This is a genomic window from Pedobacter sp. ASV1-7, assembly GCF_040203335.1.
In the GTDB taxonomy this organism is placed as follows: Bacteria; Bacteroidota; Bacteroidia; order Sphingobacteriales; family Sphingobacteriaceae; genus Pedobacter.
In genome coordinates this window covers 1095756-1211098 of record NZ_JBEHBV010000001.1, presented here as the reverse complement: position 1 = coordinate 1211098, position 115343 = coordinate 1095756, and the positions used below count along the sequence as shown (strand labels likewise).

General features: G+C 36.7%; 88 protein-coding genes (2 of these 88 cut by a window edge). 29 read left to right on the top strand and 59 right to left on the bottom strand.

What is annotated here, in order from left to right; translation table 11 throughout:
• From ABDJ41_RS05165 to ABDJ41_RS05140, 6 genes are all read right to left on the bottom strand, one after another.
• Positions 1-780, bottom strand: the 5' portion of a protein-coding gene (locus ABDJ41_RS05165) for a pectinesterase family protein (protein WP_349784710.1). Its footprint begins 222 nt before the window's first position; the window shows 780 of its 1002 coding nt (coding positions 1-780); it begins with the start codon at positions 778-780; its stop codon lies beyond the left edge, outside the window.
• A gap of 10 nt (positions 781-790) precedes the next feature.
• The gene (locus tag ABDJ41_RS05160; RefSeq protein ID WP_349784709.1) at positions 791-2281 is read right to left on the bottom strand and encodes a pectate lyase; all 1491 of its coding nucleotides are present in this window, start codon (positions 2279-2281) and stop codon (positions 791-793) included.
• Between the two features lie 153 nt (positions 2282-2434).
• Entirely contained in the window at positions 2435-4039 is a 1605-nt protein-coding gene (locus ABDJ41_RS05155; RefSeq protein WP_349784708.1) for a DUF5123 domain-containing protein, read from the bottom strand.
• Between the two features lie 20 nt (positions 4040-4059).
• The gene (locus ABDJ41_RS05150; protein ID WP_349784707.1) at positions 4060-5913 is read right to left on the bottom strand and encodes a RagB/SusD family nutrient uptake outer membrane protein; all 1854 of its coding nucleotides are present in this window, start codon (positions 5911-5913) and stop codon (positions 4060-4062) included.
• Between the two features lie 11 nt (positions 5914-5924).
• Positions 5925-9140: a SusC/RagA family TonB-linked outer membrane protein gene (locus ABDJ41_RS05145; protein WP_349784705.1), complete on the bottom strand. Its 3216-nt coding sequence runs from the start codon at positions 9138-9140 to the stop codon at positions 5925-5927.
• A gap of 272 nt (positions 9141-9412) precedes the next feature.
• Positions 9413-13798, bottom strand: coding sequence for a hybrid sensor histidine kinase/response regulator transcription factor (locus tag ABDJ41_RS05140; protein WP_349784704.1), 4386 nt, complete (start codon positions 13796-13798; stop codon positions 9413-9415).
• Positions 13799-14063: 265 nt separating this feature from the next.
• On the opposite strand from ABDJ41_RS05140, the gene ABDJ41_RS05135 reads away from it, so the two are divergent.
• The 9 genes from ABDJ41_RS05135 (at position 14064) to ABDJ41_RS05095 (ending at position 25016) form a co-directional block, all read left to right on the top strand.
• Positions 14064-16571 carry a TonB-dependent receptor domain-containing protein gene (locus tag ABDJ41_RS05135; protein WP_349784703.1) on the top strand — a complete coding sequence of 836 codons (2508 nt, stop codon included), beginning with the start codon at positions 14064-14066 and terminating at the stop codon, positions 16569-16571.
• Positions 16572-16799: 228 nt separating this feature from the next.
• Entirely contained in the window at positions 16800-17729 is a 930-nt protein-coding gene (locus tag ABDJ41_RS05130; RefSeq protein ID WP_349784702.1) for an outer membrane protein assembly factor BamD, read from the top strand.
• On the top strand, positions 17729-18055 hold the full coding sequence (locus ABDJ41_RS05125) for a DNA-directed RNA polymerase subunit omega (protein ID WP_349784700.1): 327 nt from the start codon (positions 17729-17731) through the stop codon (positions 18053-18055). The genes ABDJ41_RS05130 and ABDJ41_RS05125 overlap by 1 nt, the downstream gene beginning before the upstream one ends.
• A 45-nt stretch (positions 18056-18100) precedes the next feature.
• Entirely contained in the window at positions 18101-19300 is a 1200-nt protein-coding gene (gene coaBC, locus ABDJ41_RS05120) for a bifunctional phosphopantothenoylcysteine decarboxylase/phosphopantothenate--cysteine ligase CoaBC (RefSeq protein WP_349784698.1), read from the top strand.
• Entirely contained in the window at positions 19297-20202 is a 906-nt protein-coding gene (gene porD / locus ABDJ41_RS05115; RefSeq protein WP_349784696.1) for a type IX secretion system protein PorD, read from the top strand. The genes coaBC and porD overlap by 4 nt, the downstream gene beginning before the upstream one ends.
• A gap of 97 nt (positions 20203-20299) precedes the next feature.
• Positions 20300-20683 carry a BlaI/MecI/CopY family transcriptional regulator gene (locus ABDJ41_RS05110; RefSeq protein WP_349784694.1) on the top strand — a complete coding sequence of 128 codons (384 nt, stop codon included), beginning with the start codon at positions 20300-20302 and terminating at the stop codon, positions 20681-20683.
• 3 nt (positions 20684-20686) lie between these two features.
• On the top strand, positions 20687-22420 hold the full coding sequence (locus ABDJ41_RS05105; protein WP_349784693.1) for a M56 family metallopeptidase: 1734 nt from the start codon (positions 20687-20689) through the stop codon (positions 22418-22420).
• Between the two features lie 103 nt (positions 22421-22523).
• Positions 22524-24185 (top strand): DNA repair protein RecN, encoded by a 1662-nt coding sequence (gene recN / locus ABDJ41_RS05100; RefSeq protein ID WP_349784691.1) that lies wholly within the window; start codon positions 22524-22526, stop codon positions 24183-24185.
• Positions 24186-24197: 12 nt separating this feature from the next.
• Positions 24198-25016 carry an enoyl-ACP reductase FabI gene (locus tag ABDJ41_RS05095; RefSeq protein WP_349784690.1) on the top strand — a complete coding sequence of 273 codons (819 nt, stop codon included), beginning with the start codon at positions 24198-24200 and terminating at the stop codon, positions 25014-25016.
• Between the two features lie 163 nt (positions 25017-25179).
• Here the strand turns inward: ABDJ41_RS05095 and ABDJ41_RS05090 are convergent, their stop codons facing one another.
• A complete protein-coding gene (locus ABDJ41_RS05090; protein WP_349784688.1) occupies positions 25180-26688 on the bottom strand; it encodes a sulfatase family protein in 1509 nt (502 codons plus the stop codon).
• A 91-nt stretch (positions 26689-26779) separates the two neighbouring features.
• Between ABDJ41_RS05090 and ABDJ41_RS05085 the strand changes: the two genes are divergently transcribed.
• Complete coding sequence (locus ABDJ41_RS05085) at positions 26780-28018, top strand: carboxypeptidase-like regulatory domain-containing protein (protein WP_349784687.1); 1239 nt, start codon at positions 26780-26782, stop codon at positions 28016-28018.
• A gap of 42 nt (positions 28019-28060) precedes the next feature.
• Positions 28061-29134: a PA0069 family radical SAM protein gene (locus tag ABDJ41_RS05080; protein WP_349784686.1), complete on the top strand. Its 1074-nt coding sequence runs from the start codon at positions 28061-28063 to the stop codon at positions 29132-29134.
• Here the strand turns inward: ABDJ41_RS05080 and ABDJ41_RS05075 are convergent.
• The 6 genes from ABDJ41_RS05075 to ABDJ41_RS05050 form a co-directional block, all read right to left on the bottom strand.
• Entirely contained in the window at positions 29131-30069 is a 939-nt protein-coding gene (locus ABDJ41_RS05075; RefSeq protein ID WP_349784684.1) for a hydroxypyruvate isomerase family protein, read from the bottom strand. The two genes, ABDJ41_RS05080 and ABDJ41_RS05075, sit on opposite strands and share 4 nt — an antisense overlap.
• A gap of 39 nt (positions 30070-30108) precedes the next feature.
• Entirely contained in the window at positions 30109-31122 is a 1014-nt protein-coding gene (locus ABDJ41_RS05070) for an FAD:protein FMN transferase (protein WP_349784683.1), read from the bottom strand.
• A 6-nt stretch (positions 31123-31128) separates the two neighbouring features.
• On the bottom strand, positions 31129-32451 hold the full coding sequence (locus ABDJ41_RS05065) for a Gfo/Idh/MocA family protein (protein WP_349784682.1): 1323 nt from the start codon (positions 32449-32451) through the stop codon (positions 31129-31131).
• Between the two features lie 43 nt (positions 32452-32494).
• Positions 32495-33460: a formylglycine-generating enzyme family protein gene (locus ABDJ41_RS05060; RefSeq protein ID WP_349784680.1), complete on the bottom strand. Its 966-nt coding sequence runs from the start codon at positions 33458-33460 to the stop codon at positions 32495-32497.
• Between the two features lie 210 nt (positions 33461-33670).
• Entirely contained in the window at positions 33671-36211 is a 2541-nt protein-coding gene (locus ABDJ41_RS05055) for an ATP-dependent Clp protease ATP-binding subunit (RefSeq protein WP_349784679.1), read from the bottom strand.
• A 427-nt stretch (positions 36212-36638) separates the two neighbouring features.
• Entirely contained in the window at positions 36639-38282 is a 1644-nt protein-coding gene (locus tag ABDJ41_RS05050) for an FAD-dependent oxidoreductase (RefSeq protein WP_349784678.1), read from the bottom strand.
• A 237-nt stretch (positions 38283-38519) separates the two neighbouring features.
• On the opposite strand from ABDJ41_RS05050, the gene ettA reads away from it, so the two are divergent.
• Positions 38520-40199 (top strand): energy-dependent translational throttle protein EttA, encoded by a 1680-nt coding sequence (ettA, locus tag ABDJ41_RS05045; protein WP_349784676.1) that lies wholly within the window; start codon positions 38520-38522, stop codon positions 40197-40199.
• A 62-nt stretch (positions 40200-40261) separates the two neighbouring features.
• Here ettA and ABDJ41_RS05040 read toward each other — a convergent pair whose 3' ends face one another.
• The 5 genes from ABDJ41_RS05040 to ABDJ41_RS05020 all read right to left on the bottom strand — a co-directional run bounded on the left by ABDJ41_RS05040 (position 40262) and on the right by ABDJ41_RS05020 (position 44524).
• Positions 40262-41179: a sugar phosphate isomerase/epimerase family protein gene (locus tag ABDJ41_RS05040; RefSeq protein ID WP_349784675.1), complete on the bottom strand. Its 918-nt coding sequence runs from the start codon at positions 41177-41179 to the stop codon at positions 40262-40264.
• Positions 41180-41297: 118 nt separating this feature from the next.
• Complete coding sequence (locus ABDJ41_RS05035; protein WP_349784674.1) at positions 41298-41846, bottom strand: hypothetical protein; 549 nt, start codon at positions 41844-41846, stop codon at positions 41298-41300.
• Between the two features lie 123 nt (positions 41847-41969).
• A complete protein-coding gene (locus ABDJ41_RS05030) occupies positions 41970-43052 on the bottom strand; it encodes a helix-turn-helix domain-containing protein (RefSeq protein ID WP_349784673.1) in 1083 nt (360 codons plus the stop codon).
• Between the two features lie 289 nt (positions 43053-43341).
• The gene (locus tag ABDJ41_RS05025) at positions 43342-44157 is read right to left on the bottom strand and encodes an alpha/beta hydrolase (RefSeq protein WP_349784672.1); all 816 of its coding nucleotides are present in this window, start codon (positions 44155-44157) and stop codon (positions 43342-43344) included.
• A gap of 157 nt (positions 44158-44314) precedes the next feature.
• The gene (locus tag ABDJ41_RS05020; RefSeq protein ID WP_349784670.1) at positions 44315-44524 is read right to left on the bottom strand and encodes a helix-turn-helix domain-containing protein; all 210 of its coding nucleotides are present in this window, start codon (positions 44522-44524) and stop codon (positions 44315-44317) included.
• 235 nt (positions 44525-44759) lie between these two features.
• Between ABDJ41_RS05020 and ABDJ41_RS05015 the strand changes: the two genes are divergently transcribed.
• Positions 44760-45371 (top strand): alpha-ketoglutarate-dependent dioxygenase AlkB family protein, encoded by a 612-nt coding sequence (locus ABDJ41_RS05015; protein ID WP_349784669.1) that lies wholly within the window; start codon positions 44760-44762, stop codon positions 45369-45371.
• Between the two features lie 16 nt (positions 45372-45387).
• On the opposite strand, the gene ABDJ41_RS05010 is transcribed toward ABDJ41_RS05015, so the two are convergent.
• From ABDJ41_RS05010 to ABDJ41_RS05000, 3 genes are read right to left on the bottom strand one after another with little or no spacing between them, the layout of a single operon-like run.
• Entirely contained in the window at positions 45388-45639 is a 252-nt protein-coding gene (locus ABDJ41_RS05010) for a DUF1456 family protein (protein ID WP_349784667.1), read from the bottom strand.
• Position 45640: 1 nt separating this feature from the next.
• Positions 45641-46948 carry a DEAD/DEAH box helicase gene (locus tag ABDJ41_RS05005; protein WP_349784665.1) on the bottom strand — a complete coding sequence of 436 codons (1308 nt, stop codon included), beginning with the start codon at positions 46946-46948 and terminating at the stop codon, positions 45641-45643.
• A gap of 26 nt (positions 46949-46974) precedes the next feature.
• Positions 46975-47193, bottom strand: a complete 219-nt coding sequence (locus ABDJ41_RS05000) for a hypothetical protein (RefSeq protein WP_349784664.1) — start codon at positions 47191-47193, stop codon at positions 46975-46977.
• Positions 47194-47412: 219 nt separating this feature from the next.
• Between ABDJ41_RS05000 and ABDJ41_RS04995 the strand changes: the two genes are divergently transcribed.
• Complete coding sequence (locus tag ABDJ41_RS04995; protein WP_349784663.1) at positions 47413-47886, top strand: ribonuclease H-like YkuK family protein; 474 nt, start codon at positions 47413-47415, stop codon at positions 47884-47886.
• 3 nt (positions 47887-47889) lie between these two features.
• Here ABDJ41_RS04995 and ABDJ41_RS04990 read toward each other — a convergent pair whose 3' ends face one another.
• The 7 genes from ABDJ41_RS04990 to ABDJ41_RS04960 form a co-directional block, all read right to left on the bottom strand.
• Positions 47890-48471 carry a DUF4468 domain-containing protein gene (locus ABDJ41_RS04990; RefSeq protein WP_349784662.1) on the bottom strand — a complete coding sequence of 194 codons (582 nt, stop codon included), beginning with the start codon at positions 48469-48471 and terminating at the stop codon, positions 47890-47892.
• A gap of 62 nt (positions 48472-48533) precedes the next feature.
• Positions 48534-49562 carry a porin gene (locus ABDJ41_RS04985; protein WP_349784660.1) on the bottom strand — a complete coding sequence of 343 codons (1029 nt, stop codon included), beginning with the start codon at positions 49560-49562 and terminating at the stop codon, positions 48534-48536.
• Between the two features lie 103 nt (positions 49563-49665).
• Entirely contained in the window at positions 49666-51033 is a 1368-nt protein-coding gene (locus tag ABDJ41_RS04980; RefSeq protein WP_349784659.1) for an ammonium transporter, read from the bottom strand.
• A 437-nt stretch (positions 51034-51470) separates the two neighbouring features.
• A complete protein-coding gene (gene mnmL / locus ABDJ41_RS04975) occupies positions 51471-52421 on the bottom strand; it encodes a tRNA modification radical SAM protein MnmL/YtqA (protein ID WP_349784732.1) in 951 nt (316 codons plus the stop codon).
• A 64-nt stretch (positions 52422-52485) separates the two neighbouring features.
• On the bottom strand, positions 52486-53295 hold the full coding sequence (locus ABDJ41_RS04970; RefSeq protein WP_349784657.1) for a glycoside hydrolase family 16 protein: 810 nt from the start codon (positions 53293-53295) through the stop codon (positions 52486-52488).
• Positions 53296-53405: 110 nt separating this feature from the next.
• Positions 53406-55058 carry a RagB/SusD family nutrient uptake outer membrane protein gene (locus ABDJ41_RS04965; protein WP_349784656.1) on the bottom strand — a complete coding sequence of 551 codons (1653 nt, stop codon included), beginning with the start codon at positions 55056-55058 and terminating at the stop codon, positions 53406-53408.
• A gap of 23 nt (positions 55059-55081) precedes the next feature.
• Positions 55082-58117, bottom strand: coding sequence for a SusC/RagA family TonB-linked outer membrane protein (locus ABDJ41_RS04960; protein ID WP_349784655.1), 3036 nt, complete (start codon positions 58115-58117; stop codon positions 55082-55084).
• A 227-nt stretch (positions 58118-58344) separates the two neighbouring features.
• Between ABDJ41_RS04960 and ABDJ41_RS04955 the strand changes: the two genes are divergently transcribed.
• Entirely contained in the window at positions 58345-61233 is a 2889-nt protein-coding gene (locus tag ABDJ41_RS04955; RefSeq protein WP_349784654.1) for a helix-turn-helix and ligand-binding sensor domain-containing protein, read from the top strand.
• 76 nt (positions 61234-61309) lie between these two features.
• Here ABDJ41_RS04955 and ABDJ41_RS04950 read toward each other — a convergent pair whose 3' ends face one another.
• The 5 genes from ABDJ41_RS04950 to ABDJ41_RS04930 form a co-directional block, all read right to left on the bottom strand.
• A complete protein-coding gene (locus tag ABDJ41_RS04950) occupies positions 61310-62650 on the bottom strand; it encodes a TlpA family protein disulfide reductase (protein WP_349784652.1) in 1341 nt (446 codons plus the stop codon).
• 34 nt (positions 62651-62684) lie between these two features.
• Positions 62685-64205, bottom strand: coding sequence for a redoxin family protein (locus ABDJ41_RS04945; RefSeq protein WP_349784651.1), 1521 nt, complete (start codon positions 64203-64205; stop codon positions 62685-62687).
• Between the two features lie 9 nt (positions 64206-64214).
• Positions 64215-65678 carry a RagB/SusD family nutrient uptake outer membrane protein gene (locus ABDJ41_RS04940; RefSeq protein WP_349784649.1) on the bottom strand — a complete coding sequence of 488 codons (1464 nt, stop codon included), beginning with the start codon at positions 65676-65678 and terminating at the stop codon, positions 64215-64217.
• A gap of 13 nt (positions 65679-65691) precedes the next feature.
• On the bottom strand, positions 65692-69225 hold the full coding sequence (locus ABDJ41_RS04935; RefSeq protein ID WP_349784648.1) for a SusC/RagA family TonB-linked outer membrane protein: 3534 nt from the start codon (positions 69223-69225) through the stop codon (positions 65692-65694).
• Between the two features lie 208 nt (positions 69226-69433).
• Complete coding sequence (locus ABDJ41_RS04930; protein WP_349784647.1) at positions 69434-70645, bottom strand: FecR family protein; 1212 nt, start codon at positions 70643-70645, stop codon at positions 69434-69436.
• Between the two features lie 113 nt (positions 70646-70758).
• On the opposite strand from ABDJ41_RS04930, the gene ABDJ41_RS04925 reads away from it, so the two are divergent.
• Positions 70759-71349 (top strand): RNA polymerase sigma factor, encoded by a 591-nt coding sequence (locus tag ABDJ41_RS04925; RefSeq protein ID WP_349784646.1) that lies wholly within the window; start codon positions 70759-70761, stop codon positions 71347-71349.
• A gap of 1 nt (position 71350) precedes the next feature.
• On the opposite strand, the gene ABDJ41_RS04920 is transcribed toward ABDJ41_RS04925, so the two are convergent.
• The 4 genes from ABDJ41_RS04920 to ABDJ41_RS04905 form a co-directional block, all read right to left on the bottom strand.
• The gene (locus ABDJ41_RS04920) at positions 71351-71896 is read right to left on the bottom strand and encodes a hypothetical protein (RefSeq protein ID WP_349784645.1); all 546 of its coding nucleotides are present in this window, start codon (positions 71894-71896) and stop codon (positions 71351-71353) included.
• 267 nt (positions 71897-72163) lie between these two features.
• Positions 72164-72688, bottom strand: a complete 525-nt coding sequence (locus tag ABDJ41_RS04915; protein ID WP_349784644.1) for an OmpA family protein — start codon at positions 72686-72688, stop codon at positions 72164-72166.
• Between the two features lie 103 nt (positions 72689-72791).
• Entirely contained in the window at positions 72792-74258 is a 1467-nt protein-coding gene (locus ABDJ41_RS04910; RefSeq protein WP_349784642.1) for a tetratricopeptide repeat protein, read from the bottom strand.
• Positions 74259-74334: 76 nt separating this feature from the next.
• Positions 74335-74646 (bottom strand): hypothetical protein, encoded by a 312-nt coding sequence (locus ABDJ41_RS04905; RefSeq protein WP_349784641.1) that lies wholly within the window; start codon positions 74644-74646, stop codon positions 74335-74337.
• 166 nt (positions 74647-74812) lie between these two features.
• Here ABDJ41_RS04905 and ABDJ41_RS04900 point away from each other — a divergent pair, with 166 nt between their 5' ends.
• Positions 74813-76726, top strand: a complete 1914-nt coding sequence (locus ABDJ41_RS04900; protein ID WP_349784640.1) for an ATP-dependent DNA helicase — start codon at positions 74813-74815, stop codon at positions 76724-76726.
• A gap of 12 nt (positions 76727-76738) precedes the next feature.
• Here the strand turns inward: ABDJ41_RS04900 and ABDJ41_RS04895 are convergent, their stop codons facing one another.
• Complete coding sequence (locus ABDJ41_RS04895; RefSeq protein ID WP_349784639.1) at positions 76739-78205, bottom strand: APC family permease; 1467 nt, start codon at positions 78203-78205, stop codon at positions 76739-76741.
• 365 nt (positions 78206-78570) lie between these two features.
• Between ABDJ41_RS04895 and ABDJ41_RS04890 the strand changes: the two genes are divergently transcribed.
• Together ABDJ41_RS04890 and ABDJ41_RS04885 are read left to right on the top strand one after the other, a co-directional pair.
• Positions 78571-80805, top strand: coding sequence for a sodium-translocating pyrophosphatase (locus ABDJ41_RS04890; RefSeq protein ID WP_349784638.1), 2235 nt, complete (start codon positions 78571-78573; stop codon positions 80803-80805).
• Between the two features lie 125 nt (positions 80806-80930).
• Entirely contained in the window at positions 80931-82637 is a 1707-nt protein-coding gene (locus tag ABDJ41_RS04885) for an amino acid permease (protein WP_349784637.1), read from the top strand.
• 91 nt (positions 82638-82728) lie between these two features.
• Here the strand turns inward: ABDJ41_RS04885 and ABDJ41_RS04880 are convergent, their stop codons facing one another.
• Positions 82729-82944, bottom strand: a complete 216-nt coding sequence (locus ABDJ41_RS04880; protein ID WP_349784635.1) for a hypothetical protein — start codon at positions 82942-82944, stop codon at positions 82729-82731.
• 263 nt (positions 82945-83207) lie between these two features.
• Here ABDJ41_RS04880 and ABDJ41_RS04875 point away from each other — a divergent pair, with 263 nt between their 5' ends.
• Positions 83208-83777, top strand: coding sequence for a MarC family protein (locus tag ABDJ41_RS04875; protein ID WP_349784634.1), 570 nt, complete (start codon positions 83208-83210; stop codon positions 83775-83777).
• A gap of 32 nt (positions 83778-83809) precedes the next feature.
• Here ABDJ41_RS04875 and ABDJ41_RS04870 read toward each other — a convergent pair whose 3' ends face one another.
• Genes ABDJ41_RS04870 through ABDJ41_RS04855 form a run of 4 tightly spaced genes read right to left on the bottom strand, consistent with a single transcriptional unit; the run spans position 83810 to position 88119 of the window.
• Positions 83810-84976 (bottom strand): RsmB/NOP family class I SAM-dependent RNA methyltransferase, encoded by a 1167-nt coding sequence (locus tag ABDJ41_RS04870; protein WP_349784633.1) that lies wholly within the window; start codon positions 84974-84976, stop codon positions 83810-83812.
• Complete coding sequence (locus tag ABDJ41_RS04865; protein WP_349784632.1) at positions 84973-86202, bottom strand: ABC transporter substrate-binding protein; 1230 nt, start codon at positions 86200-86202, stop codon at positions 84973-84975. Before ABDJ41_RS04865 ends, ABDJ41_RS04870 begins: the two co-directional genes overlap by 4 nt.
• Positions 86159-87688: a glutamine-hydrolyzing GMP synthase gene (gene guaA, locus ABDJ41_RS04860; RefSeq protein WP_349784631.1), complete on the bottom strand. Its 1530-nt coding sequence runs from the start codon at positions 87686-87688 to the stop codon at positions 86159-86161. Before guaA ends, ABDJ41_RS04865 begins: the two co-directional genes overlap by 44 nt.
• Positions 87689-87696: 8 nt before the next feature.
• Positions 87697-88119, bottom strand: a complete 423-nt coding sequence (locus ABDJ41_RS04855; protein ID WP_349784630.1) for a deoxycytidylate deaminase — start codon at positions 88117-88119, stop codon at positions 87697-87699.
• 168 nt (positions 88120-88287) lie between these two features.
• On the opposite strand from ABDJ41_RS04855, the gene ABDJ41_RS04850 reads away from it, so the two are divergent.
• Positions 88288-88914, top strand: coding sequence for a LysE family translocator (locus ABDJ41_RS04850; protein ID WP_349784629.1), 627 nt, complete (start codon positions 88288-88290; stop codon positions 88912-88914).
• 240 nt (positions 88915-89154) lie between these two features.
• Here the strand turns inward: ABDJ41_RS04850 and ABDJ41_RS04845 are convergent, their stop codons facing one another.
• From ABDJ41_RS04845 to ubiE, 14 genes are all read right to left on the bottom strand, one after another.
• Positions 89155-91059 carry an amidophosphoribosyltransferase gene (locus ABDJ41_RS04845; protein ID WP_349784628.1) on the bottom strand — a complete coding sequence of 635 codons (1905 nt, stop codon included), beginning with the start codon at positions 91057-91059 and terminating at the stop codon, positions 89155-89157.
• Positions 91060-91316: 257 nt separating this feature from the next.
• A complete protein-coding gene (gene murI / locus ABDJ41_RS04840; protein WP_349784627.1) occupies positions 91317-92147 on the bottom strand; it encodes a glutamate racemase in 831 nt (276 codons plus the stop codon).
• A 96-nt stretch (positions 92148-92243) separates the two neighbouring features.
• Positions 92244-92804, bottom strand: coding sequence for an OmpH/Skp family outer membrane protein (locus tag ABDJ41_RS04835; protein ID WP_349784626.1), 561 nt, complete (start codon positions 92802-92804; stop codon positions 92244-92246).
• Between the two features lie 43 nt (positions 92805-92847).
• Positions 92848-93378, bottom strand: a complete 531-nt coding sequence (locus tag ABDJ41_RS04830) for an OmpH/Skp family outer membrane protein (RefSeq protein ID WP_349784625.1) — start codon at positions 93376-93378, stop codon at positions 92848-92850.
• Positions 93379-93402: 24 nt separating this feature from the next.
• Positions 93403-95970: a BamA/OMP85 family outer membrane protein gene (locus tag ABDJ41_RS04825; RefSeq protein WP_349784624.1), complete on the bottom strand. Its 2568-nt coding sequence runs from the start codon at positions 95968-95970 to the stop codon at positions 93403-93405.
• A gap of 62 nt (positions 95971-96032) precedes the next feature.
• Positions 96033-96773 (bottom strand): undecaprenyl pyrophosphate synthase, encoded by a 741-nt coding sequence (gene uppS, locus ABDJ41_RS04820; RefSeq protein ID WP_349784623.1) that lies wholly within the window; start codon positions 96771-96773, stop codon positions 96033-96035.
• Positions 96774-96791: 18 nt separating this feature from the next.
• The gene (gene porG / locus ABDJ41_RS04815) at positions 96792-97604 is read right to left on the bottom strand and encodes a type IX secretion system protein PorG (RefSeq protein ID WP_349784622.1); all 813 of its coding nucleotides are present in this window, start codon (positions 97602-97604) and stop codon (positions 96792-96794) included.
• 1 nt (position 97605) lies between these two features.
• Positions 97606-98487 carry an NAD kinase gene (locus tag ABDJ41_RS04810; RefSeq protein ID WP_349784621.1) on the bottom strand — a complete coding sequence of 294 codons (882 nt, stop codon included), beginning with the start codon at positions 98485-98487 and terminating at the stop codon, positions 97606-97608.
• 36 nt (positions 98488-98523) lie between these two features.
• Positions 98524-99186: a CBS domain-containing protein gene (locus tag ABDJ41_RS04805; RefSeq protein WP_349784620.1), complete on the bottom strand. Its 663-nt coding sequence runs from the start codon at positions 99184-99186 to the stop codon at positions 98524-98526.
• A 3-nt stretch (positions 99187-99189) separates the two neighbouring features.
• Entirely contained in the window at positions 99190-99954 is a 765-nt protein-coding gene (locus ABDJ41_RS04800; protein ID WP_349784619.1) for an alpha/beta fold hydrolase, read from the bottom strand.
• A gap of 118 nt (positions 99955-100072) precedes the next feature.
• The gene (locus tag ABDJ41_RS04795) at positions 100073-100519 is read right to left on the bottom strand and encodes a GatB/YqeY domain-containing protein (RefSeq protein ID WP_349784618.1); all 447 of its coding nucleotides are present in this window, start codon (positions 100517-100519) and stop codon (positions 100073-100075) included.
• A 10-nt stretch (positions 100520-100529) separates the two neighbouring features.
• A complete protein-coding gene (locus ABDJ41_RS04790; protein ID WP_349784617.1) occupies positions 100530-101285 on the bottom strand; it encodes an SDR family NAD(P)-dependent oxidoreductase in 756 nt (251 codons plus the stop codon).
• 108 nt (positions 101286-101393) lie between these two features.
• Positions 101394-102134, bottom strand: a complete 741-nt coding sequence (gene porT, locus ABDJ41_RS04785) for a type IX secretion/gliding motility protein PorT/SprT (protein ID WP_349784616.1) — start codon at positions 102132-102134, stop codon at positions 101394-101396.
• Positions 102135-102172: 38 nt separating this feature from the next.
• Positions 102173-102904 carry a bifunctional demethylmenaquinone methyltransferase/2-methoxy-6-polyprenyl-1,4-benzoquinol methylase UbiE gene (gene ubiE / locus ABDJ41_RS04780; protein ID WP_349784615.1) on the bottom strand — a complete coding sequence of 244 codons (732 nt, stop codon included), beginning with the start codon at positions 102902-102904 and terminating at the stop codon, positions 102173-102175.
• 52 nt (positions 102905-102956) lie between these two features.
• Between ubiE and yihA the strand changes: the two genes are divergently transcribed.
• The 4 genes from yihA to ABDJ41_RS04760 are packed head-to-tail and all read left to right on the top strand — an operon-like array spanning position 102957 to position 108148.
• Positions 102957-103586 carry a ribosome biogenesis GTP-binding protein YihA/YsxC gene (gene yihA / locus ABDJ41_RS04775; RefSeq protein ID WP_349784613.1) on the top strand — a complete coding sequence of 210 codons (630 nt, stop codon included), beginning with the start codon at positions 102957-102959 and terminating at the stop codon, positions 103584-103586.
• 12 nt (positions 103587-103598) lie between these two features.
• Entirely contained in the window at positions 103599-104465 is an 867-nt protein-coding gene (locus tag ABDJ41_RS04770) for a UbiA-like polyprenyltransferase (protein ID WP_349784611.1), read from the top strand.
• 5 nt (positions 104466-104470) lie between these two features.
• The gene (locus tag ABDJ41_RS04765) at positions 104471-106186 is read left to right on the top strand and encodes a M3 family oligoendopeptidase (protein WP_349784610.1); all 1716 of its coding nucleotides are present in this window, start codon (positions 104471-104473) and stop codon (positions 106184-106186) included.
• Positions 106187-106189: 3 nt separating this feature from the next.
• Positions 106190-108148 (top strand): amino acid permease, encoded by a 1959-nt coding sequence (locus tag ABDJ41_RS04760; RefSeq protein WP_349784609.1) that lies wholly within the window; start codon positions 106190-106192, stop codon positions 108146-108148.
• Positions 108149-108379: 231 nt separating this feature from the next.
• Here the strand turns inward: ABDJ41_RS04760 and ABDJ41_RS04755 are convergent, their stop codons facing one another.
• Complete coding sequence (locus tag ABDJ41_RS04755) at positions 108380-110332, bottom strand: KUP/HAK/KT family potassium transporter (protein ID WP_349784608.1); 1953 nt, start codon at positions 110330-110332, stop codon at positions 108380-108382.
• Between the two features lie 276 nt (positions 110333-110608).
• Between ABDJ41_RS04755 and ABDJ41_RS04750 the strand changes: the two genes are divergently transcribed.
• The 4 genes from ABDJ41_RS04750 (at position 110609) to bcp (ending at position 113972) form a co-directional block, all read left to right on the top strand.
• Positions 110609-111070 (top strand): T9SS type A sorting domain-containing protein, encoded by a 462-nt coding sequence (locus ABDJ41_RS04750; RefSeq protein WP_349784607.1) that lies wholly within the window; start codon positions 110609-110611, stop codon positions 111068-111070.
• Positions 111071-111161: 91 nt separating this feature from the next.
• On the top strand, positions 111162-111773 hold the full coding sequence (locus ABDJ41_RS04745) for a fumarylacetoacetate hydrolase family protein (protein WP_349784606.1): 612 nt from the start codon (positions 111162-111164) through the stop codon (positions 111771-111773).
• Positions 111774-111778: 5 nt separating this feature from the next.
• The gene (locus ABDJ41_RS04740) at positions 111779-113503 is read left to right on the top strand and encodes a M23 family metallopeptidase (protein ID WP_349784604.1); all 1725 of its coding nucleotides are present in this window, start codon (positions 111779-111781) and stop codon (positions 113501-113503) included.
• A gap of 4 nt (positions 113504-113507) precedes the next feature.
• Positions 113508-113972 (top strand): thioredoxin-dependent thiol peroxidase, encoded by a 465-nt coding sequence (gene bcp / locus ABDJ41_RS04735; RefSeq protein WP_349784603.1) that lies wholly within the window; start codon positions 113508-113510, stop codon positions 113970-113972.
• A 32-nt stretch (positions 113973-114004) separates the two neighbouring features.
• Here the strand turns inward: bcp and ABDJ41_RS04730 are convergent, their stop codons facing one another.
• On the bottom strand, positions 114005-115343 hold the 3' portion of the coding sequence (locus ABDJ41_RS04730; RefSeq protein ID WP_349784602.1) for a response regulator. Its footprint extends 239 nt past the window's final position; 1339 of the gene's 1578 nt are visible here — the last part of the coding sequence; its start codon lies off the right edge, out of view; its stop codon occupies positions 114005-114007.

Below are 115343 nucleotides of genomic sequence, written 5' to 3'. Positions count from 1 at the left end.
GTTAGCATTTGGACGCCATGGTCTACCCAAATGAACAGTTGCTATTCCTGATACACCTGTTAATTTGCAGTTTAAATAAACATATCCATATTTCTGGCCCTCTGGTGTTGATGCAGCAGTTACATAACCACTTCTTATACTATGGATGGTACATTTATCGAACAAGGCTGTTGAACCACCAAACATAAAATCTACTGTACCAGAAATATAACATTCCTTTAAATATTGTATAGTATTGTTACCTGCATAATAGGTATCCTGAAAGCCTAAAAATCGACATTTATTAAATGCAGCATAATTACCACCAATATTAATAGCTAAAGCCTGCCCGGCATCTATTCCAGCCGTATTTTCGAAAGTCAGATTCTCTGCCTTAAAGTAATTTCCGTTAATAAATACAGAAGCAGAACCAGAAGTACCATACTCTACGCCTGCTCCATTTAGTTTTGAAGCATAATTATCGAAAGTCAGAACTGTCTTTTCACTGTTTTCTCCTTTAAAATAAATATAGTTTTTGTTTTTAGGAATCGTTAGCACCTCTTTATAAGTTCCATTTTTTATAGCAATTACATAATATTCTGTACCATTATTAGGGGCTGCATCAATAGCGGCCTGTATGGTGGTATAATCTCCGGTTCCATCCTTTGCGACTGTCTTATCAATTTTATCTGGAACAACTACAGGAGCTGGCGGAGGTATATATTCAGGTAACTGGTATTTTTCCACTTTCTCGCAGGACACCATACTAAAGAGTAGAGCAAAACATATTAAAGATCTCATAGTTTTAGGTTTATAGTTTATATTGGTTATCAGTTATATTTTTCACCAGGCCGTTAATGTATACCTCAATATTGGTATATCCAGTACTTAAATCATGGCCATTTGCATCTGCGACTTTAGGATTTAGCCCCTTTTCTACCTCCCAACTATCAGGCATTCCATCTCCATCTGTATCTATAAGGGGAGCAGTCCCATTTAAAACCGGCCATCCTCCAACGTCTGTCTGCGAATCTATTATCCCTCTTTTACCGGTTTTCGACCCATTATAGGTTGCTGTTCCATCTTTAAGCTCCTTCAAAATCCTGGTATCTACAGCATCCCTTTTATAGCTTGCTCCTCCATATAACAGGACCGCATTATAAGCCTGCAATGCAGTATGAGCTGTTATTGATTCTGATACAAATGGGCTTGTCATTTTTGCCAATGCATAATTAGCATCTCCCAGACCTGTTCCTTTATCCATTCCTCCACTCCAGTTGTCTGCAGTTACAGTCGCATTACCATCAACATAATTACCAGATGCATAAAACTTACCATAACCAGGGCCATACTTTGTCAGATCAGCCTCCATTGATATTTCCATAATCCGATTCCTTCTGTTACTGGCAGTCCCAGGCCCTGGTTTATAATAATTAGCTATCAGATTGTATTCTCCATTTTCTCCACCATAAGCACTATTTCCTCCCCAATTATAGATCACATTATTGCGATAATCTACTTTATCAATTCCAAATGGGCTACTTCCTGTCCCTGTCCTATGCCCTCCATCAAAGCGAGCGTTTCTACTGTTGTGATGCGCTAACAGGTTATGATGAAAAGTAACATTAGAGCCTCCCCAAATTGCACCATAACCATGATCATCTTTACCATGGAATGATTTATTTAAACTTTCTGAAAGAATACACCATTGCATCGTAAAATTCTTATTGGCATAAAAAGAAGAACATTCATCTATTGACCAACTCATGGAACAATGGTCAATTACGATATTCTGATGATAACGCCCCCATAAAGCATCTTGCTCATTTTCAGTCAGATCCCCCATTCTGAACCTCATAAAGCGAATAATTACATTATCAGCATCTATATTCATTTCATAATCCTGTATGCAGATCCCATCACCAGGAGCAGTTTGTCCGGCAATGGTTATATCTCCATTTTTGATTTGCAAACGTCTGCTCAACTTTATGTTTCCAGATACTTCAAAAACTATAATTCTGGCACCGGTTGCTTCAATTGCAGCCCTTAAACTTCCTACACCAGCATCATTAAGGTTAGTCACTTTAATAACCTTACCTCCTCGACCACCTGAAGCAACCTTTCCATAGCCTTCAACGCCAGGGAATGCCAAGGCATTTTCAGTAACCTGCCCCGGCTCCTCTTGTTTTAACGTTGGATCAACATATATTCCTGGCCCTGCAAATTTCGCTTGCTTTTCACATGAAGTAAAAGCCATTGTTGAAACCATTAACAGCTTTATAATGGTAGCTGAATTCATCATCTATTTATATTTCTTTAGGTCTGATTATTATTACTTCTTTAATAAATTTTAAGCAATACTCCCCTATACACGCATAAATAAACGTCTATAAAAATCTGTAACTATTTGCTTAGAAAAGAGGGTTGTCCAATTAGGACAACCCTTGCATTTTAATTATCTCCAACGTGGATCTCCCGCTGTTTCTTTACCAGTAAATGCATTATCAATAATTTTAAAGTTGCCATTGTCCGGATCTGCAAATAACTGTGTACTCAGCCCACTATAACCAGTAGCAGTAAAGGCATTTCCTGTAATCGCAGCATCAGAAGTCGTGAAACAATTATTAGCAATTAGATTTGTACCTGCATAACGTATTCCTTTTGCAGTAACTGCTGGGGAAAGTGTTTTCCCAAAAATGTTATTGTTAAATGAGAAGCTTCCAATCGTTTGACTATTATAATCTATAAAAATACGCCCGTTACCTGTGGTGTTGTTAAACGTACAATTCTCTATTGCAACAGATTGTGATGGTGTTGTACCATGTACAATAAGGGCATAACCAATTTTATAGAAGGTGCTATTCTTTATAGAAATATTATTTATTCTACTATTTGCAGCACCTGTTGCATGTATAAAGGCATAAGTTCCATTGGAATTATTATCACCAATATCATAAACCAAGCAGTTATTAACGGTAAATTTATCTATAGTGATTACGTTGGCACTTTGTACACGCATCGGACTGTTTACAAAATTTCTTATAGAACAATTTTGAAAGTTTATTTCTGCAGTTGTATTTGTTGCTCCCTGATTAAAAATATAGTTGCGTTTAGCTTGATTCGGATCTCCATTAGCAAAACCAGTAAAATCAATATTTTCAAATTTCAATGTTCCCGTAACAGCTGACAAGGTAATTCCATTAAAGGCCACGATAGGCTTATTAGGCCCGTCCTCACCATAGATAGTTAAAGAGATCCCTGAGGGAATAATTACCGGATTATCAGAATTATATTTTGAACCTTGTAAAAGGACAAAAATAGTTCCATTGGCGGCCGACTGAATCATCGTAGCCAAATCATCTGCAGGTCCAACGTTAATTACATTTGGCCCAGTTGGTAATGAAGATATAGTTGTAAAGCCATTCGTACCCCTTATAGATGTATTGAAATACAATGTAGCGGTATAAGCTGTTGCCGGAGTTAGATTGCTGATTACTTTTTCTCCTAAAGCCGCTTCTTCTGTCGTAATATCGTATCTAGTTGATCCAATCATTATATGCGACACCTGATTAGGAATTTTCCATTTCAGTTTTGCAGTTGTTGTAGTAAGGTCGGCTATATCAACTGGATACATGATCTGCTCCGTCTTTGTTTTGAAAGCAACCATTGCCCATTCCGATTCCTGTTTGCCTCCTGTACTATCTGTACCTTTTATTCGGGCTGAATATTGGGTATTTGGTTCAAGCAGATCTGGAATAGCAAAGGAAAATCCGCTTCCATCTTTTATCACTATTGCATTATAAGACTTAACAATTTCAGTGAATTTTAAACTATCCTTACTTAATTCAACAATGTAACTGTTTACGCCTGGCTTACCTTTAAATGTCAACTTTGCAGTAACACCGTCCACAGATGCCAGCACTTCAGAAGGTCTAAACAATCTACTGTGACTTTCGTCAACCTCCCATTCATTCATCTTCCGACAAGAAGTAACAGTCAACCCTATTAATACAAATAGGATTGCTGTTGTAAATATTTTATATAACCTATGTTTTTTCATTTTACAGCTATTTAGCATAATTAGAAACCGTATGAATTTTTTAATTTACCCTGAGAATCACTGATGACAGAGTTTGGTATTGGATACAAATGCCTGTTTTGAACACCATTTGCATTAAGTCCACTACTAAAAAGATTAATGCGCTCTGTATAACTGGTAATATCATTTGCTGAATATCCGGACATCCAATTAACCTTTGTATAACCTGGAATATCTACTGTTCCTTTATCCTGATAAAAATTAATATCTGGTTTATTCAGAATCTCATTATTAGATTCATACTTATAAAACAATGCTTTTGGAATTGACTGATAAGGCGCGGTACCTGCCAGCAGTTTTTTAAACTCTACTCTTTGTTCTTCTATTTTTGAAACCAGTAAATTCCATCTGATCAAGTCAAACTTCCTGATTGCTTCGCCACCAAACTCCCAGGCTCTTTCGTTTACAATAGCATTAAAGAAAGAAATTTCATCACCCAATGCATCTACATAAGCATCCACTTTTAAAGGGCGATCAGCCTCAGCAAATGCTCTGCGCCTAACTTCTTTTAATGCAAGTTTAGCTTCAGCAGTAGGCACACCATTTAAAGCATTCTCAGTTTCAGCCAACATCAATAAAATATCAGAATAACGCATTACCGCCCAATTGATACCATATCCAAATTTCCCTGCCGCAGCTTTATTTAACACACTCCAGCTCTCGCCCATAAAGCGTTGGTCCCATTTAGCAAAATTATAGGACATAGGGTTGGTCTGAAATACTTCTTTAATATCTGCAGCACCATTGCTATAAGTATAGTAAGCTATGGTATTATCTCTTCTGATATCTTTTTGATCAAAAGAATAAAAATAATAAGCTGTCGTATTGACTACGTTGGCATTATTTCCAAAGCCATATTTCGCATTTGTGTAGAATCTGATTCCTATAGAATACCCCATTTCTCCACTCCTACTCAGTCCATGCGCTACTTCGAACATATTTTCATTAAATGCGGCGTCTTGTTCAAAACGCCCCAGCTTTTTCCAGACATCTATGTAATTAGTATTTAACTGATGTACTCCCCTAAGTTTGATTTCCTTACATTGACGATTTGCCAACTCATAATACTTTCTCCAATCTGATCCTCTTTCAGTTGGGAATCCAGGTTTATTACGGATAGAATAACCTCCTCTAAAAAGTGCAATTCTAGCAGTCAGACCTTTAACAAAACCCTTTGTTACCATTTCTGTAGAAGAATAGTTACCTGTTCTTACCCATGGTACATATTGCTCTGCCTCACTCAAATCTGCTAACAGATAATCATAAATCACATCCCTGTCAGTTGCAGGCAGATATACATTTGAAAGGTCTGCTTTAGAAGGCTCAGATTTATAAGGTACATCGCCCCAGTTTTTTACCAGTTCAAAATAAGCAAGTGCTCTAAGCGTCAATGCTTCGCCCATGTAACCTTTCATAAGAGTCGAGTCTTTTGTAGACATTAAAGGACTCTTTTTTACTCCATCGATAAATAGATTCGATCTTTCTATCATTTTATAAATCAAAGACCATTCTCTGGCAATAGAGTTATTATCTGGTGTTCCCAGGTAATTAGAAAGACCTCTATTTGTATTTTCTTTATAACTACCTGCATCAGCTCCTACAATTTCAATGTCGGAGTTAGTAGCATAGTTTAAAGATAACCTCGCTGAATACATTTGATCTTGTGTTAACAAGGAATAAATTCCTGTTAAGGCATAGCTTGCATAGGTGGTTGAATTGTACACTACATCTGAAGTAAATTCTGATGGAGATGAACTATCTAAAAATCCTTTTTTACAAGAGCTTGCTGCCAGGGCTAAAACAGCTATATAGATTATAAGTGTTGTCTTTTTCATCGCTAATTATATTAAAATGCTACATTAAGTCCACCAATAAAAGATCGGCTCTTTGGATAAGCAGAATAGTCTACACCAGGTGTAACTGGAGGGTTTCTTCTGGTATCAACTTCCGGGTCAAAGCCCGTATAATTGGTAATGATAAACAGATTATAACCTGTCACATAAAACCTCAAACTACTCATACCCAATTTAGCAGAAACCTTTTTTGGTATGGTAAAACCTAGGGTAAGTGTATTTAACCTTAAGAAAGAGCCATCTTCTACTGCCCATGAATGCAAAGGTGTTTGTGTCATTATAGGGCTCCACAAAGAAGCATTTTGATTCAGCTCCATTAATCTGGCTGGATTACCATTGGCTCCTGTAGCCACGTTAAAACCAGTTACCGGATCAATAGTCGTAAACCTGTTTGCCAGACTCATCTCTCCTAATATATTCTGGTACTTTCTGGAAAGCAGATAAGAAGAGAAATCCAGCTTATTCGCATTATAAATCTTATTGCCTACAGTCCAGTTAAATGCTGCTGATAAATCAAATGCTTTATAAGTTCCGGTAAGTGTAAAACCTCCTGTATGTTTAGGATTTGCATTACCTAATACCACCTTATCCTCAGCGGTAATAAATCCATCTCCATTAACATCTTTAAACTTTAAAGTTCCCGGTCCAAAATAATTTGCTGAGATTATTCCACTATTGTCGGCTACACCTGAAGCAATATCCCATTTACGTGTTGTTGCATTCCAGTTAAAATCATTAAACCCATACATTCCTTCAGTGACATAGCCATACATCTGCCCTACTGGTTGCCCCTGTTGTATTAAGTAATCATCCAGTGGCTGTGCCGTACCGTTCCATCCAGAAGTATAAGTTTTGTAATTCACATCCCCGTTTCTGAACTCATCTACTTTGTTCTTGTTGAAACCTATATTAAATGAACCTTGCAATGAAAAATCTTTCCTTTGGATGATATAGCCGTCAATACTTAACTCGATTCCCCGGTTAGAGGTACTACCAAAGTTCTGGAACTGATATTGGAACCCTGAATTTGGAGATACAGGTGCTTGTACGAGTAAATCTTTAGTTGTATTCCAATAAGCATCAATTGTTGCGTTGATTTTACCTTTAAATAAGCTAATATCTGTACCTATATTTCTGTTGATGGTAGTTTCCCATTTCAAAGCAGGGTTAAACAAGGCGTTGCCGGGAATTAATTGGTTTGCTTCTTTTTCCCCAGGATAATAAGGCTTGTTTTCGTTACTTGAGCTATAATTTAACGCCCACATACCACTATTAATCCTATCATTTCCTGTACTACCATAACTCACTCTTAATTTCCACTGATCTAGCCAGTCCGACTGCTCTTTTAAAAATCCTTCTTCGGAAATTTTCCATGCTACTGCTACAGAAGGAAAGTACGACCATCGATTCTCTTTTGAGAACTTGCTCGATCCATCTGCTCTGAATGTTGCAGTCAATAAGTATTTATTCAAATATGAATAATTGGCACGTCCAAAGAATGAGGACAGGTTAGTTTCAGGTGAAATATAAGTAACCGTTGGAATCGGTGTTCCATACGCCATACTTGCCAAAACCTCTTCTGAAGTCATATTTATTGGAAAGAACCGGGATTGGTTATTTACTGACTTATCCCATTTTGAAATAATCTCCTGCCCTGCCACAATATTTAAACTGTGATCTTCATTTATAAACTTGGTCTTGTTATAGGTCAGATAATTTGAAATCCTGTAACTACCGCCATTCATGGTGCTTATTTTCCCCACTGGTTGTGCGCCATAATTACGAGCATCAGGAGTTGCAGGTCCCGAAACCTGATCTGTTCGTTCATTCTTAAATTCGTATCCCAATTCAGACCTTAATGAAAGTGCATTTGTAATTTTCCAGCGTAAACCTCCGTTGAAATTTGTTCCTAAACGATATTGCTTTTTGTACTCGTCATTAACAGACTTTACAGGATCATACAACAAACTACTCGTTTCAGCATCAATAAAATCATCATCATCTACTACCGACTGGTCAAACTCTCTTATGCCTCTGGTTGGTGCATATTTTATTGAGTTTCTTAATCTGGTATTAGATCCTGAGCCCGTATTTACCCCTGCACCATCAATCATCATATAAGATAAGCGCGTATTAAAATCTACACTTACCTTCGATGAAATCTCGGTATTCAGTTTAAAGTTTAGGTTATTCCGCTCGTATCCGGAACCAAGCATTACACTTTCTTCCTTATTTCTGGTGAGTCCGAGATTGTATCTGGAAGTTTTAGATCCGCCATTCAGCCCGATGTTGTAAAACTGTTGAGGAGCATTACGCCCAAAAACCTCATCCTGCCAGTTTCTTCCCTTAATCGATTTATAAATGTCCAGATCCTGAAATACCCCATAATAGTTTTGAAAAGTTGCTGTCTGATCTAATTCGTACTGATAAAGCACGTATTCATAAGGACTAAGTACACTTAATTCTTTTGTGATGTTTCTAAATCCAGCGTAAGCGTTTGCAGTTACACTCACCTTACCTTCTTTACCTTCTTTAGTTGTAATTACAATTACACCATTGGAAGCTCTTGATCCATAAATAGCCGTTGATGCAGCGTCTTTAAGAAAAGTAATAGATGCAATATCTGAAGAAGATATGTTACTGATGTTATCAACCGGAAAGCCATCTACTATATAAAGAGGCGAGTTATCCTGAGAGATAGAACCACCCCCACGAAGTCTTACTTTAATATCGGCATCGGGCGAGCCTTCTGTGGCCACCACTTGCAGTCCGGCTACCTTGCCAATCAAAGCTTCAGCAACGTTCGCAACTGGCACTTTTGCCAGATCTTCCCCTTTCACTATCCCTACCGACCCGGTTAAGTCTCCTTTTTTAGCTGTACCGTAACCAATTACGACTACCTCGTTCAGACCTTTTGTATCGTCTTCAAGTTTAACATTTAATTCTGTGCGACTTCCTACAGTCACCTCTTTGGTTATAAAACCAACATAAGTAAATACCAATACCGCATTACCTTCTTTAGGAATACTGAGACTAAAACCACCGTTACGATCTGTCGTTGTCACACTCGTTGTTCCCTTAAGCTTAATGCTTACCCCTATTAAAGGCCCCTTGTCATCAGTAACTTTACCAGTAATTTTCCGGGATTGCGCCCATGCTGTACTACAAATAAGTAGCAGCATAAAAAATGGAAGTAGTAATTTATTCATAGTTTATATTTAGTTTCTTTTTATTAACCAAACATGCTATTCAATCCTACTTTTTCAGAACCTTAAAATCCTCTCGTTTCGAGATGAAATAAGAAGCAGACTATTTTGTAAAAATAAATGAAGTCTCCGGTCTTAGAATGTTCGAATGGTTTAATATTTGGTTATTCGTTTTAACAAACTTACTGAACGGGGGCTTTTTTGAGGTCTAATTTTTGACGAAATACGTCCAAAAACTATCAAAAAACCACCTAAAAGGCATTTTATCACCCAGATTAGTTTTTGGAGGCTTTTGACTTTAAATATTCAGAAGGGGACACTCCATATTCTTCTTTGAAACATGTACTGAAATATTTTGCACTATTAAAACCAACAGCATAGGCAATCTCAGAGATATTCTGACCATTAGCATCCAGAAACTGTCTGGCTCTTTTCAATCGCATTTCACGAACAAATTCTACTGGTGCTCGATTGGTCAGACTTTTAAATTTCTTATAGAAAGTTGTCCGCCCCATACCAATAGATTCGGCTACTGCATCAATGTTAAACTCTACGTCTACCATACCATTTTCTACAATATCAATGATATCCTTTAAGAAAGTCTCATCTCTTGAAGTAATCACAATTTCTCCTGGACTCAGCTCTATAGTTTTCTTGCTGGCCAACAGCGATTCGAATCCTTTTTTACGCTGTTTCAAAAGGTTTTCTATCGAAGCAAGAATAAAATCTGTTTGAAATGGTTTAGTAATATAAAAGTCGGCTCCATATTTCAACCCTTCTATCTGATTTTCAATTGATGATTTGGCGGTAAGCAGTATGACTGGAATATGGCTGGTTGAATCATTGCGTTTCAATTTATCCAACAACTGAATACCATCCATTTCCGGCATCATAACATCACTCATTATTAAATCAGGGATAAATTTAAGCGCTAGCTCAAAACCTTCTTTTCCATCTCTGGCTTCTATTATTCTATAATACACCTTAAGCTGATCTGCCAGGAATTTCCTTAATTCATTGTTATCATCAATAAGAAGTACGAGTGGAAGAGATTCATTATCTCTCTCAGATATCTCGGTTGGCTTACCTAACACTTCATTAGACTTAGGCAAAATCAATTTAGGCAATACGTCCAGATCGGAAACCAAACTTTCTCCATTTTTGTAATGCTCTATCCCTGAAGGTAATTTTAGTTCAACTGTTAGTCCTTCACCTATATTATTTCTGGCTTCAATTTCCCCATGATGAATGCCCACTATTTCTTTACAAAGTGCCAGTCCAATTCCAGTTCCTTCCAGACTATTTCCAGGTGCCTTATCAATTTCATAATATAGCTCAAAAATGTCATCTAGCTTATCTGTTGGAACGCCAATACCCTGATCAACAACTCTGATGATAAAAATCCCATCACTAGGGTTATTATCAATTGCAATTGTAATGATCTTATTTGAAGGTGTAAACTTAAAGGCATTTGACAATAAGTTATATAGCACTATATCTATTTTTTCTGCATCTATCCAGGCATAGAGCTCTTTTACATTTGCAGAAATTAAGAGTTCAATTTGTTTCTCATTAGCAATTTCAGAGAAATGCGCTGCAATGTCCTTCACCAATGCCAATACATCTGTATAAGCTATTTTAAGATTCATTTTACCACTCTGAACCTTTCTAAAATCCAACAATTGATTGATAAACCTAACCATGCGATTTGCATTTCTGCGTACCACATTAATGTATTCCAGCCCCTTTGGCGACAAGTTTTCCTGTTTTGAAATCTCTTCAATTGGATTTACGATCAACGTTAAAGGTGTGCGTAATTCATGAGAAATATTAGTAAAAAAGCTAAGCTTAAGTTCTGTTAAACGCTGTTCAACAGTAATTCTATTGCGCAATCTGATCATTGTAAATATGATTCTGCGTGCTATTTCTATTAATGCACCAAATAAAAGAGCATATGCTATATACGCCCATATAGTACGCCATGGCGGTGGCGATATTGCAATAGATAATGTTTTTATGGGCAAACTATCGTACAAATCAGCATTCGTACTCTTTACTTCAAAAACATAATCACCAGGTGGCAGGTTGGTATATGTAGCTTTACGTTGATTTTTTACGGTATGCCATTCCGGATCAAATCCCTTTAAACGATAAGCATACACTTGTTTATTACTGGATCGATAATCTAATGCTGTAAAATCTATACTTATAATATTTTCATTGTATTTAAGTTTGATCTCTTTAGTATCATTAATATCAATTTTCAGAGGTGAATCTTGATCAACAGATACGACATCCTTATTATTGATCTGAAGATTGGTAAATGCCATTTGCGCTTTGATCTTTTGATCTGTAACCGCTTTAGGATTAAAAGTGATATATCCATTTATACAACCAAACAGCAAATCGCCATTGGGTAATTTTATACTTGAACCTTCAGAAAGACCAGTTTTTGGCAAGCCATCATAGGAATCATAATTCCGAAAACGTTCTTGTTCAGGATTCAGCTTGGCGATACCATTTTCCGTTCCCAGCCATAAATTATGGGCGTTATCTTCAATAATACTCAGAATATAATCGCTCGGCATCCCATCTTCTTTGGTGTACACCTTAAATTTTGGCCCTTTTTCGGAAAATTCCAAGACCTTGTTCAATCCACCCCCTGATGTAGCAACCCACATCCTATCCTTGCTATCCCTGTATATATACTGCGCATCATTATTACCCAGACTATTTTTATCCCCCGGGACTTTTCCATAGCTTTTAAAAGTATAATCTTCGGGTTTTCCCCTATCGGGATCAAATATAACCAGACCGTTTGTTGTAGCTACCCATATTTTACCAGTAGCATCCTGTGCAAGATGTCTTGCCTTCCAGGATCCTACCGGATAGTTTTTAAAAGAGTTACGGATATTTAAAAACTTTACCTTTTCCCCATCCTGTACAAGTAGATTGATGCCATACTGATAAGTAGCTACCCATATCCTTCCTTTAGTATCTTCCAGTACCGAATAAATCAGATCGCTACTTAAACTATTAACATCTTTCTTATCAGCTTTATAGTGAGTAAGCGTATAAGTTAAACCAGCCTTGTCATTAGGTATTGCTTTATATAAACCATTTCCTTTTGTTCCTAACCAGATGGTACCATCACGTCCCTGAATCATATTATAAACAAGGCCTAAGCTCCCTGCTGGCTTATTTACAAAAATATTATCCACCCTTTTTCCCTGATCATACACATATAGATTACCTGATTTTGAAGCAATCCATAAACGCTGGTTTCTATCACTAAATATGCCTCTTATTTCATTATCAGATTTGTTAAGTGTTTCTGAAACCAGCAAACCATGTTTAAAGTCATTGGCTTGAAAAATGATTTTCTCTATTCCCCGATCTCTTGTACTGAGCCACATCACTCCTGCAGGATCAAAATAACTTGAAATGACAATATTTGAAAACTGATGATTTGCTGATCCAGGCTTGTTGTAAAAATATTCAATCTTATCCGCAGCAGGATTATAATAGCCAAAACCACCACTTTTCATGCTCATCCATACCCTATTGTTATGATCTTCAAAAACCTTGTATTCTTTTGCAGTATTGAAGAAATTAGCATCATTTTCCTGAAAAAAAAACTTAAAACTTCGAGCAACGGGACTGTACATAACCATTCCCTTTTTTTCAGGTTCAATCCATAATAACCCTGACCTATCTTCATATATGGAAAGCAAAGAAACTTCCCCGGGCATTATTGCGACAGAACTTTGAAAGTTATCATTGTTTATGGTGATTACTTCGCTGTTTGCAGTTGCATATAACAGCTGTCCATTTCTAGCAAGATGTAAATCATTAATCTTGTTTTCAGATATATTCTTCTTAATGAAGTTCCCTGAATTTTTATGATACCTTACCAATTGCCCATCGCCTGTGCCAAACCAAATATATTGTTGATTTTCAACTACACAGGTATAGGCTGTCCCAGTAGCAAAGCTGGCATCAACAGGTTTATTCTTATAGTTTTCAAATCCATCGGTCGACAAACAGTTAAGACCACCACTTGTACCCACCCATACATTTTGCTGTCTATCACCATATATAAAATTAACCTTGTTAGAAAACAACTTGAAATCAGTCTTTAAACCAGCCTCATACCTGGTTATTGCTGGTTTACCATTCGGTATATCTTTTATAGCAAAAATACCCTTATCAGGTGTACTTAGCCATACGCCATTCTTTCCTGCCAATACAATATTGGAGAATAAAACATTGTCAATTTTCTTTTCTGCGAGGATATTCGAAATAGAGAGGAACTTCTTATTCTTCTTATCAAACCTGTACACCTGGTTATCATAAACTTCAAGCCATAGATAACCGTGTTTATCTTCTTTTATATTATCAACCCGATTAATCTTCAGACTTGAACTATCCCCAGGTCGAGTTTTATAAGTTACAAAATTATGCCCATCAAATCTATTTATACCGTCCCAGGTGCCAAACCACATAAAACCATCACGGTCTTTCATGATATTCATTACCCCATCGTGTGATAAACCATCTTCTGTCGAGTAATGTTCAATCTTACATTTGATTTGAGCAATCCCCTCTACTGTTAAGAACAGCATTAGTAGAATAGAATACAAGCCAACTCTTTTAAGCATAATACATGTTAACCTATGCACAATTATATCTGGTACTAACAAGATTAAATACTATGTCTTAATAAAAAAAGGATATAGACATTTAAAATTGTGCAATCGTTTTCCGCTTTAATATACTCCAAATTAGCAAATAATAAAAACCGTTCCTTTCAACTAAATACCTGAGTTTACAGCCTGACAATTATTTAAAATAATTCTAAATTAATTTGGTGATTAATCTATCAGATATTACTTTTGCGCCCGTAGAATTAATCTAAATAAATACATGAAATACATATACGCATTTGTAATTATCCCAATGCTTTTCTCGTTTAATCAACCAGCTTTTTCTCAATTAGCCTCTGCACCAGCAAGAGGAAGCATAAAAGGTAGAGTTAGGACTAATGATGGAAAACCTGCTCCTTTTGTAAACATTTTTATAGTAGAGAACAATAAAAAAACATTATCAGATGAAGACGGTTCTTTTACTTTCATCAATTTAAAAGATGGTACATATACTTTAAAAACTTCATTTGTCGGACTTCAGGTTCAGTCGCAAAAAGTAACAGTAAGAGAGGGTGAAACTTCCACTGTTGACTTTGTCCTTTCTGAAAGTCTCGCTCAATTGGATGAAGTTTCCATTAGTGGTTATAAGAGCCCGAATCAAAAGCCGACTACCTTAGGTAAGATCGCTATTGCACCTAAAGACCTGCCTCAGTCTGTTCAAATAATAGGTACAAAAGTTATTGCCGATCAGCAAGCCAATCGCTTAAGCGACGTGATGAAGAATGTTAATGGTGTGGCTTTGGGTGCTAACCGTGGTTCGGTTGGTGAAAACTTTTATGCAAGAGGCTACAGTCTCGGTTCAAATAACGTATTTAAAAACGGTGCTCGTACTACCATTGGAGGCATGCCCGAAGCCAGTACATTAGAATCAGTAGAAGTGCTCAAAGGTAGTTCCGCTCTGTTGTATGGTGGTGTTAGTGGCGGAGCAGTTGTAAATATGGTTACCAAAAAGCCTAAGTTTGAATCAGGAGGCGAAGTATCAATGCGCGTCGGTAGCTACGACATGTACAAACCTATTGTTGATGTTTATGGCCCACTCTCAGGTAAAGTTGCTTACCGTGCTATCGGCTCTTATGAAAAAGCAGGTAGTTACAGAGATCATGTATGGTCTGATAGAATTTATGTAAACCCTTCTATCTTATATAAGATTAGTGAAAACACAGACCTGTTAATTCAGGCTGATTACCTAAAAAGTAATTTCACACCAGATTTTGGTATTGGAACCGTTGATAATCAAATCTCTCCCCTTGGAAGGAATGCTTTTATCAATACCACTTGGGCTTACAATAAAACCAATACAGGAACACTACAAGCAGCGTTAAACCATAAACTTAATGACAACTGGAAATTGAGTGCAATTGTTGGTGTACAATCTTATAACAGGGATTATTTTTCTAGTGAACGTCCCTTTACAACCGCTGGTATTTGGTATCGTGCATTAACCCGCTCAAGAACGAGAGAGCTGACTTATAACGAGCAGATCAACTTAACAGGCACCATTAAAACTGCTGGAATTGTACATCAATTATTAGTTGGTGTGGATGGCGATCAATCGAATATTATTACTGGAGGTTTTACTAATCCTAATTTATTAACTAGTCCTGTTGATGCTAATCCATCTAAAACAAAATACTACGACAAGTTAAATCTGCTTGATCCTAATAGTTTCAATGTACCCTCAAATTTTAACATGCCTCAAACTACGTTGCTTACCAATACAACAGCAACAGTAAGCAGGTTTGGCGGTTTTGTACAGGATCTGATTAGTCTGACTGATAAATTTAAAGTTTTAGCTGGAATAAGATGGACATTCCAGGAAACTCCGAAAACGAATATAACAACACTTGAAACTCGAATAGAAACTAAAGGAGCTGCTAATTTAAAAATCGACAAAGCTTTTTCTCCTAAATTGGCGCTGATTTATCAACCAATTAAATCTACCTCTGTATATGCAAGTTATTCCAATAACTTCATTTCAAATAGTGGCACGGATGTATCAACAAACGCACCAATGGGGCCTTCTATTATTGATCACTATGAAGCTGGAATTAAAAATGACTTTCTTGATGGCCGACTATCAGTTAATGTTACCGGTTACCAAATCATGAATGATAGATTTGCCCAACAAGCGCTAGTTAACACAAGTGGGCAACCTAATGCAGATGCGAATATTAAAGAATTTACTGGAAAAACACAAAGCAATGGTGTTGAAGTAGATGTTACTGCTACACTTGTAGATGGTTTAAACTTTATTGCAGGCTATAGTTATAACTACATGCGCTATACAGAGACATTACCGTATAAAGAAATAATAACTCAAGATCCTGCTTATCCAAATGATCCAACTAAAACTAAAACTACTATTGTTAGTGGTATTGTTGAAGGTGAGCGTTTAGTTGGCACCACTAAAAACACGGCCAATGCAAGTTTATTCTATACTGTTCAAAATGGTGGCTTAAAAGGTTTTAAATTAGGTGCTTCAGCATTTTACACTGGTGATCGTAACGGTGGGCGTAACACAAATAAAGCTGGAACTTCTTCAGGCATCATTCCTATCAAAGGTTTCACAACTTTCGATTTGTCTGCCGGTTATGCTTTCAAAAGATTCAGCATCCTTGGTAAACTATCTAACATCACCAACGAACTGAACTATTACATTCATGAAAACTATAGTGTGAACCCAATTCCACCAAGACAGTTCATGACTACATTAGCATATAAATTCTAATTTGCATCTCAAACTACCTATAAAAAACGGGTTATCTCTCTAAAGATAATCCGTTTTTTTATCCCCCGTAATGTCAACATCATACTTGAAAATAAAATCACCATCTCCGTTGTTTTATATTTTTATGTTAAATTATGTTAAGCCCTTGCTAGCTTCAATGCCTTTACATAGCTTAGCGTCCTGTTATTTTTAATTGACGTTATCGTATTATTACCTTATCTTTGCACAATGTTTAAAATTAAACACGTATTACTATTAAGTTTCACCATTATAGCCCTGACTATTGCGGGTTGCAAAAGCCAGTTTGAAAAAATCAGACTGAGCAACGATGTAGCCAAAAAATACCAGGAAGCTATGCGGCTGTATAACAAGAAGAATTATTCAAAAGCATTAATTCTGTTCGAAGAACTTTCGCAAAAATACAGAGGAAGGGCTGAAGCTGAAGAGTTAAACTATCATTACGCTTTAACACTTTACAAAATAAAAGATTATACGACTGCAAGATATCAGTTTAAATCATTTGCTGACACTTACCCTACCAGTAAATATGCTGAAGAATGCAGATATATGAGTGCTTTTTGTTATTATCTTGATTCACCAGCACCAAGCCTGGATCAGGAAAACACTTATAAAGCAATAGACGCTTTACAATTGTTCATCAACTTTTATCCAAAAAGCGAACGTGCTGCAGATGCTAGTAAATATATAGGCTTATTGCGTGCTAAACTGGAAGACAAAGCTTACAATAATGCTAAGTTATATTATGACCTCGGTGGATATGATGTAAGTAATTATAAAGCAGCAGTTATTGCATTACAAAATGCACAAATTGATTATCCAGATATTAAGTATGCTGAAGAAATGGATTTACTGATCATCAAATCACAGTTTGCTTATGCAAAAAACAGTTTGGAGACTCGTCAGGAAGATCGTTTCAATGAAGCTATTGGATATGCAGATGAATTTATAGATAATCATCCTCAAAGCAAATTATTGGCAGATGCTAAAGCATTGAAGAAATCCAGCGAAGAAGGTATAGAAAATGCAAAACGCTATCTTGCTGAAGTTGCTAAAAATCAGGAAAAATATAAAGCGTTACTGGCAAAGGATGCCAAATCAGACACTACAAGTAAGACTACAAAAAAACCCATCAAATAATGAATACTAATAAACCAGCTGTACCGAATACTACGGTAACCAGAAATGTTAATGATTTAGATCAGAAAACAAGTAATATTTATGAGTCTTTGGTTATTATTTCTAAAAGGGCTAATCAGATCTCAAACAACATGAAAGAAGAGCTACATGGCAAACTTGCTGAGTTCGCTTCTTCTAACGATAACCTGGAAGAGATTTTCGAAAACAGAGAACAAATTGAAATCAGCAAGCACTATGAGCGTTTGCCTAAACCTACTTTAATAGCAATCGATGAGTTCCTGAATGATAAGATCTATTTCAGAAATCCTGCTAAAGAACAACAATAAAAATACGCATAGGTATTAAATTGCATTCTTGCATACCTTAAAACCATGCTTAAAAATAAAAAAATAATTCTTGGCGTTTGTGGCAGCATTGCAGCTTATAAATCAGCTATACTGGTTAGGCTATTGATTAAAGCTGGTGCAAACGTCAAAGTAATTCTTACAGCCGATGCGGCAAACTTTATAACTCCGCTCACTCTGGCTACTCTAAGTAAGAATCCTGTTTACACCCAATATTTCGAAGAAGAAACCGGCGTATGGAGCAATCATGTAGAGTTAGGTTTATGGGCTGACTTTATGATCATTGCACCGGCAAGTGCTAATACGTTGGCAAAAATGGCCGGAGGCTTGTGCGACAACCTGCTTACTGCTGTGTACTTATCTGCAAAGTGCCCGGTATATGTTGCCCCGGCAATGGATCTGGACATGTGGAAACACGAAAGTACCAGAAATAACATAGATAGAATATTATCTTATGGAAATCAGGTCATACAACCTGGTAATGGGGAATTAGCAAGTGGTTTGTATGGCGAAGGCCGAATGGCTGAACCTGAGGAAATCGTAGACTTTCTGTCCGACAAGGTTAAAATCTCCCTTCCGTTATTGGGTAAGAAAGTTTTGGTAACGGCCGGGCCTACTTATGAAGCTATTGATCCTGTACGATTTATTGGCAACCACTCCTCAGGAAAAATGGGCTTTGCCATTGCAGATCAATTCGCAGTTTTAGGTGCAGATGTAACCCTGATTACAGGACCAACTTCCGAAAAAAGTAATTATCCGTTAAAGCGTATCGATGTGGTTAGTGCCGCAGATATGCTGCATGCCTGCAAATCAGAATTCAAAGTAGCAGCAATTACAGTAATGAGTGCGGCCGTTGCAGACTATACACCTATTAAGAAAGCCGATCAAAAGATTAAAAAGACTAATACGGAATTTAGCCTGGATTTAAAAAAGACAGAAGATATACTGGCTACATTAGGGCAATTAAAAACTACAGAGCAAATATTAGTAGGATTCGCCTTAGAAACTGAGCACGAAGAAGAGCATGCCAAAGCTAAGCTAGTAAAGAAAAATCTTGATCTTATCGTTTTAAATTCACTCAACGATAAAGGAGCAGGCTTCAAAATGGACACCAATAAAATCACTATCTTTAATAAAGCAGCCGAAAAAACGGTTTTTGAAATGAAATCAAAAACTGAAGTTGCCATCGATATCTGTAATGAAATATTAAAACTGGCTAAAGCATGAACCAACGTTACTCCCTTTTATTTCTGATATTTTTCTTCTATTATAGCTTTTCTAATGCCCAGGAACTCAATACAAGAGTACAGGTTTTAGCTCCTGCTGTTCCAAACATAAACAAAAGAAACGTAGAGGTACTCCAAAATGCTATCAGGGATTTTTTGAATAACAATAAATGGAGTAACGAAACTTACACAGCTACTGAAAGGATTGAATGCAATTTTGTTATCACCTTAACAGCTTGGGATGGGAATTCTGCTTATAAGGCCGAAGCTCAAATACAATCCAGTCGCCCCGTGTATAATACCGCTTACAATAGTACATTATTAAATATAAGCGACAAGGATTTTGACTTTAATTATAGTGAAGGGCAACCGCTTGATTTCTCGGATCAGAACTTTATTTCCAACCTAAGCTCATTGCTTAGTTTTTATGCTTATACCATTATAGGTTTAGATAAAGACAGCTACAGTAAACTAGGTGGTATGCCTTATTATAATAAAGCTCAAAATGTTTTAAATATTGCTCAGGTTGCAGGCAATAAAGGCTGGAAGGCTTTCGACGGCTTAAAAAACAGGTATTGGCTTATTGAAAATCTTCAGAATAAAGGCTTTGAAAGTCTTAGGGAATTTATTTATTCCTATCATCTGAATGGATTAGACCGTTTACAGGAAGACCCAGCCAAAGGTGCCAAAAAAATTATTAATCTATTATCTGATTTGAAGCAATTGGATAAACAAAAAGTTGGATCCATATTCCCTAATATGTACCTGGCCACTAAAGCAGATGAGCTGGTAAACATTATTTCTTTAACTGATCAGCAAGAGAAAATAAAAGCCTATAACTTACTTTCAGAAATTGACCCCGCAAACCTCAACAAATATGAGGCACTAAAAACATCCCGTTAAGTCTTAATTTACAACATCTTAAAAAAAGTGTTAAATTATTTTGCATCTACGAACAGATTCGTATATTTGATTACGAAACAATTCGTAGAACAATGTCATGACAGAAGTAAATCATCTTAAAGCTACAGAAAGTGAACTTGAAATCTTACAGATTCTGTGGGAAAAAGGGAACTGTACAGTGAGGGAGGTTCATGAAATTTTAGAAAAGAGCAAGGAATCTGGTTACACCACCACTTTGAAGCTAATGCAAATTATGCATGAAAAAGGTTTGGTTGCCCGCGACACCTCTGCCAAAACTCATGTTTATCGTGCTTTGCAGAATCAGGAAAAAACACAACAACACCTGGTCAATAAAATGATCGACAATGTATTTAATGGTTCTGCAGCCCGTTTGGTGATGCAAGCATTGGGTAATCATAGCACAAGCAAAGACGAAATAAATGCAATAAAGGAATACCTGGATCAACTTAGTAAAAAATAAGCTATGGAACCAATTTTAAACAACTTGATTAAGGCAGTTGGCTGGAGCATTTTACACTCCTTATGGCAGGGAGCCATCATTTATGGATTATTATTGCTAATAGCAATGACTGTTCCTAAACTGCAATCCAGAATAAAACATAACCTTGCTTTCAGCGCCATTACCCTTATCTTTATCTGCTTTTGCCTTACCTTTTTTTCGATTTTTAAACTACCGACAGTTACAACACATCAACATAGCACAACATTCTTTTTAACGGCTGAATATGATCAGTCAATAAGTTCACTTCCAGGACTAATTAGTAGCAAAACGGAACTTTTCTTCCCTTACATTGTTGGCATTTACAGTATAGGGTTACTTTTTCAGTTACTGGTACTTGGCATGGGCTATAAGCGTATGCTTGACCTTAAAAGAGCGATTCATTTCTCTGTTCCCGCTGAATGGGATGCTTCATTTAGAAGACTTATTTTACAATTAAAATTTCGTCGTTCTATCGGCTTCTATTTGTCTGATAAAATTAATGTACCTCTGGTAGTCGGATATTTTAAACCTATCATACTTTTCCCTATTGGTTTGGCATCGCAACTTGACATGGATCAGGTAGAGGCCATCCTAATTCATGAGCTATCACACATCAGAAGAAATGATTACCTGCTCAATCTCATTAAAACTGGTATTGAAACATTGCTCTTCTTTAATCCATTTATATGGTTAAGCGGAAAATTCATAAATATTGAAAGGGAACATGCCTGCGACGATCTCGTATTGAAGTTCACTGGAAATCCGATGACCTATGCTCATGCACTTTTAAAACTCGAGCTATTAAAAGATAAATCAGCACCAGCCTTTTCTATGGCTGCATCAGGAAAGAATCAACATTTATATCAACGTATTAAAAGAATCACTGATATGAAAAATAACTATATGAATGTAAGACAACAAATGTTTGTCATTACGTTAACCATTGCTACTGTAATTTCATTAGCATGGATAAAACCTTTAAAGGCAGAAAAAACAGTTGCAAAAATTAGCAAGGAAACACGTACAGAAATTGCAGATTTCAGCATTCAGCAAATTCCAACACCGCCAAAAGTACATGCAGCTCCTAAACCCTCTACTAAGCCTCATAACTCAACCATCTGCATTCCTGAACCGCCAACACCCCCTAATGCCCCTCTTGCTCCCAAGGCTTCTATTCCTGTACCACCAGTACCACCTCATCATATTGACCAGGATACAACAAAAAAGAAATCGAAATACTGGATCATTTCTATTGACGAACAAGGCAATAAGAAAGAATATAAGTCTGTAAAAGAAATGCCTCAAAAAGAGCGTATGCAGATGCTTAATGAAACTTACAACATTGATTTAGACAATGAAATAAATATTAATGTCGACTCTATAGTAAACAAAAGTCTAGCATTTTTGAAATCTCCTGAATGGAAGAATTCAATGGCTGCAATTGGGAACTCTGCAGAGAATATTGGTAAGTACTTCAATTCAAGTGATTGGAAAAAACAACAGGCAGAAATCAACAAAAACGCAGAAAATGTCAGCAAATACTTCAATTCAAAAGAATGGAAAAAACAACAGGAAATCATTCGTCGTAACGCTGAGAAAATAGAAAAGAATGCAGAGAAAATAGAGAAACATATAAACAGCAAAGAATTTAAACTAAAAATTGAAGAGGCAAAAAAGGCAATTAAAGAAAAAGAAGTACAAGACCATAAACCATAGCAGATATAACCTATCAACACTATTTTAATTATAAGCCAGAAGAATAATCTTCTGGCTTTTTTGTGTTGTTCATCGCTAAGTTTTCCTAATTTAGCAACATCTTATGTTACAAAAACTTTCGATCCGTAATTACGCTTTGATAGACAGCGTTGAGCTGGAACTTGATAAAGGTTTAAATATCATCACCGGTGAAACTGGGGCTGGTAAGTCAATCATGCTTGGTGCATTATCATTGATATTGGGCCAACGTGCTGAAACAAAGTATTTTTTCAATCAGGATAAGAAATGTATCATTGAAGGTTGGTTTTTACTGTCTGACCAATTGCTAAAAGGCTTATTTGAAGAAAACGATCTTGACTTTTACAAGGAGAATATTCTAAGAAGAGAAATCTCTACCGATGGCAAATCGAGAGCATTTATTAATGACACACCGGTAACACTTACCGTTATGAAGCAGATTGGAGAACGTCTGATTGACATCCACTCACAACATGCTACACTTGAAATCAGCGACCCGGCCTTTCAATTATCTGTTGTCGATACACTTGCCGGACATCAGCAAATTTTGGTCGATTACCGCATCAAATTCAAGCAATATAAACAACAGCAACAGCTTTTAACAGGTTTACAGGAAAAAGCCATTGAAGCCAGAAACAAGCAGGATTATGAACAATTTCTGTTTAATGAGCTGGAATTAGCTGAACTTCAATCTGACGAACAAGAGAAGCTAGAAACAGAATTACAAATGCTCAATAATGCAGAAAGCATTAAAAGGAGCTTACTAATGGGATATAACTTGTTGGGCGATGAAGAAACTGCAGTATTACCGATTTTAAAAGAAGTAATCAGTCAGCTGCAACAGATAGAAAAATTTAACACTGATTATGAGGCGTTAAATGAACGATTACGCTCTTCTTTGATAGAATTAAAAGACATTGCATCGGAATTATCTGGCCTGGAAGAAAGCATAGTTTTTAATCCATCCAGAATTGAGGCTATCCACATTCGTTTAGATCTTATTTATAGTTTACAACAGAAACACAGAGTAAATTCCATTCCCGAATTACTTTCCATACAAGAACAGCTATCAGAAAATCTAGCTGATATTTTGAGTGGTGATGAGGAGATTGAGCGCATCATCAAGGAGCTTGAATTGATGCATACAGAACTAGAGCGAATCGCAGGAAAACTTAGTCTAAACCGCAGTAAAGCAATCGAGATTACGGAAAAGAGTGCGGGTAAAGTATTGCAGCAGGTTGGTATGCCCAATGCAAAAATTAAGATAGAGCAATCGACAGCAAAAGAGCTCAACAAAGATGGTAAAGACCTCATTTCTTTATTATTCTCAGCCAATAGCGGACAAGCGCCAGCTCCTGTAGCTAAAGTTGCATCAGGAGGAGAGCTCTCTCGTCTGATGTTGGCTATTAAATCTATCATGGCTAAACACACTTCACTTCCTACCTTGATTTTTGATGAGATCGATACCGGGATTTCTGGAGAAACAGCATTACGTGTTGGTGATGTTATTGGTGAACTGGAAAAAAACATGCAGGTTATCTGTATTACCCACCTTCCCCAAATTGCAGCAAAAGGGAATGCACATTATTTTGTGTATAAAAACGAGCAGGGTGAGCGAACTACTACAGGCATCCGCAGATTAGACAATACCGCCCGAGTTGATGCTATTGCAGAAATGTTAAGTGGGAAAAAACCAGGTGTTTCTGCTATGGAAAACGCCAAAGATCTGCTGGGGTATAAAAATTAAAACAAAAATACTATGTATAACTTATTAAAAGGTAAACGTGGCATCATTACCGGTGCATTAGATCAAAACTCTATTGCCTGGAAAGTTGCTGAAAAAGCACATGAAGAAGGTGCATCATTTGTATTAACAAATGCTCCTATCGCAATGCGTATGGGAGAAATTAATGCTTTGGCAGAAAAGACCGGATCACAGATTGTTCCTGCTGATGCTACTAACGTTGATGAGCTGACCAACCTGTTTACCCAATCACAAGAAATATTAGGTGGTAAAATCGATTTTGTATTGCACTCTATAGGTATGAGTGTAAATATCCGTAAAAAGATTCCCTACACAGAGTCAAACTACGATTACTTCATGAAAGGAATTGATGTTTCGGCTATGTCATTTCATAAAATGCTGGCTGTTGCTAAAAAGCTTGATGCAATTAATGAAGGCGGTAGTGTTGTAGCCCTTACTTATATGGCCGCTCAACGTACTTATCCATTCTATACTGACATGGCTGATATTAAAGCAATGCTGGAGTCTATTGCACGTAGTTTTGGTTACCATTATGGTTTAGAGAAAAAAGTACGTATCAACACGGTGTCTCAATCTCCAACTAAAACTACTGCGGGTACAGGAATTAAAGGATTTGGTGATTTTTATGATTATGCCGATGCTATTGCTCCGCTAGGTAATGCTGATGCTGAATCCTGTGCAGATTATTGTATCACATTATTCTCCGATTTAACACGTATGGTTACAATGCAGAACCTTTTCCATGACGGTGGTTACTCTTCTACAGGAGTGAGCGATATCGTGATGAAGAAAATGGGTCTGGAGGAAGAATAAAAACCAAAAGAACATTATAAATAACTCCGCAGCTTTTTAAGTTGCGGGGTTAAATTCCAAAAATAAAATCAACAATAACGCTTTGGACTTCCTCAATGGATAAAATATCTATGTTTAAGATAAAATCGACCGAAAATGGAAGCTCAAAAGCATCGTTCAATCTTTAATTCTTAATTGATTTTAACAATTCAGCTAATTCTTTTACCTTTTCAGGATATTTTCCTGCTAAATTACTTTTCTCACTAAGATCTGTATTTAGATTAAACAACTGAGCTGAAGGCAAATTTCCCGTTTCTATCCCCACCGCTTTCATATAAGGAGTACCATTATTTGGTGTAATATACTTCCATCCATCCTTTATTATAGAAAGTGTGGTTACTCCCTGCTCTACAAATACTGATCGCCCTTTTTGAGATTTCCCCATAAAGGCTTCCAATAAATTTTCACTATCTGGTGCATCACCTTTAGGAATAGATTCATCGATCAATTTAGAAAATGATGCAATCAAATCCATCTGACTTACCAAAGCAGAGGAAACCTGAGGTGTAATTTGTCCAGGCCAGCTGATGATGAAAGGAACACGTGTTCCACCTTCTAATGAACTGTACTTCCCTCCTCGAAGTACACCTGCAGGCATATGTCCGTTTTGTTTAGCTAATGCTTCATCCTGATAACCATCATCTAACACAGGGCCATTGTCACTGGTAAATATAATCATCGTATTTTTATCAATTCCCAGAGATTTCAATTGCTTTACAATTTCGCCAACAGTCCAATCCAATTGTAAAATAGCATCACCTCTTAAACCTAAGCCACTTTTCCCCCTAAACCTTGTTGCAGGCATTCGTGGCACATGTGGTTCAGTTAGAGCAAAATACAGAAAGAAGGGTTGTTTCTGTTTCCTTTCAATAAATTCATGTGCTTCAGTTAAAAAGGTAGTAGAGAGTTCTTCATCTACCCATCGCGCCATTTTTCCGCCAGTCATATAACCAATCCGGCCAATACCATTCACAATGGTCTGATCATGGCCTTGAGAAGATTTCATTTTTAACAATTCCGGATGTTCTTTTCCTGTTGGGTCATTTCCTATTTTTTTAGTATAATCCACATCAATCGGGTCTCCTTTATCAAGTGCAACAACTTTATGGTTTTGTAAAAACACAGTAGGCACCCGATCTGCTGTTGCCGGAAAAATGAAAGAATAGTCAAATCCAACTTCATTTGGTCCAGGTTTGACATCTCCATTCCAATTTTTAGCCACAGTTTCACCAAGTCCAAGATGCCACTTGCCAACAATTCCTGTCTGGTAACCTGCTTTCTTAAAAAGATTAGGTAAAGTTGTTTTATCCGTAGGTATAATTAAGGCAGCATCTCCCGGTAAAATCCCTGTGCCCTCTTTACGCCATGGATATTCACCAGTCATTAGTGCATATCGGGATGGCGTACAAGTAGCAGAAGTTGAATGCCCGTTTGTAAACCTGATTCCGTTCGCAGCCAGTCGGTCTAAATTAGGCGTCTGGATTTTTTGCGCACCATAACAACTTAAATCACCATAGCCTAAATCATCTGCGATAATATAAATAACATTGGGTGATTGAACTTTCTTTTTTACCTGCGCGGAAGCATTGAATACCATAAATACTATGGCCGTGAATAGGTATTTTTTATACATTAAAACATGATTAATAGACTACAACCAGTGAATATACAAATATTCATTTGCTTCTTGCCATACTCCCGGTTAAACATTACATTCGCAATCAATGAAGACATACCTGTTCTTATTATTGTTAGTTTTATTTACAGGGTACTCAGCTTTCTCTCAAAATTTGTTTTCAATAACAGGTATTGTCAGAGATCAAAAAGAAACCCTGCCAGGCGCTGGTATTTATTTAAGTGGATACAAGGTTTCTACAGTAGCTGATGCTGAAGGGAAATTTAAAATCAACAACCTTAAGCCTGGAAACTACGATGTACTAGTACAAATGGTTGGTTACCTTCCCTATTCAAAAAATGTCATTATTTCGGATCAATCTGTTCAAGTTGAACTCCTTTTAAAAGAAAGTACAACTGTTCTAAATGAGGTTGTCATCAGGGCTGACCCGAATCGCCCTAAATACATCAAACAGTTTAAAGAATTCTTTATCGGTACCAGCCCCAATGCGGCACAATGTAAAATATTAAATCCGCAGGTATTAAACATTGATTACGATATTACCAAAAGTCTGCTGACCATTACTACTACAGAGTTTTTAATTGTAGAAAATAAGGCTCTTGGTTACAGACTAAAATATATGCTGGATAACTTCGAATATAACTCCAGAACACGCATCATCTATTTCTCCGGCCATCCTTTTTTTGAAGAATTGAAGGCTTCATCTGCAAAGCAAAAAAAGTATATTGACAAACGTGAATCTGCATATTATGGTTCATCACAACACTTTTTCAGATCATTATATGCCGGGAACACAACAGAACAGGGATTTATCATTAATAAAATGATAAAAATACCGAATCCCTATCGCTATCCCGATAGTATTATTAATAAAAATTTAATTTGGTTAAAAACCCCAGATAAATCAACTGTCATCAGTAAAGCCACAATGCCTAAAGATAATGTCAGGATAGCTTTCTGGGAAAAGCAACTGGAAATGCCAAAATACATTGATCATCTTGACCGTAAAGAAATTTCACCAGCCAGTCTTTTATCTGTCTATAACCACAACTTAAAATCATTAAACTATAATGGTGCTCTAGCCATCAGCTACAGCAGAGAAAGAGAGTCATTGGTATATTCAAAAACAGGATTTTGGGTATTCAGGCCACTAGAAATCCCAGATTATCAAATATCTATTGCAAATTTAACAGAAAATGGCGTGCATTTTTATGAAAACGGAGGTGTAAATAATTCAAGAGCTATGCTTTTCGAAGGATTTTGGGCTTACGAAAAAGTAGCAGATATGGTACCTATGGACTACATCCCTCAGATAAAAAACAAATAATTCATTAGCTAAAATTACTAAAAATATTAGTAATTTTAGCTAATGAATTTAGATAAAGAAAAAGCCGATAATTATGTCAAAGGGAGAGGTGCCCAGTTCAACCCTCATAACCGTTTTGCAAAAAACGACTACGTAAAAGAACATGAAGAAGGCATTGATGAATGGGAAGAAGAAGATCTGAAGACCACCTTTATCTTTGGAAAATCAAAATCAATAGTTAACAAGGTAGACAGTCCGGATGTAGGTATGGCTTATTCTTTAAATCCTTATCAGGGCTGCGAACACGGTTGCACTTATTGTTATGCACGAAATGCACATGAATACTGGGGTTTTAGTGCGGGTCTGGATTTCGAAAGAAAAATAATTGTCAAAACAGATGCTCCGGCATTATTTAAAAAATTCCTGGAACGCAAAGGATGGGATGCATCTGTCATTTCTTTATCTGGCAATACCGATTGTTATCAGCCTGCTGAAAGGAAATTCAGGATCACCAGGCAATTATTGGAAATTGCATTGGAATACAAACAACCTATTGGCATGATCACCAAAAATGCGCTCATTTTAAGGGACATTGACCTTCTGACTGAAATGGCAAAGCTAAATCTATGTATGGTTTATGTCTCCATAAATAGCTTAAACGAGCAGTTGAGGCAAAAAATGGAGCCAAGAACCACAACTGCAAAACAACGTCTAAAAATTGTAGAGCAGCTAAGCAGTGTTGGTGTACCGGTTGGTGTTATGGTTGCACCGCTGGTTCCAGGCTTAAGCGATCATGAAATTCCAGCTATTCTAAAAAAGATAGCTAATTGTGGGGCTATAGCGGCAGGTTATACCGTAGTTAGACTAAATGGTGCCATAGGAGGAATATTTGAAGACTGGCTACGTAAGAACTACCCTGACCGATTTGATAAAGTATGGCATGCCATACAATCCTGCCATGCTGGTAATGTGAACGATAGCAGGTTTGGTGATAGAATGCGAGGTGATGGCAATATTGCTAAACTAATAAAAGACAACTTTAAACTTCATTGCCGGATAAACCATCTGAATGAAATAAAACCAACACTGGACTCCAGTCTTTTTAAAATACCTAAAGTCCAGCTGAGCATGTTTTAAGATAGAAAATTATCACATTCACGATAAGCCTGGATTACCCGATTTTCCCCTTCTTTACCTGCTTTTGAATTACCATGCTCCATCCCCATTACACCTTTATACCCTTTGTTATAAATGTGTTTAAATAAATTTTTATAATTGATTTCTCCCGTTGTTGGCTCTTTGCGACCAGGGTTGTCGCCAATTTGAATATAAGCGATCTCATCCCAGCAGCGGTCCATATTCACAATCAACTGTCCTTCTGTTTTCTGCATATGATAAATATCATAAAGAATCTTACAAGACGGACTATTCACTGCTTTACAAACAGCATAAGTCTCATGTGTTTGCTGCAAAAACAACTCCGGTGTATCACTCAAAGTTTCCAATACCATAACCAGGTTATGTGGTTCAAAAATCTCGGCACCAGCACGCATTGCATCAATAACATTAGCAAACTGATTGCCGTATGGTAACTTACGTTCATAAAACCCAGGAACTACTGTAAGCCATTTGGCATTACATCTTTTTGCAGCCTCAACCGAAAGCTTGCAAGTTTCAACAAACTTATCTTTAAATTCTTTCTTACCAGTCGTTAACGATGTTTTCCAATTATCTCCACCGTCAACAACAAAAACTCCCATTCTCATCCCTAACTTTGCAAGTAGCTCGCCTATTTTTGTCTGTAGTTCGATCGGTCTCTTTAAAAAACCATTATCTTCTATAGAACGAAAACCCTGATCATACATAAACCTGATCTGATCTAGTATATCATTACCGGCATTATTTTTAAACGTTCCCTCGTGTGGAGCATAATCTAAATTAAATGTTTTCCCAGCCAATGATGTTTCTGCTCTTAAACCATTTTCAGCTGCTGCAACAGCAGTCAAAGAGGATCCGGCTACGAGTGCTCCCGCAGCTGCAAAACTATTCTTAAGAAATTCAATTCTGTTCATATATAAGTTTATCTGGTATTTGATTGAAAATTAAAATGATCATTGTACAATCATTTTTTTAAAACCTTTTGTTAAGGTATCGGCAACACTACCATCTTTTTTGTGATATATAATATAGGCTTCCATACCTTTTTTTGATTTTACAAAATTGAGAGCTTCCTTAACATCCATAGCCATAATTGGACTATCATACCCATCTGCAGTAACTGCATCTTCTGCATAGATCGTTACACTAATTAGCGCATTACTTAAAGGATAACCTGTTTTAGGATCTATAAGATGTGCTACCTTTTCAGCTCCTTTCTGCAGGTATTTCCGATAATTACCTGCAGTAGTGATTGCTCCCTTATTAATGCTGATGATATGCCTGATTACAGGTTCGGCATTAGATGTTATTGCAGGGCCTTCAATACCAATCCTCATGGATGAACCATCAGGTTTTGGACCTTTCATTCTCAATTCCCCTCCAATCTCAACAACAAAAGATTTAATCCCCTTTTTTACTAAGTGTTCTGCTAGTACATCAACGCTATAGCCTTGAGCTATTCCGTTCAGGTCTACACTAATGCATGCTTTAGATTTTGTTAGACGATTCCCTTTTAAATACAAATTGTTCATACCAACACAATGTAACAACTCCTTAACCTCTGCACTATCTGGAAATTTATCTATACGCTTAGGTCCAAAACCCCAAGCCTGAACTAATGGTGCAACGGTTACATCAAACTTACCATTGGTCGCTTTATACACTTCGAAAGACTTACGCATTACCGTAGCAAAATGTGGGTCAAGATCCAGACCATCGTTCGACTTGTTAAACTTTACGATCCGCGAATATGGCTTATAAAGTGACATTGAAGAATCTATAACGCTCAAAATACTATCCACAGCATATTTGGTAATTAAACTATCTGCAGCAAAATACTTAACAGAATAATCTGTTCCCTGAGCATAGCCATGAATATTATATTCCTGCAGATCGTTCTTCTTTCCATTAAAAAGAAAAACGATCAGTGGAAATAATAAAAAAAGATATTTACTTATATAAAACACCCCGAATTAGAGAACTTTTGTTTTACCTGGTAAAGCAATAGCATAAAGACCATTTTCATCTGGCAATAACTTTGGCTTTGCATTCCAGTCTAAAATATCTGGCATTAAGCTGTTATTTGCCTGTAACGCAGCGTCCCATTTAATAACCTGACCAGAATAGGTAGCATATCTGCCCATAATGGCGGTTAAACAGCTTTTAGCAACGCGTTCTGCATCCCAGAATTTAAATTGTCCTTTACTAATTGCATCAAATAACTCATCATGCTCAGTCTGATAAGGGTTGGCATTACCTTTTGTCGGGTGACTAAATATCTCTTTCCCTTTACTGTTCCATAACACACCGTTATGTCCGGCAGACATATATGTACGTCCTTTTGTGCCCTGAAAAGTCTCATCCACACGGTTTGCAGTACCTTCAAAATGGCGGCACTGACTATAAATTACCGAACCATCAGCATAAGTAAGTTCTACCGCATGGTTATCATAAATCTCCCCATAATCCTTTCCTGTTCTCCAGGCGCGACTTCCAGTTCCTTGTACAGATATAGGATATGCATTTTTAACCCAGTTGGCAACATCTATATTGTGTACATGTTGCTCAACAATATGATCTCCACATAACCAGTTAAAGTAATACCAGTTACGCATTTGATATTCCATTTCAGTCTGGTTTGGCTGGCGCTTTTTAACCCAAACACCACCACTGTTCCAATATACTTGTCCACTTACGATATCACCGATTGCGCCATCTTCGATTCGCTTAATAGTTTCTCTATAGTTTGTCTGATATCTACGTTGCAGGCCAACAACTACATTAAGTTTTTTCTGTTTCGCAATTTCAGCAGCAGCCAAAACCTTTCTTACACCTGGAGCATCAACCGCTACGGGTTTCTCCATAAATACATGCTTACCTTGTTTTACAGCTTCCTCAAAATGCATTGGCCTGAATCCAGGAGGAGTTACAAGTAACACTACATCAGCAAGTGCAATAGCTTTCTCGTAAGCATCAAAACCAACGAATCTACGATCTTTCGGAACATCAACTTTATCCTTAAACCTTTCAGACAGTTTCTGATAGCTACTGTTTAATCGATCTTCAAAAGCATCTGCCATTGCAACCAATTTCAGATTTGCTTTAGTGCTCAAAGCCTGAAATGCAGCCCCTGTCCCTCTATCACCACAACCAATTAACGCAATTTTGATGGTATCATCATTAGATGAATGACCACCTGCAAAAGCAAATTGATTTAACATAACACCACCTGTAACTAATGCAGTAGCTCTTAGAAATTCGCGGCGTTTATTTTCGCTTAGATTGTCGTTGTTCATTTTCGTCAATATTTGGTTTTTGAATTGTGTGTGTGTGTCTTTGTTAATAATCAGCAATAGGAGCTTTATTGTAATAAGCATCTATTTCAGCCTGAGATGGCACCTTTACAGGTCTAACTAGCCGCATGCCAATAAATGGTGCTTCTGGAAACCACCAGTTACTTTTAGGTATCTGAGGATCCAGTTGTTTCCATACCGGATCCGAGCCCAGTCTCGCAGCCGAACGCAATTCTTTTGGGCCATCATCATAAGATCCTCCCCTGATTGAATTTGCATACAACTTTTCAGGAACAGAAACAGGATTATTTACTTTATCACCTTTTACACTAGCATAGAAATCTGCTTTGTACTGGTCATATGTCCATTCGGCCACATTTCCATACATATCATACAATCCCCATGTGTTTGGCTTCTTCTTTCCTACCTCACTGGTTTTACCGTCACTGTTAGCTTTAAACCAGGCATATTCGCCGAGCTTCGCAGCATCATCACCAAAAAAATATTCAGTTGTATTTCCGGCACGACTCGCATATTCCCATTCTGCCTCTGTTGGCAAACGATAAAATACACCTGTACGTGCATACAACCATTTACAGAATTGAATCGCATTATAATGTGTCATAGCCAAAGCAGGATGATTTTCCTTGCCCATGCCAAATGTCATGTCCAGATACGGTTTTGTGGGTCTTGTTACTGCATCAACGTTTGCCGGAACAGCACCAATGCTTTGTGTAATCTCGTAGTCCTTATACAAAAAAGGCTCATAAATATCCCAGGTTACTTCATAAGTACCCATCCAGAAAGGATCAAGCTTCACCTTATGTACCGGCTGTTCATCGGCCTTTCCTTTTCTACTCCCCATTAAAAACTCTCCGCCCGGAATGGCTTTCATCTCAAAGCTCAGTTTTGTACCATTAATTTGCTGAGTATAGGCCTCCTGCTTTTCCTGTGCCGATGTTTTAAAGACACAGATAATCAAGGGTAATGCCAATGATAATTTAAAATTCATTAATAATGTTGTTTGATATAAATGATATTTTCCTAACCTATTTAATATCTAAAATAGAGGCATTTATTTTAATAACCAAAATCTAACCAAACATAATTTCACAAATTGTGTAAAAAACACACTAAGTTGCCAATTATACATATTAAACTAAATAAAAAAACCCTGACAAGCTTTTCACTTATCAGGGTTTTTTATTGCAGATCCGGTATTTTACTCTACACTTCCTTCTTCCTTTTTCTTTTTCTTACCCGGACTTCTGTTTTCTACAACTATCTTATCGTTTTCTTTATCGTAATCAATTTCAAGGATATCTCCTTCATGAATTTCACCTTTAAGAATCTCTTCAGCAATTGGATCTTCCAGATATTTCTGAATCGCACGTTTAAGTGGCCTCGCTCCAAAATTAGAATCAAAACCTTTATCAGAAATAAATTCTTTTGCTTTATCGGTTAATTTAACCTCATAACCTAAATTATGAACGCGTCCGAATAAAGATTTTAATTCAATATCGATAATCTTGAAAATCTCTTCTTTACCTAAAGTATTGAATACGACCACATCATCCACACGGTTTAAGAATTCAGGCGCAAAAGCACGTTTCAAAGCATTCTCAATTACTCCTCTTGAATGTGCATCAGCTTGATTCGTTTTTGCAGAAGTAGAAAAACCTACACCTTGTCCAAAATCTTTCAACTGACGTGCGCCAATGTTGGATGTCATGATAATGATAGTATTTCTAAAATCTACCTTACGGCCTAAACTATCAGTAAGCTGTCCTTCGTCTAATACTTGTAAAAGGATGTTAAATACATCAGGGTGTGCTTTTTCGATCTCATCCAATAGAATTACAGCATAAGGTTTTCTGCGTACTTTTTCAGTCAGCTGTCCGCCTTCTTCATAGCCCACATATCCCGGAGGTGCCCCCACTAAACGCGATACTGCAAATTTCTCCATGTACTCACTCATATCAATCTGAATCAGTGAATCATCACTATCAAACATAAAACGAGCAAGCTCTTTAGCCAATTCTGTTTTACCTACTCCAGTTGGACCTAGGAAAATAAACGACCCAATAGGCTTTTTAGGATCTTTCAACCCAGCTCTGGTACGTTGAATAGCTTTAGTTAATTTCTTAATGGCATCATCCTGTCCGATAATCTTAGTAGCAACCGTATCATACATATTCAACAGTTTAGCACTATCTGTTTGTCCAACACGTTGTAAAGGAATACCAGTCATCATCGAAACAACTTCGGCAACATTGTCTTCAGAAACTGTATAACGTTTAGTTTTGGTTTCTGCTTCCCATTCTGCCTTAGCACGATCAAGCTCTTCTAATAAATTCTTTTCAGTATCTCTTAATTTAGCTGCTTCTTCGTATTTCTGACTTTTAACAACTTTATTTTTTTCTACTTTGATTTCTTCAATCTTGTTCTCGATAGCAATAATGTTATCCGGAACATGAATGTTTGTTAAGTGAACCCTTGACCCAGCCTCATCCAGTGCATCAATCGCTTTATCTGGCAAGAATCTATCAGTAATATACCTTGATGTTAAGGCTACACAGGCATTAATTGCTTCATCGGTATAAGTTACACCATGATGATCTTCATATTTCTCTTTAATACGGTTCAGAATCTCAATGGTTTCATCAGGAGAAGCCGGCTCAATCATTACCTTTTGGAAACGACGGTCCAAGGCTCCATCCTTCTCTATGTACTGACGATATTCATCCAGCGTTGTTGCTCCAATACATTGTATTTCGCCCCTTGCCAAAGCTGGTTTGAACATATTTGATGCATCTAAAGATCCTGAAGCACCTCCAGCACCAACAATAGTATGAATCTCATCAATAAATAAGATGACATCTGTAGATTTCTCCAGTTCGTTCATCACTGCTTTCATACGCTCTTCAAACTGTCCGCGGTATTTAGTTCCTGCAACTAATGAAGCAAGATCTAAAGTTACTACACGTTTGTTAAACAGTACTCTAGAAACTTTACGTTGAACAATACGCAATGCTAGTCCTTCTGCTATCGCAGATTTACCTACACCTGGCTCACCAATCAGGATAGGATTATTCTTTTTACGACGTGATAAAATTTGCGATACACGCTCTATCTCCTTTTCACGACCAACAATCGGATCCAATCTACCCTCTTCAGCCGCTTTGGTTAAGTCTCTTCCAAAATTATCTAATACCGGAGTTTTAGATTTAATGTCTGATACTTTTTTAGGACTGCTGAATGATTCTTCCTCACGATAATCATCATCACCACCGGTCGATGCGCTATTTTGTGTTTCATCTCTGAAACCGTTTTTATTCACTTCAACCTCCTGTTTAAATATCTCGTAATTGATGTTAAACTGTAGTAAAATCTGTGATGCAATATTATCATCATCACGAAGAATAGATAACAATAAATGCTCCGTACCAATCAAATCACTTTTAAAGATTTTCGCTTCAAGGTAAGTGATTTTTAATACTTTTTCTGCTTGCTTAGTTAAGGGTATATTACCAAGATTAACTGTAACACTCGATGTGCCTCTAACCGAATCTTCTATTGATCGACGAAGTTTTGAAGTATCAACACCCAATGATTTCAATATCTTAATGGCCATACCATCGCCCTCGCGAATAAGGCCTAACAATAGATGTTCCGCGCCTATGTAATCGTGACCTAATCTCAGGGCTTCTTCCCTGCTAAAGGAGATTACATCTTTGACTTGTGGTGAAAATTTAGCTTCCATATTTACCTTTCTAATTCGGGAATGCTCTAAACTATAAAAATTGTTTTATAAATATGCACCCGCATTTTTTTTAATTTATCAACAATTAAGCCATACACCTATTTTTATGTGTTACAACTGCCAGTATATCAGAAAACTTACGGGATTCTGACTTTAAACACAGGAAAGCACATTAAGGGAGAAAAATTAATTAGCTTCAAGAATAAATTTAAACAATGATAAAAAGACTAAACAAAACCATTTGTCGCTCAACTGTAATCATTATCTCTCATTTTCCCATCCCTGTCAAAAATGCCGCCTAAAGCAATATTACCTAGCAAAATGGCAGACCAAATATATTTCTCCTATAAAGCTACCAATAAAAATAAACAATCTAACATTCTTACAACCACTGATTAATAACTAATTAACATATAAAAAAATCACATTACAGACGGAGCCTTTGCTTTTGTTGTAATAACATTTTTTCCAATTGCGCATAAGGAACTTTTTGCACTGCTAAGCCTCCATCTATTGATATTACAGCTGCTGTAGCCGCTGATTCTCCTAAAATCATAAATACAGGTTCCATCCTAATGGATCCGAAAGCAATATGAGACGTGGACAAACATACAGGCACCATCAAATTGGTACATTCTTTTTCCTTTGGAACTATTGCCTCATAAGCTATACTATAAGGCTTAGGTGCTTTAACACCAATATCACCTTCATTCTGAACAAAACCGGCTGATGTTACGTATCGTTGTGTATTATGTGAATCTAAGGTATAGGAGCCCATTCCAATTGGATTTGGCACTTCCCTTTTGCCCAATATTTCGTGCTCCGTCATCACATAATCACTCAGCATTCTCCTTGCTTCTCTAATATATAACTGATGCGGCCAGTTTCCATTATCTTTAAACTCGTCTTTTGCAAGCCCCCAGTTGTTTAGTCTATCCTGTAAATTCTTTGGTATCCGTTTGTCTGTTGCCATGAAATATAGTAGACCTTTCTGATAGTTTTCATGATCTTTGATGATCTTTTGACGTTCCTTATAAGAGGCTTCGGGATAAGAGTAATTCATACCAATATAATCCATACTAAAAGGCCCATGGTTATTTGTATCAGTTTTCCTATTTGGAATAGGATCGAACTTATCAAATAATTCTTTCCAGCCACTTTGAAATATCCTAACCATCAACTCATAGTCTGCCGGATTATAACGATCTGGTTTTGGAAACGTTATTCGATTCTCGGGATGATTGGTTAAACATAATCTAAAACAATATGCCTGCAATTTTTGGTCACCATCTCCTTTTATCCCTGGATTTTCTTTAGAGATTCCAGTAAGTAATCCGCTTTTTTTATCACCAGGCACTTTATAAGGATCTATTTGTTTTGCAAAATAATGACCATGATGAAATACCTCCGTCTGAACACCATTCCAGGTTTCTCCATACACGCTATTGGCTTCCCTTCCAACATGGTAACTTACTTTGGCTGCAGCCATCAAGTCGCCTTCATAAGTTGCATCAATAAATACTTTGCCGTTGAACTTTTTACCGCTTAATGTAGTAATGGAAATTATTTTCCCGTTTATTTTATGTACTCCCTTCTTCCTGTCAAGCCATTCATTACGATACACATTAAGTTTATTTTCTTTCACAAAATCTTCCATTACCTTTTCAGCCACATGAGGTTCAAAAATCCACATGGTTCTTTCAGAACCATCCATCGCAGGTGTCCCTTGACCTTTATTACCGTAACTCTCTTTTTTCTGCCATTTCCATGCGGCGTCAGTATTGTAATGCATATAGATACGGTGATAAAATTCCCTGGCTAAACCACCAATAACCTCTTTATTTCCAGTATCAGTAAAGCCAAGTCCACCAGAAGATAGACCTCCAAGATGTATGTCAGGGGAAACAATAATAACAGATTTGCCTAATTTTTTAGCCTGCACCCCTGCTGTTATTGCAGCCGATGTGCCGCCATAAATGATAATATCTGCATCATAAATTTTCTTTTGAGACCAGGCCGGGCTGGCCAATAAGGTAACAGACAGTATTAAAACTGCTAATTTATTTGTCATACTTTATAAATTTGGTTAGTTGATTTTGTTAACTATACAATACTACACAATCTTTAAAATTAAAGAAAGCATTGTACATTTTAAGAAATGTGCTTTAAAGAGATCTTCAAGCAATAGCGATGAGCTTGCTTAATGCCCTTTGCTTCCTTATCTTTGCCTGCCGGATACTAAAAATGCCGACCATATTATAAATTAAGTAATCAATGCCTTTTAAGCAGTAAAGTATACCATATAAATATGTCAGACGAAAAAATAATATTTTCAATGGCGGGTGTAAGCAAAATTTACCCCCCTCAGAAACAAGTTTTAAAAAACATTTACCTATCCTTCTTTTATGGCGCCAAGATTGGCGTTATTGGTCTAAATGGTTCAGGTAAATCATCCTTATTAAAAATCATTGCAGGTCTTGATAAATCTTTTCAGGGCGAAGTAGTTTTCTCTCCAGGTTATTCTGTAGGTTATCTTGCACAGGAACCAATATTAGATGATAGCAAAACAGTTAGAGAAGTAGTTGAGGAAGGTGTTGCCGAAATCACAGCGATCTTAAAAGAATACGAAGAAGTTAATGAAGCATTCGGATTAGAAGAGAATTATTCAGATCCAGATAAAATGGATAAATTAATGGCTCGTCAGAGTGAGTTACAAGACAAAATTGACGCTGTCAATGCATGGGAATTAGACTCCAAACTGGAGCGTGCGATGGACGCATTGCGTTGTCCTGATCCGGAAACTAAAATTGGGGTTTTATCAGGAGGTGAACGCAGAAGGGTTGCCATGTGTCGTTTATTATTACAAGAACCTGATGTATTGTTATTGGATGAGCCTACCAACCACTTGGATGCCGAAAGTATCGACTGGTTAGAGCAATTTTTAAAGAATTATAAAGGAACTGTGATTGCAGTAACCCATGATAGATACTTCCTGGATAATGTAGCTGGCTGGATTCTTGAATTAGACAGAGGCGAAGGTATTCCATGGAAAGGAAACTACTCTTCATGGTTAGACCAAAAAGCAAAACGCCTTGCACAAGAAGAAAAAACTGAAAGTAAGCGTCAAAAAACCTTGGAACGTGAGTTGGAATGGGTGCGTATGGCACCGAAAGCCAGACATGCTAAATCTAAAGCACGTTTATCAAACTACGACAAACTGGCTTCTGAGGATGGCAAGGAAAGAGAAGATAAACTGGAGCTATTTATTCCGGCCGGGCCAAGGTTGGGGAATGTAGTCATCGAAGCCAATGAAGTAACTAAAGCTTATGGCGACAGGATTTTATTTGAAAACCTAAGCTTCTCATTACCTCCAGCTGGTATCGTCGGAATTATCGGACCAAATGGTGCTGGTAAAACAACCTTGTTCCGCCTAATCACAGGGCAAGAAACTCCTGATGCAGGTACTTTCCGAGTTGGAGAAACTGTAGCATTAGGTTATGTAGATCAGATGCACAATGATTTAGATCCTGAAAAAACTGTATATGAAAACATTACTGATGGTTTGGACAACATCCAGCTTGGTAATAAAGCCGTAAATGGAAGAGCTTATGTATCTAAGTTCAACTTTAATGGTGGCGATCAGCAAAAGAAAGTAGGTATTCTTTCAGGTGGTGAGCGTAACCGTGTACACCTGGCAATTACCTTGAAAAAAGGTGCCAACGTATTATTACTGGATGAGCCGACCAACGATATTGATGTAAATACACTTAGAGCATTAGAAGAGGCTTTAGAGAATTTCGGTGGTTGTGCAGTAGTAATTAGTCACGACAGATGGTTCTTAGATCGTATCTGTACACATATCCTTGCTTTCGAAGGTGAATCTCAGGTTTACTTCTTTGAAGGGAATTATAGCGACTATGAAGAAAACCGCAAAAAACGCTTGGGTGATGTAACGCCTCATCGTATCAGATATAAAAAACTGGTTTAAATCTCCATTTATAGCAAAAGGCCGGTATTGCTTATGAGCGGTACCGGCCTTTTATGTTTTTCTTATTTATAACGTTGTAATATTTTCTCTAACAAGGCTTTTGTCTTTAAGATCCCCTCATCCTCAGGCCCCTTACCAGAATATTCAATTCCAACAAGTCCGCTCCACTTTGCAGCTTTAATGATCTCGAACATACGATAATAATCAATATCACTTTCATCACCATTTGGAGCAAAGTTCATTGATTTAGCACTTACACCTTTAGCGTAAGGCATCATTTCTTCTACACCTTTATATTTATCATATTCTTTTCCACCACCCAATGCAAAATTTCCAAAATCAGGTAATGTACCACAATAAGAACTATTCACTTGTTTAATCACATCAGCCAACCAAGCACCATCTGATGAATAACCACCATGGTTTTCAACAATCACATTGATTTTTTGTTTCTTACCATATTCGGTTAGTTTTCCTAAACCATCTATTGCTGCTGCTTTTACCTGTTCAGCGGTCCCTTTACCTCCGGCATTTACACGTATTGTTTTACAGCCCAAGTATTTAGCCGCATCAACCCATTTATAATGATTTTCTACAGCTTTTAATCTGGCAGCATCATTAGTATCTCCTAAATTACCTTCTCGGTCAACCATTATCAGGTGATTTTGGATGCCCTCATTCTTGGTTCTGGTTTTCAACTCTTTTAAATAAGCAGGGTCTTTTTCTTTATTCTCGAAAAAAACACTAACGTATTCTACAATATCAATCCCGAAATCCTTTTTGGCTTTCAAAGGAAAATCAAGGTTATTCAATTTCTTAGCAAATAAGGTTTTGTGCAAAGACCATTCGGCCAGAGATATCTTGAAAAACTCCTTTTTACCTGCACTAAATGCCTCTAATGGAATTATTGAACCAAATGCCGCTGCACCGGTTAATAAACCTAAATCTTTTAAAAAACTTCTGCGATCTGTTGTCATCATTTATGTTTAAGGTCTACAAGATATTAATTTTTGCAATTATCTATTACTTCGCATTACAACAATATTTCAGACTCTTATTTAGGGTTAAAGAAACTGTTAAAATACAGAAGTTAATATTTTACAGCATTGCCCCAACATTCCCAGTTTGCAGCAAATTTATAGCACTTTGCAAACTAAAATTAAATTTATGATAAAGCGTTCCATTCATTTTATCCTCGCTGGTTAAGAAACGAATAAGGTCTTTAAAATAAACCATACCCAAGCATTTTCCTGCAATGATAAGCGGCGAACTCTCCTGATTGTTTTTGAGCAAAACATCCAAAGCGTCCAGTACAATTATTTGAGGATGTAAACCAATATCATCACTTAATTGAAAAGAAGAAGTTTCTGGTGGTAAGATAAATGAGCGAATATGTTCAGATTCAGGTATACTAGAAATTGAAATTGATACAGGTTGGTCGACATAATCATTTAAGATTGCAATCGTATACTTAGAAGGAAGGTACTTACTTTTGGCAAAGCCAAACACTCGTTTTAAAGTGGTCACACTAATATTTCTATTTAAAGATTCATAGATATCCATTGAAATATAATGGCAGTCGCGGGGGGTAATATTTGATAACCCTGTTTTTAAAATTATCCGTTGTCTTAATTCTTCAATAATCATATAAATACCCATACGAGGAAAATTGCACAAATATATCTACCAAAATATCACAACAGTTAAATCTACAAGTCTGAAATATTCAACGATTCAATAGTAATATAAAAACGGGGATATTTATACCTCCTATTTCTGAGAAAAGAAAGCTTTTGGCATCAAGCCTGTTTCCTTCTTAAAGGCATTATAAAATGTAGTCAGACTCTTAAAACCAGATTCATAAGCCACAGCTTCAATAGTCATTCTATTAGATTTAAGGGGATATTCCTTGATAAAAAAATCAATACGATAGCTGTTGATCCAGTCGCGAAAATTCCTTTTCAAAAAATTATTGATTACGAAAGAACACTGATGAACGGGAATATTAATTTCATTAGCCAGATCAACAATTTGAAAATTTGATTGAAGATATGGCTTTTTATTTTCCATAAAAGATTTCATCAAATCTGAATAGGCTGACAGCTGATCAGGCATGAGATTTAATTTCTTAGCTGACACGACAGGCTTAGCGAGCTTCTTAACTTCTTCTATATCATCCCCTACTACAGTTTCATTACCCTCCATATCCACAGCTACAAACAAGTAGCCGTAAAATAATTTCGGCTGATGCATGACAAAAATTACAATTGCCAGAAGAACCATACAATTAAGCAGTATAAACAAGGCATTAAACAAAGGTTCTTCTGAGTTCCAGATGACCAAAGGAAAAAAACTTGTCAACTGAAAAAAAGTCGCTGTCCTTAAAAAAAAGAAGATCCATTTTTTACCATCAGCACTAACCTTTGACTTCAAAATAGTAACCCAAGTCGCAACCAAATAAGCCAGCAATAGAAAAGGCCTACCGAGGTAGTAAAACCAGGATGGAAATAATCCGCTCGGTTCTGTGATAAAAAGCTGTTTATTGTCCAGTATTTGTGCGACAATGGCATCCCATTTAACAGCGGGAGAAAAAGGCCATGGTAGTACATGTACAATTGCCAGAAAAAATGGAACAAAATGAAACCACTCAAATTTCTGAAGTTGAGTACGGCCAGCAATAAAGCAAGTCGCATACAAATAAAAACAAGCAGGGGCAGCATAATAAATCGGAATAAAGAACTGGCAAAAAAAAGGATAAATAGCCCTTTCATTAGAACTTACTACCAAGAAGACTAATACCTGCCCAAATCTTGAAATAAAAATAACTGAGAGTAACCGGTTTAATAATTTCACCCCTCGTTTCGCAAAAAACAAGTGAAGCGTAAGCAAGAGCAAGAAAAAACAACTTACACTTGAAATAAAGCCCAAAACCCCCATATTTGAAGGTGCAAGATATATGTTTTTATTTTAAATAAGTATAAAAACTTTCCAAATACAGACACAACAAAGTTCAAAACCAACCTTATGAGATCTTTTTTATCTTTAAAGTTAATTAAAGCTATCAATCATTAGTCTCTACTAAACTGATCTATTTAGCAACAAAACAATAAGTTATATTTAAGGACTACCGGATATTAATACTTTATTTACGGTTAAAGAAACTGTTAAAATACAGAAGTTGATATTTTACAGCATTGTCCCAATACTCCCAGTTGTGAGCACCTGGCCTGATGATAAAATCGTGCGGAATATTCTTATAAAGCAATTCCTCATGTAATTTTATATTTACGTTATAAAAGAAATCATCTTTACCACAATCTATAATTAAAGCCAATCTATTTGGAACTAATAAATGAGTCATATTCACAACTGCATTTTCTTTCCATCGCGCCGCATTTTTATCATAATCGCCCAATCTTTTTGAAAGTGCCCAGTTTAATGGAAATCCGGTAATATCCACACCCCCACTCATACTTCCTGCTGCTCCAAAAATATCCTGATGTTTAAAGGAAAGATACAATGCTCCATGCCCTCCCATACTTAATCCTGTAATGGCTCTACCCTTACGATCTTTAATTGTTTTATAGTTTTTATCAACCCAATTGACAAGTTCAGTAGCCACGTAAGTTTCGTATCTCCATTCCGGATCAACTGGACTATCAAAATACCAACTACTTACGTTACCGTCAGGGCATACAATTATCGTCTTAAAATCATCAGCATGTTGCTGTAACGAAGGCACCTTTAGTATCCAATTTGAATAAGAACCTCCGGCACCATGTAATAAATATACTACCGGCATACTTTTAGCCTGCGCATAACCTTCAGGAGTAATAACCACTGCTTTAATATTTTTCTTCATTGCAGTACTATAAGTTAGAACTGTATCGACCTTAGCAGCGAAAGAAAGTTGAACGCTGAACAACGTAACAAAGCATAAAAAAAGAATTTTCTTCATAAAAAATATTGTTGGTTTAATGTTGATTTGATAACTAGTACCCAAAAAGCAGACACAATCTGTCATACAGCTGGTTACATTTCCAAATAAAGCGATTTAAACCGCTTTATTAAAATGTTTTAATTTTTTTTCTCAGTAAAACCTATTTTAGTACTAATTACTCCTCACCAACCCTTAAGAAACCATCATAATCCAAACCATATAATTCAGCAGCTCGTCTAATCACACTATCTTTAGGATAAATAAAATCATCCTCAATCTTAATGTAGGTGCTTAACGATAGCTTTAAACTTTCAGAAACTTCCTTTTCATCTTTTTGAGCGCACGCTCTTAAAAACCTAAATTTCTCTCCTATTGTCAATTTCATACCATTCATTTAAATCTTAATGTGAACAACTTGAAACTTATGTTTACATCATCCTCAAACATAGAAAAACCAACACAAGATTTCATAAAAATTAATATTTTGGCTTTTAGAATAAAAAATCAACTCAATTAACATTTTTTTTCAGCTAAAGTTGCATAGTATTTCTGTGGGACGTAGGCAAGTAAAACAAAATGAATAATAGAAATATAATAACTTTACAAAAAATGATAAAAAAATGGACTTATTCAGTAATGAAGGAGAAAAACAGCGCAACCTACTACCATATCATGGTACTGTAATCTATTATGGCAGATTAATGCCAACGCAAACTGCCAATCATTACCTGAATGAGCTATTGAGCAATATAGAATGGAAAAATGATGAAGCTGTCATTTTTGGTAAGCATATATTAACAAAAAGAAAGGTTGCCTGGTACGGCGACAAGGAGTTTGAATATACTTATTCTAACATAACAAAAAAGGCATTACCCTGGACTGCCGCATTGTTGGAATTGAAAGATATTGCAGAAAAAACATTAGGAGAAACATTCAACTCGTGTCTGCTTAATCTTTACCATAGCGGAGAAGAGGGCATGGCATGGCATAGCGATGGTGAAAAAGACTTAAAAAAAAATGGTGCCATTGGATCTATGAGTTTTGGGGCAGAAAGAAAATTTGCCTTTAAACATAAAGAGAGTAAGCAAACCATATCCTTAATTTTAGAACACGGCAGCTTACTTGTAATGAGAGATGAAACCCAACGTCATTGGCTGCACAGACTTCCCCCAACCAAACAAACACACAAAGCAAGGGTAAATCTTACTTTCAGAACGATTGAGAATAAATAATGGAGGAAGAACTATATTAACCTTTTATCGCTGGTTTTTCTTGTTTTGGCGGCCTTGGCCCTCTCTTATAAATAACCAATCCATTTAAGAAATTACGCAGAATCTGATCTCCACATTTTTTAAAATTAGGATGATCATCCGATCTAAAAATATCACCTAGCTCACTTTTACTTACTTTGAATTGCACCAATTCCATTATCTTAATGATATCATCATTGGTCAGTGATAACGCTACTCGAAGCTTTTTAAAAATATCGTTGTTACTCATATTACATTGCTATTTCAATCTTTACCTTTTTGTTCTTAATCCTCTCGTTAGCCAGCAACTTTAAAATGTTATTCACCATTTTACGCTTTACTGCCACATAAGAAGCCTGATCTTTTACTTCAATCAAACCCACTTCTTCCTTTTGCAAGCCTCCTTTTTTCAATAGCAGCCCTACAATATCTATCTTATTTACTTTATCCTTTTTACCAGCCGCAATGTATAAGGTCTGCCACTCGCTATCGCGAGGCAATTTAAAATCACCTTTAAGGTTTTCTGTTTCGATTTCAGTTTTTAAAAATGGATATTTTTCATCATCAGCAATAATCAGGTAAGCCGTACCTTTTGCATTCATACGCGCGGTACGTCCGTTACGATGTAGAAAAGCATCCTCTGTATATGGCAATTGATAATGAATAATACACTCTACTTCTGGAATATCTAAGCCTCTTGAAGCAAGATCAGTCGTAATCAGAATCTTGATACTGCCATTTCTGAATTTCAATAAGGCACGCTCCCGTTCGTCCTGTTCCATCCCACCATGAAAAATATCATGCGCAAGATCCTGATCTATTAACAAATCACTGATACGGTCAACAGTCTCTCTATGATTACAAAAGATCAGCATGTTTTTATTGCCCACTTTACAGATCAGCCTTAACAGAGTTGCCAGCTTATCTTCTGCAGTCGTTGTTACCTTTTTAAGCTTTAAATCTGGTGCAACCTCCACATTCTCCAGATAGTTTATCTCTACAGGCTTGTCAATCCCTGTAAAATCAGGAATCTCTTCCATCGCAGTAGCCGAGGTAAGGAATCTTTGTTTCAAAGAAAGCAACTTACGGATGATGTAAGACATATCCTCCTGAAAACCAAACTCCAGAGCTTTATCGAACTCATCCAACACCAATGAAGTAATAGCCGACTCGTCGAAATTCTCATGACGCAAATGATAGGCAATCCTTCCCGGCGTACCAATTAATACCGCAGGGGGCTCTTCAAAGTTATTTTTTTCTGTTTTTACTGGATGACCTCCATAACAGCAGTTCACCTTAAAACCTGTAGACATTTGCCTGAACACCGATTCGATCTGTAAGGCTAACTCTCTAGAAGGCACAATAATTAAGGCTTGCACACCCTGAACCTGCAATTTGATGTTGTTCAATACCGGAAGTAGAAAACCTAGTGTTTTACCAGAACCTGTAGGTGCTAGCAATACCACATCACTCCCTTTCTTACCAGCAGCTAGCGTATCCAGTTGCATTTGGTTCAGGGAGGTAATCTTTAATTTCTCCAATATCTTTTCTACCATCATTCGGCAAAGATAGTGGAATTAGGGCATTAAAATTTTAGATATTTCTTTCTCAGATATCTCCAGGAGCTATTTAGACGAGCATCCAGGTTCATCAGCATATGCCCTCTTTCAGAAATCCAGGTATGCATTTTATTATTAACCCTCTTAATTGGTACATAAACCTGTTCTTCTACCATTTCATGATAATCAACTGAAGCAAGGCTCCGTTGCAATAAATTAAATTCATTTAACAATTCTGCTTTCATAATGCTTATATTTAGTTAATGATTCTGTTTATTTAAACGGAAGCACTCCCGCCTTATTGTAACAACTCTACATCAAAAGAGTTTAAATATAAATTAAACTGTTGACAACTAGATATTTGTTAGCAATTAAACAATAGCAACTTAACACGTTTTTAATTTTATCCACCTATTTTTAGGAAACCTGTATACGGGTTGTTTACACATTAACACCAATAACGTATGACCTGGAAGAAATTTAGCGGCGAAGTTATCCACTCGTCCATTTTAGAAGAAGTAGAAAATGCCATCATCAGAGAGAGTGACAACGGTTACCGGCTTAAAGTTTGCATCGGAACTGATTCACAGGTAAAAGGTGCCTACACAGATTTTGCTACTGTAATTGTTTTATTAAGAGAACATCATGGAGGCTTTATGTACATCCACCAGGAAAAAACTTCTCATAAAATGAGCATCAAAGAAAGAATGCTCCTTGAAGTACAGAAATCAATTGAAACAGCTTACTCCGTCTGTGACTTATTAGATTTATATCGGGTTGATCTGGAAGTTCATGCAGACATTAATACCAATCCGATGTTCAAATCTAACAAAGCATTAAATGAAGCAATGGGATATATTTTAAGTATGGGTTTTATATTTAAAGCTAAGCCAGAAGCATTTGCCAGTTCAACATGTGCGGACAAAATGGTGCATTAGAGTTTACCATTTTTGGTGAGGACCAACAGCCGATGGAGCAACTAAAGCCGGAGCAATTACTTTTTTCATCATTGCTTCTTTAAAACGTTCCGCTAAAACATTTACCTCCTTAGTCGTGGCCTTCACATAGCCCGCCCATTCTGCTGAATTCAACTTACCCGGCTTAGTCTCTAATGGGATTCCTACTGTAGTGGATGGCACAAAATTGCCATACCGATCTCTTTGATAGGAGATAAAATTGAAGTCGGTCATCCAAAAACGGTATTTACCCTCTTTAATTTCTACATAAAAGTTATAAAGGACCTCACCTGAAGGGCGACTCAAAACCAGTGCAGTTTTATTGATGATCAGTTTTCCTATGATGTACATCAATGAATCTGTATCTGCCGACTTCAGTTTTAATGTCTTCGGTGTCTTTTTTAGAAAAGCTACGACTCTGGATTTTAAAGAATCACTTGGCACATCTTTTAAATTCACCACTTCATAATAGATGAGCTTACCCCTATCATCAGTAGACAACGCTTTTTCCTGTGCAAATCCTGTCACTGTAAAAAACAATAAAATAACCAGAGTTGAAAGTTTCATAACATAAAGATATAAAAGAGCCACCGGATATACCCCGGTGGCTCAAGATAATATAATCGAGACTAAAATGCGTAAACTGCAGCCAGGGAGAACTGTGAAGCTGATTTTGTAGCCGTAATTCCATCACTTTTAAGAAAACCCTGTGATAAATCTTTATCATTATCAAAACGAATCTCTGGAATAAAGGTCAAACCACCTGCTTTAATATTCGCAGATAAAGTTCCAGATAGCACACTCGCATCCGGGGCTCCTGAAATCCCCTTGAAATTCATATATTCTGCTCTTACCCCCAGGCCTACTGAAGGAGTAAAGGCATATTGTGGATACAAGGCTACTCCAGTATACCCTACCTTATCATCACCCGCACTAAGATTTGCAGCATTCAGACCTATTTTAATTTTCTCATCAACCTGATATGTAGTTGTAAGGTCAACAATTGTGCTGTAATTTCCATAAGCGTCCAAGCCATGCAAACCATTGATATAGGCAGTCCAACCTTTAACAGGAGATACCATTAACTGCGCACCAACACTTGACACCCCGCGGGAAGCAGAGTAGGTGTTCCATTCATTAAACAAACCCAACATTAAGCTAACTTTTTCAGAGAATGCATAGGTCCCTTTAACACCAGCATTTTGAAAAGGCCCAGCACCAAATAAGTAAGAGGTCGAATAGTTGAAGTTAGCAGCAGGGGAAATCACTTCGTACCCAATGAATGTCCCCATAAAACCTGCAGTCATACTAAACTTCTCGGTAAAGGCATAGTTTACATATAAATTCTGAATATGAAACGATTCACCATCAGCACTCGGCACAAGTGACTGGGCTTGTCCTCGTGGTCCAAAAGACAATTCCCCAACAAATGATGCTTTACCTGTAGTTTTCTTTAATGCCAGATCAATCATACCAATAGAAACCGAATTATGCTCATTTGCAAAATATGTACTGATATTAGGCGCTTTAGCAAAATCGTATTTGAAATACGTATCTACTGATCCAGAAATTTGAAGCGGTGCTTCCGTCGTCTCCTGTGCATAAGTAGCAGAGGCCAATGTTAAAGATGCTAAAGTTAATACTGATCTTAATTTCATAATCTGTTGGGTTTGGTTTGGTTTTAGGTTGATTTTGTTAGTGTAATAATTAAGAATCAAGGATTAAACACTAGCTTACTCTTTAATCCTTGTTCACTATTTCTTAAAAAGCATTTTGAAGCTCCTCACCGGTTGATTCCACGATCAAGGTACCTTGTGAGTATTTTTCATTGTGCTGACTAGCATCTAATCCTTCTTCTTCTTCTTCAGAAGTAACGCGAATCGGTTGTACAAGGTTAATTAGTTTGAAGATGATAAATGACATCACAAAACTGAACACAATAACTATAGCAGCACCCTTTAGCTGAGTTAAAAAGAATTCCACATTCCCGTACAATAAGCCGTCTACTCCTGCCGCATTTACCGTTTTAGTTGCAAATACACCAGTAAGCAACATCCCAACAATACCACCTACACCATGACAAGGGAACACATCTAATGTATCATCTAATGAAGTTTTTTGTTTCCATGAAACGGCAAGGTTTGATATTACAGCAGCAAATACACCGATGAAAATACTGGAAGGAATGCTCACAAAGCCAGCACCTGGCGTAATTGCTACCAATCCAACCACAGCACCGATACAAAAGCCTAATACTGATGGTTTTTTTCCTCTTGACACATCAAAAAACATCCATGATAAACCAGCAGAACCAGCCGCAATATTAGTTGTCAGGAATGCTGAAACAGCCAATGCATTTGCACCCAATGCTGATCCTGCATTAAAACCAAACCAACCGAACCAAAGTAAACCTGTACCAATTAATACATATGGAATATTAGCAGGTGGCACTTCTTTGTGTTCCAGGTGGCTTTTTCTTCTTTTAAGTACTAAAGCACCAGCTAAAGCAGCCATACCAGCAGAAATGTGCACCACAGTACCTCCTGCAAAGTCAAGCACTCCCATTTTAAATAGAAGACCATCTGAATGCCATGTCCAGTGCGCTAATGGAGAGTATACAAACAATGCAAATAGTACAATAAATAAAATGTAAGAAGTAAAACGAATACGTTCAGCCACAGCACCTACCACTAAACCCGGAGTGATGATCGCAAACATCAGCTGAAATACAGCGAATAACGAGAGAGGTATCGTTCCCCATGCCGGCCCGGAGTTCACTCCTTGAAAGAAAAGGAATGTTAAAGGACTACCAATAAAACCTCCGATTGAATCTCCGAAAGCAAGACTGAAACCTACAACTATCCATAAAACAGTTATAACTCCCGCAGCAACTACACTTTTGATCATTGTAGAGAGTACATTTTTACGATGAACCATACCACCATAGAAAAATGCTAAACCAGGAGTCATTAAAAACACTAGAGCTGATGCAATTAATACGAATGCAATGTCTGGTCCGCTGTATTTTCCTTCGTCAAAGTTCGGAAGCAAGGGAATAAATAGCGCAATAATTGCAATTGCAAGCAAAACCGCAAAGGGACCCCACTGTTTGAATAAAACTTTTGCCATAATATTTGATTTTTATTGTTAATAATGTTTGTTTGTCTAATTACTCCACAAATAAAGCGTTTTATTTTTGTAAAATTCAAAACACACCAACAAAAACACAGCAAAATCAGCAATTTTTACACACAAAAATTACAAAAACTATAAAACTATAGTAATTTATACAGCAAAAATCAAAACCAACATAACATTATAGCAAAAAATGGAGTTATTTTTTGACAAATAAATAAAAATCACACAAATTGTGATATTTATCAAAAAATATTCCGCAAAAAGATCAAAAACAACAAACAAAAGATCTAAAAACACAAAAACAACAAAACAAAATCACTAATTGATCTAAAATGAGATTAAATTTTAGGCAAAATGATAAATACGGGCAAAATACACCTCTAAAAAAGGCGAAAAACAGAATTAATGAATGATTTTATTGATTTTACCTATTTAGGCAAATATTCGGAGCCTTGAACTACTCCTCTGCGTTCAATTTCCTTATCAATATAAGTTTGGATAGCAGATTTATTCAATCCCCAGTTGGGTGCAATAAGTAAATCCCAATCAGAAATTCCAAATAAGCGCTGAATAACGATATCAGGTCTTAATAATGGAATCAATTTACATAAAAGGTCAGTATATTCTTCAAGACTGAATAGTTTGAAAGGTTCTTTCTTATATTTCACACCCATTATAGAACCTTCAACAATATGAAGATGGTGGAATTTTACAAATTTAATTTGAGGAAACCGGTTTATCTCATGGATATATTCCAGCATCATTTCCTCAGTTTCCCAGGGAAAACCAAAAATAGTATGTACACAAAGGTCCAGCTTTGTATTTTCCAATAACTTTACAGCTTCTACAAACTCCCCATGACTACAGCCTCTATTGATCTGATTCAGGGTTTCGTCATATATAGACTCCATACCCATTTCCAGATCTACATCAAACCGATCTGTATAACTTTCCAGTAAAGCAACCTTTTCTGCATCTATACAATCAGGTCTTGTTCCTACTGAAAAGCCTACAACATCATCAGTATTTATAGATAAGGCCTCATCGTACATCATTTTCAAATAATGCACAGGCGCATAAGTATTCGTATTAGGCTGGAAGTAAACAATAAACTTATCCGCTTTATAAAAGCCTTTCCCTCTTTCCATTCCCTGCTCTAGCTGTTCGCGGATAGTAGGTAACTTTCGGGAAAGCTCCGGTGTAAATGAATCAACGTTACAATAGGTACAACCACCATAGCCTTTACTGCCATCACGATTCGGACATGTAAACCCTCCATCAACAATTACTTTAAACACACGCTGCCCCTTATACTTTTGTTTAAGATGCGTACCGTAATTATTATATCCCTTAATGCCTAAATCTAACAGAGTTCCCAATTTGCTTTTATTTTCTGCAAAAGTACGGCTTTTTAATTTATTCAAATAAGGATCATGATGATTACTACTTATTTGCTTGGTAAATCCTCACATAATCGACCTCCATTACTGCTGGAAACACATTTTCATCGACACCTTCTTTTCCACCGAGATTCCCACCTACAGCAATATTCAATAAAAGATAAAACGGATGATCAAAAGGCCATTCAGCATTCGTTTTATGCTCATTAACTACCGTATAATATACTTTATGATCTAACATAAAATCCATTTTTTCGGGTGTCCATTCAACAGAATAGGTGTGAAATTCAGTATATGGGTTCTTAATAAAAGCAGTGGTGCCTTTCTGTGTTCCCTTGAGATGGTTATAAGCAGAAGTATGAACTGTTCCAAAGATAGAATCCCTGCTAAAGCCCACATGCTCCATAATATCGATCTCTCCACTTTCTGGCCATCCTACTTCATTAATATTAGCACCAAGCATCCATGAGGCAGGCCACAGACCTCTTCCCGCAGGAAGTTTCGCATTAATTTCTATCTTACCGTAAGTCCACTCAGCTTTCCCCTTAGTACTTAAACGTGCCGACGAATACTTTTTCCCGTCAATATCAGCTTTTCTCGCTGTTATGAATAGTTTCCCATTTCTCACCACAGCATTTAAAGTATCGGCTTTTGTATAATACTGCAATTCATTATTACCCCAGCCGCTTCCGCCGACTTCATATCCCCACTTGGTACTATCAGGTAATCCGGTATAATCAAATTCATCAGACCATACCAGCGTATAGTTATCTATAGTTTTTTTTGAATTCTTTACCTGGCATGAAGTAATAACCAGCATGCTTAAAACGATTATTAAAGTATATCTCAGCATTATTAAAATTAATAAGGATTTATCATTCCATTTCCGGAACTAATTTTTTTTTCTAAACGAGGGCTTGTAAAGGGCTGTCCTGAATATATATTTTTGGACAGCCCGTAAATCTATTTCGGATAACCGTCGTTCTGAGGATAATTTGGACCAAGCAAATTCAACTCTGACCTTGGTATAACCCAATTGACCATATAAGGTCTCATTACTCTTCTGGCATCCGAACGATATGGGAATGGATCTGCAGGAGTATTGGCATGACCCGCAGAATTCTCAACCGTCAAGTCACCCGCTTTTCCATAACCGGCATGATCAACTACATAGTTATAAAGCTTTCCTGTTCTTTTCAGCATATAAAATCTACGCCCCTCAAACGCCAACTCTCTGGCCTCCTCATCTAATATATCTTCAATAGTTACCGTCCCTGTTAATCTGGCCGTATTAGCCCTAAGACGCACTTCGTTTAGATAAAATAAAGCTTTATCATTATCATTAAGCATCATATTAGCTTCCGCAGCATAAAGATAGGTTTCTGCAGATCTGTATACCATCAGGTTTTTTGTCTGCAAATCTTCAGTCGGAATACCATCATCCGGAAAATATTTTTTACATCCTGCATTTAAACGGATAAAGAAAGCATTCCTATCCGCTGCCACTGGTGCAAACTCCTGCCATGTTGCATGTACAATTTTTTGTCCCAATACTTTTCCTGCAGGTAAAGTTGCCGCATCATTATATACATAATCCTGAATATAATATGACCCCTTCATTCTGGTGTCATTAGGATCTTCTTTTAACAGATCACGCAGGTAATTATTCAACGTTAACCATCCAAAGCCTCTTCCTCCTTGTTCAATACTGTATTTTGAACCAGGAATAAGCTCTGCATAATTTGGCATCAGGTTAAAGTTTATCTTATAAGCAGAACCATTTACCTGGCGTTTCCACTGCAATGCCCATAACGCTTCGGAATGATTTAAATCACCTTTAAAAACCAATCCTGTCTGAGCGACCAGATTATGACGTCCAGAATTTATTACAGCCTCCGACTGGATTTTTGCTTCCTCCCAGTCTTTTTGCCAAAGTGCAACTTCCGCTTTTACATGGCGGGCAGTTCCTTGTGTAATCCTTCCCGTTTCTGTCGCTGTCCATTCCAGGTTGGCAATAGCAAAGGTCAGGTCATCCTTAATCAGCTTATAGATGTCAGCCTCTGGAGTTTTATCCTGAATAATGTTCAATGCATTCTCTGGTGTAGTCGGCTCCGTAGTCACATAAATATTATTAAACAGTTTAAACAAGATAAACACAGAGTTTGCCCTAAAAAACTTAGCCTCAGCCAAAACTTTATTTCTACGCTTATCATCCATCCCCTGAATCTTTTCCGCAGCCTGTATCAAAGCATTAGAACGATCCACAATTCGATAATAGGTTCTCCAGTAATCGGAATAAACACCGCTATTATCAGCATGGGTGCCTGATCTCATTAATCCATAATTGGAAATCTCTCCACCACGCGGAACTGTCAGATCATCTCTTGAATCAATCACTATTGGATTAGACCCATTATTAGCCTGGTTTTCATAAAAAGCACGCTGTATGTTATACAAGCCGACTACGCCAGACTCCAATCCTTCCGGAGTATTGTAAACAAAATTTGCAGTAAATTGTGAAGTAGGTTCCTCTGTCAGAAACTTCTTACAAGAAGAGAAACTCACGACAGCCATAACTACAACTGCTATCCTGATATTTATATAATACTTTTTCATTTCTAAATTTCTTTTAGGGTTAATTAAAATCCAACTTTCAGCCCAAGTGTAAATGCCTTAGTATCCGGAAAATCATTTGCATTATTCTCAGGACTATAGGATTTATAATCTGTTATGGTAAAGAGGTTTGTTCCTGTTAAATAAATTTTTGCATTGCTTACACCTGCTTTACTAATCAATGATGTTGGCAAGCTGTAACCCAATGAAAGTGTCCTTAACCTTACATATGATGCATCTGCAATTCCCAATGCTGTAATATTTGCTGGTGCACTATTATAATTAGGACGTGGATAATTATTTGATGGACGTTCTGGTGTCCAATAATCCACTTTAATACCATTCCTTACGGACTGGAAAGTCCCCCCCTCATTAAAACTGGCCAGATACGGGTTGTAACGGGTCGCCCCTTCAACTATATATAGATCTGCAAGTAATTCAAAACCTTTGTATTCGAAATTAGTAGAGATAGAACCAAACCATTTTGGATCTGTGCCTATAATCACATTATCCTGATCATTGATGATGCCATCACCATTAACATCTTTAAGTCTGATCGCTCCTGCATACAAAGTCGCTGCGCTTTGAAATGGTGTTACCGTACCACCTTTTGAACCTTGTGCCGAAGCAAGAGCCTCTGCATCAGTCTGGAAAATACCATCAAAAACCATAGTACGTATAATATTAATCGGCCGTCCTACATATCTTCCTCTACCCAGATCATCTTTAGGCTTTCCATTGATATCAACAATTCCTGTTTTAACAATTTCATTGGTATTTCTGGAGAATGTTCCTGTTACAGACCAGTTCATTTTAGAATTTCTAATCAGTTGTCCGGTTAACAACAATTCTATCCCTTTATTCTTAGATGCAGCCCCATTCGTAATTGTAGAACTAAATCCAGATGTCCCTCCTAATGAGATGTCAGCAAGCAGATCGGTAGTTTGTGTATCATAATACTCCACTGATCCGGTAAGTCGGTTTCCAAACAATCCGAAATCAAAACCTGCATTAAATGTGGTCGACGTTTCCCAGGTTAAATTGGGATTAGGCAATACAGTTCCAGGGAGATTCCCTCCAACAATCACCCCGCCGAATATATACGGATTTGCATCTACTACACCTAAAGTGGTATACGGATTTAAAGACTGGTTTCCAACAGCACCATAACTGGCTCTGAATTTCAACTGATCAATTACCTTAACATCTTTCAGGAAGCTTTCCCTATGCATTTGCCATGCCACAGAAGCTGCAGGGAAGAATCCCCATTTCTTGTTCTCGGCAAATACTGATGCCCCATCACGACGAGCAGTTAAGGTTAACAAATACTTATCCATCAGATTATATCGCGCTCTACCCAGAAAGGACGACAATCTATATTGCTCTTCTGCTCTCGTTGTTTTAAAATTCAATGCATTGGTAATCCCATCAAACCCAAGTAAATCATTTCCAAATCCAGTTCCTGTCATTAATGTTCTGGATGTATTGCGCTGATTTATCGATTGTACAAAAGTGAAGTCCAGCTTATGAATTTCATTGATCTCAGTTTTATAATTGAGAATGTTTTCTATCAAATACTCTTCTCTAAGTACATTTGCCAGTGTAGCACTTCCATTAGGAGTAACACCTGCCGAATGTAATTTAGAAAGATATGTCCCTTCATCTGCAAACTTCCTGCTAAATAAAGTATTCAGTTTATAGCTGAAGTTCTCACTGAATTTATAGTTACCTACAAGATTAAGATTATAAAAATTGTTTTTGATCTCGTTGTCAGACTCACGAATATTCCACAATGGATTTATAGTGCTGCTACTTGCATTTGCTCCAGCCACATTTCTCACGAGGTTTCCGTTCAAGTCATAAGGGCCTGTGAATGGAGAAATAGTGATAAAGTCCAGGTTTGCAGATTCCCTTCTTTGCTTATCGGTAGCAATATTGATGTTAGCTTCAATACTTGCCCTGTCAGTGATTTTCTGATCTATATTAAACCTGAAGGATCCTCTTTTGTAAGCAGAAGATGGTATTAAACCCGACTGGTTAAAATAAGTAGCACTGGTAAATATTTTGGTATTCTCATTACCCCCACTTAAACTTACAGTATTACTGCTTAGCCAGGTATCTCTTAAAACAGCATCCTCCCAATTCACATAATTACCCGCTTTAAAATTGATATATTCTGGCGCTTGCGCAGAACCACCGAAGTTAACTTCATCTGTACTGTACGAGCCATCTGGATTATTTGTTCTTTTAGCTTCTCTTCTAAATTGTGCAAATTCTTCTGCATTATACAGGTCGAAATTTTTGGTCAGTCTTTGTGCAGTGAAATAGGAACTTATACCTACCGTCATTTTACCAGTCGCTCCTTTTCTTGTAGTAATCAGAATCACCCCGTTTGACGCTCTTGCTCCATAAATAGCTTGTGCGGAAGCATCTTTTAAGACTTCTATTGAGGCTATATCTTCAGGATTTACATCATTGATATTTTCTATCGGAAATCCATCAAGTACAACTAAAGGATCATTTCCTCCACGTATAGAGTTTCTTCCCCTGATCTGAATATTAGAAGTTCCACCAGGCCTGGCTGAACCTAAAGTCACCTGCACACCTGCTGCCTGCCCTCTAAGCATTTCTGCTACGTTGGTTGTTGGAATTGCTGTGGCCTTTTCCATACTTACCGTAGAAACAGCTCCTGTTATATCCGATTTCTTTTGCGTTCCATAACCTACTACAACCACTTCCTGCATCTGCTGGTTTGATGATTGTAAGACAATATTTAAAACTGATTTTCCCGCGACAGGTACTTCCTGCACCTGAAAACCTATATAAGTAAATATTAACACATCAGTATCTGCAACTGATATTTCATATTTACCATTTACATCTGTAGATGTTGTTTTTTGTGTTCCCTTTACTTTAATACTTACACTTGGTAAAGTAGAATTGTCTGAACCATCTACAACCCTTCCACTAATCGTCTTTTGCTGGGCAAAAGAACTGACTGAAGAAAACACGAGAATGATGAATGTCATTAACCCGAGCACTTTTTTGTAGTTCTCTCTCATAAATTTGCTTGTTTTTAATTTAATTGGTTTATTTTGGCTAGTAGTTCAAGGTAGTTTAGTTTCCCTCTGAACGGGTATGTGATTCAAATTTATTCAGAAGCTTTTTAAACCTAGAAAATCTGCCTACTATAAAAACAATACAATGTATTTTAATTTATAACTTAGCTCGCTCCGCCCTACTACATTAATACTACACAAAACTAAAAAACCGCTCTTAATATCATTTCATGAAGAATTTGTTGTTAATTGTTTTAATAAATTTCTCGGTATCCATCTTAAGGGCTCAAAATCCAATCGGTTTACCACAGATTGTAAATTATAGCAATACGACCTATAAAGGAGGCATTCAGAACTGGGATATCCAACAGGATAAAAGTGGCATCATGTACTTTGCAAACAATGAAGGCCTCCTTACTTTTAACGGAAGATATTGGAAACTTTATCCGCTTCCAAACAAAACTATCATTCGTTCTCTAAAAATTGATACAGGAGGCAGGATATATGTTGGTGGACAAGATGAATTCGGTTATTTTTATCCTGATCAGAATGGGGTTTTAAAGTATACATCCTTAAAGCCGCTTATTCCAGCAAAATATCGACAATTTTCAGATATCTGGGACATTGTCATCCTAAAAGATCAGGTATTCTTCAGGACTGTCGAAAAAATCTTCCAACTGAAAGATAAGGCGATCAAAGTTTATCCTTCAAATGAAATCTGGGACTTTATAGGGAAAGTCAATGATCAGCTTTATGCACAAATTAGAGGAAAGGGGCTATTCTGGTTTAAAAATGGAGCATGGCAAATCATCAATGAAGACTCGAACCTGAAGTATAACACCATAACAGCCATTCTGAATTATGATGCAGAAACAACTCTAATCACGACATTAAAGAGTGGAATATTCCTTCTTAAGGATCATGTGCTTACCAAAAAAGCAACAAATGCTGACAATATCTTTAAAAACGACAGGATTTTTTGTGCTATCCAGCTCAACAACGAACAGTTTGCACTAGGTACAACTTCCGCAGCCTGCATCATCATCGATAAAAATGGAAACGTACTTCAAAAGTTCTCATATGATGAAGGCCTGCAGAAAAATAATATCAGAAGTCTTTTTATCGATTATGATCAGAATCTATGGCTAGGACTGGATGATGGAATTGACTTTGTAGCCTATAACAGTCCGGTTAAACAGATATTCCCTGATAAAAACAAACAAGTAACAGGCTATTCTACAAGAATTTTCGACAAAACACTTTATTTAGGCACCTCCAATGGTCTTTTCTATAGTCCACTTAGCCCTGGCATAAAAGACATTAGTTATTCCAAAAACTATTTTCAAGAGGTAAAAAACACCAAAGGTCAGGTGTGGAGTTTAAATGAAATCAATCAGAAATTATTACTTGGACACGAAGATGGTGCGTTTATCATTGAGAAGAACAATGGTATTCCTATTTATAGCAATATAGGCACATGGCTATTTGAAGCAGTTTCTTCGCTTTACCCATCTTCAGGAATCATTTCGGGCACCTATAATGGACTACATAGCATCGAGTTTTCTAATTCAAAATTCACTGACAAAGGTACAATAAGCGGACTTTCCGAGCCTTTACGTTTTGTTCACTATGACCAGAGCAGTAATACAGTATGGGCATCACATCCTTATCGTGGAGTTTACAAACTTGAATTGAGTAGCGACAGAAAAAAAATTATAAAACAACATTTGTTCACAAAAAAAGAAGGTCTGCCCTCTACCTTAAACAACTTTGTATTCCATATTAAAAACAGAATTGTAATTGCGACAGAAAAAGGTATTTATGAATACCTGCCTCAGAAAAACGAATTTATTCCTTCTGATTTTTTCAAATCTGTTTTTAAAAACAACCCGCTACAATATCTTAAAGAAGATAATGATGGTAATATATGGTTTGTAAGCAATAATGAGATCGGAGTTGTTGATTATCAAAATGCCACAAAAAAGACTCCCTTTACAATTGTCCATTTCCCCGAACTCAATTCAAAACTAGTAGCAGGGTTTGAAAATATCTATCCTTATGATGAAGAAAACATTTTTGTGGGTGCCAACAAAGGAATTTACCATATCAATTATTTAAAATACACGCATAATGTTAAAAAGCTCAATGTTCTATTAACTGAAGTCACGCTTTTTGGCAAAAAGGACAGTATTATTTATGGTGGACATACTTCTGGAAATATTGATGCGATTCCTGTAAAAATTAAGAACAGCTTAAACTCTCTTCGTTTTGAATTCTCATCAACATTATTTGAACAACAGAATAACATCGAATTCAGTTATCAATTAGAAGGATTTGATAAAAACTGGTCAGATTGGTCAGCCAAAAGTGAAAAAGACTATACCAACCTTCCTTATGGCACATTTAGTTTTAAAGTAAAATCCAGAAATAATCTTGGCAGTGAAACTTCCCCTGTCACCTATACTTTTACGATTCTACCAGCCTGGTATCAAACAAATATTGCTTTCGTAATCTACTTCTTACTTATCGTAATTTTCCTCTATCTGCTTATCAAATGGCAAGCAAAGAAACATATTAAGGCTCAACAACAACTTAAAAAGCTACATCAACTTGATATTAAAAAATCTGAAAGTGAGATTATACAACTAAAGAATGAGAAGTTAGAAAGTGAGGTTAATTTCAAAAACAAAGAACTGGCAATTACTACGATGCACCTCGCACAAAGAGGCAAATTATTACTTAGAATAAAAGAAGATTTATATGCCTTACAAAAACCAGAGGGGAATGAGAAGAATTCAGAAAAGATAAAAAGCCTGCTGAAATTGCTGGATGAAACAGAAAAGAGTGATAACGATTGGAGCCAGTTCTCATTGCACTTTGACCAAGTACACAATAACTTTCTGGGAACACTAAAACAGAAGTTCCCGCATCTTAGTCAGAATGATCTTAAAATGTCGGCTTACCTCAAGATGAATCTATCATCAAAAGAAATTGCCCAGCTTTTGGGCATTACGATAAGAGGTGTTGAAGTTGGCCGTTACAGACTAAGAAAGAAATTGAATCTTTCTTCAGAAGTCAACCTTTTTGACTATTTATTGCAAGTAACAAACTTGAAATAACAGAGTTATTAAAACACAAAGGCTGCGTCAAAATTAATGACGCAGCCTTTGTGTGATATAAGCTCTACTGATAGAATTACTTTAACAAGCTATCAATAGCTTTTATTACTTCTGGTTCTGAAGGCATTGGTGCATCCATATCTACCATTTTAAAATCCTTATCAATCAACAAACTTCTTGGAATACCTACAATATTATAAGCCTGGAGCTTTGATCTGTTGATTAACCACTGGAATCCATCTGCTTTACGCTCTTCTACACTTTTTTTCCATGGTTTTTCACTGTCATCAATTGAAAGCGATACAAAAACCACATTTGGGTTATCTTTATACTGTAATTTAAGTTTTTCGTAATGTGGCATTTCCACCATGCAAGGTCCGCACCAGGTTGCCCAAAGGTCAACATAAATCACTTTACCTTTTAAACTACTTAATGCAACCTGATTCCCGTTCAGATCAACTGAAATAAAGTCCACAGCCGTATCACCTTTTCCAAATGACATCAGGTGTTTTAACATCTGATCGGCTGCATTTTTATAACTAGCGGTTTTAATCGATTCAATTTTCGATTTGAAACCTGCTAATTGAGCTTTATCGCTAATTTTATGCATTTCTCTAACCAAAGCACTGGTGCTATACCAGTCTTTAATCGCTTGAACATCGGCCGCTTTACCTCCTGATTTTATCAAATCACTGGCAATATCACGGTACACCACCAACTTCATCAAAGAAGCATCTGTAAAATCTTTACTGTACTTCGTAATCTTAGGAGCAATCGCCTTTGAATAATTTTCAGCATATGTTTTAGCATCTTCACCCTTTAGCTTCAATTTCATCACACCATATGTAATTCCACTATGGATGCTATTGATTAAGTCGGCCTTAATACGGGCAGTTTCTAATCTTTTGAATTCTTTGCTTACACCGTTTACAGCTTTTAATTCTTTGGTACGCTCTGCTGCCTTTTCTTCAACAGCGGCAATGGTCTCTTCTGTTGTTTTTTTCACCAATGAACCAGCCTCTAAAAAGGATCCCCCTTTAGGAAATGGCGTATTTTTCATATAGCTGTTTGCGGCAGCACCTTCTCCTTTAAAAGTAGCGGCTTTAGGATTACCCTTATCTATAAACACCTCCATATGATCACCTGGACTTAGATACAATGTATTTCTTCCTATGCGATAGTAATTAGCATTAACGGCCTTAAACTTTAACGTAAATTTACCATCCGCATCAGGCACAATCATTTTATCGGCAGATGATGGAAGTAAATATTGAAACTCGGATAAATCTTCAACTTCAACCTGATTACTAAACCCTTTTAACTGCCCTTTAATTGTAATCCAGCTTTGTTTTTGTCCAAATGCACTGGCAAGGGTAAATAACCCAAGGCCAGAAATCATTATCAGTTTTTTAAACATTTCTATTTATTATTTTAAAAATATGAATCTTAAATTATTGCATTTTATCTGCCAACAACATCTTAATCATCAATTCCAGTTCATCCTCATTACTGCCATCAGTTCTGAAATTTGAGAAAATAACACGGCCTTGTTTGTCTATTAAGAAGTTTGTAGGTGCAGCCCCTCTGTTATCAAGATTCCCTTTCTCCCTTCCTTTCACATCTTCCAAAGGAGTAAAGCTATAGCCACTTCCTTTCATAAATGGCAGTACATATTCATTTTGCTCTGAAACGATATTGATCCCCAGATAACTAAAATCTTCGCCTTTAAACTTGCTGGCAACATTCTCAAAATGAGGAAACTCAGCTCTGCAAGGTCCGCAGCCCGGGAACCAGTAAGTAAGCAATACTACTTTCCCTTTATAATCAGATAATGATGTTTGTGCAGATGTCAGGTAATTTTTAAGCGTAAAAGCTGTTGCAGGTTTAGCATTATCTTTGATGTATTTCATGATATCGGCATCTACCTGATGTGGATCCTTACCTAATTTAGCTCCCATCCCCATAATTGCCCAGATTAACTTCGTGTTTGGTTGCTTAGCAAAAGAAGCAATCAATGAAACATATGCTGTGCTTGTTTTACCAGCTAAACTTTCCATTTCTGCCTTTAAAAAAACAAGCTCTTTGTTAAATTTAAAATATCTTGGAAGTTTTACCTGATCTAATTGCGACATCGCTTCCGAAAGCTTGTCTTTCTTCGCTAAATCACCTGCATCATTAACACGTTGTGCCTGTAGCTTTAAATTAGTCCACTCCTTTTCATGCTTTTCAATCTTAGCCATATCCTCAGCCAGGGCTAAAGCCTTTTTTGCATCCTCCATCAGCAATAGATCAAAATAGGAAGTCATACCACTTGACGACCAGTTAAACTTAGCTGGAGAATAGCTTACACGTAAGAGCTCGTAATACTTTAACTTATCTGACACCTCTTTAGAACGTGTAGCATACCAATACAATGCCTGTGCGCCACGATCACTATCAGGAAAACGTTTTACAACATCCATTGTTAAATTGTGATAAACTTCCGGATCATTATCCTGAAAACTACTCGAATAATAGAATGCATAAGCTGCATTTTTAGGATCGCTTTCTGTTGCTTTTTTCAGGTACTCATCACCAGCTTTAAAATCTCCCCAACGTTGAGCATCTGTCCACAGCCCACCCCAGGCTTCTGTATAATTAGAGTCAATAGCAACAACTTTTAATAAATAAGGCTTTGCTTTTGGGCTTTCCTGATTCAAATAAGCTTTCGCCAAAGCGTAAGGCACTACGGCCGACTTAGGGAATTTCTTCATCCATTTCTCGTACTGCGCAATTACAGTGGCACTATTGGCATCAGCAGCTTTGATATAAGCAGCATGGACATTTAAACTATCAGGATTAGCTTCAACAGCCTTGGCCAACTTTGAAAGTTCGCTTTTACTGACAACAACTTCTGTTTTTGTATGCTGAGCTATAGTCAGACTTGGTATAGCCATACCGCAAAGCATGGCTATTTTAAATAATCTTTTCATGAGGTCGAATTAGTAAGGATTTTGAACAATTTGTCCGCGACTGTTGTCCATTTCCACACCATTAATAGGTACTAGTAAACGTTTAGTACTTAATGTATAAGTTTTAGGAGCATTTAAGTTTACACCAGTTAAAGTCACATCAAAGAAATCACGAACTACGGTAATATCATCAGCTGCATAATCATTTACACTAAAGCGACGGATATCATACCAACGCATCGCAAATGGCATTTCTCTTCTGCGTTCTTCCAATACTTTTTTAATGGCATCATCTTTATCTGTAGCAGTCAAAGGAATATAAGTACTCATTCTCTTTTGTCTAAGAATATTTACGGCATCCATCGCACCTGATGCATTTCCTTTACGGGCCAGAACTTCTGCTTTATTTAACAATACTTCCGCAACACCTGGTCCTTCCGGAATGTATTTCCCATCGTTAAATACAGTATACCTGAAAGCCTCTGGAGTAATGACCCCAAATCTTCTTCCACCATTTTTTATCATGAAGCTTTTATAGCGCAAATCGTTGACTTCATCATAAAGTCCCAGCAAACTTGCACTTGGCATAAACCACTGATTTGCTGTATATGCAAAACGCGTATAATAAAATTCAGACCAATACAAGAACTTTGCAGGTAACCAATCGTTCTGTTCAACATACTTCAAAGTATCAGGAGGGTTTGTATAGGTTACGGTATTTCCTGCCTGTAGCGTATTATAATCTACCAGTTTAGCCGAAGTTGTAGTCAACGCAATTTCTGCTTGTACAAGACTCTGGTCGTACTCTCCTCTGAATAAATGTACACGGCTTAAAAAAGCAGCGATGGCTTTCTTGCTTACTCTCCATGCTTTGCGAGACTCTACATCATCAACACTTACTTTTTGAGCTTCAGCTATATCACTCATAATTAAATCATAAGTTTCCTGCAAAGTTGCTCTCTTTAAAGACTCTGTATAATCCACCGTCTTTTTTAAAGGCAATCCTAAAGCACCCATGTTTGCAGCAGAATAAGGAGCGCAATAATAATTGGCTAATACCCAATAAGAATAAGCTCTGATAAAATAAGCATCGGCTTTTACACGCTGCCTGCTTACTTCATCCCCAGTTACTTCATCTATATTTGCAAGAATAAGGTTAGCCGTAAAAATCTTTTTATATTCTCCAGTCCATAACTGATCTGAAGCTTGATTCACAACCCCATCTACACTACCTACATAATATTGAAGAATATCATTACCATAACTAGATACATTACCTTGGTAACGCTCCTTGGTAATCTCCGTATCATCGGTACTGAAAGTAGCAGTTTGAGAGGTTACGTAAGCAAAAGCGGTTGCATTATCTATCAAAGCTTCCAACTGCTCTACAGTCTTGATGCTCGCTTGTTTTTTGGGTTCTTCTGAAAGGAATTTTTTACATCCTGCAAATAGAACTAAACCCAATATGATCATTAATGATTGTTGTAATTTCATGATTGTTCAGGTATTAAAATTGAAGGTTTACACCGAAAGTATAAGATTGTACAGGTCTGTTTGTACCAGGTAACCAGTCGGGATTATATCCTTTACTGTTTGCATGCCATAACATTCCTAAATCACGGGATTGAGCAAACACTTTAACATTGTTTACTTGCATTGCTTTTGCTAATTTCTTAGACAACCTGTATTCCAATGTTAGTTCTTTAAGTTCTACATAAGATGAACTTTCGATTAGACTACTTAATCTTGGTGCATAACGATCCCATCTGTAATTACTTGTCTCGTTATAAACTGGAAATCCAGGTACATTTGGATTACCAGCAAACACTTCACTGATATATTTATTGATTTCAGACTTGTATAAACCACCTACCGTAGCGGCATAATTAAATCCTGGATTGCGATAAACACCTCCCATTTTACCTACCAATACAGCTGTAAGCGTGAAATTCTGAACTTTAAAATTGTTTACCCAACCTAACGTATGTGGAGGTGTACCGGTTCCTTCATAATTCAAGAAAGGCAAACCTAATTCTCTGTTATATAAAGCTAAATCATTAAATGATTGTAAAGTACCATTTGGCCCCTCAAAATGTGGCACACCATTGATCATTCCTTTATAAGTAAATGAATAGATCGCATCCACAGGTCTGCCTTCCACAAAAGCCCCTTCAATTAGCTGATAAGTATATAAAGAAGGATTGTAGAGGTTACTAATGTTATTGTAGTTGTAAGCGTAGTTTAATGAAGTCGTATAGTTAATTGGGGTATTTGGAATATCTACGTTAGTACCTAATGAAATCTCAAAACCTCTGTTGGTGATACCAGCATTGTTAAATTTCTGGCTTTTAGTTCCAGTTGCAGAAGCTAAAGCGACCTCACCAATTATTCCTTCACCTTGCTTATTGTACAAATCAATTGATCCGAAAAGTCTGTTATTGAACAAGGCAAAATCAACACCAAAGTTGGTACTTGTTGTTTTTTCCCAACGTAAAAATGGGTTCCCATTATCAAGTACTGTACCTGTAATGGTACCAGTACTTACATTCAGACCTGATCCAATATTTAGAAGTGCTTTAGTTGAAGTACTTCCATCTACGTTACCATTCTTACCGTAAGTTAAACGTAAATCTAACCTGTTTACCACATCCAGCTGATCCATGAAATCTTCATGCTTCATGTTCCACTTTGCACCAACAGACCATAATGGCGACCAACGCATTTTCGGATCATCGGTAATAAAGTTAGAAGCATCACTTCTTACACTTCCAGTTAAGGTATATTTATTGTCGTACGTATATGAAGCATTGCTATAGAATGAAACAAATTTTGTACGGCCCCAATCAAACTCTGTGTTTCCACCAGGAATGGTAGTACTCTCATTTCTATAGTCTTTAAACTGATCAAGAGAACTACCGTAGCCATAAGGAGGCGTAGTAGCTTGCAGCTTATCACCATAATAACCATAAACATAAGGATTAGCGCGCTTATTTGTAGTGTATTGCGCTATTTCCATACCTGCAATTACTGAGATACTATGTTTTGAGCCAAAATTTTTATCATAGTTGAATTGATTCCTTAATAAATAGCTCTCTAAATCAACATTGTTAATCTGGTATTTATTGCCATTTGGCCTGGTAAATTCGCGCCCTTTTAAAATACCACCTTTTGGAATGAATGCTCTACCAACAGCTTTTGTCGTATTATTATATTCTGTCCTCTTATTTATCAGACCTCTTACGAAGAAAGTATTCTCATCATAAAAATCATTATAATCAGTTTTTGATCTTTCGTACTGCAATTTGGTATCAAAGGTTAATCCATCAATGATCTTTACATTTAATCCTGTTTGGACTCTTGCACTCAGATTCTCTGTTTTTAATGAACGTCCTTTTACTTCACGTAGCAGATTGTATGACCAATCTGAATAAGTAAACTTATCAAATGGAATACGCGACAATTGATAACGGTTAAAATCTTTCAGATTGGTACCGTAACTACCATCAGGGTTTAACAATAGTTCGTAAGGAGAAAGGTCTTCGATCTCTTCTATTGTTGCACCACTACTTTCCTGATCTCTGTATTGTAGGTTAGCAGAAATATTGAAATTGATTCTGTTTGAGATTTTATAATCGTTGTTAAAATTTAAGTTTACACGATCATAACCATTTTTAATAAAGCCACCTTTATTGTTTTCATACATCATAGACAAATACGTTTTTGAACGTTCTGTGCCTGACTGTAAGTTGATATTATATTGATTCAGAATTGCTTTACGCATTAATAAATCCTGAATTTGAGATCTGTTGCTGGTGTTACTCAAGCGATCAAGACCTGCATTCATATCTGAAATGCTTATTAATCCATCTTTATTTCCATATAACAGTTCTTGTGCCAGCGTAAGTGATTTATTGATATCACTAAATGCACCGGCATAAGGCTGCAAAACCCAGTTATTTTCAAAAGCCATACGCTCATAAGCCACATGGTCTCTTGAGTTTGCCTGAGTTAATGCCTGATCCAGGTCTACCTTATTCGATATTCTTGAAAACACATTTGCGTCTATGGTTAACTTCTGATTTCCTTTTGCTCTTTTGGTAACTACAACAACTACACCGTTTGCAGCACGGGCACCCCAGATTGAAGCCGCTGCAGCATCTTTCAAAACAGTTACCGATTCTACATCATTCGGATTGATATCAGAGAAATCGCTACTTGAAACCGGGAAACCATCAACCACAATTAGTGGTTTTCTATCTGCATACAAACTAGTATTACCACGGATTAAGAACTCCACACTACCGTCTGCATTTTCCTTAGCTTGCATACCTGCAACAGTACCTTGTAATGCTGTAGATAAATTAGATACCGGGCGACGGTCCAAGGCTTCTCTACCTACCTGGCTAAATGAGCCTGTAGCACGTTCCTTTGATATCTTCTGATAACCTGTTACCATCACACCCTCAAGACTTGATGATTCAGGTTCCATCTGTATTTTTAAAGCCTGTCCATTACCTACATTTACTTCCTTGCTTTTATATCCTATATAAGAAACTACAACAATTGTATTTTCTTCTATACCAGATAACTCAAACTGTCCGTTGCTATTGGTTATAACAGCTTTTGTTCCATTCTTTACTTTAACCGTTGCACCAGGCAGCGCAACACCGGTTTCATCTACAACAACGCCTTTTACAGTTATAGACTTAAAAAGATAAGCGATCTTTTCTAAAACACTTATTTTCTTTTTTCTTACCACAATGGTATTCTGGTCAATCGCATAAGTAAGCGGCTGATCTGCAAACACATCATCCAGTAAGACTTTAAGGTCTGTATTGCTAGCATTTATATTTACACGTTTTGCAACCTTTAATTCATTGGGTTCATATAGGAAATCATAGCCACTCTGGCTTTTAATTTCTTGAAATAGTTGCTGTAGGGTGATATTGTTTCTCGACAGATTGATTTTCTGTGCAAATGTTGATGCACTAACCTGAACTAAACTAATGAGGAGAACGATGCAAGTTAAATTAATTCGCATGATGGTTCGTTTTGACGGCACTGGTATTTTTTGCCATATAAAGGCATTATAAACCTGCAAAAATTGTAGGTAAAATTTCATACTTTTGATTTGATGGGGTTAGTTGATATGGTTGTTAACTGCAATTTGAAGGGTAGCCCTATAAACTTACCGGGAGTGGCTCGAATCACTCCTGGTTCTTATATATTACCCAGTTATACGTAAAAATCTATGGCATAACGGTAATTCTCCTTTCTTCCATTTTAAAGTGAATATTTCCTGTGAGTTCAAATTTTCTTAATACTTCAGATACATTTTTAAAACGAGATATTGAGCCCTCGTAAGAGCGGTTGTTAAAGTCCTTTGCGAAAACAATTTCCACATCATACCAGCGTTCTATTTTGCGCATTATGCTACGCATATCTTCGTTTTTGAATATAAAATAACCACTTTTCCAATCTACTTCAGCTCCTGCATCTACAGCTTTAATATTTAGCTGTCCAGCTTTTAATAAGGCTTGCTGCCCAGGTTTAAGTATAATATCTTCTGTATTATTCTTAACATTATTAGTACTAACTTTTACCGCTCCCTCTAGTAATGTTGTCTTTGTTTCTCCATCATTAGCATAACTACTGATGTTAAAATGTGTACCTAGAACTTCAACTTCCTGTTCTTTTGTTTCTACTATAAAAGGTTTATTAACCTTTGCCACTTCGAAATATCCTTCCCCTGTAAGTTCAACAACCCGTTTTTTATAACCTGTAAAAGCCGCCGAAAACTTCAATGATGAACTTGCGTTCAACCAGACTCTTGTACCATCAGGCAAGTTTACCTGATACTGACCTCCCTTTGGTGTCGAGACCATATTAAATCCTTGCTCAGCAGCATTTTCGCCAGTAGGTTTAGCTGATGAAGAAACTTCATACACGATTTGTCCATCGGCGGTTTTCTGAATAGATATACCTGCTTGCTCCGCAATTTTTCCGGTAGCCGCACCTGTTAATTCTATCTTACTTCCATCTGCAAGAGTCAATACGGCATGGTTGCCACCAGGTTTCAGATCGTACTTGGTAAAATCGGATTTACCTGAACCTATAAATACATTTTTACTGGTATAAAAGAAAACACCTACAGACATAGTGATCAGTATTACTGCAGCCGCTGCAATCCCATGCCATAACTTAATACCTTTGCTTTTCTTTTGAGTTGGTAATTGTTTAAAACGACGATCTCCAATGATACGCTGAAACAGCATATCAGACTGTAAATCAGAAAAAGACTTCTCCATCGGACTGCTATTCCATACCTTTTCCATAAAAGCATACAATTCCTCATTATGGTTTGATATTGAGACCAAATCCATCAGTTCATTGTAATCTTTCAGCTGAATCTCATTAGTTGAGTATGCAATCAATAATTTTTGCAGTCGCCTTTTGTCCATTTTCTCTTATAAATCCTGATCTTTACGCGGATATTATAACTAATACACGACAAGGCCATCATACAACTAGTCGAATTGTAATTATTTTTTCTAATTACATATTAATTCATAAAATGAGTGTAAAAACACATAATGAGGATCAGCTTATTGCGGATTTGCTAAATAGCGATGAATCTGCTTTTGCTCTTGTGTTTAACATTTACAAAGCCAAAATTTATAGTTTCGCCTTTCGGTTTTTAAAAAACCGTGAGTTGAGTGAAGAAATTGTACAAGAAACTTTAATTATTTTATGGACCAACAGACTTACACTTGATATTAACTATCCTTTAGGTCCTTTCTTATACACTATTGCAAGAAGACTAACCCTAAACGTATTGCGTAATGCTGCCACTGCAGATGCTGCAAGGGAAAAACTTTGGACAAACCTTAAACAAGCTCATAATGACACAGAAGAAGCCATTCTATTGGCCGATTTAGAGACTTTTACTGAGCAAAGTATTGCTAAATTACCTGCCAGACAGCAATTAATTTTTAAATTAAGTCGCTATGAAGGGCTTACTCATGATCAGATTGCTGAGTCATTGAATATTTCTAAAAACACAGTAAACAACCATTTGGTTGAAGCACTTAAAACTCTTCGTAAACAATTCCAGGACTCGGGAATATCTTATAGTATGTTAATCGGTTGGTTCTTTTTAAAATAACTTATTTATCGACCCGCATCGCTTCAATTTCACTAAGATATCTCGTCAAGGCCGCTTTGTAAGTCAGATTTTCTGCTTTTAAACCAGACAAATAATCCTTAAGATCATTCAGGTCACCTACCGTAAAGCCCATCCTTACGAACAACTCTTTATCGCTTTCCCAATTGTCAAGATTTACTTTCTTAGAAGCCATCTCCTGGTACAAAACCAGGCCTTTTACAAAATCCTTATAGGAAATTGTTTTTTTAAATGCAGCGAAGTAATCGATCAGTGTTCTATAGGTGGCAGGCTTCCCTATCCTTACCTGATCAAGCATAAGGCTACCCAACATTTGCCCTTTTAGAAAAACAGTATCTACACCTTCAAAATTGCCACAATGTTTTAGGATCTCAATATCACGTTTTAGCAGACTATCTGTATCTTCTGTCTTATGTTTTACAAAATAAGGTTCTTTGTCCAACACTTTCTCACAATCAATTTTCTGCTGTGAATAAACCGTAGAGCAAGAAAAGAGGAATACAGAAAGAATCAGGTATATTACAGGCATAAATTCATTAATAAGTTACAAAGATAAGCTTTGTTGTCAAACCATTCACCAGCCTAAAAAATGCCTTTTAAATGTATTTTAAATGACTATAGGTCATATAGAGTCATACCATACTCATAGGAGAGTCATACAAGACTCATACAACTCATAAGCAAACCACAAACAACAATCTACAAATCAATAAGTTATAATTTCTTTTTATAAAAAAAATGCAAAAAAGAAGTCCGTGTTTTATTAAAACACGGACCTTATCATTTGTTTCTTTATTTAGTTGCGTTTAACCTCAACTCTTCTGTTCAATACTCTACCTTCTTCGTTATCATTAGAGGCAACTGGTTGTGTAGCACCGAAGCCTTTTATAGTAAGGTTCGCAGAACTCACACCTGCATTTTGCAAATATTGTTTAACAGAGTTAGCTCTATCTACAGAAAGTGACATATTATGTGATGCTGAGCCCTCGATTGACGAGTGGCCATTTAATACAAACTTCACTGACGGATCCTTTTTCATTTCCGCAGCAATTTTGTCTAAGATAGCAAATGACTCTGTCTTCAGCACGCCTGAGTTAAACTCAAATTGTACGTTACTAAAGTTGTAATTAGGTTTTTCAACTACCGGCGCAGGTGGTGGGGCTGGTGCTGGAGCCGGCTCAGGCTTCTTCTCTTCTACTACAGGCGCAGGTTTTTCTACTGGTGCAGGTTTAGCAATAGCTTTTTTAGTTTTGCATGACTGTAAAGAGAACGATAGCAAGGAAATAGCCGCCAATAATAAACTGGTTCTTAAATATTTCATTTGTTTTTTTGTGTTTGTGTTCGTAATAATAAAAATTAAGTTTCACATCTTAAAATGAATACCTATTTAAAACGAAGTTATGACACAAGTAGTATCGATAAGGTTAAAGAGTTTTAGATTTCATCTTATTCAGATCATCAGTAAACCGCTCAAGCATTTTCACATTACTTTTAGCCATTGTAGATCTCAAATTATTTTTCTCAGACATTTCCATAGTTTTACTAGTCAGATCCTTTTGCAAGTCCACAGCTTTTTGCTGTGTAGCAATAGCCTCATCGTATTTCCCCATTCGGTAATACAAGTGTGAGAGCGTATCATAATAGGCTGCTCTATCTGGGAACAGTTCTATTGATCTTTGAACCCATACCGTTGCCCTGACCAGATCACTTGAATTTGTCGAATTCATAGAATAGAAGCTATAAGCACCATTATTTAATGTGCTGGCAAACTCTGCTGCCCTTAAAACTTTCTGAGTTACAGGGTTCATTTTTCCATAACTCAGATCACCAATCCGACTTGTAGTAAAAGTTCTTACAATTCGCTTATTTCCTTTTACAGAATCCTGTTTTATAGAGTCTGAATTTGGTCGTCCTGCCACCATTTCATTTATCCCGTCAGGTTTCTGTATCGAATCCCTTTGACTCAAATAATAAATCTGGTAGTATTCCGAAGCATATCTCAAATAATTAGCTGTATCTCTAATCCCTTTATAATACCCCATCATGTTCTCAGAACGACTTGCACTAGATTTTTGCCAGTCAGTACCCCAGGAAAGTGATGCAAAATTAGCGGTTAAATTTGCAAGACGTTCATCTTTTTTTCTTACAGCTTGAGACAAAGTATACTTGATGATACGGTTATTCATTTTCTTTCTTCTATCAAACGGTAACGTCTTATAAATGCTATCCCATATTTTCTGGTTCTTTCTTAAAGAATTATACGCTTTGGTAGAAATCACCGGCCCCAACTCCATAATGAACAGAACAGTTTGATAATCATCAAATGCCTTTTCAGGAAGCTGGCTGGTATAGTCATTTAGTAAAGTTTGACTAACAGGAATATCAAGTTCATCATATTTTGACAGATAATCTTTCAGAAAGGCCAATCCTCTTTCTCCTTTGTCATATTCAATTTTAAACTTAGTTAAAGTCATTTGTGCAGCTAATTTCTTTGCTTTGTTAATATCAGCTATATATGGCTCCTTAGTACTTCTTGAACCCATAGTTTTTAAGATCAACCCTCCTTCTTCATCAAGAAAAAGGTGTGTAGGATATTTTTTTACATCATAGTAATAATAAAGATGCTGAAAGCCTTCTTTATTAATATTGTTTTTATGGATACAAATGAAATTAGAATTATATAATGATACCAATTGCGGGTCTTTCTGCACAAAAGAAAGCATTGGTTTACCAGTACCCATTTCCATAAACACATAAATTAGTTTATGTTGTTTTCTGGCTTCAGCTTTCGCCTCTTCCATGGTCCCTTCAAAAAAATTAATGTTTTGTGCTTTTAGTACGGTTATAGAAAAACCAAATACAAGCAAAAGAAAAAAGCGTTTTAAATACATTTAGAGTTTATTAAACAACTAAATATAGCTAAAGATCTTTAATAAACTAGAAAACCGTTAATTAGAGAGATACTAATTAAGGTTTTTCAATAGTACCAAAAACGGTAGTCTTCCATTTTATATAGCCCAATTTTGCACATTGCTCTGCAACTTCATATTCTATATTAGATGGTACATCGTTCACTATTTTCCAACGTATACTGTATTTACTATTGTAACCTATGTAAACGACTACATCATCAAATAATGGCTCTACATTTTCAAGACCTTTAAGGTGTGTATCCTGCAGTTCTTTGGCAAAACGCACTAATCTTTCGTTCATTACTTTTGCCAGCGGAGGAGCTGGCTTAACATCTGGTTCTATAATCGCAAGTACAGTTACGGTCATCGGCTAAATATCGGTAATACTACTTTTTTTAGCAAAGCTAATTATTATTCATGAAATAATTACCATTAAAAGGTCATTAGTATAAAAATTCATATTCGGGTCCCCAACAATAATATACATTTCAACATAGCATGTAACAGCCGAAAAAATCAATTAAATTTGCTGTATGAGTAATGCTGCTTCTTCAAATTCTATTTTCGACAAAATTTTATCTTTTATTGATTATACCAATCAGTCTATATTTCTGACAGGAAAAGCGGGCACCGGGAAAACTACTTTGCTGAAAAAGATTAAGGAAACCAGCACAAAGAAAATGGCCGTCATTGCTCCTACTGGTGTGGCTGCCATGAATGCTAAAGGCACTACCATCAATTCATTTTTCCAACTTCCTCCAGGTTCTTTTTTTCCTGGTGATATCAGCTTTGAGAACCTGCAATCTGGCTTTATCTCTATCCAATCAATGGTTTCCGACCTAAGTTATACCAGAGAGAAACTAAGTTTATTTAATGAGCTGGAACTTTTGATTATTGATGAGGTATCCATGGTACGTTGCGATTTGCTGGATGTTATTGATGCTATACTCCGATCGGTAAGAAAAAACAATGCCCCTTTTGGTGGTGTGCAACTCCTGTTAATCGGCGATCTTTACCAACTTCCACCAGTTACTAAAAGAGAAGACTGGAGCTTTTTAAACAGAGCATATCCTTCTCCGTACTTTTTTGATGCATTGGTGATCAGGAGATATCCTGTTTTACAAATAGAATTGACTACAGTATTCCGACAAACCGAACCTGAGTTTATCAAAATATTAAATGACATCAGGAACAATCAAATCAATGAAACAGGACTTGAATTATTGAACAAAAGATACCTTCCTGAGTTTAATGTTGCTAATGAGGTCAGCCCGATTATTATTACATCACATAATGCTGAAGCCAATGCAATCAATAAGGAAAAACTGGATGAACTTACAGGAGAAGAATATACATTTGAAGGTGAAATTAGTGGAGAGTTTAGAGATCTGGGCCTGCAAGCCGAACAAACTTTAAAGCTTAAAGAAGGTGCACAGATCATGTTCATTAAAAATGACACTGGAGAAAACAGGAAGTTTTATAATGGAAAAATTGGAAAGGTTAAATCTATTAAAGATGATGACATCTACATATCCTTCCCTAATGAGGATGATTTGCTACTTGAAAAAACTTCATGGCAATCCTTTGAATATAAAACGGATAATGAAGAAGCTATTGTTCAGCAACAGGTGGGCGAGTTTTCGCAATATCCGATTAAACTGGCATGGGCAGTAACCATTCATAAAAGTCAGGGTTTAACGTTCGACAGTGCCATTATTGATGCGGGAAAGTCTTTTGTTGCGGGACAAGTATATGTTGCTTTAAGTCGTGTAAGGACTCTGAATGGCCTAATCTTGAAATCAAAAATCAGTACGGACAGTTTAAGGTCCAATACGGAAGTAATCAATTACATGAAGCCAGTAAAAGAAGAAGAGCTGGACAGTATTCTGATTAAGGAACAGGAAAGCTTTATTCTGCAATTGGTATTGAACCACTTTTCGTTTTCACGTATTTATACCGGACTGGAAGTCATGGCTTCTCATCCAGAGGTGGTAAAATCTATTCTTCCAGAATTTAAATCTTTGTTGGGACAACTAAACAAATCGGTTAACGATTTAATCGGGCTGTCGGACCGTTTCCAGAGTCAGGTAAAGCAGCTTCATCAGCAAAATGGGTTTAAAGATCAACAGGCACTACAAGCAAGAATTGAATCGGCATTAACCTATTTCAGTAAAGAACTTAACCTGCAACTGATCAATCAGCTCAATAAGAACATCAGGGTAAAACCTAAAAACAAAATTCAGCAACAACTACAGCACCTTATGCAAAGGTACAGAGCAGTGATAGAGAACAGAATGGCATTAATGCAATATGGTGCCGGATTACTCAGAGAACCTATTGCTGCTGCCGACTATATTTCCTGGATCAATAAGTATAAGGCTCCTAAAAGTTCAAAACCTAATGCAGTGGCTAATGATCAGCAAGCTGTAAACCTGCAGTTGTTTTAAATGTTATAGCAATTAGTTACTTTCTTTTTGCCTGGTTAAATAATAAATAGGAATTCCGATCAGTACAATAATTAACCCTGGCCCTGTAAATTGCGGTTTAAACCAGATTAACAAGAAACAGAAACTAATTCCCAGAATTATATATAAGGCTGGCAACAATGGGTATCCAAAGGCTCTGTATGGGCGTTCAGCATTAGGCAATCTTTTTCTGAGAATAAAAATCCCCCCGATAGTAAGTACATAAAATATCACTACAACAAAAGAGATCATATCTAGTAAGTCACCATATTTACCACTAAGACAAAGAATGGCGGCAACAAGACATTGTGCCCAAAGTGCCCATTCTGGCACACCATGTTTGTTTAATTTGCCTGCATTTTTAAAGAACAGGCCGTCTTTTGCCATAGTATAATATACTCTTGATCCTGCAAGTATAAGCCCGTTATTACAACCAAAAGTTGAAATCATGATCATAACTGCAATCAATCCTGTACCAATGCTCCCGAATATGACTGTTGAAGCTGTAACTGCCACTCTATCCTTTGTAGCATGTGCTATTTCATCCATAGGTAATACGGCAAGATAAACCAGATTGGCACAGACATATATAATGGTCACAATAAGCGTTCCGAGGAAAAGGCTAAGCCCTATATTCCTTTTCGGGTTTTTCATTTCACCTGCAATAAAAGTAACATTATTCCAGGCATCGCTGCTAAAAACAGAGCCAACCAAAGCGGCTGCAATCCCCCCCAGCAAGGCTGTTCCTGCAATTGGTGCAACACTAAATCCACCAGCAACGTTACAGCTATCTACCAATGTGGCCTTAGTGGCCATCCAGGCATTGGTCCAGTTAGCATTCCACACCTCAGGTTTAAACATGACAACCCCTGCTATGATCAATCCGAAAAGTGCAAGTAATTTAGTGGATGTAAAAATATTTTGAATCCATTTTCCACCTTTTACACCACGGGTATTGGAATAGGTAAGTAAGGCTATAATAGCTATAGACATGATTTGAGCAGAACTTATAGAGAAGTAAGTTGGGGCATTGCAATCGTCAAGACCTGTCTGTATCTTAAGTAGCTTATTGTCTTCACTTAAGACAGGAATCAGATAAGCTGCAAATTTGGAAAAAGCAACTCCTACTGCTGCAATGGTACCAGTTTGTATAACTGCAAAAAAACTCCATCCATATAAAAAGGCAATAAGTTTGTTGTATGATTCTTTAAGATAAACATATTGTCCGCCGGCTTTAGGATACATACCACTCATTTCCCCATAACTTATAGCAGCAGTCATAGTCATCAAGCCGGTAATTACCCAAACAGCTATTAACCATCCTGCACTTCCTACATTGCGTACAATATCCGCGCTAACAATAAATATACCTGAGCCGATCATTGATCCTACGACCAGCATTGTACCATCTAAAAGACCCAGCTCCCTCTTAAAAGAGCCATCCTGATTTTCTTTTTCCATTATTTGTTGGTTGGTTTGGTCTAGGTTGATACTATATCCTACTTTCAACAAGTTCAGCCTTTTCTACAGCTAATATATTTAAAAATCAATATCATACGCTATATCAAAATCTTTTTTTATCAATAAAGTCCATTTTAATTTCAAGCAGTTGGTAAATAAAAAACCTCCTGAAATGCAAAAAAATGAATGTTGAATTATATTTTTAAAAAAGGTTGCAATCAATTGATTAAAAATTTGTTAATTACGTTTACACCGTTATTTTTGTTATACACTCCGATTGAGACAAACACAAAATTAAACCACCACTTATCGTAAAAAATTTAACCAAATATAAATTAACCACCTAAAACGAGAAGAATTAAAGTATGGAGTTTCTACAAAACAATTTAATTTATCTGATCCCTTTAATGGGCTTAATTGGCATTCTGGTAATGGCCATTAAAAGTGCATGGATAAATAAGCAGGATGCGGGCGACAAAAACATGCAAGAGCTTGCGGGCTATATTGCAGATGGGGCTATGGCCTTTTTAAAAGCTGAATGGCGGGTATTAAGCATTTTCGTGGTATTTACCGCAGCTTTACTGGCCTACTCAGGAACTATTCATGAAGTAAATGGGATAGCTTTACACTCAAGCTGGATTATTGCCATCGCATTTATTATTGGTGCTGTATTTTCTGCCACAGCAGGATATATCGGAATGAAAGTAGCAACCAAAGCGAATGTCCGTACTACACAAGCAGCAAGAACAAGCTTAAAACAAGCATTAAAAGTTTCTTTTACCGGAGGAACAGTAATGGGCCTTGGTGTTGCTGGCTTAGCCATTTTAGGATTAGGGGGACTATTTATTGTTTTTCTTCAGATATTTAATGTTGTAGATGCCAACAGCACAGAATTGAAAACAGCGATTGAGGTGCTTACCGGATTCTCACTTGGGGCTGAATCTATTGCTCTTTTTGCTCGTGTTGGCGGTGGTATTTATACGAAAGCTGCAGATGTGGGTGCCGATTTAGTTGGTAAGGTTGAAGCTGGCATCCCCGAGGATGATGTGCGTAACCCGGCAACAATTGCCGACAATGTAGGCGATAACGTGGGTGACGTAGCTGGTATGGGTGCCGATTTATTCGGTTCTTATGTGGCGACAATTCTTGCTACTATGGTATTAGGGCAAGAAATAGTATCATTGGATAATTTTGGTGGCATGTCTCCGATTTTACTGCCAATGGTAATTTGCGGACTTGGTATTTTATTTTCTATTGTAGGAACCTGGTTTGTACGCATTAAAGGTGAAGATTCAAATGTTCAAACAGCATTAAATCTTGGAAACTGGGGTTCTATTGTCATCACAGCTATCGCTTCTTATTTTATAGTGATGTGGATGCTACCTGCACAGCTTCATTTACGTGGTGTTGATTTTTCTAATATTGATGTATTTTATGCCATTATTGTTGGTTTAATAGTGGGTACGTTAATGAGTGTGATTACAGAGTATTACACTGCAATGGGTAAAGGGCCTGTTAACTCCATCATTCAGCAATCGGGAACGGGGCATGCAACCAATATTATTGGCGGTTTATCAGTAGGGATGAAATCTACAGTAGCACCTATCCTTGTTTTAGCTGGAGGTATTATTTTCTCTTATGCTTTTGCTGGTTTATATGGTGTAGCGATTGCTGCTGCCGGTATGATGGCTACTACAGCTATGCAACTTGCTATCGATGCTTTCGGACCAATTGCAGATAATGCGGGTGGTATTGCTGAAATGAGTCAGCTTCCTCCTGAAGTACGCGAACGTACAGATAATTTAGATGCCGTAGGAAATACTACTGCCGCTACCGGAAAAGGATTTGCGATTGCTTCTGCTGCATTAACTTCATTAGCTTTATTTGCGGCATTTGTTGGTGTTGCTGGTATTTCGGCAATTGACATTTACAAAGCTCCTGTATTGGCAGGTTTGTTTGTTGGCGCAATGATTCCTTTCATATTTTCTGCATTATGTATTGCCGCAGTAGGTAAAGCAGCAATGGACATGGTTCAGGAAGTTCGCCGCCAGTTCCGTGATATTCCAGGAATTATGGAATATAAAGCAAAACCTGAATACGAAAAATGTGTTGCCATATCTACCAAAGCATCTATCCGTGAAATGATGTTACCTGGCGCAATTGCTTTACTAGTACCAATCATTGTTGGCTTTGGTTTTAAAGGTGTTTTCCCTCATGTAAGCTCTGCTGAAATTCTTGGTGGTTTACTTGCCGGAGTTACGGTATCAGGAGTTTTAATGGGAATATTCCAATCTAACGCAGGTGGTGCATGGGATAATGCAAAAAAATCATTTGAAAAAGGTGTAGAGATTAATGGTGAAATGCACTATAAAAAATCTGATCCGCATAAAGCTTCTGTAACTGGTGATACAGTTGGAGATCCATTTAAAGACACTTCAGGTCCTTCTATGAATATTCTGATCAAACTAATGTCTATCGTTTCATTAGTAATTGCACCATATATTGCCGTTGGCATTTCGTCCGATAAAGCAAAAATTAAAGAACCAATTAAAAAAGTCGTTGTTGCAAGTGTTAAACCTGCAATCATCAAATACCAATAGTTTACAAACAATAAAAGGGATTTCTAAAAAGAATCCCTTTTATTTTTAGATATATTTTATTTAGGTTTGACATTAATATGATAAACATCCTTTATCGCTAACTTACAATAACTAAACCACAATTTATGAATTTTAGAAAGTCAATAGACTTACTCACCAGGGAAGCAGCTGAAAGCGGTGAGGGAACACTAAAAAGAACGCTAGGGCCGGTAAACCTGGTAGCCTTAGGCATTGGAGCCATCATTGGTGCCGGGCTTTTCTCTATTACCGGTTCTGCGGCAGCCAACAATGCTGGTCCTGCTATTACAATCTCATTCGTCATTGCCGCTTTAGGATGCGGTTTTGCAGGATTATGTTATGCTGAGTTCGCATCCATGATTCCAGTAGCAGGTAGTGCCTACACTTATTCGTATGCTACCATGGGCGAATTTATAGCATGGGTTATTGGTTGGGATTTAGTTCTTGAATATGCCTTAGGAGCTGCAACTGTATCTATTAGCTGGAGCAGATATCTGGTCAAATTTTTAGGTTACTATGACCTCCATCTCCCTCCAGAACTCACGATGTCACCTTTTGAACATGTAACAACTTTGGATGGAGCTGTTGTTTATGGTATGGTTAATTTACCTGCCGTATTTATCATTATGCTCATGTCCTTTGTTTTGATCAGAGGAACAAGTGAATCAGCTTTAGTAAACGGTTTAATTGTTGCGATTAAAGTAATTATTGTATTTATCTTTATTTTCCTTGGATGGAAATATATCGACACAACAAACTATACCCCATATTTTATTCCACAGGATGAAGGTGTTCACAATAGCTTCTTCACACATGGCTGGGGCGGTGTAATTCGGGCTGCTGGAATTGTATTCTTTGCTTATATCGGTTTTGATGCCGTTTCTACCGCAGCGCAGGAAGCGAAGAACCCTAAAAAAGACATGCCAATCGGTATCCTGGTTTCGCTGTTTATCTGTACCGTTCTATATATTCTTTTTGCTCATGTAATGACTGGTGTTGCTAATTACAACCTGTTTAAAGGTCAGGATGGTATTGCGCCTGTTGCTGTAGCTATTGACAATATGGGGCTTAAAAATGCAGCCGGAATAGTTCAACCTGCTTATCCTTGGTTAAATAAACTAATCATCCTTGCTATTCTGGGTGGTTATGCTTCTGTAATCCTGGTAATGCTATTGGGACAATCCAGGGTATTCTTCTCGATGAGCAGAGATGGCTTATTACCTAAAGTATTTTCTAAAGTTCATCCTAAATATAGTACTCCAGCAAAAAGCAACTTATTGTTCATGGTATTTGTCAGCCTCTTTGCTGCATTTGTACCTGCAACAGTGGTTGGAGAGATGACCAGTATTGGTACATTACTGGCCTTTATTCTGGTTTGTATTGGTGTAATGATTTTAAGAAAACGCATGCCTGATTTACCAAGAGCATTTAAAGTGCCATTGGTTCCGCTAATCCCAATCTTAGGGGTATTGGTTTGTTTATCTATGATGGTATTTTTACCTCTTGATACCTGGGTACGTTTATTGGTCTGGATGATTATTGGTGTGAATGTGTACTTGTTTTATGGTATGAAAAACAGCCTTTTATCAGATAATAATCAAGCTACATTAGCTAAAAGTACTAAAACCGTTTCTTATATAGGCCTGGCTTTAACAGTACTATTGGTTATAGTAGCCATTATTCACCATCATATTACCGATGGTAAGGATACTAATTTATACTACTTCTCATTGATATTTGCAGCGTTTCACTTTATTCTCTACGCTTATAAAGCCGCAAATTCAGGTAAAGTAACTATTAAAGAGATCAAATAATTAATCGGATCAGGTAAAACTGCTCCAAAATAAAAATGCCCCCAATAAGTGTTTAACTTTTTGGGGGCACTTCATTTAAGGGGCATTTTAGCTAAAACGCAAATCTCAATTCCTCACCCACCAAACCATTCTCTTTCAAGATTGCTTTTATCATATCCGTACAAGGCACCGTCGTCATCACCTTTAACAACTTATCTTCATAAGAAAACAACCAGTTCTTTTTACCGAATAGAAGATTCAAAACTGGTTTAACCCCAATCATTTCAATTCTACTTTGTACTGATGTTTTAAAGATGACCGTATTCATAACTTATATTTTCAATTACATAATAAATATGCAGCTTATATAAACCCCCAAAAACTCATAACTGGCCGGGATACTAAAACACTCGGTAAAACAAGAAAAATAGCCGGTAAAATAAACTTGGCCTTCCTGCTCTGCATCATGCTTAAAGAAAAAATCACCTTCTCTGAAAGGACATAGGAACTTTGCCTTTTTCAGGCAAAGATTCCAGTCCTAGAGGAGAATGGTTATTTTTTCCATTACCTTTGTAAAATAAATCTACGCCCATGGAATTTAATCTCAGTCAAATCCTCTCTACGTCAATGATTCTGTTTGCCATCATTGATATCTTAGGCGCCATCCCTATTGTGATCGAACTAAGAAAAAAGGCTGGTCATATCCAGTCAGAAAAGGCAACAATAGTAGCAACAATTCTGATGATTATCTTTCTCTTTGCAGGCGAGACACTATTAAAAGTTATTGGCTTAGATGTAGCTTCATTTGCAATTGCAGGCTCCATGGTTATCTTTTTCATTGCTATGGAAATGATCCTTGGCTTAACTATTTTTAAAGAAGGTGATGCTCCTGAAACGGTATCCATTGTACCTTTGGCATTTCCACTGATTGCAGGAGCCGGAACTATGACAACCTTATTGTCATTAAAGACTGAGTATGCTACACAAAACATCATTATAGGCATTCTGGTCAACATGATGTTTGTCTATTTCGTTCTCAAAAACACAGAACGTTTAGAGAAATTGTTTGGTAAATCAGGATTGAACGTACTACGTAAAGCTTTCGGGATCATTTTGCTGGCAATTGCCATTAAACTATTCAGAAACAATACGGGCTTATAGACTTAAGCCCCAAATCATACAACATTAAGAAATTATACTGTTTTAATCAGGCGTGCGACAAACATTGTATCTGCTTTATGATTATATCCTTTAATAAGTTCTATCTTTTCAAGTTTTAAAGGAAAATTCTTAAGCAAATAGTCAATTACATCCTCATTTTCTTCCTTAAACACCGAGCAGGTAATATAAACCAGGGGCTTATCAGCTTTAAGATACTTTACAATATTAGCAGCAATTGCCTTTTGTAATTTAGAAAAATAGCTTATTCTGTGTTGTTCAAAATAATATAACATTTCAGGAGTCCTACCCCAGGTTCCGGATCCTGAACAAGGGGCGTCCAGGATAATACCATCAAACTCATAATGATGCAATATCTGATCATTATTTTGCAGTAAGTCCAGCACCTTTTTTTGGTATTTTTTTAATCCTGCAGCTCGGAAACGTTCATCCAGATTATTTAAACTATTTTCCCTTACATCACTAACCAGCAGTTCTACTTTCGGTTCTATATCAAATAGCAACAAAGATTTCCCACCTGAGGCTGCACAGCAGTCCCACCATTGGTCCCATGGCTGGGGTTGGAAGAAAACACCTGTTTGCTGGGAAGAAAGATCCTGCACCTCGTATAAGCTGTCATCCGTCAAGACTTTATCCAATTTAGTTCCATTTGGAACCGCTATAGCATGTGCCCCGATTTTCTCTACAATAATCCCTTCGCTATCCAATTTAGCAGCTATATGGTCTTGTTGTCCCATTGCAGTCCTGATAAATAGATCGGGCTGGGTAAAGAAAGATTCAAAAAATTCCTTTTTAACAATATGCTCTGAAAGAGCTTCATGGAAACTAAATATGTCTGAAAGCTTAAATTTTGGATAAGCCGTTTGGATTAATTTAATCTTTTCCTGAACAGGAAAGTCAATATGATCCTTTAGGTCGGGCAGATAAGCTTCAATAACCAGGCTTGAGCTCTGATTGCAAAGGAAATCAGCAATAGCAAGTCTTAAAATTCTTTCTTCTTCGATTAGTGCCTTTCCAAGCCTAAAAAAGCTGTAGATATAACGTGATGCCCAACGACGATCTGAAGAGCCCATTTGCTTGTTACGCTTAAAATATGCAAACAAAAACCGATGCAATGGCGACTCTCCGTCATAGCTGTTAAAAATGTGATCAAATGCTCTGATCTGGTGTTCTACTTTCATTCAACAATGTTTAGAGCGAAATTCTTATATCGTAATAACATCAAACTCGTATTGATGTACCCAAACTCATGATCGTAAGTAAAATGAAAAGAGTTATGCAGTCCTCTATAGTTTTCTTTAGTCAGATATTTGATATAATCTTCACCATAAGAAGATAGTAACTTTCCAAAATAGTATCCAATATCGAATCCTTTAAAAGCAAATTCTCCAGGTTCAAATGTAAATAAGGCTCTGTATTTTTTTATAAAAGTTACAACCTCAGGCCTGGTATAATCTATTTTATACGAGGCAGAAATCATAGTATTTAAAGCTTGTAACTGATCTGTATTGTAATCTTGTTTAACCCAATCAGGATGCCCAAATAGCGATACGTTTAAGCCTGTTTTCTTTTTTAATTTCATCAGCTTGTCTAACGTAGGTACAACAAACTTTTTATCAGATGAACTAAGCAGGATCACATATTGCTTCCCCTTTACGATCTTAGTCTCCATGGTAAATACAGAAGCATATTCCTGAAAAGGAAAAGGTTTTTTCGAATTGGCAAAATAAGCTCTTAAAGGCTTACCAAACACCTCATCACTAGGTGCTTTCGGATTGATTAACACAATGATTGTATTGGCAGGATTATAAGTTCTAGTGATATAATTCCCAACCTTTTCAGCATGTAAGTTAATGTTATTGACAATCGAAATAAGGTTAGGGTTCGAAAATTCTGATGGCTGGGATGCAGCCAATGGGTTTACCACAGGAATACCTCTGGAGATGGAATAATTAGCTATATACTTGATCCCATCAGGAAATACAGGGCCTACAATCAGGTTACTACCCGCTATTCCATCATTACTGATCAAATCTGCAATTTGTTTATTATTATCCTGTGTATCGTAAACCTTAAGTTTAAAATTCTGACCATTTGCTGCTGCTGAATCTACCCCAAGCTTAAAGCCTTGATAAAAATCAATTGCCATAGCAGCCTTTTCTACTTCAGATTTTGTTGCAGTCTTAAGGTTAATCTCATTTAGTCTGAAAGGAACAAGCAAAGAAATATTAGCCTGCTTGAATTTCTCAGCAGGCTTTTCTTTTTTCTCGACTTGTTTTGGTGATTCCGGCTTCTTGGTTTCAGGCCTTATTTTTGGAGAACAAGCTGAAAATAATAAAGCCGAAAGTATAATGATCCAATATTTATTCCCACTCAATTGTGGCTGGCGGTTTTGAACTAATATCATATACAACTCGGTTAATTCCTTTTACTTTGTTAATTATTTCATTAGAAATTTTAGCGAGTACGTTATATGGTAAATGACACCAATCGGCCGTCATACCATCAACAGATTCAACAGCGCGTAATGCGATAGCATTCTCGTAAGTACGCTCATCCCCCATTACACCTACAGACTGAACAGGAAGGAATATTGCACCAGCCTGCCATACTTTATCGTATAAACCAGCTTCTTTTAGATTATTAATATAAATGGCATCAGCTTCCTGAAGGATGGCTACTTTCTCGGCAGTAACTTCACCAAGAATCCTGATGGCTAAACCTGGTCCGGGGAAAGGGTGACGTCCGATGATAAAATGCTCTAATCCTAATGAAGTACCTACTCTTCTAACCTCGTCTTTAAACAATGTTTTAAGTGGTTCCACAACTTTCAGCTTCATGAAATCCGGTAAACCACCTACATTATGGTGAGATTTAATAGTTGCAGAAGGCCCTTTTACAGAAACAGACTCAATGATATCAGGATAAATTGTTCCCTGTGCTAACCATTTCACATCTTGTACCTGGTGAGCTTCATCATCAAATACTTCTATGAACACTCTTCCTATCGCTTTACGCTTTAACTCAGGATCAGATACGCCGGCAAGCTGACTTAAGAAACGCTCTTTAGCATCTACGCCTTTAATATTTAAACCCAGGTGTTTATATTGTTCTAATACAGCCTCAAACTCATCTTTACGTAACAAGCCATTATCTACAAAAATACAGTGCAGATTTTTACCAATTGCTTTATGTAATAAGATTGCTGCCACACTTGAATCTACTCCACCTGAAAGTGCAAGAACAACCTTGTCATCACCAAGTGTTTCCTTCAATTCAGCGATTGTGGTTTCAACAAATGCATAAGGCGTCCATTCTTGATTACATCCGCAGATGTCTACCAAAAAATTCTCCAATAATTGTTTACCATCAATACTATGTGTTACTTCCGGATGGAACTGAATTGCATAAGTATTGGAGCCTTTGATCTGGAAAGCCGCAACTCTTACATTATCTGTACTGGCAATCAACTCAAAGTTCTCAGGGATGCTCGTAATGGTATCCCCATGTGACATCCAAACCTGAGAATCTACAGATATGCTATTGAAAAGCTTATTTCCCTGGGCTACAAAGTTAAGGTTTGCACGTCCATATTCACGAGTCGATGAGGCTTGTACTTCTCCGCCCATATGTTGCGCAAAATATTGTGCACCATAACATACCGCTAATACAGGGTAGTTACCATGAAATTGTTTTAAATCTATTTGTGGTGCATCTTCCTGGCGTACAGAGTATGGACTACCTGATAAAATGATACCTTTTACATCTGATGTAATCTCAGGGATGTTATTGAAAGGATGAATTTCGCAATAAACGTTTAACTCGCGTACGCGACGTGCAATTAACTGTGTATATTGGGATCCAAAATCGAGAATTATGATTTTTTCTAGCATGGCCAAAGTTAAGAATACTTAATGACTTCCACGCCAAATCTCGTTAAAAAATCGACGCCTTCATCACTCGGCAATCCTTTGTAAGCTGCATAGGAATCTCTGTAATAAACAGTCTTTATCCCCGACGACAAGATTAGACGGGCACAGGCAATGCATGGTGACAATGTGGTATACAATGTTGCCCCTGTTATTTTAGCACCATTCTTCATTCCATAAAGTATTGCATTTTCTTCTGCATGAAGTGCCAATGAACAACTTCCTTTTGAGTCTCTTGCACAACCTGCATCACCCCATTCTTCATCACAATTGTGTGTTCCTGCAGGAGGTCCATTATATCCAATAGAGATAATACGGGTGTCTTTTGTTAAAACAGCTCCGACTTGTGCACGTACGCAATGCGAACGAAATGCCAGATCGCCAGCTAAATTCATAAAAATATTGTTAAAACTTGGTTTTACTGTCATGCTCTTCATTAAACTCATGATACTTTAAAAATACCGCAAGCGTTGTATTTCTATATTTATAATAAAAGGATGGAATTTTATGAAGCTAATTTATGTTTAAAATTGCATATTAGCACAAAATATAACGTTAAGTGAATGTTTGAAGCTATATTACAAGGGATTGGTGCAGGGATTTTATTTTCGTTTTTAACAGGGCCGGTATTCTTTTCAATGATCAAAACAAGCATTGAAAAGGGATTCAAAGCCGGTTTTTCATTGGCTATAGGCGTTATTTTAAGTGACATCATTTTTATTACTTTAACGATATTCAGTACTGAGTATGTAAGTTATAAAACTGAGTATTTTGAATATGTGGGAATTATCGGTGGATTGTTTTTATTTGGCATAGGCTTATATTATTTGTTCCATAAGGTTAAAGTTAATTATGATATCGCAGAGATCGCCAAGGTTAAAAAACGAGGTTATGTGCTTAAGGGTTTTCTAATGTGCCTGCTATCACCCACAACTTTGATGTTTTGGGTCATGGTTGGCGGAATCATTTCTGTACAACTGCATTATAACATGCAGGAAAAGATCGTCTTCTTTGTTATGGCCATGGCAACTCAACTTACTGTTGATGGCTTTAAGACTTATTATGCGGCCAAATTAAGGCATAAAATAAGAGAGAAGACAATAAGGAACCTGAACAGGATTGCAGGAGCAGTGATATTGTTGTTTGCGATCAGATTGTTTATTGATGTGGTTATCAAGTACTATCAGTAAAGGGCAAAAATAAAGGGCAAAATAAACCATTCTATTCGGAGTCTGGCATCTTTTACTGAAAAAAGCAAAAGCGCCTCAAGCCTCCTCATAGAAGGTAGATTTTGCTTCAAGCATGATTCATATAGCATGGATGCGCACAAACGGGATTCATGTAAACAAAAAGCCCCTGTTTCTATCAAATGAAACAGGGGCTTTTTGTTTATATTAGCTGTATTTATTCTTATATCTGATTAGTAAATACTAAATATATGCTCTCTGGTTGTTTCCTTCTTTCCAGTTTACAAAGGCTCTATTCACGACTTTGTTACCACCTGGAGTTGGATAGTTCCCAGAGAAGTACCAATCTCCACTGTTATTAGGACAAGCAACGTGTAAATTATCCAAAGTTTGATAAATCACTTCTACTTCAGCGACAGTTCCTGCCGGAGTAATGATCTTAGCAATTTGAGCTGAGATCTCTTCCTGTTTAAATGGTCTGTAAATATCCTTTACGTGATTTACAATTTCGCCCTTTGGCAACAATAAAGAAGCTTTACATTTCTCGTAGACTTCATCGATGACATTCTCCATTCCTCTTTCCTTCAGCAATTGTATTGCAGCTTCAAAAGCAACGAATTGTCCCATTCTTGACATGTCAATACCATAACAATCCGGATAACGAATCTGAGGTGCAGAAGAAACAATAATGATTTTCTTAGGGTGTAGCCTATCGATAATCTTAATGATACTTTGTTTTAGAGTTGTACCTCTAACAATTGAATCATCTACAGCAACTAAGGTATCTACATGATTCTTAATAACGCCATAGGTTGTATCATAAACGTGAGCTACCATATCACCACGATCAGCATCTTGAGTAATGAATGTACGCAGCTTCACGTCTTTAATGGCCAGTTTCTCAACCCGGGGACGCATAGAAAGCAACTCATCAAGAGCATTGTCATCCAGTACCTCCTTACGATGAAGTAAGGCATCTTTCTGTACCTTTCTAATATAGCTATGTAAACCATCTACCATTCCGTAAAATGATACCTCAGCAGTATTAGGAATAAAAGAGAATACTGTATTCTTCAAGTCACTATTTACCGCTTTAAGTACCTGATCACAAAGCAAAGCACCTAAATGCTTTCTTTCTTTATATATTTCAGCATCACTCCCTCTTGAGAAGTAAATACGCTCAAATGAACAAGCTCTTTTTTCTTCAGGTTCCCTGAATACTTCCTGAGTAACTGTTCCGTCCTTTTTAACGATTAGTGCATGTCCAGGTTCAATTTCTTTAACATTCTTAAACTGTATATTAAATGCTGTTTGTATAGCGGGTCTTTCTGACGCTGCAACTACAATTTCATCGTCAGCATAGTAATATGCAGGACGTATACCTGAAGGGTCACGAAGTACAAAAGCATCACCGTTACCTACAATACCTGAAATGGCATATCCACCATCCCAGTTTTTAGCCGAACGACGTAATATTTTAACGATGTCCAGGTTTTCAGAAATCTTATGTGTGATTTCAACATTATCCAGACCTTCTTTTTTATATGTATCAAATAACTCCTGGTTTTCATCATCCAGAAAGTGACCTATCTTTTCCAGAACTGTAACAGTATCTGCTTTTTCTTTTGGATGCTGACCAAGCTCATACAATTGCTCCAATAATTCATCTACGTTAGTCATATTGAAGTTACCTGCAAGAACAAGATTTCTTGTCATCCAGTTATTCTGACGTAAGAAAGGGTGGCAATTTTCAATACTGTTTTTACCGTGCGTACCATACCTTAAGTGACCTAGTAAAACCTCACCTATAAAACTTACATTTTGTTTCAACCACTCCGCATCCTGCATCAACTCTGGCGTTTCTTCTTGAATATCTACAAATTTACTCTGCACATATCCAAAAATATCAGCCACAGCATTCTGAGCCATAGATCTATACCTGCTGATGTAACGGTGACCGGGTTTAACATCCAGTTTAATTGTGGCAATCCCAGCTCCGTCCTGTCCACGGTTGTGCTGTTTCTCCATCAAAAGATAAAGCTTGTTAAGTCCGTAAAGAGATGTACCGTATTTTTCCTGGTAGTATGAGAGCGGTTTTAAAAGGCGGATAAAGGCAATTCCGCATTCATGTTTGATTGAGTCACTCATTCGTGTTGCTATTTGAGCCGCAAATTTACCGTTAATAATTATCAGAACCTAGAAAGAAATGGAAAGAAAATCTTGATAAGATTAATAGGATAAAATTTAAAAACCAGCTATACAACCTCTTAAGCCTATATTTAAGAGGTTATGAATAATTAAAAAGCTTTTCCTTTTTTATCTTTTAGCAAGTCAACATTATGTAATTTTTACAGTACACCATCTAAAGAGCCATTAAAAGATCATCATTCAGATAAACTTTCAAATCACTTTGAGAATGATGCATGTTCAGAAATAATTTGTTTTCCAAAAAAAATAGATGCACTCGCATCAAATGCCTTAGGATCTCCTGAAGTAAAAAACTGCTGTTGACCTTGCTTTGAAATCTTGTTCTCTATTTCCGGATGGTTCACTAAATATAAGGCCAGACTATCTGCTACAATATCGTCTTGTGCCAGTAAACTTATATGTTCTGGTAACACTTCTTTTATCTTAGGAACTAATAGTGGGTAATGCGTACAGGCTAATACGATACAATCAATATGTTCATCTTTAGCCAGCAACTGATCCACATATTTCTTCACAAAATAGTCAGCACCAGCGCTTCGGTGTTCATCGTTTTCAATCAGAGGAACCCACATCGGACAGCTCTGTTGCGCTACCTTTATACCTGGGAAAAATTTATTGATCTCCATAAGATAGGATTCGGAATTAATGGTACCACGCGTTCCCATTACCCCTATACTTTTGGTATTTGTAAAATCTCCTACTATTTCTGCTGTAGGCCTGATTACACCTAAAACTCTATGGTTTGGATATTTAAATGGCAATATATTTTGCTGTATTGAACGAAGTGCTTTTGCTGAAGCAGTATTGCAAGCAAGAATTACCAATGGGCAACCTTGGGCAAACAACCATTCTACACATTCCAATGTATATTGATAAATCGTTTCAAAAGAATGATCCCCATAAGGTGTACGTGCGTTATCACCGAAGTAAATATAATTGTATTTAGGCAACTTCCTGACGATAGACTTGAAAACGGTTAATCCACCATAGCCAGAATCGAATACTCCTATTGATTGTTGAATGTTCATGTTAAAAAAAACGGGACTGAGTTTTATGACTCAGTCCCGCAATTTAATTATTTCAGCTTGTAAAACCGATTTTCAAAGGTTTGAAGCTTAAATTTATTATTTCTTAGGCGCTGCTGTTGGTGTAGTAGAGATACCTAATTTAGTTTTCACAGCATTTGTGATATCTTCACCACCATCCCAATAAATCAAAGCCTGATTTGCAGTATCGAATACATAAGCAAAACCTTTTTCTTTAGAAACAGCTTTAATGGCATTATCAGCTTTAACTTGAATTGGGTTAAACAACTCAGCATTTTTAGCTTCTAATTCTTGTTGTGCTTTAGTTCTTGCGTCAGTAATACGTTTTTCAAGATCCTGAAGCTCAGCACCCATAGTTTGTAATTCTTTACCTACTACTTCTTTATTAGCCTCACTCATTGTTTTTTCTTTGTCCTGAGCTGCTTTAAGTTTATTTTGATACTCAGTGATCATTTTCTCAATTTCGCCTTGCTTAGTTTTTTGAATAGTCTCTAATGTACCACGTGCAGTTTTAACCTCTGGCATCGCCTCAATGATTACTGCAGAGTTTAAGTGTGCGAGTTTTTGTTGTGCATTTGCAATGTTAGCAGTAAACAATAATCCTGCTGCTAAAAAAAATGCGCTAATTAACTTTCTCATTCTATTTGTCTTAATAATTGTTTCTAATTTATGTTTAATATATCTATTTTATTGCTGAATCAGGCTTATATCCCAACTTTTTAATTACATCGTTACTCACATCATAACCGCTGCTGGCATAAATCATCATTGTTGCCTCACTGCTTTTATCAAAAATAAAATCAAGCATTTTAGCTTTTGCAATTTCGGCTACCGCTTTGGTTACACTTTCCTGAATTGGATTCAGCAATTTTGTCCTGGCTTGAAACAAATCTCCCTCAGGGCCAAAAACCTTGCGCTGAAATTCTTTCGCTTGTTTTTCCTTTTCTATAATTTCGTTCTCTCTTCTTTTACGCATCTCATCTGTCAACAACACCTGATCTGCCTGATAAGCTTTGTACATTTTATCAATTTCAACAAAATTATTGTCTACCTGTTTTTGCCATTGTTGCGACAAAACATTCAACTGATTTAATGACGACTTATAGTCTGGCAAATGTTTCAGGATATACTCTGTATCTACATAAGCAAACTTTTGGGCAAATGCACCAAAGCTTACGAATAGCAAAATGCAAATTATAATATACTTTTTCATATCTGAATGTTTTAATTAATAGAGTTAGTTAAATCCTCCAAGCTGTTGAGCTATACTGAAGTGGAACTGTCCTTTATTTGCATCTGGTGAACCAGGGATTTTATCAAATCCATAACCCCAATCGATGCCTAACAATCCAAATATCGGTAAAAATATCTTCGCTCCAAAACCTGCCGAACGTCTAACATTAAACGGATTAAAGTCCGAAAACTTATCCCATGTGTTACCCCCCTCAGCAAAAGCCACTAAAAACGCTGTTGCCTGCTGACTTGCAATTACCGGATATCTTAACTCCATTACATATTTTGTAAAGATCGGGCTACCTGATTGCTGAGCAATATTAGGATTAGCACCTACCGGAATTACTGAGTTATTTGCATATCCACGCATAGCGATCAACTCAGATCCCTGAAGGAAGTCGAAGCCCTGCATACCATCACCACCCAATTTAAATCTTTCGAATGCTGATTGACCAACTGCACTGTTATATGACCCTAAGAAACCAAACTGTGCCTGTGCTTTCACAACAAACTTACCAGCTAATCTCTGGAACCATTGTGATTCGAATTTCCATTTATGGTACTCAGTGAATTTATAACGTTCCTTATCAGAAGCAGTCTCATAATTCACATTATTCAATAATGAATATGGAGGGGTTGCCTGAATCGTAAATTTAAAGAATGAACCACCTGTAGGGAAGATTGGGGAATCTCTTGAATCCCTGCTCAGTTCCTGAGTTAAGTTAAAGTTATATGAAGTACCAGTGCTGAATAAGAAACCACCATAGTTATTCAGAATATACTGTTGTGCGTTAATAGCGTGTACTAACTGGAAATAGTTATCCGGGAAGTTCAGTCTTCTTCCTAAACTAACAGTAACACCATTTAAGCGAATTTTAGAATATTGGCTGCTTGATGGGTCAATTGTACCATAGTAACTTCTTCCACCGTTAGACTGCAATGAAGTAAATGCACTAATTCCGAAACTGATTGGCTTTTTACCACCCAACCAAGGCTCAGAGAAAGAGAAGCTATATGACTGATAAAACTTACCATTTGTTTGTCCACGTAAACTTAGTTTCTGTCCATCCCCTTTTGGTAAAGGTTTATAAGCACTTAGATTAAACAGGTTTCTTAATGAGAAGTTGTTAAATGTTAAACCCAACGTACCAATGATGTTACCACCACCAAAACCACCCGAAAGCTCAATCTGATCTGAAGGTTTCTCCTCAACATGATATTCGATATCTACCGTACCATCTGCTGGATTTGGCTTAGGAATAGGATTTGTTTTAGACTCATCAAAGTTACCCAGCTGTCCAATCTCACGCACACTACGAATCAAAAGATCTTTAGAGAACTTCTCTCCTGGTTTAGTACGGATATCACGTAAAACAACGCGATCATTTGTAATGGTATTACCAACTACTGTAATACGGTTATTGGTATACTGAGGTCCTTCATAGATTCTCATTTCCATCTCAACTGTATCACCATAAATCCTGGTTTGAACCGGGTCGACATTAAATGTTAAATAACCATCATTCAGATAAATACTAGAAACGTCATCACCATTTGCACTACCTCTTAATTTCTTTTCCAGTTTCTCTTCACTGAATACTTCTCCTTTTTCAATCCCCAAAGCCCTTTGCAAATACTCTGTTGTATATTTTGCATTACCTGCCCAGGTGATATTCCCGAAATAATATTTAGGCCCTTCAAATAAATCTATTTTGATACCAACAGCTTTGTCGCTATACTGATAAATGCTATCTTTCAAAATTACCGCATCACGGTAACCCTTATCATGCATTTTAGCTATCAGCTTTACCTTGTCCTCATCGTATTTTTCTTTATTGAATTTTCCAGAACCAAACACTTTATAAAATGCCTGCTGCTTAGTTTTCTTTAAAAACTTACGCAACTTCTTCGATGAAAAGTCTTTATTTCCAGTGAAAACAATTTCATGAACTTTAACCTTGCGTCCTTTGTCAACAATAACCTCAAGTACTACACTATTCTCCTGACTTGGATCTGGTTTCGTTTTATATTCAACATTGGTAAAAAAATATCCCTTTCCCAATAAGAACTTTTTAACGGTTGCTGTGGTGCTGCTATACAAATTATCATTAATGATTGCCTTACCTGGTTTTTCGCTTAATTTTTCAAGAATGTCTGTCTTTTGTGATTTACTAACCCCTGTAAACTCAAAAGAACCCAAACGAGGGCGTTCAACAACTTCAATATCAAAATATACCGTATCTTCTACAAGCTTAACAATATCTAGTTGAATATCGTCAAACAGCCCCTGTGCCCAAAGATTTTTAATTGCATTAGCAGTGGCTTCGCCAGGGAGTACTACACGTTCACCTGGAATCAACTTTGAAAGGGTGATAATTACATCCTTATCCAGATATTTTGTACCTGTTAATGTAGTACCGCCAATAACATACTCTCTAGGATTGAAATAATCGAGATCTAACCCTTTAACTTTTAAAGTAGGAGTTGCAGGGTTTACCTGAGGACGCGTAATCTGTGCCATTGATGGTAACCCAATCAACAACAATAATATAAGTTGGTATATTCTTTTCATTTACAATCTAAAATCGATGCTAAGTTATTATAAACACATGTTAAAAAGTGTTAAAAGTAAAATTAGTTAAGTTGCTCACTAATTTTACCGAAGCGGCGTTCGCGTTTCTGATAGTCTACGATAGCTTCAAAAAGATCCTCTCTCCTAAAGTCTGGCCAAAGGGTCTCTGTAAAATAAAGTTCTGTATAGGCCATTTGCCACAACAGAAAATTACTGATTCTATGTTCACCGCTTGTTCTGATCATCAATTCCGGATCGGGCATATTTACAGTGTTCAGCTGAGCAGCAAAATGCTCTTCATTAATATCTTCAATACTCATTTTCTGATCTTTTACCTGTTGTGCCAGCTTTTTTGCAGCTTGAGTAATTTCCCACTTTGCACTGTAGCTTAACGCCAGTGTCAAAGTACAACGGGTATTATTTGCAGTTTTATCCATAGCATTTTTCAGATCCTCAATACATTTCTGAGGTAAAGATGATATATCTCCAATGGCATTAAGCCGGATATTATTTTTAGTAAGGGTTTCAGTTTCCTGATTAATGGTTGAAATCAGCAATTCCATTAAGGCATTTACCTCATCAACAGGCCTGTTCCAGTTTTCTGTTGAAAAAGTATAAACCGTAAGATATCTGATACCTATATCAACACAACCTTCAACTATATCTTTTACGGATAAAACTCCGCTTTCGTGGCCAAATACCCTAAATTTACCTTGATTTTTAGCCCATCTGCCATTCCCATCCATGATGATCGCAATATGCTCCGGCAAGCGTGTAGTATCTATTTGTTCTTTAAATCCCATTTATTTCCGCAAATATGCTTAAAATGTATAACATTTTTGGGACACAAAGGTATAAGATATGCCAATACCTACAAACATATATGTATCTCTTTTTCTAAAATCGCCTCTTTGAACACCTGGAGTACCATATTGACTATATGAGGGGTCAGAAAGAAATTTACGATCAGCCCAATTGGCATCTTGTTTCCAAAGGTTAGGATCAGGATATCTGTCACTTACATCGTCGAGATAATCTGTGTAAGCCGTCCGATAACCGATCTGTGAAAACAGTCCCCAATTCTCTTTTAACCTTAGCTTTACCCCCACACCATAAGGGATAGTCAAGGCAAAATTTCGATAAGCCTGGCTCTGTCCTTCGGTATTGTAAAACCTCAGATTATACTCAGCATCATCACCCTGTCCGTCTTTATATACTCCCTTCGGATTAAAAAAAACAGTCCCTATTCCTGTAAAAATATATGGTGTAAATTTTCTGGTGCCACCTCCTGCAAAATAATTCAGGAAATTAAAGTCGACCTGCAAGCTCACTTCATTTAAAGGGGTTTTAAAATTGATATTCCGATCTCTGAACTGGCTGTTGTCTGATTCTGCATCATTCGCTTTTATTTTCCCGTAGGTATAATGAAGACCTACAGCCCAATATGGGTCAATATTTAATTTAGCATACCCACCTAATGATAAACCGCTTATTTTTAAAAGCTTATCCTGATTGAGATCACCAATATAGCCGGCACCGCCGCCTCCTATTCCAAGCTCAAGAGTCTGCGCGCAAACCGTTGAAACTCCAGATATAAAAGTGACTAACCAAAGGAAATGCCGTATATATTGCATGTTAATAATTACGGGTATCTATACCCCAAAGTAGTTTATTCCTTAACGTTGTGAGGTACCCTTCATTGTTCAACCTGATTAAATTCACGTGAAATTTAGCTTTATTAAGCGTAACCTTTACCGATCGGTCTACTGTTTCTGTTCTTGAATCACAGGATACCAAGAACTTAGCACTTCTAGCCTCTACTTCAAAAGTCAAGGATACATCATCGGGCACTATTAATGGTCTTACATTTAAATTATGAGGCGCAATTGGTGTAATGACAAAGTTCTGAGAACTTGGATAAATAATCGGACCTCCACAACTTAAGGAATATGCAGTAGAACCTGTTGGAGTTGCTATAATTAAGCCATCAGCCCAATAAGAATTTACAAACTCCTCATTCATATAGGCATGAATGATCATCATGGCAGAATTATCTCTACGATGAATAGTAATGTCATTCAATGCAAAATTCTCTTCCCCAAACAGTCCGTATGTGGATTCTAAACTTAAAAGAGTTCGTTTATCAAGTGAATATTCTTTATTCTTTAAAGCTTCAATAGCCTTTGTGATTTCATTTTTGTTTATACTAGCAAGGAAACCCAGCCTACCGAAGTTAATTCCGATCACAGGAATTCCCGAATCTCTAACTAAAGATAAGGTATCTAGCAACGTTCCATCACCACCCAGACTAATCAACACATCTGTCTGACCGATCAGTTCAGCATGTTGCGTAAAAGCCGTTAAATGTGTTGGGAGTTTAATTTTATCTTTTATAAAATCCAGGTATTTTTGATAAACAAGTATGGGGGTTTTATATTGATCAAGGACATTAAAAACTTCCTGAACATAAGGCAATACACTATTATTGAATTCCCTACCGTAAATTGCAATCCTCATTTAATGTTTAGTTTTTATCAGTAGATAATTATTTATTTAGATATTCAGATAGTTCATAAATGAATTGAATCTATCTTCCGTTCCATCGTCTGTCTTAGTACTATTAAATACAGCCTGCACCTGGTAATTATACCTCTCAAAAGAAGAGATAATACCTGAAAGTTCCGTTTTATTAATTTTCAATGTTACTTCCAGTTTTGTTGAATCTGGAAATGACTGTACATAGGAAGAGAGGATTTGAGCATTATCAGCCTCAACGATTTGCGCCATATGGGCAAGAGAATTATTTCTGTTACTGATTTCAAGAACAATAATACCTCCAGGTTCTTTCACAGCAAAAATATCGGCCGTATAGCTTAATATGGTATTTATGGAGATTAATCCGATATAGTTTTTCTTATAATCGAGTACTGGCACTACAGACAGATTTAACAGATTAAATAACCTGATCACATCATAAATGTGTGCATCATCGTATACAAAAGGATTTAAAAGAGTCAATGATAGATCTCCTATTGGAGTACCCATTTCCTTAACTTCTATTAACTCATCTTCAGCAAGCAGACCAAGAAACTGACTTTCATTTACTATAGGTAAATGAGAAATTTTGAACTCAGTCATCCTCTCCATCGACTTCTGAACGGTGTCAGATGTTCTTAATGGAGGAATTGAATTAGATATGAGTTCTGCTGCTAGCATTATTTATTTAAGTAAAATCCTATTTAAAAATTTATCTAGATAATCATTAAAAATCTCAGGACGCTCCATCATCGGTGCATGTCCACATTTATCAACCCAATTTAGCTCTGAGTTTGGCAAAAGTTCGTGAAACTCTTCAGCAACTTCCGGCGGTGTAACTTTATCCTGTTGTCCCCATATTAAAGAAACCGGGATTGTAATCCTGGAAAGATCTTTAGACATATTATGTCTGATCGCCGACTTTGCCAGCGCAAGTATCCTTATCACTCTTGAACGTTCATTTACTGTTTTATAAACTTCATCTACCAATGATTTAGTAGCGGTTGAAGGGTCATAAAAAGTAAACTCTACTTTTTCACGGATATACTCATAACTTTCTCTTTTAGGGAAAGATCCTCCAAAAGCATTTTCATACAATCCAGAACTACCTGTAAGCACTAGAGCCTTCACCATTTCCTGGTGTGCCAATGTAAATACCAATCCAACATGCCCCCCCAGTGAGTTTCCGACTAAAACTGCCTGACTCAGCTTTTTATGTTTTAAAAATTTATTAACGTATTTAGATAAACTCCTTACCCCAAGTGTGAGGATAGGTAGTTCATAAATTGGTAAAATTGGCACAAGTATGTGATACCTGTCTTTAAAATGATCGATTACAGGCTCCCAATTGCTCAATTCACCCATTAATCCATGAAGTAATACCAGGGTTTCACCTTTTCCGGCTTCAATATATTTAAACCCGCCTTCGTCTATTACTTCGTATGTCATATATATATTTTGTGTAATTATTATTGCTACTAAGTTAGTAGAGTAAAATTAATTTAATGTAATTTAATATATTAATTTAAGGAAACACTTGAATTTCTGCAATTTATGTTAGCATATTTTATGCCAAGTGCTTCTTAACAAATTCAGCAATTAATTTACCATCTGCTTTACCTGCCAGCTCCTTGTTTGCCATCCCCATTACTTTGCCCATATCCTTTACCGATGAAGCACCTGAATCCTTAATCAGTTTTATAATAATGGCTTCAATTTCTGCTATATCAAGCTGTTTAGGAAGGAAAGTACTGATTACTGCAATTTCTTCGTCTTCGATTACACTAAGATCTTCTCTCCCCTGCTGTTTATAAATATCCGCAGATTCTTTTCTTTGCTTTATTAATTTTTGCAACAATTTCAGCTCAGTCTCTTCGGTAATTTCTTCCGAAGATCCCTTTTCTGTTTTTGCCAATAACAATGCAGCTTTAATAGCCCTAAGACCTCTTAACCTAGCCTGATCTTTAGCCAGCATTGCCTGTTTTATTTCTTGATCTATTGTATTTGATATCATTGTTTTCTATTTATTTTCTATCTATTATAGTACCTGTCGCTTGCGCAGTCGGCATAATCAGCATATCATTAATATTAACATGTGCAGGCCTGCTTACTACAAACCAAATCGCCTCTGCAATATCTTCTGCTATTAATGGTTCTACACCATCATACACCTTTTTAGCTCTCCCCTCATCTCCTTTAAAACGAACTTTAGAGAACTCCGTTTCAACCATTCCAGGATGTATTGCAGTCACTTTTATACCGTGAGTAAGCAAATCTATACGCATACTTCTACTTAAGGCTTCTACAGCATGTTTAGTAGCGCAATATACATTTCCATTAGGGTAGACTTCTTTTCCCGCAATAGAGCCTATATTAATGATATGACCGGTTTTTTCTGAAACCATCCAGTTCGATACAATTTTAGTCGAATAAAGTAACCCTTTAATATTGGTATCAATCATAGTATCCCAATCACCAATTTCGCCCTTATGAATAGGATCCAGTCCCTGGCTCAGTCCTGCATTATTGATTAACACATTAACTTTCTTCCATTGTGCAGGAAGGGTTTCCAAAGCATAAGAAAGGTTTTCGAAATCTCTTACATCAGCAACTATGCTCTTCACCTCAACTGAATACTTATCAGCCAGGTGTCTTGCATTTTCTTTTAGTAATTCCTCTCTTCGTGCTACAAGTATTAGATTATATCCTTGTGCTGCAAACAAATGTGCACATGCCGCTCCTATGCCTGAAGTTGCTCCTGTAATTAGTACCGTTTTCATGTGGTATATATTTTTGCATTATCATCCCCACTTACCTCTTCGAGGCATCTCTGACAAGCAAATCTATAATTTTTTAATCAGAATCTATTGTTTTTTAACACCAACACCTTACTCAAAAAATAAACTGAAGGTAACATGACGTAGCATTAACTTATCGATGGGTTTCGAATATGGACTAGGGTCATTCTTCAAAATGTCGTTCAGTGCATAGGACAATTTTATTTCGGGAGACATTTTAAAGTACTCAAAATAAAGATCAAAACCGACTCCGGCTTCATAAGACAGGAAGTTCTTTTTGTTCTTTAGAAATTTCTCCATCGCACCAAAAGAAGCATCATTGGTTCTCTTTTTTGATCCAATGTCTATTGAATATTTTGCACCTCCGATAATATAGGCCCTAAAGTTATTTCTTCTGTCAGATTTTAATTTGATACCTAAAGGAAACTCAACCATTGTCGACTGCACTTTCTTTTCAATGATGGCTTCCTCCCCCTCAAATTCATAATAAGCCAGGCGGTCATTAAAAACAAGTGTCGGTGTAAGTCTTACATCTGCATTCTCTCCCAAACGCTGGTTTACGACAAAGCCAATTCCAAATCCCGGAGAGGGTTTGGAAGAAAGAGACCTTAGTCGTTTACCTGTAAAAGGTATACCTTCTTCATCAACAGATTGAAAAGGCTCCTGCCAGTCGCTCTTTTTTAAAAACTTAAATTCTGAAGACACATATTGAAAGGTAAAACCAAAATGCAGATTATCATCATCTACCCCACCACCCCAATTCTGGGCATTTGCAGTTTGCATAGCTGTAAAACATACAAACAGGAAATAAAAAATTTTTCTGCTCAGCATTTATTTTCAATTAAACCTTCCTTGTCCTTTTAATCAGCTTATTTTATCCCTGTGTAAATGGCACAAATACCAAAAGTAAGGCGAATATCTTTACTCTTTTTAAAACCTACCTTATCCATAAGCTTGATAAAATCCTCTCCATCAGGGAAAGCAGCAACAGATTCAGGTAAATAAGTATAAGCACTTTTATCTTTAGAGAACATTCTGCCAAAGAAAGGAAGCACCTTGTTAGAATAAAAGTTATAACCTTGTTTAACAGGAAATGTCCTTGGTTTAGAGAATTCTAAAATAACAATTTTTCCTTCAGGCTTTAATACACGATACATATCTGCCAGTCCCTTTTCTAGATTCTGATAATTTCTTACTCCAAATGCTACGGTAATAGCATCAAAATGATCATCAGAAAATTGCAAACCTTCAGAATCACCCATCTGCACAGAAAAAATATGCTGTAAATTACGCTCATTGATTTTTTTTCTTGCTACATCAAGCATCCCTTCGGAAATATCTACTCCAATAATTTTTTCGGGCTTTAATATATTAATGGCTTCAAAAGCAAAATCTCCAGTACCTGTTGCGACATCCAACATAACCCTGGGTTTTATAGATTTAAGTTCTTTAATTGCCTTTTTTCTCCATAAAACGTCAATACCTAAAGAAAGAAAATGATTTAAAAAATCATAAGTTCCAGATATATTATTGAACATTGTAGCCACCTGTTCTTTCTTGGTAGCATTTTGAGATTGGTAGGGTGTAATGTTTTCGTTCATAGTAAGCCGCAAAGATAAGTATTGTTGAAAACTAATTTTCTACCTTTGTCAAATGATTATAAAATCAGCAACATTTATTTGTAGTAATACAAAGGTTTCGGCACTACCTACTGCAAACATGCCCGAATATGCATTTATCGGACGTTCAAATGTAGGAAAATCCTCATTGATCAATATGCTGGTAAACCAGCATGGTCTTGCTAAGACATCGCAAAAGCCAGGTAAAACCCAACTTATTAATCACTTTTTGATTAATGAGAAATGGTATATTGTAGATTTACCTGGATATGGTTATGCGAAAGTTTCAAAAACCAGCAGAGAAAGCTGGGAGAAATTCATCCGTAATTACATCACAAAACGCGAGAGCCTGCAATGTGTATTTGTATTGATTGACAGTAGATTAGAACCACAAAAGATTGACATTGAGTTTTGCTGCTGGATGGGAGAAATTCAAGTTCCTTTCGCATTAATTTTCACAAAAGCAGATAAACAATCTGCTGTTAAGACAGATAAGAATGTGGCTCTTTTCAAAAAAGAACTATCAGGGTGGTTTGAAGAGATTCCACCATATTTTGTAACCTCAGCAGAAAAAGGTCAGGGTAAGGATAAAGTACTTGAATTTATCGAAGAGGTAAACAAGGATTTTGTTATGCCTGATTTATCATCATCTCCAGGTTTTTAATTAATATTTTACATGAAGAAGTATTTTTCGCTGGTACTATTTGCTCATTCAATCTTTGCATTACCATTTGCCATGATTGGTTTTTTCCTGGGTGTAACAACAACAGACAATCCTTTTAACTGGCTTAAATTAGTACTTGTGCTATTATGCATGGTTTTTGCACGCAATGCAGCAATGGCTTTTAACAGGTACCTGGATAGAGATATAGATGCTAAAAATCCACGCACACAAATGCGTGATATTCCTGCTGGTAAAATATCCGCCAAAGAAGCCTTGACGTTTGTAATTATCAATTGCATCCTTTTTACTGCAACAACATTTTTCATCAATAACCTATGTTTTTATTTGTCTCCCGTAGCGTTGTTTGTAGTCCTGTTTTACAGTTACACCAAGAGATTTACAGCATTATGCCACCTTGTACTAGGTCTTGGCCTTGCCCTCGCACCCATTGGAGCATATATAGCAGTAACAGGAATGTTTAATATTGTGCCTTTGTTTTATTCTTTTGCAGTACTTTTTTGGGTAAGCGGTTTCGACATTATATATGCTTTACAGGATGAAGATTTTGACAAAGACGAAAAGCTCCATTCTATTCCAGCTGCATTAGGTATTAAAAATGCTTTAAACCTCTCTGTTTTCCTACACGTTTTATCCGCAATATGTGTAATACTTCCTATCTTTTTCAGTAGTTTTAGCTGGGTGTATTATATTGGCGTAGCCTTCTTTTGTATGATGTTAATTTATCAGCATTTGTTGGTAAAACCCAATGACTTAAGCAAGGTTAACAGGGCTTTTATGACAGCTAATGGTTATGCCTCAGTATTTTTTGCGATCTGCTTTTTGCTGGACGCTTTTTTAAGAACTTATTATAATTTTTAGATCCAATGATCAACCTAAGCATACCCAAGAAAATAAGAAATTACATACCTCAGGAACTTCAAATTGAATGGAAGAATCTTGAACCTCTATTTAATGAACTCCTTGAACGTCCAATTAATGATGTGATTGAGCTGGAGCAATGGCTTAAAGATAAAAGCGAACTGGAGGCAGCTCTGGAAGAAGACTTTGCCTGGCGTTATATCCGTATGAGCTGTGATACTGCAAATGAAGAACTCGTTAAAAACTTCCAGTACTTTGCTACAGAAATTGAACCCAAAATTTCACCAGTTGCAAACTTGCTGAATCAGAAATTTAATGGCAGTCCTTTTATTGAAGAGCTGGATCATGACAAATACTTTGTTTATATAAGAGCCATCAGGAAAGCACTTGAAATTTATCGTGAAGAAAACGTTGAACTGTTAACCCAGTTACAAGTTAGTCAACAAAAATATCAAGGCATTACCGGCGCAATGAGCGTCACTATAAAGGGACAAGAATACACCCTTGAACAAGCTGCTAACTTTATTAAAGACACTGACAGATCTGTTAGACAACAAGCCTGGGAAACAGTACAACAACGCCGACTGGTTGATAAAGATGACTTAAACATTTTGTTTGATGAACTGATTGGAAAGCGCCATCAAGTAGCATTAAATGCTGGTTTCGAGAACTACAGGGACTATATGTTCCAGGCATTGGGCAGGTTTGATTATACACCAAAAGAATGCTATGAATTCCACGAAGCTATTGAAAAGAAAATTGTTCCGATTTTAAGAGAACAAGCTGAAAAAAGAGCAGAACTACTGAACATTGATGTCTTGAAACCATGGGACATGGATGTAAGCACAACAGGTAAGGCGGCATTAAAACCATTTAAAAATGGTGATGAGTTAATCGAAAAAACGATTGCTTGTTTTAATGCGATTGACCCTAAATTGGGACAGATGCTTTTGATTATGAAAGCTAATCAGCTGTTTGATGTAGAGAGCAGAAAAGGCAAAGCTCCCGGTGGATACAATTATCCCCTGGCAGAAACCGGTGCTCCTTTTATTTTCATGAATTCAGCTAACTCATTCAGAGATTTGACTACTATGGTGCATGAAGGCGGACACGCCATTCATACTTTCCTGACCGCCAACCTGGAACTGAATGATTTTAAGCATTGTCCTTCGGAAGTAGCTGAGCTTGCCTCTATGAGCATGGAGTTAATCTCTATGGACAACTGGGATATTTATTTCGATAACGAAGAGGATCTGATACGTGCAAAAAAGGAACAACTGGCGGATGTACTTAAAACGCTTCCTTGGGTTGCAGTAATAGACCAATTTCAACATTGGATATATACCAACCCCGGCCATAATGCAACGGATCGTGAAGAAGCTTTTAAACAAATATACACCAGATTTGGAAGTGGATTTTCTAATTGGGAAGGCCTGGAAAAAGAATTCGGTAATATCTGGCAGAAGCAACTTCACCTTTTCGAAGTTCCTTTTTATTATATTGAATATGCAATTGCTCAACTAGGTGCCATAGCTATCTGGAAAAACTATAAGGAAAATCCGCAAAAGGCACTACAGCAATATCTTGATGCACTTGCTTTAGGTTATACCAAACCTATTAATGAGATTTACGAAACTGCTGGCATCAAATTCGACTTCAGTCTTGATTACATTGATCAACTTGCATCTTTTGTTAAAGAAGAATTAGAAAAACTAAACTAGCTTATGCTTCAAAAACTGCTTCGTAAAAAATCCATAGATAAAATACTGGCGGATGCCGAAAAGGGATATGGTGAACATGGTTCATCATTGCGTAAAACGCTTGGGGTAAGGGATCTTACCGCTTTTGGCATCGCCGCCATTATTGGAGCAGGTATTTTTAGTACAATTGGTAAAGCTAGTGCCGACGGTGGCCCCGCAGTCATATTCTTATTTATCTTTACCGCTATTGCCTGTAGCTTTGCAGCATTTGCCTATGCAGAGTTCGCTTCAATGGTACCAGTCTCTGGTAGTGCTTATACTTATTCATATGTTGCATTTGGTGAGGTAATAGCATGGATTATTGGCTGGTCCTTAATTATGGAATATGCTATAGGTAATATAACAGTGGCTATTTCCTGGTCTGATTACTTTACTGGATTATTGTCCTCCATACATATTCCTGCTTTAGGAATTAAGGGAATTCATCTCCCTGATTGGATGACGATGGACTACCTTACAGCCTACAATGGACATAAACACGCAGAGGCCCTAATCAATGCTGGTAAAAATTTTGCCAATCTTGATGAAGCTACAAGGTTAGCCAATAATGCGTGGATGACAGCACCTCAAATTGGTGACTTTCACCTTGTTGCTGATTTACCTGCCTTAGGAATCATCATCTTTATTACCTGGCTGGTATACAGAGGGATGAAAGAATCCAGAAATGCAAGCAATGCAATGGTTATTGTTAAACTGGCAGTGATTATGCTGGTCCTTGCTGTTGGCGTATTTTATATAGACATAGAAAACTGGAACCCTTTTGCACCAAATGGTGTTTCTGGTGTTTTAAAAGGAGTATCTGCTGTCTTCTTCGCATACATTGGTTTTGATGCAATATCTACAACCGCTGAGGAATGTAAAAATCCACAGCGCGATTTACCTCGCGGAATGATGTGGGCCATAATCATTTGCACCATATTATACGTAGCCATTGCCCTTGTCCTTACAGGAATAGTAAATTATAAATTATTAGCCGTGGGTGATCCTCTGGCTTTTGTATTTGATCAGATAGATCTAAAACTCATGAGCGGCATTATCGCTGTCAGTGCTGTTTTTGCTATGGCTAGTGTATTACTGGTTTTTCAAATGGGCCAACCCAGGATATGGATGAGCATGAGTAGAGATGGATTACTTCCTAAATCATTTTCTAAAATCCACCCTAAGTATAAAACGCCTTCATTTTCTACTATTGTGGTTGGCTTTGTGGTTGCTGTGCCTTCTTTATTCATGAATCTTACGATTGTAACTGACTTATGTTCGATTGGTACTTTATTCGCTTTTGTACTGGTTTGTGCAGGAGTATTGGTATTGCAAAACAGACCGGATGTTAAAAGAGGCAAATTCAAAACCCCCTATATAAATGCCAGGTATGCTATACCGCTTATGTTTCTCGCTTTGATAGGTATAGGATTTACGATGTACGAAAAAGAGACTAAATCTTTTATTTTTAATACCCCAGTAATTAATGGTCCGATTAAGGTTGTTACTTCCCTTAATGATGCAGAAAGAGTTATTATTAAACAAGAAATTGTTGAAGCTAATATAAAAGCTGGTATACGTTCAAATAACGATATTGATGCAGAGGCTTTTCTAAATCGGTTAACTGAACAAGAGTATCAGGACTTTATTGACAATTCATCCATAAGCCCTTTAAAAAAATATGAAACTGGTTGGGAACTTTTCAGACATAAAATCCCAATGTGGATCTTCTTCTTTATCAGTATTGTAATTACTTATTACTGTATCACTAAAAGCTTATCCCTTATCCCTGTTCTAGGTTTACTAAGCTGTCTTTACATGATGTGTGAACTAGGGATTTCCAATTGGATAGGTTTCGGTATTTGGTTGGTTGTGGGATTAGTTGTCTATTTCCTATATGGATATAAACACAGCAAGCTTAATACAGAAAACGTTCACATTTAGAAATATTTTTATAGTTCTTGTCGCATTTTGAGAATATATCTTTACATTAGACCATTAAGTTTTAACATATAGATTATAGCTCTTTTATGTATTGGCATGCGTAAAATTGAGCTTAATATTGCCTTCCTAATTATCCCTATATAGTTATCTGACCGGAGGGTCAGACAACAAGGCTCCTCCCGGAGCCTTATTTGTATAAAGATAAAGTTAAGAAATATTGAAATAACCTAACTAGACAGGTAACCTATTCAGTTCAATATCATCAGGAGTAACAAAAATCAACGGAACCTTTTCCACATCAACATAGCTGGAATCCAAGCCAAAACTTCGTTCTTCAGAAAGGCTCAAACGCTTAAGAATGAAATAATAATCCATAATACTCCGTTCGTAGAAACTTAGTTTAGAGAATCTAGATAAATGCTTTTCTAAAAGTACAAACCGGAAATCGCCCGCAATTTTATGTTTATTTAAAGAAGTGTATTGACTGGTGATATCAACTTCACCATTCTTCACCAATTCCTCAACCACTTTTCTAAACAAAAGGTTCACACGCTGCTCAACTCTAAACCCAAGCTTAAAATCTATCCTGATTAATTTGCCAGGAATTAAAAATTCAACTTTGTAATCTTTAGTAAAGGGCTCATCTACTACATCTACGTGAACCAGCCAGTAAACATCAGCTCTTTTAGGTTCCTTTTGTATAATTGAATAGATGATTTTTGATTCAATCTCAGTTTTAAAATTAGCACTGGTTAAATAAACCAATTGAGAAGAATATTTTGGAACAGATATATCTTCGCTTAGCTCACTGATAATCTGATAATAATCTTCAATTTCGACATACTTAACAAACCTATTTTTAATTTTCCGTGAAACATACCAGCTCCACATAACAGTAAATAATGCTGAGCCGATCAATACAGTTACCCATCCACCATGGAAGAATTTCGACATATTACCTACCAGGAAAGTAAGCTCAAGCAATAAATATATTGCCAGGAATATTCCAATTACATAAACAGGCACCTTTTTGCGCTTCATATAAGCAGCAATCAGTATCGTTGTTGATAAGAACGTAACATTGATAGCTAATCCATAAGCACCTTCCATTGCCCCTGAACTTTTAAATATTAAAACAACAGCAATACAACCTGCCCACAGAATCCAATTAATAGACGGAACATAGATCTGCCCTTTCTGATTACTAGGATAATTGATTCTTACTTTTGGCCATAAGTTCAGCCTGACAGCTTCAGAAATCAATGTGAATGAACCTGTAATCATGGCCTGACTAGCGATTACCGCAGCAACTGTGGCCAAAGCAACCATGAACAATAAATATGGTGCCGGAACAATTTCAAAGAAAGGATTTAAGCCCGTGTCATAATTTCCATGATGTAAAATCCATACCCCCTGACCTAAATAGTTCAGGATAAGCATAATCTTAACAAAGATCCAGCTAATTCTGATATTAGAACGTCCACAATGCCCCATATCCGAGTATAAGGCTTCCGCACCCGTAGTACATAGGAATACCCCTCCAAGAATTAGCAAGGCCATGGGATTATTTACCAGCAGATTAAAAGCATAGTATGGATTTAATGCTTTAAATATCGATAAATCCTGAACCACAAATAATATCCCCAATACGCCTAAAGCTCCAAACCACAAAAACATGATTGGTCCGAATAACTTACCAACCAGATTGGTTCCAAATTGCTGTATAATAAATAATCCAGTTATAATAGCTATTACAATAGGAATTACACTTACAGTAGGGAATTTTAGCTGAAGACCTTCAATTGCTGAGGTAACTGTAATACTAGGTGTAATAATTCCATCTGCAAGCAAAGCACAACCACCAACAACAGCAGGAATAACCAGCCATTTAGCATTTTTTCTGACTAAAGAATAAAGAGAAAAAATTCCTCCTTCTCCTTTATTATCAGCTCTTAAAGTTATAATGACATATTTAATAGTAGTCTGGAGCGTTAATGTCCATATTATACATGATAAGGCACCTAAAACCAGGTCCGGGGTAACCGTTTGCCCGCCTCCAACTACCGCGTTAAAAATCGCCTTAAGTGTATAAAGAGGCGAAGTTCCAATATCACCATATACAATTCCTAAACTAACTAATAAACCACCGGCTGAAAGCGCGTTAAAATTCTTATGACTTGACACTATATAACGTTATGATTTTATACTATTTAATTAAAGCAGCGGGCAAAAGTACAGTAAATAAACAAAATTCAATCCATTAATGTTTAAGAAGATATCAAACATTTTCAAAAATATAAAACGATATAGAACGGCTAAACATGTTAAATATTGTTAAATGTTAAAATAGTAGATGAATTCATTGATTATTTTGTTTTATTATTTATATTTTTGGCAATACCAAACATGAAGATACAACGAAAAATAGTGGCTCTCCTGAACATTTCCTGCATAATATGCATGAGTGTTTTGTGCAGCGTTAGTGTTTTCGGGCAAAAAACTGATAGTTCGGCAGTTGGTGTAAGATCTAAAAAGATTAATAAGACACCTCAAATCAAAGGTAGCGTACCTACGTATAAGCCAAAGTACAACTTTGGATATGTTCCGTACAATGATCTGATTTCAAACAATAAAGTCTCAAACAACATTAAGCCAGAAAAAATTCTTACAGTTGTAAAGGTATATCCTAATCCAGTGGATGATCAGATTAATCTGATTCTTCGTATGGATAGAGAATCTAATCTTTCAGTTAAAATAATGGATTTGTTAGGGAATGAAATCGTGACTCTTGCCAATGAGCGTATTCCTTCAGGTGAACAAACAAAAAGCTATACCATTCCTAACCGCTTAAATGCCGGTATTTATTTCCTGAAAATTATGTCAGGGAATGAAACTGTGGTAAAACGAATCTCCGTTTTATAAGCTACATACAATTGCTCCCCATTTATTTCTTTTGTATTTTTGAAACCATAGTGGCTTAATCCTTGTAGCTACATCATTTAAAATATCCAGCATGAAGATAATTGCCATAGGTCGCAACTATGCCGAACACGCAAAAGAATTAAACAATCCGATTCCAGAAAAACCTGTCATCTTTTTAAAACCAGATACAGCTCTGTTAAAAGACAATAAACCCTTTTATATTCCCGATTTTTCATCAGACATACACTATGAGCTTGAGGTCGTTTTAAAAATCTGTAAAGAAGGAAAACATATCTCTGAGAAGTTTGCCCATAAATATTATGAAGAAGTTGGTTTAGGTATAGATTTTACTGCAAGAGATATTCAAACGGCTCATAAGGCTAAAGGATTACCATGGGAACTAGCCAAAGCCTTTGATCACTCAGCTGCCATAAGCAACTTTATCCCTAAAACAGAAATTGAAAATCTGTATGATTTGCCCTTTGAATTGAAAATCAACAATGAAACCAGACAAAATGGCAATACCCGGAATATCCTTTTTTCATTTGAAAAGATCATCAGTTTTGTTTCGCAATATATTACCCTAAAAAAAGGAGACTTGATCTATACCGGTACACCCGAAGGAGTTGGCCAGGTAAATCAAGGTGACAAACTGGAAGCCTGGCTACAAGGACAACAATTACTTAATTTTGATATAAAATAGCATTAATGATAAAAAAATATTTCCTGCTGCTCATTACAATCTTATTGTCATTCCCTACTTTTAGTCAGCATATATTTAGTAATAATAAGTACCCTCTTGTAGACTTCAGATCACCTCTAGACATTACACCTGCAGCATTATCAGGTTCATTTGGTGAAATTCGTGGTAATCACTTTCACTCGGGAATGGATTATCGTACCAACCAACGTGAGGGCTACCCGGTATATGCCATAGCTGATGGTTATATTTCAAGACTACGAGTCCAAAATAGTGGATTCGGACTAGCCTTATATATAAATCATCCAAATGGCTATACCTCGGTGTATGGGCATTTGCAAAGATTTGGACCAAAAATAGCACAGCAGGTTAAAAGTATACAGTATCAGAAAAAATCATACGAAATAGATGAGTTCCCAAATGCTCAATTAATTCCTGTCCGCAAAGGTGATGTTATTGCATACACAGGAAATTCCGGCAGCTCAGGTGGCCCGCATTTACATTTTGAGATTAGAGATACAAAAACGGAAGCGACGATCAACCCACAGCTTTTTGGCCTTGAAATACCTGACAACATCCCTCCTGTTATCCACTCTATGTATGTATATAGATTAAATAACAAACCATTTAACGAATATGTTCCTAAGCAATATTTCCAGGTTATTGGGGCAAATGGAAAATACAACTTAAACAAAGTAAGCACCATCAACCTTGGCGGTGAAGTAGGGTTTGGAGTAATTACGACAGACAGACATAATGGTTTATCAGGCACAAATGGTGTTTATTCAATTGAGCTTGAAATGGATGGAAAACATGTTTACACTTCCGCATTAGAAAGATTTTCATTTGAAAACAGTAAAGGAATTAATTCACATATTGATTATCCTACTTACATAAACACTAAAAAGAGCATTCAGAAAAGCTTTGTAGATCCAGGGAATCCACTAAAAATCTATTATAATCTGGTTAACAATGGTCGTATAACTTTTAATGATGGCAAGTTGCATCAAATGAAGTATACCATTACCGATAGCAAAGGAAATAAAAGTACTTTAGCTTTTAATGTACAGGCAAATGCAAATTCTACAATAGACACACCAGAACCTAAAATTCCAGGATTAAACTTCGCTTATGGAGTCGTTAATGAGTTTAACAATGATGAAGTAAAAGCTATAATCCCTAAAGGCAGCTTATACAATGATTTGAATTTTGTCTATAAAAAGCTACCGAAACCAGCAGTAAATGCTTACTCGTCCATACATCAGATTCATAATAACCTGACCCCATTACATACTGGTTTTGAACTGTGGATTAAAGCTGATAGCACCTTAATGCAGTATAAAGATAAAGCCGTTATCGTAAACACAGGAAGAGCATCTCAAGGTGGTTATTTTGAAAATGGATATGTGAAAGCCAAACCTCGTAACTTTGGCAGCTTTTTCATCTCTATTGATACCATCCCTCCTACCATTACGCCACTGAATATTGAAAATGGCAAGAACATGACAGGTATTAGTAAAATGTCTTTCAAGATCAGAGATAACCTCTCAGGGATTAAAAGCTTTAATGGTTATATTGATGGGAAATGGATATTGATGGAATTTGATACCAAATCGGCCTCTTTATGGCACACTTTTGATGAAAGTACTGCTCCTGGAAAACATACGTTGGAAATCATTGTTACAGACATGAAAGACAACATTAAAAACTATTCAATTACTTTTTACAAATAGCATTATGAGCGAATTAAAAGAAGGTCAGAAAGCACCGGCAATTTCTGCAAAAGATCAGAACGGCAATAGGGTAACCCTGGAGCAGTATAAAGGAAAAACTGTCGTTCTTTATTTTTACCCTAAAGACAACACGCCAGGATGTACAGCCGAAGCTTGTGATTTCAGAGATAATTATGCCGGTCTGACAACCAAAGGTATTGTTGTTTTAGGGGTAAGCGTAGATGACGAAAAATCTCATCAGAAATTCATCAACAAATACGATCTACCCTTTACCTTACTTGCTGATACAGATCAGAAAATTGTACAGGACTACGGAGTATGGGGAGAAAAGAACATGTATGGGAAAAAATATATGGGTACCCACAGAACTACTTTTATTATTGATGAAAATGGGAATATCATTCACATTATAAAGAAGGTAGATTTTAAGAATCCTACCGCTCAGGTTCTGGAATTACTTGATAAATAGCAATAAAATATGCCTTTCAAATAAGGCATATTTTATTTTAACATGGCATTTCTATTAGCGCTGACAAGCTTTCTGACCTTTTCATATAACTCTTTTGCTTGAAAAGGCTTCGAAATAAAATCATTCATTCCAATGCTCAGACATTTCTCCTGCTCTCCTTTAATAGTATGAGCAGTCATAGCTACAATAGGAATGTCTTTTTTACTAGATTTCATATTACGGATATGTCGTGTGGTTTCATAACCATCCATTTCGGGCATCTGCAAATCCATCAAAATGATGTCATAGTCTGAATACTCATACTTATCCAAGGCCAATCTCCCATTTTCTGCTATGAAGGTTTTGTATCCTTTCTTTTGTAATAATTTAATAACAAGCTCCCTGTTCATCATATTGTCTTCTACAATCAATACATGAACGTCTTTCCCGAAATCTGAATCATCATTCTCATAAGAATCTAAACTATTGAATTCCTCTACATGCCCCCCTGCATGTGATTTAAGGAAAGATAAACTAAAATAAAACTCGGAACCCTCACCTAACCGACTTTTTACTTCTATTTCACTATCCTGGATCGCTGTTAAATGTTTTACAATACTCAGTCCAATCCCGGTACCACCAAATTTACGCTGCATGTTACTTGTACCTTGTTCAAAAGGGTTGAATATCATCTCCTGCATATCTGCATCAATCCCAATACCAGTGTCATGAACCCGAAACTCTATAATAACATGATCATCATGATCCTCCATCAATCTTGCAGAAATAAGAACACCACCCATCTCAGTAAACTTAATTGCATTTGAGGTTAGGTTCTGAAGAATTTGAGTAAGTCTGGCGGGATCGCCATAAATTGATTCAGGTATATCCTCATCAATAGTATAATTGATTCCAATTTTCTTTTGTTTAACGTACGACTCATTACGCAGCATTACTGTATGAATGGTATCTTTAAGATTAAACACAGAGGGAGAAAAACAAAGATCTCCAGTTTGTATACTTACAAAATCAAGAAGATCATTTAAGGTAGCTAGCAGGGTTTCACCCGATCTAATGATCATGCTAACCGATTTAAGATCTTCCCTATCTTTTAAAGAATGTTGCAGGCAATCAGCAAAACCAAGTATCGCATTCATAGGTGTTCTGATTTCATGACTCATATTCACCAGAAAATAATCTTTTGCACACTCATTACGCTCTGCATTCAGCCGTTCTTTTTCAAGTTCTACCTGAAGTGAGTCAATTTCTTGTAACTTCAATTCAAGCTGATCTGCAAGCTTGTGAAAATTGGAGGTTAGTATAATAAGCTCATTTTCTGAACTGATATCTCGCTGAGATGACTGTTCTTTTTTCTCTTTATTGAACTGCATC

Coding starts and splice junctions, on each gene's coding strand:
- ABDJ41_RS05150 (WP_349784707.1), bottom strand. CDS start 5,913: ATGAAAAAGACAACACTTATAATCTATATAGCTGTTTTAGCCCTGGCA.
- ABDJ41_RS05135 (WP_349784703.1), top strand. CDS start 14,064: ATGAAATACATATACGCATTTGTAATTATCCCAATGCTTTTCTCGTTT.
- ABDJ41_RS05090 (WP_349784688.1), bottom strand. CDS start 26,688: ATGTATAAAAAATACCTATTCACGGCCATAGTATTTATGGTATTCAAT.
- ABDJ41_RS04925 (WP_349784646.1), top strand. CDS start 70,759: ATGAGTGTAAAAACACATAATGAGGATCAGCTTATTGCGGATTTGCTA.
- ABDJ41_RS04885 (WP_349784637.1), top strand. CDS start 80,931: ATGAATTTTAGAAAGTCAATAGACTTACTCACCAGGGAAGCAGCTGAA.
- bcp (WP_349784603.1), top strand. CDS start 113,508: ATGAGCGAATTAAAAGAAGGTCAGAAAGCACCGGCAATTTCTGCAAAA.
- ABDJ41_RS04980 (WP_349784659.1), bottom strand. CDS start 51,033: ATGGCAAAAGTTTTATTCAAACAGTGGGGTCCCTTTGCGGTTTTGCTT.
- ABDJ41_RS04795 (WP_349784618.1), bottom strand. CDS start 100,519: ATGATATCAAATACAATAGATCAAGAAATAAAACAGGCAATGCTGGCT.
- porG (WP_349784622.1), bottom strand. CDS start 97,604: ATGCAATATATACGGCATTTCCTTTGGTTAGTCACTTTTATATCTGGA.
- ABDJ41_RS05075 (WP_349784684.1), bottom strand. CDS start 30,069: ATGAACAGAATTGAATTTCTTAAGAATAGTTTTGCAGCTGCGGGAGCA.
- ABDJ41_RS04825 (WP_349784624.1), bottom strand. CDS start 95,970: ATGAAAAGAATATACCAACTTATATTATTGTTGTTGATTGGGTTACCA.
- ABDJ41_RS05005 (WP_349784665.1), bottom strand. CDS start 46,948: ATGATGGTAGAAAAGATATTGGAGAAATTAAAGATTACCTCCCTGAAC.
- ABDJ41_RS05140 (WP_349784704.1), bottom strand. CDS start 13,798: ATGCTTAAAAGAGTTGGCTTGTATTCTATTCTACTAATGCTGTTCTTA.
- ABDJ41_RS04950 (WP_349784652.1), bottom strand. CDS start 62,650: ATGTTTAAAAAACTGATAATGATTTCTGGCCTTGGGTTATTTACCCTT.
- ABDJ41_RS04745 (WP_349784606.1), top strand. CDS start 111,162: ATGAAGATAATTGCCATAGGTCGCAACTATGCCGAACACGCAAAAGAA.
- coaBC (WP_349784698.1), top strand. CDS start 18,101: ATGCTTAAAAATAAAAAAATAATTCTTGGCGTTTGTGGCAGCATTGCA.
- ABDJ41_RS04995 (WP_349784663.1), top strand. CDS start 47,413: ATGACCTGGAAGAAATTTAGCGGCGAAGTTATCCACTCGTCCATTTTA.
- ABDJ41_RS04850 (WP_349784629.1), top strand. CDS start 88,288: ATGTTTGAAGCTATATTACAAGGGATTGGTGCAGGGATTTTATTTTCG.
- ubiE (WP_349784615.1), bottom strand. CDS start 102,904: ATGAACGAAAACATTACACCCTACCAATCTCAAAATGCTACCAAGAAA.
- ABDJ41_RS04865 (WP_349784632.1), bottom strand. CDS start 86,202: ATGATATTAGTTCAAAACCGCCAGCCACAATTGAGTGGGAATAAATAT.
- ABDJ41_RS05015 (WP_349784669.1), top strand. CDS start 44,760: ATGGACTTATTCAGTAATGAAGGAGAAAAACAGCGCAACCTACTACCA.
- ABDJ41_RS05055 (WP_349784679.1), bottom strand. CDS start 36,211: ATGGAAGCTAAATTTTCACCACAAGTCAAAGATGTAATCTCCTTTAGC.
- ABDJ41_RS04740 (WP_349784604.1), top strand. CDS start 111,779: ATGATAAAAAAATATTTCCTGCTGCTCATTACAATCTTATTGTCATTC.
- ettA (WP_349784676.1), top strand. CDS start 38,520: ATGTCAGACGAAAAAATAATATTTTCAATGGCGGGTGTAAGCAAAATT.
- ABDJ41_RS04960 (WP_349784655.1), bottom strand. CDS start 58,117: ATGAGAGAGAACTACAAAAAAGTGCTCGGGTTAATGACATTCATCATT.
- ABDJ41_RS04880 (WP_349784635.1), bottom strand. CDS start 82,944: ATGAATACGGTCATCTTTAAAACATCAGTACAAAGTAGAATTGAAATG.
- ABDJ41_RS04855 (WP_349784630.1), bottom strand. CDS start 88,119: ATGAATTTAGCTGGCGATCTGGCATTTCGTTCGCATTGCGTACGTGCA.
- ABDJ41_RS04910 (WP_349784642.1), bottom strand. CDS start 74,258: ATGTATTTAAAACGCTTTTTTCTTTTGCTTGTATTTGGTTTTTCTATA.
- ABDJ41_RS04750 (WP_349784607.1), top strand. CDS start 110,609: ATGAGTGTTTTGTGCAGCGTTAGTGTTTTCGGGCAAAAAACTGATAGT.
- ABDJ41_RS05145 (WP_349784705.1), bottom strand. CDS start 9,140: ATGAATAAATTACTACTTCCATTTTTTATGCTGCTACTTATTTGTAGT.
- ABDJ41_RS05010 (WP_349784667.1), bottom strand. CDS start 45,639: ATGAGTAACAACGATATTTTTAAAAAGCTTCGAGTAGCGTTATCACTG.
- ABDJ41_RS05060 (WP_349784680.1), bottom strand. CDS start 33,460: ATGAATTTTAAATTATCATTGGCATTACCCTTGATTATCTGTGTCTTT.
- ABDJ41_RS05155 (WP_349784708.1), bottom strand. CDS start 4,039: ATGAAAAAACATAGGTTATATAAAATATTTACAACAGCAATCCTATTT.
- ABDJ41_RS04935 (WP_349784648.1), bottom strand. CDS start 69,225: ATGCGAATTAATTTAACTTGCATCGTTCTCCTCATTAGTTTAGTTCAG.
- ABDJ41_RS05105 (WP_349784693.1), top strand. CDS start 20,687: ATGGAACCAATTTTAAACAACTTGATTAAGGCAGTTGGCTGGAGCATT.
- ABDJ41_RS04835 (WP_349784626.1), bottom strand. CDS start 92,804: ATGAGAAAGTTAATTAGCGCATTTTTTTTAGCAGCAGGATTATTGTTT.
- ABDJ41_RS05125 (WP_349784700.1), top strand. CDS start 17,729: ATGAATACTAATAAACCAGCTGTACCGAATACTACGGTAACCAGAAAT.
- ABDJ41_RS04900 (WP_349784640.1), top strand. CDS start 74,813: ATGAGTAATGCTGCTTCTTCAAATTCTATTTTCGACAAAATTTTATCT.
- ABDJ41_RS04970 (WP_349784657.1), bottom strand. CDS start 53,295: ATGCTGAGATATACTTTAATAATCGTTTTAAGCATGCTGGTTATTACT.
- ABDJ41_RS05110 (WP_349784694.1), top strand. CDS start 20,300: ATGACAGAAGTAAATCATCTTAAAGCTACAGAAAGTGAACTTGAAATC.
- ABDJ41_RS04805 (WP_349784620.1), bottom strand. CDS start 99,186: ATGCTAGCAGCAGAACTCATATCTAATTCAATTCCTCCATTAAGAACA.
- ABDJ41_RS04945 (WP_349784651.1), bottom strand. CDS start 64,205: ATGAAAAGATTATTTAAAATAGCCATGCTTTGCGGTATGGCTATACCA.
- ABDJ41_RS04985 (WP_349784660.1), bottom strand. CDS start 49,562: ATGAAATTAAGATCAGTATTAACTTTAGCATCTTTAACATTGGCCTCT.
- ABDJ41_RS04810 (WP_349784621.1), bottom strand. CDS start 98,487: ATGAGGATTGCAATTTACGGTAGGGAATTCAATAATAGTGTATTGCCT.
- ABDJ41_RS05040 (WP_349784675.1), bottom strand. CDS start 41,179: ATGATGACAACAGATCGCAGAAGTTTTTTAAAAGATTTAGGTTTATTA.
- porT (WP_349784616.1), bottom strand. CDS start 102,134: ATGCTGAGCAGAAAAATTTTTTATTTCCTGTTTGTATGTTTTACAGCT.
- ABDJ41_RS04930 (WP_349784647.1), bottom strand. CDS start 70,645: ATGGACAAAAGGCGACTGCAAAAATTATTGATTGCATACTCAACTAAT.
- ABDJ41_RS04770 (WP_349784611.1), top strand. CDS start 103,599: ATGAAGAAGTATTTTTCGCTGGTACTATTTGCTCATTCAATCTTTGCA.
- ABDJ41_RS04940 (WP_349784649.1), bottom strand. CDS start 65,678: ATGAAATTACAACAATCATTAATGATCATATTGGGTTTAGTTCTATTT.
- ABDJ41_RS04955 (WP_349784654.1), top strand. CDS start 58,345: ATGAAGAATTTGTTGTTAATTGTTTTAATAAATTTCTCGGTATCCATC.
- porD (WP_349784696.1), top strand. CDS start 19,297: ATGAACCAACGTTACTCCCTTTTATTTCTGATATTTTTCTTCTATTAT.
- murI (WP_349784627.1), bottom strand. CDS start 92,147: ATGAACATTCAACAATCAATAGGAGTATTCGATTCTGGCTATGGTGGA.
- ABDJ41_RS04895 (WP_349784639.1), bottom strand. CDS start 78,205: ATGGAAAAAGAAAATCAGGATGGCTCTTTTAAGAGGGAGCTGGGTCTT.
- ABDJ41_RS05050 (WP_349784678.1), bottom strand. CDS start 38,282: ATGACAAATAAATTAGCAGTTTTAATACTGTCTGTTACCTTATTGGCC.
- ABDJ41_RS04965 (WP_349784656.1), bottom strand. CDS start 55,058: ATGAAAAAGTATTATATAAATATCAGGATAGCAGTTGTAGTTATGGCT.
- ABDJ41_RS04790 (WP_349784617.1), bottom strand. CDS start 101,285: ATGAAAACGGTACTAATTACAGGAGCAACTTCAGGCATAGGAGCGGCA.
- ABDJ41_RS04765 (WP_349784610.1), top strand. CDS start 104,471: ATGATCAACCTAAGCATACCCAAGAAAATAAGAAATTACATACCTCAG.
- ABDJ41_RS04890 (WP_349784638.1), top strand. CDS start 78,571: ATGGAGTTTCTACAAAACAATTTAATTTATCTGATCCCTTTAATGGGC.
- yihA (WP_349784613.1), top strand. CDS start 102,957: ATGATTATAAAATCAGCAACATTTATTTGTAGTAATACAAAGGTTTCG.
- ABDJ41_RS04800 (WP_349784619.1), bottom strand. CDS start 99,954: ATGACATACGAAGTAATAGACGAAGGCGGGTTTAAATATATTGAAGCC.
- ABDJ41_RS04875 (WP_349784634.1), top strand. CDS start 83,208: ATGGAATTTAATCTCAGTCAAATCCTCTCTACGTCAATGATTCTGTTT.
- ABDJ41_RS05160 (WP_349784709.1), bottom strand. CDS start 2,281: ATGATGAATTCAGCTACCATTATAAAGCTGTTAATGGTTTCAACAATG.
- ABDJ41_RS05035 (WP_349784674.1), bottom strand. CDS start 41,846: ATGATTATTGAAGAATTAAGACAACGGATAATTTTAAAAACAGGGTTA.
- ABDJ41_RS04870 (WP_349784633.1), bottom strand. CDS start 84,976: ATGAAAGTAGAACACCAGATCAGAGCATTTGATCACATTTTTAACAGC.
- ABDJ41_RS05025 (WP_349784672.1), bottom strand. CDS start 44,157: ATGAAGAAAATTCTTTTTTTATGCTTTGTTACGTTGTTCAGCGTTCAA.
- ABDJ41_RS05020 (WP_349784670.1), bottom strand. CDS start 44,524: ATGAAATTGACAATAGGAGAGAAATTTAGGTTTTTAAGAGCGTGCGCT.
- ABDJ41_RS04760 (WP_349784609.1), top strand. CDS start 106,190: ATGCTTCAAAAACTGCTTCGTAAAAAATCCATAGATAAAATACTGGCG.
- ABDJ41_RS04830 (WP_349784625.1), bottom strand. CDS start 93,378: ATGAAAAAGTATATTATAATTTGCATTTTGCTATTCGTAAGCTTTGGT.
- ABDJ41_RS05095 (WP_349784690.1), top strand. CDS start 24,198: ATGTATAACTTATTAAAAGGTAAACGTGGCATCATTACCGGTGCATTA.
- guaA (WP_349784631.1), bottom strand. CDS start 87,688: ATGCTAGAAAAAATCATAATTCTCGATTTTGGATCCCAATATACACAG.
- recN (WP_349784691.1), top strand. CDS start 22,524: ATGTTACAAAAACTTTCGATCCGTAATTACGCTTTGATAGACAGCGTT.
- ABDJ41_RS04920 (WP_349784645.1), bottom strand. CDS start 71,896: ATGCCTGTAATATACCTGATTCTTTCTGTATTCCTCTTTTCTTGCTCT.
- ABDJ41_RS05130 (WP_349784702.1), top strand. CDS start 16,800: ATGTTTAAAATTAAACACGTATTACTATTAAGTTTCACCATTATAGCC.
- ABDJ41_RS05065 (WP_349784682.1), bottom strand. CDS start 32,451: ATGAACAACGACAATCTAAGCGAAAATAAACGCCGCGAATTTCTAAGA.
- uppS (WP_349784623.1), bottom strand. CDS start 96,773: ATGGGATTTAAAGAACAAATAGATACTACACGCTTGCCGGAGCATATT.
- ABDJ41_RS05080 (WP_349784686.1), top strand. CDS start 28,061: ATGAATTTAGATAAAGAAAAAGCCGATAATTATGTCAAAGGGAGAGGT.
- ABDJ41_RS04845 (WP_349784628.1), bottom strand. CDS start 91,059: ATGAGTGACTCAATCAAACATGAATGCGGAATTGCCTTTATCCGCCTT.
- ABDJ41_RS04905 (WP_349784641.1), bottom strand. CDS start 74,646: ATGACCGTAACTGTACTTGCGATTATAGAACCAGATGTTAAGCCAGCT.
- ABDJ41_RS04990 (WP_349784662.1), bottom strand. CDS start 48,471: ATGAAACTTTCAACTCTGGTTATTTTATTGTTTTTTACAGTGACAGGA.
- ABDJ41_RS05085 (WP_349784687.1), top strand. CDS start 26,780: ATGAAGACATACCTGTTCTTATTATTGTTAGTTTTATTTACAGGGTAC.
- ABDJ41_RS04915 (WP_349784644.1), bottom strand. CDS start 72,688: ATGAAATATTTAAGAACCAGTTTATTATTGGCGGCTATTTCCTTGCTA.
- ABDJ41_RS05000 (WP_349784664.1), bottom strand. CDS start 47,193: ATGAAAGCAGAATTGTTAAATGAATTTAATTTATTGCAACGGAGCCTT.